We start from the raw sequence: 115,343 nt of genomic DNA, 5'->3' as shown, positions 1-115,343 counted from the left end.
AAAATTTGAATATTTTAAAGCTAAAAGGCTCATCATAAGTTCCTACCCATTCTTGGTTTTTCTCAATCCAGCTGGCGATTGTATTAGCTACTTTTTCAGCAGGAGGAGCATAATTGACTCGGTTAGCTCGGATTTTATAACCTTTTTCATTGAGACGGTTCACTGGTGCCCAAGCCAAGGGACCGCTGATCACACCAGGACGGTAAAGCCTCATGAGGATTTGATGATTGCTGGCGTGGTAAACTATTGGTCCAACACCTGACCATTAATAGTGCAAAGCGATTTTACCAGAATGATAGACTGGACCAAAACAAGAAGGGCTACCATCTGCAATCGAACCAATAGCAACCACATCGAGGGGTCGCTCGCGCTTTAGCTTGGCTGCTTCGAGGGCTACCAATGCTGGCCAACTGTAGTTAACACGGTTCATCGATTCTACTATCTCAACCAGTGGCACTCCTCCATCCCCTACCTCAGTTTCGATTTGTCCTGCATTCAGGATAATCACATCGGGGTCATACTCAAGCCACCTTTGGGCATCCTCAAGGGTTTGTTGTTGAGACACACACAATGTATTGAAATAGTTACCTCTCCCCCCTCGCCCCACACTCGCTCTGTTCCCTATTGATTCATTGTCGAGCAAACACCTTATCTAAACGTTCTTCCCATTTCTTCTGATTAGCCATAGCATCTTGAACGTAGGGTGACCAAGCAATTACTTTAATAAATAATTGATTAATCCATGAAACAGGAAAACGGAGCGGCCTGACAATATCTAGAAATAAAACCACCCGCATCCCATCGGTTTCATTCCATACCTCATGGGGGAAGCTATCATCAAATATCATCGTTTTTCCTTCTTCCCAATAGCGAATGTCGTTACCAACACGAATCCGACAATTTTCCTTCGGTTCAGGAACACGTAATCCTAGAAGACATCTGATTACCCCTTTATAAGGTCCCCTGTGTTCAGGGATATGTTTACCTGGTAATAGGATTGAAAAAAATGCCGTTTTCATACCAGGAATTTTTTCGATAATACGAGTAGTTTCTGGACATTTTTCACAATTTTGTTTAACTTTGATTCCATAGCCATAAAAGCCATAGGTTTTCCACCGATTATCCGTGCTGACGTACTGACCTTGGTCTGGAGAAATATCCTGGAAGTTGGGTAGACTATCTCTATATTTCAATACTTGGTCTAGCTCTTGGCGAATCGTCATCCATTGGGATTCTAACTCTTCCACCCAATTAAATTTATCAGGATCAAAGAATGTTGAATTACCAATTAATGAAGAATTAGTAATTAACGTTTCCAACTTGTATATAAGTGGTGTACCAATACTATATATCAGGAAATTCCTCGCTTTTTCCCTAAGAGCGTCTAAAGAACGTTTCATGATTAATTATTAATTTAGCTGCGCTTAGATAAATATATTACCATACCTAATTAGTTTTTTTAATTGTTGCTAAAAAAAATTATAAATTGCTAGTGATGGTCGAAATTAGTAACTGGGAATTAGTAATATTTAACACATTTAATAATTCCAATAACTTAAGCATTCAGCAGTCAGTAGTCAGCAGTCAGTGGAAACCCCCGTGTCTGCCACTGCATCGCTTATTCAAAATCACCGATTGCGCTACGGGCATAAGCTGATAGCTGATAGCTGATAGCTGACCCAATAACAACTCTAGGATTCTGATGAAGCAACATTCAACTGGCTCAACAGATCGGTAATACTACGCGGCTGTTGTTGACTCTGTTGCCATTTACCTACTGCTTCTAAAGTGCCATCAAGAAATCGCAGCCGACATTCCCGACGTTTAATCTTACCACTAGAGGTCTTCGGAATACTTCCGGTCTTCAGCAGCACAATCCCATAAACATCAGCAATATGCTCTTGGGCTACCGCTTGACGAATGGCTGCCACTACTTCATCAACCACTAAGTGTCTCAGGTAACTCCGCTTTATCTCTTGAGCAATAACTAATCGTTCTTCCCCTTCTAAATCTACGGAAAACGCTGCACTAGCGTTGGGTCGCAGGGCTGGATGACTCTTCTCAACAGTGGCTTCAATATGCTGGGGATAGCGGTTGTTGCCCCAGAGGATCATCAATTCTTTGAGGCGACCGGTGATAAAGAGTTCCCCATCTTTTAGGAATCCTAAGTCTCCGGTGCGCAGAAATGGTCCAGTGCCAGTGTCTTTTATATAGGCACCGAATGTGCGTTCTGTTTCCTCTGGTTGATTCCAATAGCCCTTGCCCACACCTAAACCAGATACCCAAATTTCGCCAACTTTATTCTCTGGACACTCTATTAGGGTTTCCGGGTCAACAATTACCAACTGATCATCCAACCAAGGCTGACCACAGCTGACAATCCCTTGTGTTTGCTGTTGGTCTTTAGTAGCAGTTATCACCCGATTCTCTCCTAGGGCACCTTGCTCGACATACTTAATCACAGCAGAGTTAGCTTTCAATCCCCCGGAAATAAATAATGTGGTTTCAGCCATACCGTAGCAAGGGTAAAATGCTTCTGGTCTAAACCCACAAGGGGCGAAGATATTGGCAAACCGTTCTAGGGTTTCGGCTCGAACCGGTTCAGCACCGGAAAAGGCTACCTCCCAACTGCTGAGGTCTAGAGTTTCAATCTGTTCGGGAGTTACCTGACGACATAATAGGTCATAGGCAAAATTCGGACCACCACTGGTAGTGGCTCTGGCTTTATAGCGGGAAATGGCTTGGAGCCAGCGAACTGGTTTTTGAATCAAGGCTACTGGTGACATCAGTATAACCGGAAATCTCCCATAGATCGGCTGGATCACACCACCAATCAACCCCATATCATGAAACAAGGGTAACCAGATTATCGCTTGACTGTTGAGGGTATGCTCGAAGGACTGATAGATCGACGCTGAATTGTGCAGGATATTGCCATGGGTCACCATTACCCCTTTTGGCTTACCGGTGGAGCCTGAGGTGTACTGTAGAAAGGCTAAGCTATCCTGATCTCGGCGCTCGGTTTCAATCCAGTCTGATGCTAGAGACGGGGAAATTTCGTTGGTTTCTATCCAGGACAGTTCAGTTAAGGTTGGAGCTAATTCTGGATTCGAGCTACACTGCTGCTGGATTCTTTTCCAGAGGTCTGTGGTAGTAAGCGCTACTGTGGATTGGGAAGAAATGACCCGCTGCTGTAATTGGGAAATAGCCTGCTTCGACCGGGGGGGATTAGCGGTCACTGCTACAACTGAGGCATACAGACACCCAAAGAAAGCGGCAATGAACTCTAAACCAGCGGTATAGGGGTAGACTAATAAGGCACGGGAGCCAGCGGCAACTAGAGACTGTAGCTGAGCAGCAATGGCTCTGGCCTGTTGATCTAACTGTTGGTAGGTCAGATGACCAGATTCTGTTTCCCCGTCTGCTAGGAAAGTGTAAGCAATTTGGTTAGGTTGGTGTAGTGCTCTATCGACCACGAGATCGACTAAGTTGGAGTATTTAGGTTTATGGTTTGCCATTATGCGATCGCGGATTATCCCTGGGTAGTTTCCCCTCATACCAAGCCTAGAGGTTACCAGACCCAATCAACAAAATGTGTTTCGTAAGATGCAGATTTTTCGATGCCAAATAGCTTACCTGTCAAACGCTATCGCCGCAAGAGGGTAGACTTGACTTGATTCATAGAATTTTTCCCAAGTTTTAGGAGTTCATGGCAAAATAACCATCAAGTCAACCCCGAAAATAGCAATTCATTGGCTTCAAGAGTGACAACTAGACCGAAATAGAGGCATAATCTCTGTTTAGAACATTATTAGCTGAGGTTGAAGGTTCACAACTAGGCTCAATGACCTAAAAGTCATGGAGGGGTAAGGGCAGACGATCACCCAGTGCCAGTAACTGGAGTTGGGTGATCTAATCTTTTAGTGTGGTGAAGGAGTGCAACATGGAATTGTTGAACCAGGTCTGGAACGGGAAAGAAAGCTCACCGGCCACTGTGGTTACGAGTGATCACAAATCTACCGTCAGTTCCCCAAAATTATCTCAAGGAGCATCAGCCATTGCGACTTGGTTAGTGTCCAAGCTAGCAGAAGTACTTGAGCTGGATGCCCAAGAAATCGATATTCATCGGGATTTTACCGATTATGGTTTGAATTCTATTGAAGCTGTTAACTTATCCGGAGAGCTGGAGAATTTCCTCGGACATCGGCTTTCCCCAACGCTTTTATGGGATCACAACAATATTGAGGCATTGGCTGAGTATTTGGCCGAATACGTTGCTAAACAACCAACAGGAAACTCACAAGCTCACCTAGAAACCTCGTCAGGGAGGTCAATACGGGAAACGAATGGTCATATATCGGCCAAAAACGGTCTAATTCCAAATCAAGATGTAGAAAAGCTAGACAATCAAGATATCCCACCGGAATACCACCATTTCCACCTATACCCAGAATACCGCAAACTGCAATTGCAACAGGAGGAAATCAAAGCGCTGGGGGTCAACAACCCTTTCTTTACCCCCCAAGAACGGGTAGTCAACAACACCACAGAGATTGGTGGCCGGGAATTGATTAATTATGCCACCTATAATTATCTGGGGATGTGCGGTGACCCAGTTGTTTCTCAAGCAGCAAAGGAAGCCATTGATCATTATGGTACCTCCGCCTGTGCTAGCCGTCTGTTGTCAGGGGAAAAACCCTTACATCGAGAGCTCGAAAAAGAAATTGCTGACTTTATTGGTACTGAGGATAGTATCGTCTATGTGGGCGGGCATGCTACTAACGTAACGACTATTAGTCACCTATTTGGCAAAAACGACCTAATATTACATGATTCTCTGAGCCATAACAGTATTCTACAGGGATGCATCCTGTCGGGAGCGAGCATTATTGCATTTCCTCATAATGACTGTCAGGCATTGGATAAAATACTCCAGGAGCGTCGTCACCACTATCAACGGGTACTGATTGTGATCGAAGGGGTTTACAGTACTGATGGCGACATTCCCGACTTGCCCCAGTTCATTGCAGTCAAGAAACGCCACAAAGCTTTCCTGATGGTAGATGAAGCTCACTCCATCGGGGTACTGGGCAAACAGGGTCGAGGGGTTGGTGAGTTCTTTGGGGTTGATCCCACTGATGTAGATTTGTGGATGGGTACCCTCAGCAAGTCCTTCGCTAGCTGCGGTGGCTATATTGCTGGTTGCGCTGCTGTGGTAGAATACCTCAAGTATACCTCCCCGGGATTTGTCTATAGTGTTGGCATAGCTCCCCCTAATGCAGCCTCGGTGCTGGCTTCCATAAGGCTACTCAAGGCAGAACCAGAGCGAGTTGCACTGTTGCACCAGCGAGCTAAACTTTTCCTAGAATTAGCCCAGAAACAGGGACTGAACACAGGGACCAGTAAAGACTCTCCGGTGATTCCAATTATTGTGGGGGATGCGTTGAAGTCGGTACAACTCTCTCAGAATCTCTTTAAGCGTGGCATCAATGTCCCGTTTATGTTCTATCCGTCGGTGCCACAAAATGCTGCCCGCCTGCGCTTCTTTATCACCTGTAACCATACGGAGGAGCAAATTCGCTTTACGGTGAACACCCTGGCTCAAGAAGTAGCAAACCTCCAGCAGGACGATAGTACCCAGAAATCACCCTTAGATTAACTATCAAATAGTAGCAATACTGGATACGGTCATAACTTGAGCTAATTGATGATCCCCCCCATCCCCCCTTAACAAGGGGGGGGAAGAGCCTTAACAAGGGGGGGAAGAGCTTCCCCAAAACACCGGGGGGAGAAGAGGCCGAAAGCTCAGTTTAGGCCGCTGCTAAGTATAACTACTGACAGGTAAATCTAAGGGAAAACTGGCAACTTACAGATTAAAAATCCCGTTGGCGAATTGAGTGGGAATTAACTGGGGGATCAGACTATATATATTAGCAAGCCTTAGCAACTAACTAACTCGGGAAAAGTCTCCCACCCCGTTACCTACCTAATATTTACCTAACCTAATAGTTAGTGGCTGACAGGCAATCCGCCAACGACATCTTTCCAACTCTGGTTAAGTTAAGCCAGCTGTGATCAATTGATACATTCTGATAAATCAATTCCGGAAAACCTAACTATCGTTTCAGGTGCCACTTATGCGAGTTTTACTGCTATATCCTCTGTTTCCGAAAAGTTTCTGGTCAATGGAGAAAACCATTGAGTTGGTGAATCGCAAGGCACTGGTGCCACCCCTAGGTTTGGTGACAGTAGCGGCGATATTACCTCAGACATGGTCCTTTAAACTGGTTGACCGCAATGTATGTGAGGTAACGGAGGCAGAATGGGATTGGGCTGAGATAGTGATTATCTCAGGTATGATCGTCCAGAAAAAGGATTTTCTTGAGCAAATTCAGGAAGCTAAGCGCCGTGGGAAAAAGGTAGCCGTTGGTGGTCCTTACCCGACCACCTCACCCCACGAACCTGAAGGGGCTGGGGCAGATTACTTGATTTTGGATGAAGGGGAAATTACCCTACCGATGTTTGTCTCAGCGATTGAACGGGGCGAGAGTCAAGGGGTGTTTCGTGCCAATGGTGAGAAGCCGGATGTGACGGAGAGCCCAATCCCCCGTTTTGATCTTCTCGACCTCGAAGCCTATGACACTATGGCAATCCAGTTCTCTCGGGGCTGTCCATTTCAGTGCGAATTCTGCGATATTATTGTCCTCTACGGTCGCAAACCCCGCACCAAAACTCCCGAGCAGTTGTTAGCTGAACTAGAACGCCTCTTAGAACTGAATTTCCAAGGGGGGATTTTTCTAGTCGATGACAACTTTATTGGCAATAAGCGCAATGTCAAGATTCTGCTGAAAGCCATGAAAGTCTGGATGGCTGAACACGAGTATCCTTTTAACTTCATCACAGAAGCTTCCGTGGATTTGGCTCAAGACCAAGAACTGATCGACCTGATGGTCGATTGTAATTTTAAAGCGGTCTTTTTGGGCATTGAAACTCCTGATGAAGACAGCCTTACCCTGACTAAAAAGTTGCAAAATACTCGGGATTCTCTGAGTGAATCGGTGGATGCAATTACCCAGGCAGGTATCAGGGTGATGGCTGGGTTTATCATGGGCTTTGATGGGGAAAAACCTGGCGCAGGCGATCGCATTGTCCAGTTTATTGAGAAAACGTCGATTCCTATTGCTTTTTTTAGTATGTTGCAGGCATTGCCTAATACTGCTCTGTGGCATCGCCTTGAGAAAGAAGGACGACTTATCGATGGTGGGGCTAATATTAACCAAACGACTTTGCTCAATTTTGTGCCAACTCGGCCTGTGGAAGAAATTGCTCGTGAATATGTGGAGGCGTTTTGGAGACTGTATGACCCAGAGCGATTTTTAAACCGCATCTACAACTACTTGATGAAGCTGGGTCTACCAAGGCATGGTGTATCTCGTCCGATCGATTGGATAACTATCCGGGCGCTACTAACCATATGCTGGCGACAAGGGGTTGTCCGTAAGACCCGCTGGACGTTCTGGAAGAGTCTGTTTAAGCTGATTCAGCAGAAACCGAAAGTGGTCGGCTCTTTCTTTGTACTTTGTGCCTACGCAGAACACTTCCTGGAATATCGCCAAATTGTCCGTGACCAAATTGAGGCTCAGCTGGCTGAATTTATGACTAATAAACCAGCACCTTTACCGGCTAAGAATGAGGAAGTGGCGGTAAGCGAATCCGCGATCGCATAATTCATTCTTTAGGGAACAGCGGATCTGGGAACAGGGCAAAAATTGGTGTACCTGATGACGATCACAACTGCTAGATAAGAGTGCGATCGCAAAACGTTGCGTCAGTCTTGGAATGAATAGGAGTAGAGTGGGCATCCTGCCCGCCCCAAAATAAGGAGGAAACTGGCAAGATGCCAGTTCTACACAAGATGCCAGTTCCACGCCTGATGCCCATTCTACAGGTGCGACCCGACTCCCGATTCCCGACTCCCTGTTCCCTATTCCCTGTTCCCTATTCCCTGTTCCCTTAAAAATTAAGGCTCCTTCGGAATAGACTCAACCATGACCTTCAATCAACAGCACGCTATTATCACAGGGGGTTCCAGTGGGATTGGCAAAGCCACTGCCAAATTATTAGCCCAGAAGGGAGCTAATCTGACCTTGATTGCTAGGGATACAGCTAAGCTAGAGCAGGCTAAAGTCGAGATTGAAGGGATGGGAACAGATCCGCAAGCAAAAATTATAACTATTTCTGCTGATGTTTCCCAGCAGATACAGGTAGAAACAGCCATTGAGCAAGCAATCGACCAAATCGGTCCGGCTGACCTATTAATCACTAGCGCTGGTATTGCTCATCCCGGTTACTTCCAAGAGCTGCCCATAGAGGTATTTGAACAAACCATGGCAGTTAACTATTTTGGTTCCCTCTATGCAATTAAAGCAGTACTACCCAGCATGGTAAAGCAACACAAGGGTCATATTGTACTGCTATCTTCCGGTGCTGGACTGATTGGTATTTATGGCTATACCCCTTACAGTCCCAGTAAATTTGCCCTGCGGGGTTTAACGGAATCCTTACGGGGTGAGTTAAAGCCCCAAGGCATTCATGTTTCTATTGTCTATCCTCCCGATACCGATACCCCACAACTGGAAGCAGAAAATAAAACTAAGCCCCTGGAAACTAAGATGATTACTGGCAGTGCCCAGATGTGGAGTGCAACTGCTGTAGCGAATCAGATTGTACGAGGTATTGAGAAAAAGCAGTTTGGGATCATGCCAGGATTCGAGATGAGATTACTAGGCCGGTTTCATAGTTTGCTCGCTCCGGTATTGAATTGGTATTTTGATCGGATTGTTGCAGGGAATAGGGAATAGGGAATAGGGAATAGGGAATAGGGAATAGGGAGAAGACTAGTTTGAAGGATTAGACAGTCGGGAGTCGGGAGTCGGGAGTCGGGAGTCGGATAATTACCCTTAATAAAAATCTCCCCATCTCCCCATCTCCCCATCTCCCCATCTCCCCGCGCCCCCGCCCCACACTCTCTATCAACTACAAGGCATCAGCTGAGTCAATCGCAGAACAATCTGATCAATTCCTTTTTCTAAGACTTTGCCTGACTGGGATGGTTGATTAACCATGATGCTAAATACAATAGTTCCGTAATCGGGATGTTCTAGATATCCAGACAGAGCTTTCACTCCTCTGAGGGTGCCGGTTTTGGCCTGAACTTTGGTTTGTGTAGAGGGATGACGCAACCGATTTTTGAGGGTACCGCTCACTCCTGCAACCGGTAAAGAGGCTAGGAAAACTTCGTTATTATTGGCATCACTCATCCCTTTGAGAGTGGTTACAAATACCTCTGGAGTCGCTAAATTTTTCCGGGATAAGCCAGACCCATCTACCAGTCGATAACTATTAGGGTCAACTCCCAATTCCGCCAAAGCATCCTGCACTACTTCCGACCCGCCAATATAGCGCAATAAGGTATCAGCATAGCTATTGTGGCTTTTTAGATTCGTTATCTTTACCCATTCTTCCATTGACTTAGAGCGAATCGGAGTATTGGGATGAAGCTTGTTTAATGCTGCCGCTGTAGTTAATAGTTTGATGTTAGAAGCAGGGATAAAGTATTGATTAGCATTGTGGCTGTAAAAAATCTTCTCTTCCGATAACGATTCAACCAAAATCCCCCATTTACCTCTGGCAAAAGAAGGATGATCGATAATCGAGTCAATCACTGGTGGCAGAAACTCCGGACAAATGCCATTCTTGTTGCTTTCGGGAGGGGGAACAGGGATTTTAATGGAATCTGGATCTGTGTCTGGAGGAAGGACAGAAATTTCCAGAGATTTTTCCTGTTGCCTTAAGTCCGCAACTGTTCTAGCGCTAGCTTTTTTAGACGTAATAGGAGTTACCGTAGTGAGCACAGCTACAGTTAGCATTCCTAAGGATTTCAACCAATAATTCAATTGGGTCATAGTGAGGTAGTCGTGTTGCTACAATTCAACAAGCACTAACAGATCAAAAAAAGCATTGGTAGTTTAGGGTTTTATCCCAAACTACATCCTACAATACCTTTGACAAAACTGAAGAATTTTTCGTTGCTTAATTAAAAATAAGCATCCCAAAAATCAAGACATTATAATAGTCCCGATCTAGACTATGACTATTCTTTCAATATTCCTGAATTTTATTCAAAAACAGATTATATTTCTATGAATCTTAGATGAATTTATCCATTTTTTTTTTAAGGTTGTTCCCTCTTGGGGTTCCTTGTCAGGTGGGTTGTTCGCGTAGCGTGGCCTTTGGCCAAGGTTACAGGTTGAAGGTTACAGGTTGAAGGTTGAAGGTTGAAGGTTACAGGTTGAAGGTTGTTGACCCTGGGGGTTTGAGTCTGGTGGGTTTAAGGTGAGTTTTATGTTAGTCCACCCACAGGTACTTCAATTTGTAATAGGGGAAATAATACATCAAATCTGGTTAGGTTTCAGCAGTTTGCGTTCGCGTAGCGTGGCCGAAAGGCCATCCCATTAAGGATTAGATACCGCAAGGTCAAAAAGTAGGGTGTGTTAGGGGCGCGCCTTGCCATCATATTCAACTTCGTAGCCAGTAGCCCCGTAACGCACCACCACAAGGCTTGCCCTGATTTTCCGCCTCTTTGCGCCTGCTTGGCACAGCCCGCCCGAAAATAATTGTCACGGGCAAGATGCCCGTGCCACAACAACATGCCCGTGCCACAACAACATGCCCGTGCCACAACAACATGCCCATGGTACTTACCGGGTCCGCTACCAAAAGTCGAAAGAACGGGCAAGATGCCCATTCCACGGCAGGATAGATAATCGTGATTTTTTGATGCCATCATGGAAGTAGCTCCTACTTCGTTGGGAGGAAAGCCGCGCTGGGGATGGTTAACGGGCATATCCAGCGCGGTTATTAGTTTCAGCGTCTACTTTCTATACTATACATAACTCCTTGAAAAAATGCAAGGGATAATTAATTATTATTACATTTATTTACAATTATTGTGTATCCCATTTTTTTAAATAAATTATGTGTAATTTATGGTTAGGTTTTTCCTTAGTTTAGCCGTTAGCTATTACCTGATATAGTTAGGGAGGGTGGGCAGTGCTTGAAACCAATAAAAACAGATAGCGATCGCATTAATAGCACTGCCCACCTCAGGATTAATCACAATCGAAAAAGTTAGGGAGGGTGGGCAGTGCTTGAAACCAATAAAAACAGATAGCGATCGCATTAATAGCACTGCCCACCCTAGGATTATCAATTTTGGCTCTCCTAGAAAAAGTTAGGTAGGGTGGGCAGTACTTGAAACCGATAAAAACAGATAGCGATCGCATTAATAGCACTGCCCACCTCAGGATTAATCACAATCGAAAAAGTTAGGTAGGGTGGGCAGTGCTTGAAACCAATAAAAACAGATAGCGATCGCATTAATAGCACTGCCCACCCTAGGATTATCAATTTTGGCTCTCCTAGGGTGGCTATGATAAATTAGTATAAAATAATCGCCATAGCCCTTACTAAGTAAGGTTTTGAGCCCACCTCAGGATTAATCACAATCGAAAAAGTTAGGTAGGGTGGGCAGTGCTTGAAACTGATAATAATAGCTAGGGTCCCCATTAATAGGCACTGCCCACCCTAGGATTATAAATTTTGTACTCTTGAATTCAACTAAAACAGTTTCTAGCCTAATGAGGTAGACAATATTTTTTATCTGTTCCCTGATCAGTCAATCCCGTAGGGTCTCCTGATGGAGTATCCCGTAGTTCCTGTCTGGTGGGCAGTGGATCAGATAGATTTACCAAGCTTGCCAATCCCCTTAGCCACTGCCCACCCTACGATTCTAATTATCATGTCCGGATAATTACCTGGTGGGCAGTGGATCAGATAGATTTACCAAGCTTGCTAATCCCCTTAGCCACTGCCTACCCTACGATTCTAATTATCATATCCGGATAATTCCCCTTAATCAAAATCTCCCCCATCTCCCCATCTCCCCATCTCCCCACCCTACCGTTAATTATGGATATTCAAGCGGACTTGATATTATTTCTTCTTGCCCTTACCCTGGGATTTATGTTTGCCCTTACCCTGGGACTGTTCGGGGGAAATCGGTTCGGGATAAATATAGACAGGCTCTTTGCCGTAATTCTGGATATAAAGTTTGGTGCCACCATCAGTAGTTTCACCTTCTAGGATCAGCTTGGATGAGCGGGTGTCAGGATCTGGTTGCGCCGGTGCCTGATAAACAGCTTGGTTGTCCCGGTCATAGAAGATTAATTGACCGTCTTCTTGCATATGCAATTGACCGGGCAACTTGGCAGAGCTGGGATCCTCAAGCAAAACGAAAGGCTGTTCTAAGCTAGTGCCACTTAAGACTGGACCCTGTCCGGGCTCGTTGGTCAAAATGGCAGTGCCATCAAGAGCCATAATCGTCTCTCCCGGCGCTAAGAAGCCTTCTCCTCTGGCATCGAGAACGTTGACATCCATAATCTCGCCGACGAGATTGGTCATCATCAGTTCTTTAATCTTGTATTGATCCCAGTTATAGTATTTAGCTAAGAGCTTTAAGTAAGTCAGCTTGCTGGCAGCCGCAATTGGGGTCATATCATAAGCACCAACTGCTCCTACCTGACTCAGCCAGGAACCTGCTGCATAAGTCTGGGAATTGACAATCCCGCTGAGAACCTGTGTACAGTCAACGATCACCGTACCGTTGTTATTAGCTTCTTGGAGAGTTTTATAAATCGCCCCATTCTCAGGAGTGTCTGGATTGCCAGAAGGGAAATTCCCTGCCCCATAAGACTCCAGAATTAAACCATCTACTCCCTGATTAATACAGGCCGCCAGCATATCCCCAAGTACGCTGGTATTGGGGTCAGTAGAGACATCATAATAGGCGGGGAAAGCGGAAAAGGGAAGAACGGTAGTGTCGTTAATATTATCGTTAATGTAGGTTAGTTGAGCCAATAAAGCGTCATAAGCAGGCTCGCCCTGGACAGAGAGTGCCAGGGAGGGGTCTGTGGGCAAGGGGCGCACGAGTTTGTTGTTCACGTCAAACTCTAACCCATATTCCCCAATATTGGGATAGTTGGGAGTGGAGAAGGCTTTGAACTCACTGGCGTTGGTCTTGACCGTGCGATTGCCCCTCATTAAGGTGGAATCAAAGTACAGACAAACTTCAGGTACACCTTCACAACAGGAGGTTACGGCACCACAGACGTTTTGGAGTGCATCGGTGTTGAAACGTACAGTATAGGAAGAGTCCGCTTTCTCTACAAATAGTGGCAGTTGGGACCCAGTCACAACCACCGGCTTGCTCAACAAAGCGTTATAGTTGCCATCGCTATCCAGCCCCGTCATCAAAAACGACAGTATCGAAGCCGTCCAAGCCATGGTGTCCGTGCCATGGAGCACAATAAAAGCCTGATAGCTGCCGTAGGCTTCTAGGATTGCCATCGCAATTGTACACCAGTCTTTCGGCTGCAAGTTGGTACTGTCGAGAGTGCTGTTATTCGGACCAAACCCGATATCAATATAACCAATGGTACAATCGGGATATTGACTTTGAATAATCGGCAAAATATTCTCATCAAACGCCTTTTGGAAACCAACAGTATCTAGTGGATACAGCCCATCAGGTCCCTGCACAGAACCAATCGTGCCCCCTGTGTATAAAATCCCTATGTTCATTAAACAATTAGAAAATTTGTTTGCTACTAAAGTATACAGAATTGATGGAAAAAGGGAACAGGGAGTCGGGAGTTGGCAGTTGGGAGTCGGGAGTCGGGAGTCGGGAGTCGGGGAAAGAGTTACCATAGAGGAATACTCCTTTTTTACGCCGCCATCGCTTATATTTGTAAGCCTATAGCCAAGTTAATAAAGAGTTACCAACTCCACAAATACTACAGTTAGCCTAGAAGCGCGATCGCATCTGCCAATCCATGACAGCAGTAGGGTGGGCAGTGGCTGATGATATAGATTCACGGCTGCTGGCGATTCTCTGTGGAATGGGCATCTTGCGTGGAACTGGCATCTTGCCAGTTTCAATATATTTTCGTGCGGGCAGGATGCCCACTCTACTATTTTCGTGCGGGCAGGATGCCCACTCTACTCCTATTCATTCTAAGACTGACGCAACGTCAAAATCTGAAATAACATTAGTATCTAAAATCATGAAAACCTACACCTCTTATGACACTGACTACTATCAATGGATAAACGAAACGGTAGAAAATCTCCGAAACCGTAATTTTAGTGAAGTGGACTGGGATAATTTAATTGAAGAAATTGAAAGCATGGGTAAAAGTGAAAAACGAGCATTATTGAGTCTTTTAACCCGTCTTTTAGAACACTTGCTGAAACTGGCTTATTGGAAGTCTGAACAAGAACAAAACAGGAATCATTGGGCGGCTGAAGTGGTTAACTTTCGCGCCCAAATTAAAACTATTATTGAGGATAGCCCTAGCCTTCGTACTCAACTGGAAATTTTCTACAACAAAGCCCATCCTAGTGCGGTAAAATCCGTTTCTAAACTGTTTACACTTCCTCCAGAAGCGGAAATTGATTTCACACAAGCTTTGGATGAGGATTGGTTTCCATAACGCTTTGCGAGTTGTTTAAGTACATAGTTATGGTTGTTTAGGGAACAGGGAACAGGGAACAGGGAACAGTAAATAGAGCAATTGGCCTCTAAAATATTTTTGTTTCTGGGAAATTAATAAGCATAATTTATGGTTTTTGCGCACTGCTAAAGCGTTTTTAATAACTATAAATTACACATAATTTTCCCCCAATTACCGATTTCCGATTCCCTGTTTCCTACGTTACAAAACTTTAGTTATGTTACTCTATAGTCCCAGGGATTGATAATGGCAATATTACAGTTTTTAAAATCATCAACATTCCGAGTAGCAAGGGTAGCATGATGGCTATAACAAATAGCTGCAATTTGAGCATCGGCTTGAGAAATTGGTTGTCCTATTTTTTTTCTTTCGCATGCAATTGATGCAAAACTTACAGCCGCTTTTTGGTCAAAGTAAAGAATACGGCCTGAGAAGTCTTCTGTAAACATTAAGTTAGCCGCTTTTTGCCGTTCATCTTGTCTTTTACCTTGGGGTAAAATAGCCAGGGTAAGCGCAAGAAAAAATTGCCCATAATGTGCATTGGCTGGATATCGGTTGATCGTGGCTCGAAACCCCTATAATCTCGTAGAACTTGATTCTCAATAGAGTTTAATAGTTGAGAATTATCCCCTTTTTTTCTCAATAAGCTACAGCTTATTGATTCTTGCGCTTACCCTGGGTAAAATAGCAATACCATACATAATTTCGGCTTGAGTGATGGTAGTAGTATATAAGTTGGTTATGAGTTGTTGAGATGTCCAGTTAGAGACACTTACTGAACAGCTATAGCAATTCTCATAGCTATGAGGTACACAATTTCGGGATTTTAGGTAATAGGTAATAGGTAATAGGTAATAGGTAATAGGTAATAGGTAATAGGTAATAGGTAATAGGGAATAGGGAATAGGTAATAGGGAATAGGGAATAGGTAATAGGGAATAGGGAATAGGGAATAGGTAATAGGGAATAGGTAATAGGGAATAGGTAATAGGGAATAGGTAATAGGGAATAGGGAATAGGGAATAGGGAATAGGGAATAGGGAATAGGGAATAGGGAATAGGTAATAGGGAATAGGTAATAGGGAATAGGGAATAGGGAATAGGTAATAGGGAATAGGTAATAGGGAATAGGTAATAGGGAATAGGTAATAGGTAATAGGGAATAGGTAATAGGGAATAGGTAATAGGGAATAGGTAATAGGGAATAGGTAATAGGGAATAGGGAATAGGGAATAGGGAATAGGGAATAGGTAATAGGTAATAGGTAATAGGTAATAGGTAATAGGTAATAGGGAATAGGTAATAGGGAATAGGTAATAGGTAATAGGTAATAGGTAATAGGTAATAGGTAATAGGGATGCGCTGCATCAAGAGGTGCGACCCGTGGCGAATTTAATAATTAGATGCGGAAAGCGCACCTAACAGGGAATCAGCTTCAAAGAATACTGTACCTCATAACTGTGATCAACGCTATATTACCTTTCATCAACTCAGAAATAACATTAGTATCTAAAATGATCATTGATCAAATAGAGGAGGAGTACGCATTTTATCTCTGGGAATTTGGGTAATTTCTACATCTGATAAATGGGCAAAACGCTGTTTTATTCTCTCGGCAAGATTTAAGGATTTTTTGGAAGTTTCAGCTTTGCTTAAATCTTCGGGGAAATTAGTTTGTTGAGCGACTAACTTAAAAGTCTCAACAATTTCTGTAATGATAGCAATCTGTTTTGGACTTAGCTCACTCACATCGATTACTTTGTTTTCCATCACAAGTTTACTCGTTCGTTTACGTAATGGTATGCCTGATTATAGGCAAGCTATCAGCTATCAGATTATGCCCATAGCGCACACTAGAAATTATAATAAAATACCCCTTTGGTGGGCAGTGGGCAGTGGGCAGGGTTGGTGGGCAGTGGCTGATGATATATTCCCCAAGCTTGCCAATTTCGCGATTCTTGCCACTGCCCACCCTACGATTCTACTTGTACCCAGATCACCCCATCTCCCCATCTCCCCATCTCCCCATCTCCCCATCTCCCCATCTCCCCACGTAACAAAACGTGAGAAAAAACCTATTAGACATCTCCAAAAATTAACCTCAAACCCTTGCACTGCCTGGGTCAAAACCGAGTTTCTGGAGATGTCTATTGACACAGCCACAGCCAACTCAATAAGCTAAACCACAGAAAGTTTAATTCTATGGAGATGAAACCATGCCCAAGAAAAAACTAACCCCCAAACAGACCGCTCCTGTTTCTCGTAAGGTGGTGGCAAGGCAACGCTCCTGTTTCTCGTAAGGTGGTGGCAAGGCAATAGTGGGCAAGGCAACGCTCCTGTTTCTCGTAAGGTGGTGGCAAGGAAAAATGAGGGGCAAAATGAGGAGTCAGTCTCCGAGTCTCTCTCCCAGACAGGGCGTGGTGGCGCGTGGCGTAAATAAAAATCCTTTGGCGGGCGACGACGCAGAGTAGTGCCCTTAATTTACCACTATCCGATCAAAATGTCAAAATCCCTTTTTGGTCTCGGATGGCGCGCGATTTGCCTGGATAAATTTCCGAGCTACCTGTGCTACTAACTCGTTTTCGGTTACCACGGGAGCCGTGCCTGGCGGGCATTAGTCGCAGAAGGTTCCACCAAAATGCCCATTCCACGTCTGATGCCCATTCGGCATGCATATCAGTGGGGTGGGCATCCTGCCTGCTTGGGAATATTGATAACCGGCAAGATGCCGGTTCTACGCCTGATACCCGTTCCACCGACTGGGTCAAACAGCAATAATTAGATGCATCCTGAAGTAAAGCGCGAGGGCATTTGCTGGCTGCATGACAGATAAATGCATGACCGATAGAGTAAGAAATAGATAAAAAAAAGTAGTTTGGGCTCTGGTGGGCAGTGGCTGATCAGCTCTTCACCAACCTTGCCGATTTCGGTAGCTTGCCACTGCCCACCCTACGATTAATCTCCCGACTCCCGACTCCCGACTCCCGACTCCCGATTCCCGATTCCCGACTCCCGATTCCCGACTCCCGTTCCCCTCCTGGGAGGGGTTAGGGGTGGGTTCCGACTCCCGATTCCCGATTCCCGATTCCCCAAACCAGTGACCACCACCTACTCCCCCCAAGTTACCTATCAGTGGCTCGAAAACTTTGATGCTACTACCTCCTTAGAATACGATGACTACACCTGCCCCAGCATTGCTAGCCACTGGCAATGTGCCAGCCTTTTAGGAGAACTGCTGGGTTTAGCAGCAGTGGAAAAGGATTAAATGGTAGGCTTGCTGGTGGCAGAACTGCGCAAAGACCCCAAAACCGACACCACTACTGCTGTCATTCTTTCCCTGTTCGTCCACCCGGAAAACCGCCGACAGGGGGTTCCAACGGCGTGGCCGTGGTGCCATGCTGATTGCAGAGTCTATCATGGCTCAACTCCAGAGCGATATTCCTTACTATACCTGTGCGGTGGGAGAGAGCAACCAACCCATGCTTCAATTCGTGGATCGTCGCCTTAAACCTTACTTGACGTCATTGACTGAAGCGTATCGGAGTAGTAAGAAGTTAGGGAGTAGGGAGTAGGGAGTAGGGAGTAGGGAGTAGGGAGTGTGGGGAGTGTGGGGAGTGTGGGGAGATGGGGAGATTGGTATTAATGGTAATTATCCTAAAATTATATTAGTAAGTAGGGTGTGTTAGCCGCTAGGCGTAACGCACCGGACTTTCCACGTGAACTATGAATGGTGTGTTAGCTGATTAGCTGATTAGCTGTTCGCGTAGCGTGCGCGTAGCGCATTAGCTGATAGCTTACGTAATGCACCGGACTTTGCCGGTGAACAATGATGGTACAACTGACCCATAAATTTCAAAGCTTTGATGAGTATTTATCCTACAATGATAACTCAGAAAACTTCTATGAGTTATTTAATGGAGAGTTAATTGAAATGCCTCCAGAGTCGGGAGTAAATGTTGAAATTGCTACGTTTTTATTGATTAGCTTTGCTTTACTGGTAGGTCATCGTAGAGTCCGGGGTCAAGGATTAGAATTAGAAGTTAGAGGTGAACCGAAAAACCGTTATCCTGATTTGACCATTATTCGAGAAGAGCATATTCAACAATTATCAAAGCGTAATACCATTCGCCTCTCTATGTCACCGCCTTTATTAGTGGTTGAAGTGGTTAGCCCAGGAGAGTTACAACGAGAGCGAGACTATATTGCGAAAAGAATCCAATATCAGGATTGTGCTATTCCTGAATACTGGATTGTGGACCCGGAAAGTAAAACTATATTGGTTTTAAAACTGACAGGAACAAGTTATACAGAAGTTGGTAGCTTTTCTGGTGATGAGTTAGTGTTATCTCCTGGATTTAAGGATATTACTTTAAAAGTATCTGGAGTGTTTGATATAGAAAAGTAAGTGATATTTTTATGAACAATTGACTATGAGTAGTATAAATAGTAGTTTAGATTTAAAAAATCTCTACGACATTGATGATGTCCAATGGCTAGAAGAAACGATTAAGCTCCTGAAAAATAAAGAATTTAATCAACTAGATTGGGATAACTTAATTGAGGAGTTAGAGGATTTGGGCAGAGAGAAGAAAAATGCCGTAGCTAGCCTTTTAGAACAAGTTATCCGTCATTTATTATTCCTGCAATATTGGACAAGTGAATATGATTATAATGCAGTTCACTGGCAAGGGGAAATCTATAACTTCAGAATTCAGCTCAAACGTAAACTAACGACTAATCTCCGTAATTATCTAGATAATGAACTGAGTTCTATTTATAACGATGCCTTAGGATTTGTGACGATAAAAACTCAGAATTCCGTAAGTTTACCTCCAGAATGTCCCTACTGTCTTGACCAATTACTGGATATCGAATGGTTGCCGAAGGAATAAATCAGTTTTGAATAGTCGGGAATCGGGAGTCGGGAGCGGTGCGACCCAAGGGCGATTTACTCGCCCTAGGAGGCGCGCACCGAGGGAATCGGGAATCGGGATTATACTTAAGCTACAGGCAAAACGCTATAATTAGTAATTAGCAATTAATCAAAGTTTTATCAGCAATAAAATTCTGCATTCTCCCCATCTCCCTATCTCCTCATCTCCATCTCCCCATCTCCCCATCTCCCCATCTCCCCGCGCCCCCGCCCCACTCTTTCCCTGTTCCCTGTTAAATAACAAGTAAAGTAGAGCCAAAAATGATCACATCAACTGCCACAATTACTCGGGACCCGACTATTCCTCCTTTAGAAAATGGGGATCAACTAACCCTTGCTGAATTTGAGCGTCGCTATTCCGCTATGGCTGATTTGAAAAAAGCCGAATTAATTGAAGGAATTGTTTACATGGCATCTCCTGTACGAGCAAAAAAACATGGCAAACCCCATTCTCGGATTATGACATGGTTAGGAACCTATGAAGCAAGTAGACCAGGAGTAGAAACACTCGATAACACAACTGTGCGCCTAGATGCTGATAACGAAGTGCAACCTGATGCGTTATTGAGAATAGAACAAGATGGACAATCAATCATTACTGAGGATGATTATGTAGAAGGTGCGCCGGAGTTAATCGTAGAAATTGCGGCTAGCACTGTTTCTATTGATTTACATAAAAAATTAAACGTTTATCGTCGTAATGGAGTACAAGAATATTTGGTATGGCGAGTTGATGATGGTGAATTTGATTGGTTTCGGTTAAGGGAAGGGGACTATACTCAACTGGAAACCAATCCTGAGGGCATACTTTGTTCAGAAATTTTCCCTGGATTATGGTTAGATAAAGCGGCGTTATTAGCCGGAAATTTAGCCAAAGTTTTAGAAATATTGCAGCAGGGATTACAGAGTCAGGAGTAGGGAATCGGGAGTCGGGAGTCGGGAGCGGTGCGCGACCCAAGGGCGATTTACTCGCCCTAGGAGGCGCGCACCGAGGGAATCGGGAGTCGGGATTCTACTTAAGCTACAGGCAAAACGCTATAATTAGTAATTAGTAATTAATCAAAGTTTTATCAGCAATAAAATTCTGTATTCTCCCCATCTTCCCATCATATCATGTCCGGTTGAATACTTATACTAGGGGCAAAAACAAGGCAGAAGTCAGAAGGCAGAAGGCAGAAGGCAGAAGTAAAGGAGTAAGGTTTCAAGGGATAAAGTTTTTTATAACTAATTATCCGAACCTGATATCACCCCATCACCCCATCACCCCATCACCCCATCACCCCATCACCCCATCACCCTATATCTTTCCCGATTCCCGATTCCCGATTCCCGTTCCCCTCCTGGGAGGGGTTAGGGGTGGGTTCCGATTCCCGATTCCCGTTCCCCTCCTGGGAGGGGTTAGGGGTGGGTTCCGATTCCCGATTCCCTGTTCCCTACTCCCTAACTATCTCTTTTTTAGTCAAACACATCGCTACTCCTTTTTCATAGTAGGCAACTTCATTAATAAATACTGGCCAAACGGTGGCTTCTTCTTCATAGTAAATTGTGGTGCCATCGAAGGTAAGAAACATGGGGTCACCAGGATTAAGTTCTTGATAATCTCTGCCCTGGAGCTGAGGATGAATCATACCTTCTAGTTCACCAGCTTCGTTTCTGGGATAGTCAACTACTTTTAAATAGTGATAAATGGTTAGAGGATAAGTGTTTGATAATAGTTTACCGTTATTATAGTCTTCAATATAATCTAACGTGGCGTGAATTAAGGCTTCAGTTTTTTGAAAAATAGCGCCCTTGAGACTAGCTGGTGCAATGGGACCGACTTCAATACAACACCCGAAGTTAGATAGGGATCTTAGAAAGGTATTTTCTTTACCTGGTTCAATGGAACTATAAACTCTAACTAAGGGGTCAAGGGAACTCAGATAAGCAGCGAGTTGCAAATTAAAGGGGTCGTTGTTGACGAGAATTATAGTAAACCCCATATTAGCACTGGTACTGTGCAAATCTAGAATAAAATCTACCTTGGAATTGCCTTTTGGCCCTAGGGTTTGAGCTATCTCTTTGGCTCTGGTTTGTTCATAGAAAGAAAGCTCGTAATTTTCCAGGTCACTTTTAGCAAAGCAGCGGTTTAAGTCTGTATCAATATATCTCCTGGCAGCTTGAAAGGCTTGGGGATTACCGATCAGTGTCGAGGTTTCAAAACTAGGTCTAGTGATTAATTCTGGAAACTTATCAAATTTTTTGACTAGGTATACACCGGTAAATTCATTACCGTGGGTTCCTCCTACAATGGCGACTTTGTTAATAGTTTTACGGTTGTTTGCTTCAGAATTACTCATGGGTGGTTGGTATATGGATCTAATTTAAGGGAATCGGGAATCGGAACCCACCCCTCCCAGGAGGGGTTAGGGGTGGGTTCCGATTCCCGATTCCCTACTGAGAGTAATCTTGGCATTCTATCCTAGGAAAACGCAAACCTCTTATTGTTGTTGGAAAAATCCGATTACTAAACTTATGCTTTCAAGTACTACCCATGCCCTGAAAGAATGGGGTGTTGCGGTTGATGCCTTAGAAGCGGGCAAAACGATTATGCTGTTGCGCAAAGGGGGTATTCGTGAACAGGGCAACTGCTTCAGCGTGGCTCACCACCAGGTTTTACTCTACCCTACCTATGAGCATCAAAAGCCTAATTTGCTTAAACCTGACTATGCTGAACAAGTGAAACCTGTGCCCTCAGGTTGGCACCCGGAAACTGTTCGGATTGGTAGCTGGGCGTCTATTACTGATATTTTGCCGGTAACGGAGCAATCTACTATTGCTGCTCTGCTACCCTATCATATTTGGAATGAACAATTTGCCAGTGAGCGTTTGAAGTGGAAGCCACGTCAACCTTTATATGTATTGCTGTTGCGTACTTATCAGTTACCTGAGCCTGTGATCACTCCCTACCACCAAGAGTACGGAGGCTGTCGCTCATGGATTGATTTAGTTGAACCGATTTCTTACCAGGGAGTTGTACCGGTTTGGAATGATGGGGAGTATATCGAACAAGTCAGAGAAATTCGCAGTCTGATCGAGGATTGACTGGGAGCAACCACGCCACTTGCTCTGCGCACTCCCCCCAGTGGGCGCAGGGTCATCAAAGAAGATGGGTCTGAAACCCCGTCCTTCTAGGACGGCTTTGTGCTAAGATAGAAACGACGCAATGACCTAAAAAGAAAAGGTGAGATTCCTGGTAGTGGGACCCTTTGGTTAAAAGGTGGTTCACCGAAATGGAGACCCGGTTAAAGACTCCAATCCCAGCCCTCTATAAGCAAATAGTCTTTAAAGTCACGGGAATCAAACACTTTAAAAGTAGACTCAATGACAATATCTTGTCGGAGAGAGTAGAGGCAATTGGCACCGCCAAGTGGACTGCCGATTTCTTGGTACTACGGTACGGGAAGTCGATGTGGTTGTTACGAGCAATGCCCTTTTGGGTAACTCCTCGCTTTGAATCCCCGCGCGTTTACGCCGGGGAGTGTCAAAAGTGGATCCTAATTTAATAGCTCTGTCCGATCTGATACCCTTCTAGGTAAACTGGACTGTCGCTAGCTTCGGTTTGTCTTTCGAGACCGGCTAGGAGTCCTTGATTAAATAAAACGTATTCGATTGTGTCTGGGCTATAGCAATTGTATTGATAAACTAGGGTGGATACAGAGTAGGCTATATGATCGAAATTCCTAGACATAATGGATTTGCCTCCAATGGATACATTAATGGATAGATTGATACAGCTGCAGTTTTAGGGGTAATCAATGTTGTAAGTGACAGCTATGCTTCAAGAGTAATACGGGGAATATATCCGGGACATTACCCACGTGGGTGATTTTATTGTGGCTAAGGAATTGGCAAGGTATAGCAGAAGTCAGAAGTCAGAACTCAGAAGTCAGAACTCAGAAGTCAGAACTCAGAAGTCAGAACTCAGAAGTCAGAACTCAGAAGTCAGAACTCAGAAGTCAGCAGTCAGAAGTCAGAAGTCAGAAGTCAGAAGTCAGCTTAAAATAGGGGATTGACCTGTGGTCACCCTACGCGATGTTCCTTTGGATGTTTGCGATGTTCCTTTGGAACCGCTTCGCGAACGCAAACATCCAAAGGAGTCGAAGAAGTCTAGCTATTGATAGCAATAACTCTATAAAATTATCTCTGTGCCCTTTGTGCCAGAGTCATATGCCCACTAATTCCTCTACCTCCTTTTCCCCAGAAGAGATTGCTGCTGAAGGGTTAACCCCTTCTGAATATGAAGAAATTGTCCAGCGCCTAGGGCGTCATCCCAATAAAGCTGAACTGGGAATGTTCGGTGTGATGTGGTCGGAACATTGCTGCTACAAGAACTCCCGTCCTCTACTCAAGCAATTTCCCACAGAAGGCAAACGTATTCTAGTCGGTCCTGGGGAAAATGCTGGTGTTGTAGACTTAGGTGATGGGCTACAACTGGCCTTTAAAATCGAATCCCACAATCACCCCTCAGCGGTAGAACCGTTTCAAGGAGCTGCTACCGGAGTAGGGGGGATTCTACGGGATATTTTTACCATGGGAGCTCGCCCGATTGCGGTCTTAAACTCTCTGCGCTTTGGGAGTTTGGATAATGCCAACACTAGACGATTGTTTAATGGGGTAGTAGCAGGAATCAGTCACTATGGCAATTGCGTGGGTGTCCCTACAGTAGGGGGTGAAGTTTACTTTGACCGGGCATACACTGGTAATCCCTTGGTGAATGTGATGGCTCTGGGACTGATGGAAACTCCAGAAATTGTTACCTCTGGAGCCTCTGGGGTGGGGAATCCTGTGCTCTATGTCGGGTCCACTACCGGTAGAGATGGCATGGGAGGGGCAAGTTTTGCTAGTGCGGAACTGACGGATCAATCCCTAGATGACCGCCCAGCGGTGCAAGTGGGGGACCCGTTCCTAGAAAAGTCTCTAATTGAAGCCTGTCTTGAGGCATTTCAAACCGGTGCCGTAGTAGCTGCTCAAGATATGGGAGCCGCTGGCATAACCTGTTCTACTTCAGAAATGGCAGCTAAAGGGGGCTTGGGTATTGAGTTCGATTTAGACCTGGTTCCAGCGCGAGAAACGGGTATGGTGCCTTATGAATACCTGCTGTCGGAATCCCAAGAACGAATGCTGTTTGTTGCCCACAAGGGTCGAGAACAAGAACTGATAGATATTTTCCACCGTTGGGGACTCCATGCTGTGGTAGCAGGTAAGGTAATCGAAGAACCTTTGGTCAGGATTTTGTTCAAAGGAGAGGTAGCAGCAGAAATCCCAGCTACTGCTCTAGCAGATAATACTCCAATTTATCACCGGGAGCTATTGACAGAACCACCAGACTATGCATTGAAGGCTTGGGAATGGCATGGGAAATCCCTCCCTCCCTGTAATGTTACAGGTATTGAGATTAACGGTAAGCATCACACTTGGAATCAAATCTTACTTCAACTCCTAGATACTCCAACTATTGCGTCGAAACGTTGGGTTTATCGCCAGTATGACCACCAAGTCCAAAACAATACCTTAATTCTGCCAGGAAATGCTGATGCTGCGGTGATTCGGTTACGCCCTTTACAAGGATTGAACGTTGAACGGTTGAACGTTGAACGGTTGAATGTTGAAAGGTTGAATGTTGAAAGGTTGAATGTTGTTCGCGAAGCGTGGCCGAAAGGCCAAGGTTCAACCGAAACTAACCTGCAACCTGCTAACCTACCCTACGGGAACGCCAAAGGCGAACAACCTGCTAACCTGCAACCTGCTAACCTTCAACCTTCAACCAACCTACCCTACGGGAACGCCAAAGGCGAACAACCTGCTAACCTTCAACCTTCAACCAACCTACCCTACGGGAACGCCAAAGGCGAACAACCTGCTAACCTTCAACCTGCTAACCTTCGATCTGTAACCTCTAATGCTGGTGTGGCGGCAACTGTAGATTGTAATTCCCGTTATGTTTATCTTGACCCCTATGAAGGGGCAAAGGCTGTGGTAGCAGAAGCAGCACGGAATCTGAGTTGTGTGGGTGCAGAACCTTTGGCAGTAACGGATAATCTGAATTTTGGTTCTCCAGAAAAGCCTGTGGGTTACTGGCAACTGGCTTCTGCTTGTGCAGGAATAGCAGAGGCTTGCCGGGAAATGGGCACTCCTGTGACTGGGGGTAATGTTTCCTTGTATAACGAAACCATTGATAGTGACGGCAATCCTCAGTCGATTTACCCTACGCCAGTGGTGGGGATGGTGGGATTAATTGCTGATATTACTAAAACCTGTGGTCAAGGTTGGCAAGCTGAAGGGGATTTAATCTATTTATTAGGATTGGGGACTAAATACTGGGAAAATAGTCAATCCCAAATTAAATCCCAAATTACATTAGGTGCGTCCGAGTATCTGGCAACGATTCATGGCATGGTTGCGGGCAAGCCACCAGTAGTGGATTTTGATTTAGAGCGTCGTATCCAAACGGTAACGCGAGAGGGTATCGGTCAAGGTTGGATAAATTCTGCTCATGACTGTGCTGAAGGGGGATTAGTGGTGGCTTTGGCTGAATCCTGTATCCCAGGTAAGTTGGGGGCAGACATTACTCTAGGCTATAGGTCCGAGTCGTTAGACCTGCGCTGGGATGAAGTGCTCTTTGGTGAGGGGGGGAGTCGGATTCTGGTTTCTGTAAGTCCTCAACACCAAACAAGTTGGGAATCTTATCTACAGCAAAAGTTAGGGGATGAGGGATATTGGCAACAACTGGGTGTTGTTCAAGGGGAAAATGCTGGTTTACGAGTACTGGTGGGCAATGGTCAGTGTGTGATTGAGGTGACAGTTCAGGAGATGTGTGATTGTTGGGAGAATGGGATTGAAAGGCGTTTGAGGGTTTAGGAGGGAATCGGGAATCGGGAATCGGGAATCGGGAATCGGGAAACAATCTTGTGTACCTTATTATTATGAGAACCGGTTTAGCGATGTTTCTTTGCAACCGCTTTGCGATGAAGCGTTTCGGCAAAGCCGACGCTACGCGAACGCAAAGCGTGGCCAAAGGCCTCAGCTTCCGCGCTTATGCGATCGCGTCTGCAACGTTTTTTAAACACGTTCAACAGGAATTGGCTGGATAGGGATTGGCTGACAAGGGCTTTGCTAAGATAGCATAATTCAGTTTTCTCATACTCAATGACCAATCCAAGAGCCGATTACGATAATCCCTGGAAAGAAGCGCTTTCCATCTATTTTGAATCCTTCATGGCATTCTTTTTTCCCGAGATTGATCGTAACATTGACTGGGAAAGAGGCTATGAATTTCTTGATACAGAATTCCAACAGGTGGCTCGAGATGCAGAAATTGGCAGCAGGGAAGCCGATAAACTGGTCAAAGTTTGGCGACAAGACGGTGAAGAAACGTGGGTACTGATTCATGTGGAAGTACAGAGTCAGGCTCAGTCAGTCTTTGCGGAAAGGATGTACGTCTACAACTATCGCATCTTTGATATGTATCGACGGAAGGTAGTCAGTTTAGCTGTTCTCGCTGATGATGAAGAGTCTTGGCGACCAAGTGAATACAATTACGAGATTTGGGGTTGTCGAGTTTTATTGCAGTTTCCAGTAGCTAAGCTGTTAGATTATCAGCTGTCTAAACTAGAACAAAGCACTAATCCTTTTGCTGTGATTGTGGCTGCACATCGCACCACTCAGCAAACTGTTCAAAATCCCGAGGGACGGTATCAGGGCAAATTAACCATTGCCAAGAGTCTTTATCAACGAGGGTATAGTAGACAAGATATCCTAGAATTATTCCGGCTCATCGACTGGATGATGACATTACCGGATAGCTTTCAGATTGGGTTTAAACAGCAAGTCAGACGTTTTGAGGAGGAAAGCACAATGCCTTATGTTACCAGTATAGAGCGCCTTGCTCGTAAAGAGGGGATAGAAGAAGGCATTCTCCAAACTAGTCGAGAGACTCTTTTGGAAGTGCTTCAGGTACGATTTGAGGATGTGCCAAGGGAGTTGGTTGAGACAATTAACCAGATTGAGTCGGTCTCTGTGTTGAAAACCTTGCATCGACAAGGAATTACTATTGCTTCTGTTGAAGAGTTTCAGGGTTGGCTTGACCAATTGCTATCTTTTGAGCAGGAACAGGAGGAAGGTTGAATAGGGTGCATCTTTTTGTTGTAAATCTATAAATCAGGGGAGGGTGGGGAGGGTGGGCAGATGGGGGGATAGGGGAGATTTTTATTCAGGGTAATTATCCTGAGATGATATTAGCCTTCAATGGTCGTATTTTTGCAAAAGTGAGTCCACCCGGTTGAATACCGGTTATAGGGAGATAGATTCGGAAGTTTAAAAGGGGAGAGCGATGTTCCAAAAGAACCGCTTTGCGAACGCACATGTTGAAAATCATACCCTGATTCAGCAACGCCGTAATTTTTAGTTAAATTTAGTTAAATGATTTAACAATTCGAGATAAATCATTATGGAATAGATGTGAGAGTGTATGGTAATGTGAGCTAAAAAGGTGCAAAATTCGAGTATCATCAGGTTGTTGTAAAAGCAATTCATGTCTCAATCAGGACAAATTTTATCTCAATCTAATTCGGGAAAAGAACCTTGGCTGGCGGTCAATTTATCATCTTTTTGGCCGGGATTAGGTCAACTCTATGGAGGCAAATCCATTCGAGGATGGATTTTGATAGTTACTGAAATTCTCTTATTGAGTTTGGGTGTATGGTTAATAGTTTTTGACACGACGACAAATACAGGTCTCGGTTTCATTTTTTTGATAGCTGCTATAATAATTAGTTTATGGAATCTTTTTGATGCCTATAGTTGTACTAGAAAATTCAATAATTTAAGCTTTGAACGCCTAAGGAAAGACAATAAAGATCCGTGGCTAGCTGTTTTTTTATCAAGAATAATTCCAGGACTGGGTCATTTCTATCTAAAAAAATATTTAATTGGTATTTTATTATTGGTTTTATTTATAGCCTCAACCATTTTCCCATTAGCTCCAATTATTTTTCAAGGTATTGTTGCATATTACGCTTATGTGGCATCACCAGTTCGTAGAGAAAGAACAAAAAACACTATAATCATCGTTGCTATTTTCATAATTTTGACTGCTTTGATTGCGCCCTTATCGAGAAATCTGGTAGAAGCTCGCTATATCCCATCAGGATCAATGCTGCCGACACTGCAAATTAATGATCGTTTAATTATCAACAAGTGGAGTTACTCTTTCCAAGAGATACAACGAAAAGATATTGTAGTTTTTTTGCCAACGGAGAAACTAAAAGAGCAAAATTTTAAAGATGCATTTATTAGTCGGATCATTGGTCTCCCAGGAGATAAGATAGAAGTCAATGGTGGCAAGGTTTATGTTAATAATCAACCGTTGGAAGAAAACTATATTGAAGAACCCCCTCAGTACAGCTGGGGTCCTGTAACAGTGCCGCCTGATTCTTACACTGTCCTAGGAGATAACCGTAATAATAGTTATGACAGTCACCATTGGGGATTTGTCCCTAGGGAAAATATTATTGGGAAAGCTACTAAACGATTTTGGCCTCTGGATCGGGCTGGTGCCATAAAGTAACAATAGAGCTGGTCAATCCTCTACCTTTTCCTAAGGCTATTAACGTAAAACTTCGGCAGGTATTACGATGAGTAACGATAATTATTATCCAAGACATAGCGTTGATTATTCAAAGCTACAGCAGCTTCTTTCGGAAGGTAAGTGGAGAGAAGCAGACTATCAGACATACCTGGTAATGCTAGCAGTATTTGGCCGTAAAGAGGGAGATTGGATCAGACCAGAAGAGATCAAAAACTTTCCCACTAGTGACCTCTTAGCTATTGATAAATTATGGCGGAAATATAGTTCCGATAAATTTGGATTTAGTATCCAAAAGAAAATTTATATTGATAATAAACAATCTGTAGAAAAATTATCAATACAAGACTCTGGAATCATATCTAATGAGTCGGTTGAGTTTGTCAAGCGTGTTGGTTGGCAGATGGATAGTTACAAAGATCTGATCTTTGACATTACTCAAGCACCGAAAGGACATTTACCTGGATGCTGGGCGTTTCGATTTTTTGGTTTTGGTTGGTATCTCATGTCGCACAAGGGGATATAGTTTAAATGTTTGCTCTTGAGTGCCGGTGCCACCAAAGCAGATACCTGTCTATCCCTCATTCATCCCGTAATTCAGCAACGCTGAATTTAAATATCCTATCTAAGGATGCTATTTTCCTTTGGAACCGCTTCGCGAACGCAAACAAAAACCTCCCGGAATAAAAGCGTTAAACTGTGGAAAAGTCCTGCTCAAGGGAGTCTTTATTTACTATAATTATATCAACTAATTTTTATGTTATATTGGCGTCAATTATTATCCCCGATTCCCGATTCCCGATTCCCGATTCCCGATTCCCGATTCCCGATTCCCTTAATTTTATGGATAATGATATCGTTTTGTTTCTAGCTACTGTTGGTTTACTGATCCTGTATCTGGTATTTTCTGCCCTAACTGAAATGGGTACTAAGTTTCCTTGGAAGAAATAGTTGATGGGTTTTATCAAGTGGTATAGCGCTACGGGTAAGTCAGAAGTCAGAAGTCAGAAGTCAGAAGTAAGCTATGACTAAGTTTCGGAGTTTAGGAATGTCAAACACCTTAATGCGTAGTGCTATATAGTAAATAATCTGGGTATCCCTTGTTGTGTAAGAAGTTTAGGACTAACTAAATAGCAAGAGGTCTACCCAGTCTTATTGATTTCTACATCTATTGGACAATAAAATATTGCCAAATAAAATTCGGTAATGTCTGAACGTCGAATTCGAGCCATGGAAAATAGCTGAGATTAATACCGTAAAAAGTTAATAGGAACCCCAAAAGTAATTTCCCGGAGATTTTGGGTTATCACTGCGGAAAAATTCATCCATCAAGGTAAAAAGCTCTTCCTGAGAGATATGTCCATCACTATTCAAATCGAGATGGCCAAAATTTTCCCTTGCCCAACTAGGATCAACACCATAGGCACTGACCAAATCTACATACTCTTGCTGACTAATTTCTCCATTGTCATCCTGATCAAGTAAAGCAAAAAAGACATCACATTGCAATTGAATAAGGGGTTCATAGGCATCTGAGTGAATCAGATTGTCGTAATACTTAAACCATTCCTCAAGGGTGATTTCTGCATCGCTGTTTTGATCAGCCAAACTCAAGTTATTCCACATGGAAACCAAGATTGAACGCAGATAAGCATATTGCCAAGAATTAGGTTTTAGCCCTCGTGAACTAGCCAGTTTATTCAAAATCAGATGAAAATCATCTTGGTTGAGAGTTCCACCTGAATCGGCATCGATATTATTGAATAATGTTGTTAATTTTTTTTGTTGTAATTCGGTTAACATTTTCAAATGAACTTTGATTAAATTTTATGGTTTTTGAGTTTAATATGAGGTACTCATGAGTCTCAAAAAAATCCTTAAAAACGACTTATTTTACTGTATTTTAACCTATAAATTGAAGGACTGAGCGCGCCCGGAGTTTTGACTTAGACAACACCTTGCTACTCTTACTTCCCATAATTTTATGGTTTAGAAAAGTAAGGTTTGTCACTACACAGAGAATTCTACCGGATACTTGACATTGGTGACAAATTAAAAGCTAAGGCATTTTGTCAATACCTCCAAGTATAGAAATTCACCTTGATCATTATTAACTTAAGCATATGTTGAGAGCTGTTCGCGTAGCGTGCGCGTAGCGCATTAGCTGATAGCTTAGGTTCCTAAACGTCCTCGCTTGTTCTGTTCCCGTTCTACTGCTTCAAACAAAGCACGAAAATTCCCTTCTCCAAAGCCCTTTGCCTGAAAGCGGCGCTCAATGATTTCAAAAAAGAAAGTAGGCTTGCCAAAAATGGGCTGGGTGAAGGTTTGAAGTAACAAAGCTTGGGGAAACTCTTGCTGCCAATCTACTAAAATTTGTCTGGTAGCAATTTCTTCCCATTCTGCCGTTAGTAAAGGTAAATTAGAGCCCCCTGGTCTTTGCCGCAACTGGCTGTAGTAGCTGGAAGGAACTTCAATAAACGGCAAACCTCGACCACGGAGTTGCGCGATCGCTTCTACTATATTGCTAGTTCTAAGAGCAATATGCTGGATGCCTGGTCCACCATTAACATCTAGAAATTCCTGAATCTGGGAATTAGCAGAAGTTGGTTCATTGATGGGCAACTGCACCTCACCAGTGGGATCAACCATAACCTGAGAGTATAAACCAGACTGTTGTGTCTGAATAGAAAATATTTGTTGTGGGCAAAATCCCAGCACTTGTTGATACCAATTTACTGCCCGTTCTAACTCACCAGCAGCTACATTAAGCACTACATGATCAATGGTGGTGAACATGGTCTGAAGATTGTTATTGCCTTGGTTTCCCTCTCCACTGAGGGAGGGTGGCTTACCATGAGCAGTTTTTGTGATCCAGTTAAACTGAGCAGGGAAAAAGGATTGGTCACAGATGCCATCCCGCTCCACGAGGGTATGAACCAGAGAACCCCAGGAGGGGATTTGACTCCACTTTAGCCGTCCCTGTCTTTGAAATTGTTCCTGGGGTGGTTGTACCACTTGGTTTCCCTGAGCGGACGCATTCTCAATCACCGCTTCCAGGTCCTCTACAAGAAAAGCGATGTCAGCCACCCCAGGAGGATGTAGACGCAAAAACTCAGCAATAGGACTTGCTGATGTCAGAGGTGAAGAGATCAAAAAGGTGATTGAGCCACTTTTGACAACTTCTGTGTAGGTATGGTCACTACTGCCACTGACGACCCGTTGAAAGCCAAGAATTTTGACTAACCAATCAGAAAAAACTGTAGCATCTTCAACATAGAAGTGAACATGATCAATTTTCATGGTTAAATCCAGTTAAAGAGATTGTACTGTTTTTAATTTTGCTCTTTTTAGAAGAGTGAACCAATTTGCAGTCGGTAAAAGAGGATTACAGATATTTTACATATCTGAGTGGGTAAGTCCTGGCATTTTCAGATGATCTGACTTTTATAGCGCTACGCGCAAGGCAGCTATGCTGAAGGCAGAAGGCAGAAGTTGACTCTAACAAGGTTTTAGAGGTAATGAGTTGTCCTAACCTTAGTGGGTACTGCTTTATCACTTCCCCTACTTCCCCCACTTCCCACACCTCCCACACTCCCCTCTCTTTCCCGATTCCCGATTCCCGATTCCCGATTCCCGATTCCCGATTCCCGATTCCCGATTCCCGATTCCCGATTCCCGATTCCCGATTCCCGATTCCCGATTCCCGATTCCCGATTCCCAATTACCGATTCCCGATTCCCGACAACTAAGCACTAATCAGATGGCCGATTTGCTTTGCGATCGCATCAGCCTCTGAGCCTTGTGATCCAGAAATTTACAATAAAACAAAGGAAGTCTTAGCATCTAACTATCAATCAACATCCATGAGTCAAACCGAACAAATCCTATCCCAGTTACCTGGTGATGTTCTCGGACGCCTGCGCAATGCTGACAAAGTCTGGAAAGCCTTACGAGATGGCACAACTGAGATCCCAGAGGTGATTACAGAAACCGAAGAGGGATTAGGCACCCTAGACTTGGATGTAGTAATCTGTGGCGGTACCTTGGGAATTCTGATTGGTGCTGCTCTACAACAGCGAGGCTGGCGAGTTGCGGTAGTTGAACGGGGGGTTTTGCGCGGTAGAGACCAAGAGTGGAATATCTCTCGCCAAGAACTAGAGGTATTCCTGGAACTTGAGTTACTCTCAACGGCGGAATTAGAAAATGCGATCGCATCCGAGTATAACCCAGCTCGGATCAGTTTTTTCGAGGGTCCTGATTTCTTGGTAAACGACGTACTCAACATTGGTGTTGACCCAGTCTTTCTGCTCGATACCCTCAAAGCCAAATTTTTAGCTGCTGGCGGTAAGCTGTTTGAAAAGACATCCTTTACACAAGCAACCATTCATCCCGATGGCGTCTCAATCGGCTTGAAGGTTGACCAGTTGGAGGATACCCAAGTTAAAGCTCGCTTACTGATCGATGCCATGGGACATTTTTCCCCAATTGTTAAGCAAGTCAGGCAAGGTCAGAAACCAGAAGGAGTTTGTTTAGTGGTTGGTAGCTGTGCTCAAGGCTATCCTAAAAATGAGATGGGGGATTTGATTGTATCGTTCACTCCTATCCAAAATCAATGTCAATATTTCTGGGAAGCATTTCCAGCTCGGGATGGTAGAACAACCTATTTATTTACCTACTTAGATGCTAATCCCGAACGTCCTAGTTTAGAATTTTTATGTGACGAATACTTCCGTCTGTTACCAGAATACCAGGGAGTAGACTTATCCCAACTTGATTTTAAACGAGTACTATTTGGCTTTTTTCCTTCCTATCAAAAAAGTCCCCTAAGAATGCCTTGGAATCGGATTTTACCTGTAGGGGATAGCAGTGGTGGGCAATCACCAGTCAGTTTTGGTGGATTTGGTTCCATGGTCAGACATTTAAAGCGTCTAAGTAACGGTATTCATGAAGCCTTGGACTATGATTTGCTAGACCGCAATGCTTTAGCCCAACTACAACCCTATCAGCCGAATATTGGCGTAACCTGGATGTTTCAACGAACGATGAGTGTTGGCATCAAGCAACAACTAGCACCGAATCAAATTAATCAATTACTCACTGGCGTATTCCAAGCCATGGCAAACCTGGGAGATGATGTGCTTAAGCCCTTCCTCCAAGATGTAGTGAAGTTTTCAGGATTATCTAAAACCCTATTTGTGACATCATTAACTAAACCAGGATTAGTCGTGCCAGTGATTCCTCAAGTAGGATTAACGATGCTATTGGATTGGATGGTTCATTATAGTAATTTAGCCGTTTACAGTAGTTTGTATCCAGTAGGTAAATTACTCAGTGGCATGTTGACTACTTTGCCACCGAAACCAAGATATTATTTCCACCGTTGGCTAGACGCATGGCGCTATGGGTCTGGGGGTGATTATTAATTTAGGGAGCTATCAGCTATCAGCTATCAGCTATCAGCTATCAGCTATCAGCTATCAGCTATCAGCTATCAGCTATCAGCTATCAGCTATCAGCTATCAGCTATCAGCTATCAGCTATCAGCTATTAGCTATTAGCTATCAGCTAAAGGCTAAGGACTGAGGGCTGACCGCTGACCGCTGTTCGCGTAGCGTGCGCGTAGCGCATATGCTTAGATATCAACCTACCTCCTTCACCAAGGGCAGGGTGGCTTGGTGGAAAGCTAGGATTGATGATCGTGATATTTTTGCCATGATAGAAGTAACTCCTATTTAGGTGGGAGGAAAACCGCGCTGATTTTCATTAAGGCTATGACCAGCGCGGTTATTAGTTTCAGTCGTTACTTTTTATAGTATAGATAACTCCTGGAAAAAATGCAAGGGGTAAATCAAAAAAAATACATTTATTTACAATTAAAAATTTTCGCTATTTTTATAATAAATTATGTGTAATTAATTTTTATTTTGGTTGTTAGCTTAGCCTTTATATATTCAAGGATAGCTACATATCATTTAAATTTTGTAGGACTACTTATGAAAATAATTGTCAATAAAATACCAAGGTAAGTATTCAGCCATTTGCTTAGGGTGCGGGTAGCGCATTAGCTGTTGGCCTAGCCTGCGCGTAGCGCATATGCTTACAGCAGGGTTTATTGATAACTATCTCCGGTTTATTGACAAGATGCCTTTGCCCTGCTAACCTTTTTAAAAGCACTTTCAACTTTTAGGTGCGCTTGACGCAAGCGCACCTTTTGATGCAGCTTTTAGGCGCTCCTACTAAGATAAAACTAATACAGCGTTTTTCATAGCTATGAAGTACACATAATTTTTTACCTCTTCTATCTTCCCTATTATCTCTTCCCTGTTCTTTTCCCCCCTTATTAAGGGGGGTTAGGGGGGATCGCTGTTCCCTAAAACCCAGAACTTTGTCCCTAAACCAATTGAAAACTACTCTAATTCTAGAGATATAAATTTATGATATTTCACATATCTATTGCCGCAGATAATCCTTACCACGTAGCCACGGTACTAGCAGAAATCTTTAAGGGAAATTGCATTGAATTTGCGCCTCACCCAGGAAGTTATATGACCTTAGCCTTTGATCAATATGGAACAGCTATTGAAGTTTATCCTAGGGGCACGGAATTAAAGCCTGGAACTAACCAACAAGAATTACAGTTCTTAAATAATGAAGCTAGTTCCAAATTTACCGCTACTCATGCCGCCATTGCCGTTCCCTTGAATCAACAAGAAATCGAAAAAATTGGTGAACGAGAACAATGGCGAGTTGTTCGCTGTAGCCGAAAGGGATACTTTGATGTCATGGAATTGTGGATTGAAAACACCCTATTGCTAGAACTCCTAACACCGGAAATGGCGCACCAGTACACTCAAGTCATGGAACCTAACAATTTAACCCAATTAATCGAGCAATTTAAAAACCAAAAGGCAATTAACAACTGAATATAGAGAACAGAAATATTGATGTAGATGTAGGGTGGGCAGTGCCAAAGATAGATAACAGCAGCTGGGGATAGCATGAGTAGGCACTGCCCACCAAAGAATTAATCACAATAGAATATTGATGTAGGGTGGGCAGTGCCAAAGATAGATAACAGCAGCTAGAGATAGCATGAGTAGGCACTGCCCACCCTACTAACTAACTACTAACTAACTCACTAAAAAAATCCACCTCACCCCATTAAGATGTAGGGTGGGCAGTGCCAAAGATAGATAACAGCAGCTAGAGATAGCATGAGTAGGCACTGCCCACCAAAGAATTAATCACAATAGAATATTGATGTAGGGTGGGCAGTGCCAAAGATAGATAACAGCAGCTGGCGATAGCATTAGTAGGCACTGCCCACCAAAGAATTAATCACAATAGAATATTGATGTAGGGTGGGCAGTGCCAAAGATAGATAACAGCAGCTGGCGATAGCATTAGTAGGCACTGCCCACCCTACTAACTACTAACTAACTCACCCAATTTAAAAATACTATAATAAACCAAGACTCTGAATAATCTCCTTCAAAAATGGAACCATTAGCTGCTGCCGTTGTCGCTATTTCTACTGTGCTAGCCACTAAAGCCCTAGAAAAAACTGGGGAAAATGTCGGGCAAGTTGTCTGGGACCAGACTAACCAGTTTGTGGAATCCCTCAGAAACCAGTCTCCAGATACGGTAATGGCTATCGAGCAAGCCCCAGAGCAACCACTTGATTATGCTGAAGTGGTATTGGAGCTAGAGGCAGCAGCGAAGCAAAATCCCGAAGTTGCCCAAAGTATGGAGCGTTTGGTGACTACTGTTGATGCTGAAACTTTGCCTAACTTAGAGGAAATTCTTGAAAAGATTACCAAAGCCTTGGAATCCCAACAGGCTAAGCGTGACAATTACAACATTGAGAAAGTAGATAACCAGGGTAACTTCGTCCAAGGGAAGAGTATTAATCAAGATAATACTAATATTGGAGGAAGCCAAAATATTATTAAAGGCGACCAAACTATTAATTATAATAATACTTGAGTGGAGTCGCCTGGGAGGCAGGTTAACCAAACTCGACCAAATCAAGCACCACCACGACCTCTGTATTATGTCGAACGCCGGGAAGTAAGCCAAGAACTAAAACAAAAGCTTTTATCCCAAGAAACTGCTAAAGCTGGCACCTTAGTGGTTAGTGCGATCTATGGCTTGGGAGGAATTGGGAAATCCACCTTAGCTGCAGCTTTAGCCCATGATCCAGAGGTTCAATCCCATTTTCCAGATGGAATTTTTTGGGCAACCTTAGGTCAGCAACCTGATATTTTATCGTTTCTAAGTACGTGGATACAGGCATTAAAAGATTATGACTTCAAACCGATTAATATTGATAGCGCTTCGTTACAATTAAGAACATTATTATCCGATAAAAAAGCCTTGTTAGTCGTGGATGATGTTTGGCATCCTGACCATGTTGAACCCTTTCGAGTGGCTGGGGATGGCTGTCGGGTTTTAGTCACTACCAGAGAAGCTCCGGTTAAAGGTGCGATTCGCTATGATTTAGATGTGATGACTCTAAATCAATCCTTGGAGTTATTAACGTCTTGTTTCAACAATGAGTTAACTAATCAAGAACTCGACTATGCTAAAACCTTAGCCAAAACCGTCGGCTACTTACCCCTAGCCTTAGAATTAGCTGCTGCCCAAGTTAGGGATGGATTCTGTTGGGAAGAGTTACTGGATGAGTTACAAGCAGAAATTGCTGATTTAGAAGCCTTGGATCGATTAGAAGCAGAGGAAGAGCCAAGTGACGCTAAGCGCAAAAACTACAGTCTAGTGGCTTCCTTTAATCTCAGTTTAAAGCGATTATCCCCCGAGAGATTGAAACAATTTGCTTGGTTAGGGGTACTGCCGGAGGATGTCACCATTACTGAAACCATGGCGACTACGTTATGGAACTGTAATTCATTTAAAGCTAAAAAGACTTTACGATACTTACGACAAAAAGCGTTATTACTACCAGGGGTCTCTAGTACCCAAAAAACTAACTATCGCCTCCATGACCTGTTACATGATTTAGCCCGTAATCTGCTGCAACCAGAGCTAACATTATCAATCCCCGAAGCCCATCAGCAATTATTAGAACGTTATCAAACTAAGACCGAAAAGGGATTATGGCATACCTTACCCGATGATGGTTACATCTATAGCCACTTAACCTGGCACCTAGAGAAAGCTGAAAAGATAGATCAAATTCATCAACTCCTGAAAGAAGAAACGCCAGCAGGAGATAACGGTTGGTATTGGCAGTGTGAGAGAGAGGGAAAAACTGCCAATTTTGTAAAGGATGTATCGAGAGCTTGGGCAATAGCAGTAGCCAATTTTACAGAAAATCCCACAGAATCGATTAGTCTACAATGTCGCTATGCTCTGATTACCACATCCCTCAACAGCTTGGCTGGAAATATTCCTCCAGAGTTAATGGCAGCATTAGTTGAGAAAGAAATCTGGACGGCAGCTCAAGCACTGGCTTATGTGCGACAGATTAAAGATTATGAACGTCAAGTAAACCGTTTGGGAGCAATTAGTGAGTATCTTCCCGCTTCTTTATTACCGGAAGCCTTAGATTGGGTCAGAGGGATTTCCGATGAAAAATACCGAGCCAATGCCTTAGTCGCCTTAGCCCACTTACCGGATGTATTGTTACCCAAAGCCTTAGATTGCGCCAGAGGGATTTCCGATGAAAAATACCGAGCTATTGCCTTAGTCGCCTTAGCCCCCCACTTACCCGATGTGTTACCAGAAGCCTTAGATTGCGCCAAAGGGATTGAGTCTGAATACTCCCGAGCCGATGCCTTAGGTGCCTTAGCCGCCCACTTACCGGAACTGTTACCGGAAGCTTTAGATTGGGCCAGAGGGATTTCGAATGAATACTTCCAAGCCCATGCCTTAGGTGCCTTAGCCCCCCACTTAAGCGATCTGTTGTTACCCAAAGCCTTAGATTGCGCCAAAGGAATTGAGTCTGAACACTCCCGAGCCGATGCCTTAATTGCCTTAGCCCCCCACTTACCCGAAACGTTGTTACCCCAAGCCTTAGATTGCGCCAGAGGAATTGACCATGAATACGAACGAGCCAAAGCCTTAGTGGCCTTAGCCCCTCACTTACCTGATGTGTTACCCAAAGCCTTAGATTGCGCCAGAGGGATTGACCATGAATACTCCCGAGCATTAGCCTTAGTGGCCTTAGCCCCCCACTTCCCGGAAGTGTTACCCCAAGCCTTAGATTGCGCCAGAGGGATTTGGGATGAAGAACACCGAGCCGATGTCTTAGAAGCCTTAGCCCCCCACTTACCGGAAGAGTTGTTACACCAAGCCTTAGATTGCGCCAGAGGGATTTCCCATGAAAGATACCGAGCATTAGCCTTAGTGGCCTTAGTCCCCCACTTACCGGAAGAGTTGTTACCTCAAGCTTTAGATTGCGCCAGAGGGATTTCCCATGAAAGATACCGAGCATTAGCCTTAGTGGCCTTAGTCCCCCACTTCCCTGATGTGTTACCTCAAGCCTTAGATTGCGCCACAGGGATTTGGGATGAAGAACACCGAGCCGATGCCTTAGTGGCCTTAGCCCCCCACTTCCCTGATTTGTTACCTCAAGTCTTAGATTGCGCTAGAGGGCTTGACCATGAATACTCCCGAGCATTAGCCTTAGTGGCCTTAGCCCCCCACTTCCCTGATTTGTTACCTCAAGCCTTAGATTGCGCCACAGGGATTTCCCATGAATACTCCCGAGCAAAAGCCTTAGTCGCCTTAGCTCCCTACTTACCCGATCTGTTACCTCAAGCCTTAGATTGCGCCATAGGGCTTGACCATGAATTCCACCGAGCATTAGCCTTAGGAGACTTAGCCCCCCACTTCCCTGATTTGTTACCTCAAGCCTTAGATTGCGCCACAGGGATTTCCGATGAATACAACCGAGTCAGAGCCTTAGTGGCCTTAGCCCCTCACTTACCCGAGGTGTTACCCCAAGCCTTAGATTGCGCCATAGGGCTTGACCATGAATACTCCCGAGCCCATGCCTTAGTGGCCTTAGCCCCTCACTTACCCGATGTGTTACCTCAAGCCTTAGATTGCGCCATAGGGCTTGACCATGAATTCCACCGAGCATTAGCCTTAGGAGACTTAGCCCCCCACTTACCCGATGTGTTGTTACCCCAAGCCTTAGATTGCGCCAGAGGGCTTTCCGATCAATTCCACCGAGCATTAGCCTTAGGAGCCTTAGCCCCCCACTTACCCGATGTGTTGTTACCCCAAGCCTTAGATTGCGCCATAGGGATTTCCGATCAATTCCACCGAGCCGATGCCTTAGTGGCCTTAGCCCCCCACTTCCCGGATCTGTTGCCAGAAGCCTTAGATTGCGCCAGAGGGCTTTCCCATGAATACTACCGAGCCAGTGCCTTACAGGGCTTAATTAAGAGATTAACTCCTTCGTCAGTTGATTTTCCTTTTTGGCAAAAAATTCTTGATGCTTTAGCTAGTCTAACCCGTCCCAATTTTCTTAGAGCTCTTCCTGAATTAGCTCCTTTAATTATCAAGTTTGGGGGTATTGAAGCCCTAAGAGAAACGGTGGCAGCGGTTGATGATGTTAGTCGATGGTGGAAGTAAATAAGAGGGAGCAGGGAGCAGGGAGCAGGGAGCAGATAAGAGGCAAGAGGCAAGAGGCAAGAGGCAATAGTTTTCCATCAACGTTATGGATATTTCAATAGATTGAGTTCTGATATAAAGCGATAATCTCGTTGATTTTTACTGAGTAGAGGAATTTGATTTTCAATAGCGGTAGCAGCAATTAGAGCGTCTGGGATTAGGAGTCCATGACTGAGATAGTAGCTACCCATCAACTGTTCTGCTTTGAGGGATATCTGAGCATTGAGTTGAATGATAGAAAACTGTCTGAGGAATTTATCCAAAGAGTCTAATTCTTGTTTATTTCGGCAACCAACAATTAATTCTAGTTTAGTAATAATACTGATTTGAAATAGAGATGTTTTAGATTCTCTTACCAGGCGTTCTTTAGCAAGTGAGCTGGGGGGGCGACAAGCGCCCCGTAAACCTTGATATATATTAAATTGAGCGAATTATGGTAAAAAAAGATAGGTCAGAAATTGTCAAGACGACCTATCAAGTTAGAATGATACCAGAATTATACCATCCTAGCTCTTTCAATATCCATTGTTCCATATTTGTGATAATAGATGCCAGAGGCGATTCTAGCAAGAACACACACTTGACTCTTTTTGTCAAGTTTTATGTTAAGAAAGATGTTTATAAAGCATAGCTTAAAAAAGGGGGGAGCCATACTCAAAGTCCCCCTTTTTTAAGGGGGATTTAGGGGGATCTCCGAGTTTGAAGACACGCCCTAGCACTTTGTTGGGATATTTGCTAGCTAGACGGTAGCCTACTGGTGCGCCATAGTCCATCACATAGAGAAAGTATTGTTGTAAATCTAATTTAATAGTCAACTTTTCGACGATATCTGCCAACTTATCAAAGCTATATTCAAATTCATCAACCTTCGGCATGGAACTAGCACCAAAACCAGGATAATCTGGGGCAATCAGGTGGAATTCGTCTGCAAGGGCGGGAATTAGATTTCGGAACATGTGGGAGGAAGTAGGAAATCCATGTAACAAGAGGATGGTAGGGGCGTTTTTGGAGCCAGCTTCCCGATAGAAAATATCAAGTCCATGGCCAAAAGGCCACGCTACGCGAACAATCTTAATAGTTTTGTGCATTGTGGTGTTTAGGTTAGTCATGATGATTACGTTCCTTGGTGATAATTGATTTAGTTTTTACAGTTCAAACTAGATGAGGAGAGCTTCAATTTTAGGGAGAAAGTTGAGCTAGTTGTTTCTCTAACTCTTGAATGCGAGCTTCTAGGGAAGCTTTCATTTGGGCAAATTCTTCTTCTGAATAACGAATCGGGATATGTTGGGGACAATTCCAGTCAAATGCCTCAACTTTAATTATGAATACTCGTCCCAATTCCGCCTGATAATTAGGATCGGCTAATTGATTGAGCAGTTGTGGGTCGTTATCAATAACTTGAGCCCTTCCCCAAATCTTTAATCGGCGACGGTGAGCGTAATCCATCAAAAATAGAAAAACGCGATCGCTTTCAGACAAGTTACCGACACTGATGTATTGCAGATTTCCTTGAAAATCTACAAAACCCAAGGTTTTATCATCCAGAACTTTGAGGAATCCTTTGGGCCCTCCACGAAACTGGATGTAAGGCCAACCGTTACTGTTGACCGTACCCATATAGAAACTATCCCGTGCAGCGATAAATTCTGTTTCTTTAGCAGTCAGAGTATCTGTGCTGATGCCTCGTTTGGCGAATTGGTCATAAATTTCCCGAGAGCCGTAGCGGGTTTGAGCGTTTTTGACTCCAGGGGTAAAAGCAATATTGGTAAATTGTCGTGCCATCAGAAATCCCCTTATTTATCTAGACCGTTATTTATGTAAGCTGTATTTATGTAGACCGGTCTGTATATTTTAAGATAAATAGACAGGTCTGTATAAAGTCAAGGATTTTCCGCTGATTTTTTTGTAAAGTTTTGTTAAGCAGTGCCCGATAGTCACAGGACACTGAGGAGGGGAAAGTGTTAGGCTAAAATATACCGACTTGTCTATACAAATCGGATTCAGTAACCATGACCAAATTGACTTCATCTCGTAAACCAGTTCGCGATCGCATTTTAGAGAAAGCCTCTGAGCTCTTTTACAAAGAGGGTATTCAGAATGTGGGGATTGATCGCATCATTTCCGAGTCTGGTGTGGCCAAGATGTCACTTTACAACCACTTCAAATCGAAGGATGCTCTGATTGAAGCATTCCTACGACAGCGGGGCGAGTCCTGGCGTGCCTGGTTTATAGAAACTGTTGCCCAACATAGTTCAGATCCCAAAGAGCGTCTATTAGCAATCTTTGATGTGCTTCAATTATGGTTTGAGGCTCCAGATTTTCGGGGCTGTGCTTTCATTAACGCTACTGTAGAGTTGGCAAAGCCCAACCACCCAGGTTATCAGGCGGCTTTGGAGCACCAACAAGCGGTTTATTCCTATATTCTGGATCTGGCTCAGGCTACAGGCATTACTGATCCTGAATTATTGGCTCGACAGTTTTTACTGCTTGTGCAAGGCTCAATTGTTGTAGCGATGATGGAGGGGAACTCCATAGCAGCAGCACAAGGGAAAACCGTTGCTTCAGGATTATTAGGGAGAAGGGAGTAGGGAAGTCAGAAGAGGGAATAGGGAAATGCGATCGCACTGGTTTGTGGACGGTTGAGGGTCAATCAAAAAACCGTTGCGTCAATGGTGTAGATTAAATCAAGATCAACTATGACCAAGTCAACTATCGAGTTGTCGCTTTTTTCCCCGCGCCAAGCACGGGGGTTTTCAGCTTTCAAGAACTCTTCATAAATATGAAAGAGAAGATGGAAATTAGGACAACACCAATAACGAGATTCTCGACAGGTAGGGTAGATTGAGGGTTTTCAAGAAAATTGACTGTCGGTCTGACCACATTTTCCAGATTTATGGGATTGTTAAACTGGACTTCTTGGAAATAAGAATAACTAGGCTCATAACTAGGCTCTTGGGGATTGATGAACACTAGAGAAACAGTTTGAGCCATCGGACTCACTTCGGCTAATTCTTCAAAAACCAAGTTACGGGTGCCGTTAGCAGTCCTGGCGATGGCTGGACTGGTTGAGTTATAATAGATATCTGTGGTGAGAGACACTTGACTAATAAGTAGTACTATAACTAAGGTTACAGGTAAAGCACCGCCTAGGCTATAGGGGTTTCTAGTCCAATCATACCATTAATAGATAAGATTAATAGATACGATTTATACTGAACAACTAAGACAGGAATAAAACTAAGCTCAAAGGAAGTTCAGGGGCTAAGACTGTTGGCATTTTGCCCTTCTCAGCACGAGACCGATATACACCGATATACACAGATACCGGATAGACTCAGAGAACGTCTATCGGTTAGTTTATCCGGTATCTGTATGTAAAAACCCATGGTGTGCTTTTCTGGTTGATCAAATGCATTCAGGGGGGACTATCCAAGCATGGTTTTAAGCCATAGCTGGATAAAGCATCACCCCTAGAGACACCACACCAGCAATGATCATGAGTCCAGCTGGCATAAACTTGCGAGTTTTAGCGAGCCGGATCGCAAAGACAATCACCAGTGCAGCTGCTACGGCTATCCCTAAGGTTTGTGCCCAGGGTTGTTCTTGAAGCTGCATTATTCCAGCAAATATTAGCAATAAACCGCTAATTACACCAGAAATGAGAGATATTTTGCTTTTGGCTTTAGCATAGCCCATGATTCCCCCAATCAGGGCTAAGATGCCGTATAAGAGTACTGCTGCAATACTTAGATTCATCATTAAATTTTTTGTCAAACTGAACTCAGTTATACCTCTAGCTCGATACTTCTTTGGTCAAGTCAGCAGAAAACTTAACATTAGGGAGTAGGGAGTAGGGAGTAGGGAGTAGGGAGATTGGATGCAGTCATTAATCGTAGGGTGGGCAGTGCCTAGCAACGGGATTGGCAAGCTTGGTCAATCTGTCTGATCCACTGCCCACCCTACATGAACCAAGCTGATTGAGACTGGTGCCAGATGTCAGGAGTAGGGAGATTGGATGCAGTCATTAATCGTAGGGTGGGCAGTGCCTAGCAACGGGATTGGCAAGCTTGGTCAATCTGTCTGATCCACTGCCCACCCTACATGAACTTGGTGAGGTACATTTTTAATTTTAGGCAAGAGGCAAGAGGCAAGAGGCAAGAGGCAAAAGGCAACATAAAAAAATATTGTGTACCTCATTAATATGAGAAATGCTCTAGTGATTGACTAGCAACTAATCAAAATAAGAAGTAACGCTGTGCCATGGGTAAAACCGTTGCGGGCTCGCATGTTAATAATTCCCCATCAGCTCTGACTTCATAAGTTTCTGGATTGACCTCAATCTGTGGCAAGGCGTCGTTGAGTTTCATGTCGGTCTTGCTCAAGTTGCGGGTGTTGGAAACGGCAACAGCGGATTTTTGTAAGCCAATTTGAGCTGGGATGTCTTGGTCTAAGGCAGCTTGGGACACAAAGGTAACGGATGTGGCTGCGATCGCACCACCAAAACTACCAAACATCGGACGCATATGAATCGGCTGGGGTGTGGGAATACTAGCATTGGCATCACCCATTTGGGACCATGCGATCGCACCACCTTTAATCACTATCTCTGGCTTGACTCCAAACATGGCTGGACGCCACAGACACAAATCCGCTAGCTTCCCTTCTGCGATGGAACCGACATAATTAGCAATTCCGTGAGCGATCGCAGGATTAATCGTATACTTGGCAACGTAACGCTTGGCTCGGAAATTGTCGTTTTCCCCAGTTTCCCCAGTAGTGGTGGATAACACTCCCCGTTGCACTTTCATTTTGTGGGCTGTCTGCCAGGTACGGATAATCACTTCACCCACCCGTCCCATGGCTTGAGAATCAGAGGCAATCATACTAAAAGCCCCTAAATCATGAAGGATATCCTCGGCAGCAATAGTTTCCCGACGAATCCGGGACTCAGCGAAGGCCACATCTTCAGGAATGCCCCGGTCTAGGTGATGGCACACCATGAGCATATCGAGATGTTCTTCTAGGGTATTAACGGTATAGGGACGGGTAGGATTGGTAGAAGAGGGCAATACATTAGCTTCACTACAGACTTTAATAATATCTGGAGCATGACCTCCCCCTGCTCCTTCGGTGTGGTAGGTGTGAATGACTCGGTTTTTGAAGGCAGCAATGGTATTTTCCACAAACCCAGCTTCATTTAGGGTATCGGTATGAATTGCCACCTGGACATCAAACTGATCCGCCACACTTAAACAGGTATCAATAGCGGCTGGAGTAGTGCCCCAGTCTTCGTGCAGCTTCAATCCCATCGCACCCGCTATCACTTGTTCCTGTAATCCTTCGGGTTTGGCACTATTGCCTTTCCCTAAAAACCCTAGATTCACAGGAAATGCATCCGCAGCTTGCAGCATCCGGTGAATATTCCAAGCACCAGGAGTACAGGTTGTGGCGTTAGTGCCAGTGGCTGGACCTGTACCACCGCCGATCATAGTAGTGATACCAGATGCGATCGCAGTTTCAATCTGTTGGGGACAAATAAAGTGAATGTGAGCATCAATCCCCCCTGCTGTGACAATCATGCCTTCCCCAGCAACTGCTTCGGTGCTAGGACCAATAATAATAGTGACATTGTCCTGGATGTAGGGATTTCCAGCTTTGCCAATGTTAACTATTTTGCCATCTTTAATACCAATATCGGCTTTAACAATACCCCACCAATCCAGGATTAGGGCGTTAGTGATCACCAAATCCACAGCACCCTCGGCGCGGGAGATGGGGGATTGTCCCATCCCATCTCTAATCACTTTACCACCACCGAATTTAACTTCATCACCATAGGTGGTGTAGTCCTGTTCCACTTCGATCACTAGTTCTGTATCAGCCAAGCGGATGCGATCGCCTACGGTAGGACCATAAGTTTCGGCGTAGGCACGACGATCCATACGATAACTCATCAACAACTCCTTGATTAAGGGTAATAGGTAATGGGTAATGGGTAATAGGTAATGGGTAATGGGTAATGGGTAATGGGTAATGGGTAATGGGGAATTTTATCCCCTCGGCCAAACTCTGGGATTACCTCTGGGTAGCGCTTGCTTTAGAAAAAAAATAGTAACTGTATATCAAGTTGACAATATCAAGTTGACCGATCAAGTTGACCATTAATTTTGCCATTGAAGCCGTACACCTGACGACTACCAACAAGAGTGACTAATTCCACCTCTCGTTCGTCTCCCGGTTCAAAGCGGATAGCGGTGCCAGCTGGAATATTTAAGCGCATGCCTTTAGTAGCTTCCCGGTCAAATTTGAGAGCTTCGTTGACTTCAAAGAAGTGAAAATGAGACCCTACTTGAATAGGGCGATCGCCTGTATTAGCTACCCGTACTCTGATGGTGGCACGACCAGCATTGAGTTCTATTTCCCCTGTTTGGGGAATGATTTCGCCTGGAATCACTAACTAACTCCTTAAACCCTGACTAGCTTTTCATTATCTGGTGAATTAGTTGATTATCTCGTGAATTAGATTTTTTTGTAGCCTTAACTTACACACTGAAGTATATAGGAAGTGGAGTTTAGTTTTTTTTTAAGGTTCTAGGCTCTAGGCATAAGGGGTCTACATTGAATGGCTCTAGGATTCTGGGGTATGAAGCTGCGCGATCTTAGCACGGAGGCTGTCAACTGCTTTTTTTTGTACCTATTACTTATTACCTATTACTTATTACTTATTACCTACTACTTATTGCTTATCACCTATTACTTATTGCTTATTACCTATTACCCTTACCATATTTTTTTATCTAGCTTATCTTTTCTTTACACAGTCTTTAATCAATTAATCCTGACTTCTCTAGTCTGTTCTGAATAATCGATATAGGTGTTATTGAATTTTTATTTATTAAATATTTGATGGTTATATTTCTACAGTTAATGATTCCTTTTTGGTCAACTCTGACATCTTACATTGCTTTTAAAGCTATACTAATCGCCAAAAATATCCTACTTATGGAAAAATCTTGCTTGATCAGCAGCCGGTTATTCAGAAATTTATTTTGGCAACTATTCGCCATATTAAATTAGTCATGACTACTCTCCCTACTTTTTTGTTTTCCTGTCTGGTGTTTGATTTAATTTTTTTAAAGGTTTTTTAACCATTGTTTCGTGCTTATGGGACTCCCTTCACTAGTTAAATCATGGAAAATCTTAAAATTCCAACTGAATAAAGTTCACCCCAACAACAATAGGATTCTTGAATCAAATGAGCCTAAGTTCAAAGAAATCTTGACGAAACGAATCCAGATTGTTGATAACTGTCTTTATACGATTAATGACTGTATGAATAGCCTGAATAACATCGTAGATCATCAAGGAACTGCACAACTAAGCAGTGAGCAAATCAATGACCTCAGAAACCAACTTATCCATCTCACAGAAGAACTCCGTCAACTCCGGTGAATCCTCTGATGATTTAAGATGAGTTAAACAGTTACTTATCAAGCTTTTTGTGGGATTAACGAATTGGGTCATGTACAGTAACCAGTTTAGTCCCATCGGGAAAGGTTGCTTCTACCTGGACTTCATTCACCATTTCGGGGACTCCTTCCATCACATCATCCCGCGTCAGCAGGGTAGTGCCGTAACTCATTAAATCAGCTACTGGACGTCCTTCCCTTGCACCTTCCAAAATTTCCGCAGAAATGTAGGCAACGGCTTCTGGGTAATTTAGCTTCAACCCCTTTTCCTTGCGTCGTTCTGCCAATAAGGCGGCAGTAAAAATTAGTAGTTTATCCTTTTCTTGGGGTGTCAGTTGCATTGTTTGATCCTGTGGTTAGTAGCAATTTTGATATTACAACGGCCAAACCCGTGGCTTAATAATAGGACGCCCGAATAGATTAACGCGCAACAGTTGCCAAACCTCCGTAAACCAGTGTCTCACCTCCTCAGTTGAACCACCACGATAGCGGCATAATAATCCTGACATCAGCTGAGTTACCCCAGCTTCCCCTACATACTCCCTAGCATTCCAAAGTTCCCTGGCTTGTTCGAGAATCTCTGATGATAGCGCTTCCCCTACCAAAACTAATGTTCCTACCACTGGTTGTCCCGCTAAACCATAAGGACTAGAGAAGGTGGCTTCGCTAGCTGGTAACCATTGTCGGTCAATCCACTGGGGATGTCCTTGCTGCCAAACTTCCGTATGCGATCGCCAATTTCCCTCCACAAACCTTTCTCCTCTAGCACTCCGTCCAAATCGGGTAATTTCCCAGCCTAACCAACGGGCTCCCGGCGCTAATTCTACCCGCAAATCCTGCCGGTAAACTGCACCATTGAATACAATCGTTTCCTGGGGCAACCATTCTAAACAAGCACCAGTCTCTACTTGGATCCGGATGATTTGTCTAGTTTCTGGCTTTTTTAAACTAGCGCTATTGTTTTCTGGATTAGCGCTAGAAATATTTTGTCTAGCTTCTGTTTGGTTTAGACTAGCGCTATTGTTTTCTGGATTAGCGCTAGAAATATTTTGTCTAGCTTCTGTTTGGTTTAGACTAGCGCTATTGTTTTCATTCTTAATGCTATAGTTTCTTAGACTAGCGCTAGAACTTCCCTTACCATAAGCTTTACTAGCAGCAGCAGTGGTGATTAAAGCATGAGTCCCCGATTCAAGGTGGATATCTTGAGATAGCTTGTCCCCTGCTACCATTCCTCCAGCGGTATGAAGTACCACACTGTGACAAACCTCTAGCCCTTCTGGATAAAACGGTCGCTGTACCTTCAAGGGAGCTTTGGCGTAGGTGTGAATAGGTTGAGTTTTTCCATGGGCTAAGGCAAAGCGTAATTCAAGGCTGCCATGCCATCGAGATTGATCACTATCTGTCGGTTGTGGTTGAGAAAGTTGATTCACCAATAGTTAAAGGGCAATGTAGGGTAATTGACCGGGTCGCTTGGGCGTTGCTCAATATCAGAATCATATCAACTATAGTTGAGCAAGTTACTAATTACCAATTACCGATTACCGATTACCAATTACCAATTACCAATTACCAATTACCAATTACCAATTACCAATTACCCTTAAGTCTTCAACAATTTGGCAAGCCTTGATCTGTCACTAATTGCCCGATTGAATCGGTGCCAAACTAATCACAGTACGTTGGTTAACAGGAGAAGTCGGGTCAGTACCAGGTTGGGGTTCAGAGAAACCTAATCCTTCCACAACGAATTGATGGGAGGGCTAGCCACTGTTGACGATTTTCTACAAATATCTTGCAGTATCTTCAAAAATATGTTAGACTTTGATTAAGAATCTAGTGTCATTGAAAACATTCTGGTTCCTTGAATTGAAGCCGAAAACCAAAGCTTTAATGATAGTGGTTGCGTTTTCTATTAAACACAGATTTATGCGCCTTGAGCGGAACAAAACCTATCTTGGCCTTGGGAGATACCCCCTGGCTGCGAGAGCAGCTTGCATTAGTGGGCTAAAATCTGCAAAGTAGATTTTGGTAGCTAAAAAGTATCGGACTTAATTGAAACGAAGCCTTGGCAAACTTGACTTCACCTAAAACTTCTAAGTTAGTTAGGGGCTGGGGGTTTTGTCCCTCTGCCTCTGGCACTTGAGTCCGATTAGGTTCAGATTTTTGTTCTGGTTGCGATTCCTTGGCTTTATCATCTGCCTCAGCCACTTGAGTGGCGGTAGAGTCAGGTTTTTGTTCTGGTTCAGTCACGGTTTTTTCCGGTTCTGATTCCTTAGCTTGATCGGCTTGAGTGTTAGAGGCATCCTCAGGTTGAGCTGCAACTTCCGGCTTTTCCTCAGCTTTAGCTGGTTCTGATGCCTGAGTGTTATTATCTGCCTCAGCTACTTGAGTGGCGGTAGAGTCAGGTTTTTGTTCTGGTTCAGCAAGCGATGCAGCGCGGTCTTGGGGAGGCAGCGCGGTCTTGGGGGTTCCCCCCATGAGCGACTGCCGTGGGTTTCCCCCACTCGCTATTGCATCAAGAACGGTTTTTTCCGGTTGTGATCCCTGAGCTTGATCGGCTTCAGTAGAATCAGCTACCTGAGCTTGAGCCACAACTTCCGACTGATCAGAATCTGTCGGAGGGGTTGTAGCTATACTTTGCTCAGCTGTTGGGGGAATATAGTTAGCGGTAAACAGTTCTGTGGTATTAACAGGAACATCTTTTGCCTTACCCGAAGCTGCCAAAACTCCCGCAGTTTTCCCAATTCTTTTTGCCAAAGTTCCTGATTTCATCCAATCTTTCGCCTCAGCCGCCGTAAAAAACTGCATCCCCTTACCGGCAGTTTCCCCATCCCTGAGATTACCTTTCTCTACCTGGTCGTAGTATGTTTCTACAAAATCTTGGATTTCTTTGGGATTGGATTTCAGGATACGCTCAGAGGCAACTACTACATCTAAGTTGGGTTGATTACCATCTGTTTGCTCTGTTCGGTTCAACAGAGCAACGATTTTGCCGTTAGGCTTGTGAGTCAGGAATTGCTCTAAGGTAGTGCCAATTAGATCAGCTTGTTCTTGACCAAGAGCTGCTGCACGAGCTTCCTGGTCTGACTCTTGAGCATAATTGAAACCAATCCCCCGCTTAACTAGAGCGTCTCGGAAGTTAGCACTACCGAGGATTGAATAACCACGGTCGGTATCCCCTAATCCCTTAAGGTTAAGGTTTGTTTGAGCATCAGCATTCTCGGTTGCATTCTCTGTTGTCGTAGAAGATGTAGTAGAAGAGTTGGCATTTTCTATAGGTGGAGTACTAATACGGTTTAATTGCAAGGAGCGAGAGTTAGAGCTACTTACCCACCAGGCTGCACCGATGAGTAAAGCAAATGCTAACGCTAAGCTCCCTGGGATTATTTTATTGTCGGTAGTTTTCTTTTGATTCATCTTGATGCACCTCTCATACTCTTGCTATGTTGGCTATAACTTACCACCTTTGTTCGCGATTATCTCAGGCTTAATAAAAGTACATGTGGGTGAGTAAATTTTGTACTGGTTTTTAGGGAGTAGGAAATAGGTAACAATAATTTAATTTAGATGTACCTCAGGCTTACTAGGAAACGCTATAGTAGTCTTTTGTAGTCTTTTTTCGATTTTATCTATTTTGGATTATAGCGGTTATAAGTTGATGCTGATTAGACGAGTAAGGGCGCACACTGTAAGCCCTTAAAATTAATTTATGTAATTGAGGTTATAATAATTATTATAAATATTCGTAAATAGATTAAAAAAAATGTAAATTTAAGAAAAAAAACACTAGTGAATGATAGGATAAATTGCCGTAAAAAAGAAATAATTAGTAATGATTATAATAAAATTTTTCCAAGGCTTGAGAAATCCAGTTATGGCGTAAAAATATTCGTGATTAAGTAGGCTATAAGATTACGGAATAGTTGTGCGATAGCATTAAATGCCATTAATAGGTTTACGGTCACACCTGGCTCTCAAAAGTAACGAAACTAATGACTAACGACTAATAACATATACATTTGGTGCATTATGCCAGATAATCAATTCACACTAATCTAGGGGTAGCGTACAGTCTTATAATTTGGAAACCGTGCAATAATCGTGTTTACCGTCACTCGATAATCCTTTCCTATGGTGCAAGTGCCTGACTCTACCGCCGAACTCGCTGCCCTGCTCAACGAACCCATGGATCTGGATTTCCAACTCCCGGATCCAGAGGATGAAGAAATTCAGGAAACCGACTTTGACCAGCTAGTGGATTACGCTTGGCGAGTATGCGATCGCGTTGACCTACAGACCGATATCTGGCGGGGACGGATTCTACGAGTAGTAAGAGACAGGGAGAAAAAAGGGGGTGAAGGAAGGGGAGCTGGATTTTTAAATTGGCTCAAAAGTCGGGAAATCGGCAAGAGTCAGGCTTACTCCCTGATTGAACTGGCTAACAGTGCCGATACTCTGTTAACCGAGGGTCAGCTTAGTCATGATGCCATTAATAACTTCAGTAAACGGGCATTTGTGGAAACAGCTAAGTCGGCTCCCGAAGTCCAGCAGCTGGTGACAGAACGAGCTCAAAAAGGCGATCGCATTACCCGCCGGGAGGTCAAACAGGCATCTGATCAATGGACTGCCATGTCCTCAGAATTACTACCAGAGGAAGTTAAAGAAAAATCCGCTGAAGGGGGTCTCCCATCCAGTTACCTTGCCCCATTGGTTAAAGAGATGGAAAAGCTGCCAGAAATCCACCTGATTCCATTACAAGAGGCAATTGCTACTAACCCAGATGTGGACACTGTTAAACATGTGACCTCAGATGCCCGTTGCTTAGCCAAGTATCTAGATGCATCTGCCCAAGTCCAAGCTATCAATCACACATCCTTGGATATGGAACTGGCTTTAGATGAAGCGCTACGGCTTGAGTGTTTAAACACTGCTGCTGATTTAGTGAAACAAGCCTTGGCACTAGAAAAGACTGTTGGCAAACTCTATACCACCTGGAAGCGTTTAGGTAGTCTGTCAGACCGATTGTATGTCGATACCGGGTCAAGTACTCCCCACTTGCGATTGCTGCTGACCTGTATGGATCGTCTAGCGGGTGACGTGATTGAAGTTCCTTTGGATGAGAGTGGAGAGCAGCTGATTCGGCTGAAAGTCATGACTGAAACGTAAGCTATCAGCAATCAGCTGTCAGCCGTCAGCCGTAACTCAGACCTTACGTTCGCGTAGCGCTGCCTTTGGCCTTAGCTTACCTCTTTTATTCAAAATCACATCAAGTAGCGTGGACACAAGTCCTTGGCGGAATGCTGATAGCGGAATGCTGATAGCGGAATGCTGATAACAGAATGCTGATAGCGGAATGCTGATAGCGGAATGCTGATAGCGGAATGCTGATAGCGGAATGCTGATAGCGGAATGCTGATAGCGGAATGCTTACCTCCAATGACTAAGGGGAATTGGTATTTCATTAAGCTATTGGCCAATAATGCCCATCTTAATAGATAATAAACGATTGTTGTAGTCTAGAAAAAGGCTGAAGAAATCTATCGATCAGGGGATGGGCGACGATTTGGCTGTGAAAATAAGGCGTGCAGGGATGAAAGACAGTTTAGATCAGATGAGCGAGAATATACAAAAATTTTCTACCTTAGTGGACCTGCTACGTTACCGAGCAATACACCAGCCGGATCAGATAATCTATACATTTCTACTGAACGGGGAAACCCCAGACCGCTACCTTACCCATAAACAGTTAGACAACCACGCCCAAGCGATCGCATCCGAGCTTCTACACCAGAACGCTAAAGGGGAGCGAGCGTTGCTACTCTATCCACCCGGTTTAGAGTTTATCACAGCCTTCTTCGGCTGCTTGTATGCGGGAGTGTTAGCCGTTCCCGCTTATCCCCCCCGCTCCAATCAAAATTTGTCCAGGCTAGAGGCAATTGTGGCAGATGCTCAGGCCAAATTTGCCCTCACTACTACCCCTCTATTAGATAAAATAGAGACTCAGCTAGCTGAAAATCCAGCCAACAACCAACTGAACTGGCTGGCTACTGACAATCTGCCTACGCACCAGGAATCCGATTGGCAGCACCCGGACTCTAAGGGTCGCGTCGCGCGTGACCCGCGCGCCAAGACACAACCGCCCGCGCGCCAAACAAGCAACACCCTGGCTTTTCTACAGTACACCTCTGGTTCAACGGGTAAACCCAAAGGAGTGATGGTTAGCCACGGGAATTTGCTATATAACTCAGCTTTGATTAATCAGTGTTTCCAAGATACACCCGAAAGCAGAGGATTATCTTGGTTACCCGCTTACCATGATATGGGACTGATTGGTGGCATCCTACAACCCCTTTATGTTGGTCTTCCCATCATCCTGATGGCTCCAGTAGATTTCCTCCGCAAGCCTTACCGCTGGCTAAAAGCAATTTCAAAATATCAGGTGACTACCAGTGGTGCTCCGAATTTTGCCTATGAGCTGTGTGTGCAGAAAATTACAGCTAAGCAATTAGAAACCCTAGACCTGAGCAGTTGGCAAACGGCCTTTACTGGTGCAGAGCCGGTTCGAGCCTCGACATTAGAGCGATTTGCTCAAAAATTTGCCCCTTGTGGCTTCCGTCGGGAAGCATTTTACCCCTGTTATGGCATGGCAGAAACCACATTATTAGTCACTGGGGGCTTGAAAGACCAACCTCCAGTGGTAAGGGAATTTGAAGGGGAAGCTCTTGAACAAAATCGAGTGGTTCCCGTGCCAGAAAATCATCTCAATCAGTCTAATGGTCAGTCTAATGGTAATGTGCCGACTCGAATCCTGGTCGGGTGTGGGCGGACTTGGTTAAATGAAAAAATTGCGATCGCACACCCCCAATCCCTCACCCAAGTCGAAGCCGGTGCTGTCGGAGAGATTTGGGTAAAAGGGCCAAGCGTTGCTCAAGGCTATTGGAATCAACCAGAGGTGACGGAAAAAACCTTTAATGCCTATCTAGCTGATACCGGTTCAGGACCATGGCTGCGCACTGGTGACTTAGGATTTATCCAGGATGGTGAGTTGTTTGTAACAGGTCGTCTCAAGGATTTAATTATTATCCGGGGTCGCAACCATTATCCCCAAGACATAGAATTGACCGTAGAAACTAGTCATCGGGCCCTTCGGCCTGCCTATGGTGCAGCTTTTTCTGTGGAAGTGGAAGAGGCTGAGCAATTGGTGATTGTCCAAGAAGTCTCCAGGAATTACCTGCGGAAACTAGATGTAGATCAAGTGGTTGAAGCCATCCGCAGTGCCATCTCCCAAGAATACCAGCTTCAAGTCTATGCTGTGTTATTGCTCAAGACCAATAGTATTCCCAAGACATCCAGTGGCAAAGTACAGCGCCATGCTTGTCGAGCTGGATTTCTAAACAATAGCTTGACAGTTGTAGGGCAATCGAGCTTGGCGCAGCAGCCAACCATTGCCCCAACCAAACCAGAAAAAGAACCCACTACTAATACTATCGGCCTTCAGCAAACCCGCCATACACTTCAAAAGTGGATAGTAGATTGGCTAGCGCGAGAAACAAAACTTCCTGCCAGGTCTATTAACATCAGCAAGTCTTTTGCTGATTATGGTCTAGATTCAGTAACAGCAGTCGAACTAGCTAATGATCTCGAAGAATGGTTAGGGGTGCCTCTGTCTCCTACACTGGCTTATGATTATCCCAATATCGAGTCCCTTGGCCAATATCTGGCCACAGTAAGTCAACAAAGCAACTCAAACCAGGGGGACAGCCCAAGAAAAATCGAACCGAGAGTGTCGAGTGCAGGTAGTGAGATGCAACAATTATGGGAGGCACAGTTCCAGAATCTGGATCGGTTCACCTCGACACCCTTTTATCGTTCACCGGTGACGGTTCAATCGATTTCCTCCAGTGGTGATCAAGAGGTAGACCAACTCTTAGCTGAGTTGGAAATGCTTTCAGAAGCACAAATCCAAGAAATTCTGGGAAAACCCATCAAATAGTTCCTAGATCTATGTTTCGATCTATGTTGCCAGTGGATGATATTGCTAAGCGGATTGCCAATCTCTCCCCCGAAAAACTCGCCCTTCTTGAGTTGCAGCTGCAAAAGAGGAAAGGGTTAAAAGAACCTATTGCTATTATCGGGATTGGCTGCCGCTTTCCAGGTGCCTCTTCCCCAAAATCCTTCTGGCAACTCCTCAAAAATGGTGTGGATGCTATTACTGAAGTGCCAGCCGACCGTTGGGATATCCAGAAATTTTACGATGCTGATCCCACAGCACCAGGCAAAATGTATTGCCGTTATGGTGGTTTCCTGGCGCATGTTGATCAATTTGATCCAGAATTCTTTGGCATTGCTCCTCGGGAAGCTACCTATATTGACCCCCAGCAGCGACTACTGTTGGAAGTAATTTGGGAAGCACTAGAGGATGCAGGCCAAGTGCCTAGCCAAATCAGTGGAAGCCAAACGGGGGTCTTTGTTGGCATTTCCACTAATGATTATGGTCAGCTGCTCCTCCAAAGTCCAGAGGTGGTGGATACCTATACCAATACTGGTGTAGCTTCCACTATGGCAGCTAATCGCATTTCCTACCTACTGAATTTAAAAGGGCCAAGTCTAACGGTTGATACCGCTTGCTCCTCATCCCTAGTGGCAATTCATTTGGCTTGTCAGAGTATATGGAATGGTGAGTCAACCCTAGCCCTAGCAGGGGGAGTGAATTTGATGCTAACCCCAGTGGTGACGGTTGGGTTGAGTAAGTTAACGGCTTTATCTCCTGATGGTCGCTGTAAGGCATTTGATTCCCGTGCCAATGGCTTTGTCAGGGGCGAGGGGGCTGGGGTGATAGTAGTAAAGCCCCTATCCAAAGCCCTGATCGATAAAGATCCAATTTATGCTGTGATTCGAGGCAGTGCGGTTAACCAAGATGGGCGCACTAATGGGCTAACGGCTCCTAGTAGAGATGCTCAGGAAGCTGTTCTAGTCTCGGCCTACCAGCAAGCGGGCATTTCACCGTCAGATGTGCAGTATGTAGAAACCCATGGAACCGGAACCCTACTGGGAGACCCGATTGAAGCGATGGCCTTGGGAAATGTCCTAAAACGCGATCGCGAAGCGGTTCTTTTGGAACATCGCTGTGATCATAACTCTGATAACAACTCTGATAACAACTCTGATAACTACGGTGCGTTATCCGGTGCGTTATCCGGTGCGTTATTAACGCACCCTACGAAGCCTGTTGCGATTGGCTCGGTAAAATCTAATATCGGTCATCTAGAGGCAGCAGCTGGTATTGCTAGTTTAATCAAAGTCGCCCTATCCCTCAAGCACCAAGAACTTTTACCCAGCCTCCATTTCCAGGAGCCAAATCCCCACATTCCCTTTGATGAACTGCCCCTGCGAGTACAGCAGCAACGGGAGCCTTGGCCATGGGATGTTATTCCGCCATTTGCTGGTGTAAGTTCTTTCGGTTTTGGAGGAACCAATGCTCATGTGGTGCTACAAGGAGCGCCAGACTTGACAAAAGCGACAAGTAATGATAAAGAAAAAAAATCTCAAGATCAAAACGATCAAGAGCAAAACTATCATCTATTTACCTTGTCTGCCAAAACAGCAACCGCCCTGCAAACCCTAGGAAAGGGATACATAGACTTCATAGCATCTGAGCCATCAAAGACACTAGCAGATATTTGTTTGACCAGCAATAAAGGGCGATCGCATTTTAACTATCGTCTAGCCCTCCTAGTCCAATCCACTGACCAGTTGCAGCAACAACTGACCAAGTTGACACAAAGCGAAACGATTTCGGATAAAATAGCACAAAATAGCCCTACTCCCCCCGAAATCGTTTTCCTCTTTACCGGTCAAGGCTCTCAGTATAGTGGTATGGGACGGCAACTCTACGAAACCCAACCAATATTTGCCGGCTATCTCGACCAATGCGCCGAAATTCTGCAAACCTATTTAGAACAGCCGTTACTGGATGTGCTGTATGCGGAAATCTTCAGCGACAACAGTGACAACTCAACATTAAATCAAACGGCCTACACCCAACCAGCATTATTTGCTCTAGAATACTCCCTGGCTCAGTTATGGCGGTCTTGGGGCATCGAACCAACCGTGGTTATGGGTCATAGTGTTGGGGAATATGTGGCAGCAACTGTAGCAGGAGTCTTTAGCTTAGAAGATGGGCTAAAGCTGATTGCCCAAAGAGCGCGTTTGATGCAACAGTTGCCAGAAGGTGGTGAGATGGCGGTGGTGTTGACCAATGAGCAGCAGGTAACTGAGGCAATTCAAGCCCTATCCGACAAAGTCTCAATCGCTGCCATTAACGGTCCGGAAAATATTGTGATTTCTGGGGAAAGTGAGGCGGTTCAAACCGTGATAGCCCGACTACGCTCTCAAAAGGTCAAATCACTAAAGTTGCCAGTCTCTCATGCCTTCCATTCTGCCCTCATGCAACCAATGGTGGCAGATTTTGCCCAGGTATTATCGGAAATATCCTTACATCCCCCGCAAATAGAGATAATCTCGAATCTAACTGGAAAATTAGCTACTGCCGCGATCGCTACGACCGAGTATTGGTGTGACCATGTCCGTGGGTCCGTTAAATTTTACCAGAGCATGGAAACCCTGTATCAACAGGGTTATCATCTGTGTGTGGAAGTAGGACCGAAGCCTAGCCTATTGGGAATGGGCAAAGCCTGCTTACCGAAAGGAAAGCTCACAGCTATACCAAGTTTGCGCCCAGGAAAACCAGATAGTCAGCAAATGCTGGAAAGTTTGGCAAGCCTATATAAACATGGCGCATCAGTAGACTGGGGAAGATTCCATCAGCATAACCCCGGTCGTCTAGTTTCCCTACCCACTTATCCGTTTGAACGGCAACGGTATTGGCTAGATACCACTTCAGTAAAACAATTATCCCCGATTTCCTATGGTCAACTATCTACTCCATCCTATGGGGATTGGTTGTATGAGATAGCATGGCGACCCAAGGATATAGATGCATCTGATGTATCTACTGATATATCTACATCTAGTACAACTTGGTTGATTTTTGCTGATCAAGGCGGCTTTGGAGAAACATTAGTTCAACAGCTGGAAGAAAAATGCGTTGGCAAAGCCGTTCCAAAGGAACATCGCGTTTTGCTAATTTCCCGTGGTTCAAGCTATGAACAATTACAAGCAAACCATTACCAAATTAACCCAGCGCAACCGCAACAGTTTCAGCGTCTGTTAGCTCAACAAGTCGAATCCCTAACAGCAACATCTGTGATTGTGGTTCATATGTGGAGTTTAGATACTCCCGCAGTGGACGGATTCCAAACATTTCCCCTAGATGTAACCTTAGAAAACGGTTGTGGTAGTGTCTTGCATCTGCTGCAAGCTTTGGTGAAAGCAGAATTAGCTCAATCCCCCCGTCTGTGGTTACTTACCCAAGGAACTCAACCGGTAGGTAAAGAAAAATCCTTACGGATTGCCCAGTCTCCCCTATGGGGTTTAGGTGCAGTTATTGCCCAAGAACATCCGGAACTCTGGGGAGGGATAATAGACCTAGAACCAAGCCAAGACTCAGCACTGAGCACTGAGCAGCACTACCAAGAGCAATCATTAATGGTGCTCAAGCAGATATTACGGCCAGAGGGAGAAAACCAATTGGTTTTGAGGGATGGACAAACCTATGTGCCTCGACTGATTCATCAACAGCAACAGTCCCAACTTGCTAGCTCACCATTGCAGCTAAAACCAGATAGCACCTATTTAATTACTGGTGGTTTGGGGTCACTGGGGTTAAAGGTAGCTGAATGGATGGTAGGCAAGGGCGCAAGGTATTTAGTACTGGTAGGACGAAGCCAACCAAATCCTAGGGCGTCAGAAATAATAAAGAAATTAGAAGAACAAGGTGTGATGGTAGTCCTGGAGCAGGTGGATGTATCCCAGGAAGCACAAGTTAGGGACTGTCTCAACAGAATTCAGGTTTCCCTACCCCCCCTCAAAGGAATTATCCATGGTGCAGGGGTCCTAGAGGATGGGGTGCTGCTGCACCAAGATTGGGCAAAATTTGCCAAGGTGATGAAACCGAAAGTTGAGGGAGCCTGGAATTTACACAGGTTGACTCAGGAGATGGCCCTAGACTTATTTGTACTATTTTCTTCGGCTACTTCTATCCTAGGTACCCCTGGTCAAGGAAACTATTCCGCAGCTAACGGATTTTTAGATAGCCTAAGCCATTATCGACAAGGCCAAGGTAGCCCAGCTTTAAGTATTAATTGGGGACCTTGGGCTGAGATGGGTTTAGCGGCTGGCGTCGGTAAACGGATGACAATGCTGGGCATAGAACCGATTCAAGCACCACAGGGATTACAGATACTCGAACAACTTCTGGCACAAGATGTGGCTCAGGTGGGGGTATTACCGGTGCAGTGGTCAACTTTAAAAGAACGACTACCGGTAGAGTTACCGTTATTCCTATCAGAGGTAATCACAACAGAAACACTACCGCCTCAGGGGGATGGGGAAAACGACAATTCTGGGATTTTTGATCAACTGCTCGCCAGTACAACGGCCCAACGGGAAGAGTTATTAAAAGATTACCTTAAGCAACAGATTGCTAAGGCTTTAGGGATAAGTCGGGAAATCCCAGTAGAGAGCAACCTGATGGATTTGGGTGCTGATTCCTTAATGATTGTAGAGGTACTCAATTCTTGTAAGAAAGACCTGAAGATAACTCTTTATCCTAGGGAGTTTTATGAGCGACCAACGATTACGGCTCTAGCTGAGTACTTGGCTTTGGAGATGGAACGGCTTCATCAGCCCCAGCCAACCCAAACCTCATTGACCACTACTAGTCTCTCAGATATTAAGAATTGGGCTAATCCTTGGGCATGGAATAACAATAGCGAACGCAATTTTACCAAACCCAGCCAGCGCAATCGGAGCATGGTGTTTTTGCTCTGTAGCCCTCGGTCAGGCTCTACGTTACTGCGGGTGATGCTAGCTGGTCATCGGGATTTATTCTGTCCACCAGAATTACACCTATTGCCCTTTGACACTATGGCTGAGCGCAATCAATCCCTAGGTTCAACTCACTTAGGAGAAGGGTTAGCGCGAGCTTTCATGGAAATCATGAACCTAGATGCCGAAGCAAGTACAACACTGGTAGAGGAGATAACGGAGCAAGATTGGTCAATTCAGAAGGTTTATGGCAGGTTACAGGAACTAACGGGTAAACGTACTCTTGTGGATAAGTCTCCTACCTATGCTGGCAGTCTGGAAACCCTAAGGCACGCGGAAGATTTATTTGAAGAAGCGAAGTATATTCATCTGGTACGTCATCCCTATGCTGTAATTGATTCGTTCGTGAAAAATCGGATGGATAAAATCCTTGGTTTTGATGAGGTGGACCCTTATTGGCTAGCAGAGCAAGTTTGGACAACCTGTAACCGTAATATCCTAGACTTCTTCGAGGAAATTGCACCATCTAATCATCATTTAGTGTATTACGAGGAACTAGTCAAGCAACCTGCTTTGGTGATGGCAAAGTTGTGTGAGTTTCTGGGTATTCCTTTTGATGAGGCGGTTTTAGAACCCTATCAAGGTCAGCGGATGACCGATGGCGTTCATCCCCAATCCCTACCGGTAGATGACCCCAATTTCCGCAACCATAACCAAATTGATTCGACTTTGGGAGAAGTTTGGCGGCAAATCCAGTTGCCCCGGCCTTTGGGGAAATTTGCGGAAGAGGTGGCGACACGGTTAGATTATCAATTGCCGTTACTGGTTGAACCTTCAGCCCAACCAGCCAACCTACCCGACTCGAACCCGAAGGGCGAACAACCTTCTAACCTTGGCCAAAAGGCCACGCTACGCGAACAACCTTCTAACCTTCAACCTTCTAACCTTGGCCAAAAGGCCACGCTACGCGAACAACCTTCTAACCTTCAACCTTCTAACCTTGGCCAAAAGGCCACGCTACGCGAAGAACTTGAACCGATGCAAGAGTCTTATCTAGACGTGCGGGGTTTACAGCTGTGTCTGTGTAGTTGGGGACCAGTGGATGGAGATTTAATCCTATGTGTCCATGGTGTTTTAGAACATGGAGCGGCTTGGGAAGAAATTGCCCGTCCCTTAGCAAGTATGGGATATCGAGTCGTTGCACCTGACCAGCGAGGCCATGGACGTTCCCAGCATGTAGGTATGGGAGGGTCTTATCAATTAATTGACTACTTAGGGGATTTAGATGCGATCGCGTTTGGCACGGCAGAGCCGAACCCAAATCCACTGACAGACCAGCCATTTATTCTAGTCGGTCATTCCATGGGGGCTGTAGTTGCTGCCACCTTTGCCAGTGTTAGACCCGAAAAGGTCAAGTCTTTACTATTGCTGGAGCCGGTGCTACCAGGAGAACAGAAGGACGATCAAACCGCTCAAAATATAGCAACCCACTTAGATTATCTGGCATCCCCACCCCAACACCAGGTCTTTGCGGATATCGAAGCTGCTGCTAATCGTCTGCGCCGCTTAACCCCCAACCTCTCTGAAGAATTAGCTTTAAAACATGCTCAGCGACTTACCGAACCTTTTGATGGTGGTGTACGTTGGCGCTGGGATCCAAGACTGCAAATTCGTACGGGAATTGGTTTAAGTGGAACAGGTTTTAATCGGGATAAATACACACAGCTACTGAGTCAAATTAAAGCTCCCACTACCTTAGTTTATGGCAATAATAGCAACTTTAACCGACCCGAAGACCTAGCCTTACAACAAGCTGCAATACCTCACGCTAAAACAGTCAAACTATCAGGAGGACATAACCTCCATGTCGATGCACCAGATGCTATAGTTGCAATTATCGCCGAAAAGCGATTAAACCTGAAAAATTAAAAATTGAAAAGGTAACAAGTAACAGGTAAAAGGTAACAGCTAAATTTAACAATATCCATTACCAACTATAGCATTTTTCATAGCTATGAGGTACACATTATTTTTTCCCTATTGCCTCTTGCCTCTTGCCTATTGCCTATTGCCTCTTGCCTATTGCCTCTTCCCTGCTCCCTGCTCCCTCCGCTATACTAACAAATGACTAATTTAGAGCTTTTCTGGGAAATACCCTTATCCATACTCTCTTTCATATTTTCCCGCATCCTAAGATTTGTGATGCAAACCATAGGGGGATACTTTACCTCCAAAAAAAACACTAAAAATCTCCAGTGGCAACTCGTATCAGCCGAGTTTTTAAAAAAGCCCATCAAATTAATTTGGGCAATGAGTCGAGCTCGTTGGAATCTTCACGCTATTATTTCTCTAGTTGGACCGATTCAGGTCAAAGAGCTAATTAGCTTTGATGCCAGTGCAGCTAAACAATCAGCTCAATCCTGGACATTAGTAGTTTACAGTCTACCAGATTTTGAAACCATCACTAATATCAGCTCCCTGACCGTATCCGGAGAAAACCAATGGGAATCCGTGAGCTTAAAACCAGGTAAATACTTATTAGGTTTGCGGTATTATCACTGGTCAGACACAGTAGAGCAACCTACTGTTAAAGCAGATGGTGTTAAAGTCGTAGATGCCAAACAAATTAACGCCCCTACTGATATTAACAGCTTTTACCGTGACCTAATTAAACGAAAAAATTGGCTTCATGTCTGGTTAAATTATTATGTTTTCAACTTGTTGCGCTTTAAGCAATGGTTACCCCAGTCATTTGTTAAAAAAGTATTCTTACCTGTACCGAATCCAGAAACAAAATTTTACTATGGTGCCTTGAAAAAAGGAGAATCGATTCAATTTAAACTAGCACCATCCCTGTTAACAAGCCATGATCTTTACTACAGCTTGTACAGCCGTGAATGCTTTCCTCTAGATTGGTACAAAATTACTGAAGCGGAACATAGAACATCTGCTAGTGATCAGAAATCTATTTATATTGTTCGGATTCATCCGAAATTTGAGCGAAACGCTTTATTTGAAAATAGTTGGGTGAAGATCGCCGTTGTTTGAAGTTGCGTAGGGTGCGTTAGGGGCGGACTTGTCCTTATTTTTACGGTAGCCAGCGTTGGGATAGTCCGCACCGTAACGCACCACCAAAAGGCTCGCTAATCGGCGTTTTTGAACAAAGCTATCTGCCGTAACCCACCAATATTCTGTGACTTAAGCGGTAATTAGATTTACTTGATAAACAGTCACTGAAAAGTTAATACCAACTACCAGTCAAGACCAATTACCACCCGTTCTGGCGAAGACCTAACGTGTTGCCATCAAAATCCGTAAAGAATGCTAATAGAACTCCTCCACCAACATCTTGAATCGGTGACACCTCAATCCCTTCAGACATCAGGAAATAGCTAGCTTCCTTTATATCTTTTACAACTAGTGTTAGTGCTGCTTCTCCCGTTCCTGTAGGTTGGCCTTCGTAGACGCCAATTTTGGTCCCAGGCAGGTTGGGGTAAAAGAACTGCGTCCAACGGGATGTATCGCGGGAAGTATCCCATTCCATGCCCAAAAGGTCATGGTAAAAGAAGATGGCTCGATCCAGATCGGCGACATTTACTTTAGATACATAGCCCGTTACCAGCTCATCCATAGGGTTTTGAGCAAGTGCTGTGCTTGTCCATCCAGAACTTAACAGAACAAAAACACTGATCAGTGCGATGACTGTTGCTGTCTTGAGCTTTTGCAATAATTTTTGCATCATTTTCATTTTTAGGTTATCCTTATCTAACCTTTTTTGGTGTAGTCTACTCCTAGGACATCTAAATTTGAGTTTAGATTTCCTAGAGCAATCTTCAGAGGCTAAGCCGTGTTAGAACTAGACCTCTCTCTAAAGCTCATCTAAAAATCAGAAAATTTAAATGTCCGTTAGCTTCAGTTTTATTAACTTCAGCCAACCAAAAATCATTATACACAGACTTATAGAAAGAAGACATAACCTTAACCAAATAAGTAACAAATATTAACATTTTTTTCTAGTCATAGTTCTAAATCCTAGACGGAGGAAAGGATTCAGGATTTTTAAATAAGCGACGCATCAAGACAAGGACTTGACAATTTTTGCGAAACTTAGTAAAGGGGACTTTACATTAATAATTATTTAAGTTTTACTTAAACTTGTCATTATCTTGGGCTCCAACCAATTAGTCTCTCTAGTAATTAAAAGATTCAGTAATTTTCGGTAAAGTACTTGACAAATCAGGATGATATGTTACGATTATATGTTAATATTTAAAGCGGAGCGCTATAGGATTTAGGATATTACTCTGAAACTATCTCGATTGGCAACACTACTGTAAATTTCGTCTTTCCAGGCACCGACTCCACCTCAATCTGACCCTGATGTTTATCCACAATCTTTTTGACAATATCTAGCCCCAAACCACTCCCTTCTCCAGGGGGTTTAGTCGTAAAAAAAGGCTGAAATATTTTTGGTATAACCTCCGGGGGAATTCCTTTACCACTATCAGTGAAACTGACTTTTATCTGATCATCCTGCTGTCTGACATCAATGGTTAAGGTTCCCTTACTATCCATAGCTTGAATGCCATTGTGAATCAAGTTCGTCCAAACTTGATTAAGTTGGTCGGGATAGCAAAGAATAGCAGGCAAGGAATCGTCATAATTTCTGATTACATCCACACCGTATTTTAGTTGGTTATAATAGAGAGTTAAAATAGTATCAATCCCTTCAATAATATTTGCCTCTATCTTGTTACCACTAGAATCATCATGGGCATAAGTTTTCAGGGCAAACACCACTTTAGCAGCTCGTTCAGCAGCGGTAACAATGTTACGGGTACTGGTTTGGAGATTCGCAAATTGATAGGCAGTTTGTAAAATTTTTTCTCCCTCTGGGTCTTTCAGTAGAGGTAACAAAGGGTCTAGGTCATCGCAAACCCCAATTCCCACTAAAATATTGGCGAGTTTTGCTGCTTTATCAATCGAGTGGGATGTCATCTGGCCAGTCAAGACTTTTCTAATTTGACGTTGTTCCCGAGTAGATAAAGGAGTCGTTTGTTGGCTAGACCGTTCTAGTAAGGTAAAGAAATCCGACTGACGTTCCTTGGAAAGTGCTTGAAAAAAGGAAGGTATAGCAGTGTCACGAATTTTCCTGATCAAAAATCCCAGGGAGTGTGGAAACCCCGCCTATGGGCGACCGGGGAAGAGAAATGAGAGACCGGGGCGGAAAAACGAGCCGGGGTATTTATTCCCCGTCAGCTTCTTATGATGTGGATATTCAATGGTATTACATCCCAATCTTCCCCATCCTCTTGTTCAGATCTCTATTTTCCCCAGTAATTCACCAATCTGGGAAAGTTTCCGGTCAATAGCAATGACAGTATGTCTAGATTTGGGGATTAAGCCAAGGCTGCACGAGATTAGCCCTACGCCTACTAATAATATCGTTGCCGTTTACATCGTCAATTGTAAACAGTGATGGGGAGATGGAGAGATGGTGGGATGGGGAGAGCGTCAATTGAGGCAAATCCAAGTTGTCAAAAATTCTAATGCTACGAGATTTGATATAAGAGAAGCGTGGGATTCGCATCTCATTTTGATGGTAAGCTAATCTTGAGTTATGGCCTGTAATCTGACCCAGAAACCCACTGACCATTGACTAATGAGCAGTAACTATGTCACCAGCAAAAAACAGAACCTTTAGTCTCGACTTTGAAAAGCCACTGGTTGAACTGGAAAAACGAATTAAGCAAATTCGGGAACTCGCAGAGGAAAACAATGTCGATGTTTCTGACCAAATCCGCCAACTGGAGACAAGAGCAATCCAACTGCGTCAGGAAATTTTCAATAGTTTATCACCAGGCCAACGGCTACAGCTAGCCCGTCACCCTAGGCGTCCAAGTAGCCTCGATTATATTCAGGCAATTACTGATCAGTGGTTTGAGCTGCATGGCGATCGCGGTGGTTATGATGATCCAGCCCTAGTAGGAGGGATTGGCTCTTTGGCGGGTCGTGCTGTGGTAATATTAGGACATCAAAAAGGTCGCGATACTAAAGATAATGTAGCTCGCAACTTCGGGATGGCTTCCCCTGGGGGCTACCGTAAAGCGATGCGGCTGATGGAACACGCTAATCGCTTTGGTATGCCGGTTTTGACCTTTATTGATACCCCTGGTGCTTGGGCTGGTGTGAAGGCGGAAGAACTCGGACAAGGAGAAGCGATCGCTTATAACCTCCGAGAAATGTTTCGTCTGGATGTCCCCATTATGTGTACAGTTATTGGTGAAGGAGGTTCCGGCGGTGCTTTGGGAATTGGTGTTGGTGATCGGGTTTTGATGTTTGAAAACGCTGTCTACACTGTAGCTAGCCCAGAAGCTTGTGCCGCCATCCTTTGGAAAGATGCTAGCCAAGGACAGCAGGCAGCAGCAGCGTTAAAGATTACCGCTTGGGACCTCAAAGAATTAGGGATTATTGACAAAGTTTTATCGGAACCCATAGGGGGAGCTCATGGGGATCCCTTGGCAGCAGCCTCTATCCTCAAAGATGCCCTCTTGGAAAACCTGGCAGAACTAACTCAATTAACGGCTCAACAGCGCCGGGATTTGCGCTATCAGAAGTTCCGAAATATGGGTATTTTTGTAGAAAGTTAGTCTTGAAGGAGTGAACAGGTAAAGGGGCCAGATGTATATCTGCCAAGTGGCCAAGGCGTTGCTGCTCAACTGTTGATGATCTCAAGTATAGTTAGGTTCGTTAGCAATTACAGCTACCAACTTAAGGCGTGACAAGTGATATAGCTATATATAGCAAGGGGCTCATCCTCTGGGGCATTGAGCTAATCATGCTTGCCATTTTCTCCGATGTTTACCTTGGTAGCCCAATTACCAATTACCCTATCCCGATTTTTCTATCGTCAAAGTTTATTATTGACAGCCCACTTGGTAGCTCAATAGTTTGCCGATGATGATACAATTAACAAATGTTCACAATATTCTAAGGTAGTTAGTCAGTTTGCTAAACAATTTCGGACACACCGAAAACCTAGCTGTGCCTTTGGAGATTAACTGCCCTAAGGGCGTGTCTATAATCTCGGTGCCTAACCAACTCACTAAACCTAAGCTTAATTCGACTGGGTCAACCTCTGGTGACCTGGTAGCTGACCTAGCGAATTTAAAGCTAGCAGATTTAAACCAAATACCTGCCTTATGTGGGCATTTGCTTCGGAGCAATCCTGAGTTTTATCCAGACCGTAGAGAAGCATTTGTAACAAAATCTTGTAAAATTTGATGACATCGACGACTGTGGAGCGACGCGCCATAATTACTGGGGCGAGTAGTGGTATTGGCAAGGAAACAGCTTTAGCCTTTGCTAAGGCAGGAATCGATGTAGCCTTAGTCAGCCGTTCCCGGAAGAACTTAGAGATGGTTGCTGCTGCTGCTAGGGCGGCTGGGGTGGAAGCTAAGGTTTATCCATTTGATTTAGCTGAGCTGGAGCAGGTTAGATCTTGGATAGAAGAAATCACAACAGATTTTGCTCCGATCACTATTCTCGTCAATAATGCGGGAATGGCTTACACTAGATATCTCAGTGAGACACCGCTATCAGATTGGCAGCGCTTAATTGACCTTAATCTGACCAGTGTGTTTCAGTGCATCCAGGGGGTTCTGCCTGCTATGCGTGCCCAGCACCAAGGCACGATCATTAACGTGGCATCAATTGCTGCTAAGCAACCCTTGCCGGAATGGGGGGCTTACAGCGTTAGTAAGGCAGGTATGATTGCCCTGTCCAAGACTCTAGCAGCGGAGGAAAGCCGCCATGGTATCCGGGTAGTAAGCATTTGTCCAGGTGCAGTCAATACCCCTTTATGGGATGCAGATACAGTTCAGGTGCAATTAAATCGGTCAGGGATGTTGACCCCAGAAATTGTTGCCCAGTCAATTTTGCACACCGTCCAGCTACCACAACAGGCTGTGATCGAGTCGTTGACTCTGATGCCCAGTGCCGGGATTCTTTAGGGTATAGGTAATAATAGCACACTTTTGGTTAACTGAAAGGTTATTGCTGTGTCAATTTAACCTGTCCCTATGGTCTGGCAATATCAAGTTCATTTTTGTTTACAATCTAATCAGATTAATCATGACTATTGCTTCTTCCAATGGTTTCAAGCGTGTTGAATCTGTTTCAACTGCTAAAAGTATCAATGGTAATGAGAACAATCAGCTAGAGACCCGTCCTGACCGCAATACCCAGAATGGTCACCAGCCCAATTTACAACCTCCTTTGGAAGAACTGAACCAGGAGATGATCAACGCTGTAAGCACTATATTATTGGGTGTTGGTGAAGACCCGCAACGAGAGGGACTGCTCAAAACCCCTAAGCGGGTAGTCGAGGCAATGCGATTCTTGACTGGTGGTTACAACCAGTCTTTAGAGGCAATAGTCAACGGGGCAATTTTTGACGAAGGTCACAATGAAATGGTACTCGTCCGGGATATCAATTTCTTTAGCCTCTGTGAACACCACATGTTGCCATTTATGGGTAAGGCTCACGTCGCCTATATCCCTAACCAAAAAGTGGTAGGACTGAGTAAAATAGCCCGTGTGGTCGAGATGTATGCACGGCGACTGCAAGTCCAGGAACGGCTGACTCGCCAGATTGCCGAAGCCATTCAAGCTGTCCTAGATCCCAAGGGTGTGGCTGTGGTTATGGAAGCTACCCATATGTGCATGGTGATGCGCGGTGTGCAAAAACCAGGGTCTTGGACCGCCACCAGTGCGATGGTCGGGATTTTTCAAGAGGATCAAAAAACTCGTGAGGAATTTCTAAACCTAATTCGTCATCAGCCGAATTTCTTTTAGGGGTTTGACTTAAACGGTTAACTAATCCTACTCAAAAAGTCATTAGTCATTAGTGATTAGAACTCTGGGAAAATTAACGTTTAGCTCAGACATGACAAGGAGTAGAGGCATGATTTTCACCAGAGTTCTATTAGTCCAATGTGAACAACATACATTAGTAACTGTAGTTACTGATGACAGATGGTAAGCTATAGCGCGTGTCGCGTATCAGCTAATGCGCTACGCGCACGCTACGCGAACAGCGAAAGGCCTTTCGCCACGCTACCGGAACAGTTTATGCCCATAGCGCACGCTACACCGAACAGCTTTTGAATAAAATAAGCTGACGGCTGATAGCTGACGGCTGAATGCTTACGACAGATGAGTAATGACTAATGACTTACCTTAGCCACTAGTTAACAACATCCTCCCTAATAGTCTCCACATCAAACATAATGGAAAATTTTGCCTCAGGCATCATCTGCTTTAAAACTCGTAGATGTTCTTCAGCATTGCCGCGCCGTCTGAATCGGCCAACGGTGATATTGCTGAGCTTGGGTTGCAAAAGGACAATGATCCAGGGATTGAGCTTTTCTCTATAATTCAACATAGGTTTTCCTTATAGGTTTTCCTTGAGACACTTGAATTTGGAGCCAAATTAGCTTCCACTACCATCAGCGACCCATCTTAGACGTTGGGAAGCTCGTACCATGGGGTAACCCATGTGCGGACGCTTACTTAGGGAAACAGCCCCTCATCATGAGCGGGCAGGATTGATGACCGGGTTATTAGTACATATGTACTAATTTGGGGGTGAAATTGAACGCAGCCTGACAGTTCTGCTGATTTTTTGTCTAATTCTTCTCACTTTTTGTCTAATCAGTTATAATAGACGAGCAAGTAATGGTGAATTAAAGTCTATTAAAGTTGATGACCAAAGCCGAAAATGCACTGGTTAAGGACAGTGGAAATCAAACCTCCTGTGGATAAAGCAATCAAAATCAGAAATTTGACGGTGGGGCATCCCGTCAGAAGTAAAGCTTGCCTTATACCCGAACACGGAAGCGTTTCTGTAAGGAAATAGCGATGGCTGGGGTTGGCGAGAAGCCTACACCTATCGATAGAGAGGTTTGGTAAATGTCACCGTAATTAGTTGCGGGTTAGATTGCCCTGATGAGGCAAGTCTGCAGGTGTTGAAGCGGCTTACTTTCGATTGCGCGATGATTTGCCTCTAGCTTGGCATAGCTTGGGGAATATTAGCTGTTTGGTGCAAACATTTTACAGAAAATTTATCTACGGTATGGTTAGTGGTAAGGTATTTTACTGAACTAGCTAATAACCCTATGTGAGGTCGCCAAACTGCTTGCTGCTGTCTGGCAAACAAGAAAAGGGCAGAAAACAAAGTTAACTGCCCTATTTTAATTAGGGCTTACGCAATTTAGCCATCGACACAGGACATGTAGGTTTTAGAGGGTAACAATAACACTACATGTAGAGTTCATCCGCAAGCCCTATTTAAGCAAACCGTTCAAGTTTTCTTGAACAATAACAATTTATTATGAAAAGCCAAGAAGATCAACCTCTAACCCTGGTAAAACTCAGGGAACATGTCAATCTGACTCAAATGAAATTAGCCATTGCTGTTGGTGTCAGCATTACGACGATTAGTGACTGGGAAAATGGCAAAGCCGAACCACGTTTAAAGCACGTCAGGCTCCTGATTGAAATACTGGGTTGTTCTTTCGAGGAACTTTGTGAAGCCTTTGACCAAGCAAAACAACGTCGTTAGTAAAGCGACGGGTGCGCGGTCAAAGGGAGCCAGTGTGTTCAAAGGGAGCCAGTGCGGTCTTGAGGGGGACTCCCAAGACCGCACTGCATCCGATCTCCCGACTCCGATCTCCCGACTCCGATCTCCCGACTCTCATTAACCCAGGACTTTCTACCTCACCCAATTGAGAACTGCTATTATATATAAACCTATATATATACATAGGGAGACTCTTAAACCGGGAGAAATTGGGACAAGCCCGTACAATCCGGTCAAGGTGCATTTTATTGTTGTCTAAGTGAGGAGTGGTCATACAGTAATTGGAGTTAAACCTGCCACTCACTATTTAGACGTTCCTGACATCCCGGCCAGGAGCTGCTTGAAAGTCTGAGTTTTAGTATGTTTAGAGTCAAGCCACCCAAGCTCGACTGCATTAGCTAAACTCAGTCCCAACCCTTTCAAGTAACGCGCAGTACGACGCAACAACACTGCCTGAACCTCAGCCCTCGAAGAGAACCGAGAAATTTCGAAGTCCGTACCCCGAGCAAGGATGTTTTTGGCAGCATTGTGGTCAGCCTGCAACACGACCCCATCAAATCCGGTAAAATTGTCCCCAGTCCTTTTCCCTAATAGGGTTCCATTCCTAGAGTCAATTTGCGACGTGTAGCTAGGCTGAACTTCCGTGACAACCGATCCAGTCCAATTAGCCCATTTTTGTAAGGAATCTCGCATCAGTCCAATCATCCAGCTATTAAGCTTGCGAGACATGGCCTTGGACTGGCGCTTATTCGTAATTGGTTGTGTTAAATCTTCTGCAAAAACTTTTAATGCTTTTCCTCCAAGTAGTGACTTGGAGGCTTGGCCAATAACGGCGAGTATTTCACCAAGGTCTTTCCTGTAACGGCGGTTCTCAGTCTTTCTGCCAAGATTGTTCTCCAGGATTCGAGCAGACTTAGCCGGATCAATTTCTTCCAGCTTTCTGTGCAGTGCCCAAAGTTTTCCTCGGTTCCGGTTTTTTGCGCATATTCGATCTGATTTCTTTGACGCCAACCTGCCCAGACCTTTGCCATGAGCTTTCCCTTCCGAATCAAAGAAAGCCTCTGTGTACCCCTTATCAATTCCGATAGATGGACGCTCCAAAGGAACGTCAACTCTTCCATGATCTACCAGAAAATGAACTTCAAAACGCTGAAGCAACTGGTTGTGAATTAGTCGGATCTGCCCTTTGATCTTGCGGTTAGATCTGACTAGTACCTTGTTCCTTTTTCCTCTCTTGAGACCAGCTAATTCCAGTTGGTAGGTGTTTCGAGATACTCTCTTACACTTGTAGCCGCCTTGTTGGTAGACTATTTGATTTCGGATCCAAGAATGCCCTCTTTGGTACTCCTTTCTGACCAACCTATGGAGCAGTGGACTGTCCATGAAAGCCAAGGTCTTCAGTTGTAGGCATTGGTCTTTCCTGACCTTTAGATTGGCTTTTCCAGGAAACCTTTTATAAACCTTTTTGACAACAGCATCAATTGAGGCCGCTTGTTGAGCAGTGATAGCTTTTGCCACATCACTGACCGTCCATTCCATCAATTTAGAAGGCAGACCTAGTGAATCAGGAGTCCTGAAGGTTCTGACCTCGGGGTAGGACTTTTTCCAGTCGATTCCCCAGTGATTGATACTCCCTAATTTGTGATAAGATTCAGACCTAACAATCCCAAGGTTTTTCATAGTCGCTAGCAACTCATTTTCAACCGACTTGGTCATCCCCACTACGGGGACAATTTGAGTCGATATTTTCTTGTTTGTTGTTGACTGCTTTGGCATCGTTAGGTCTTTGTCGTCTTACGTCTATTTTATCCTAATTTGTCTAATCTGTCTACTTCTTTGACGGTATTTTTTATTTCTTTTTCGTACCGACGAAGGAAGTAGAGCTTAGAGCTGAAGCAATGCATTATGGACATAAAATCATCCATCAGTTCCTGTTGAGGAGACTTATAGGTGTGATTCAATACTATGATTTGGCATTTGTGCAGGGAACAAAACCACTCCACGAAATCAAAACCAAATCGGCATAGTCGATCTTTGTGAGCAACGACTATGGTCTTTATCTGTGAACCAGCAACCTTTTCCATTAACTGGATGAACTTACGTCTCTTGAAATTTAATCCAGAACCGTACTCTGAGTAGCACCGACACTCTGGATAACACTGCCCCAAGTACTCAACCTGAGACGCAAGATCATCCGACTGAGACCTGGTAGACACTCGGGCATAGAGAATAACGGAACGTGAATCCTCTCCGTCTACTAAGCGCTCAATGGAACTGGCCAAATAGCGTCGGTGCCCGCCGGGAGACCTAATACATTCAATCTTGCCTGCGTCTGCCCATCTAGATAAAGTCTTTGAGTTATAGCCATATCTATCTTGGGCTTCTATGGGAGTGAGATCCATAGGATGTCTAATTGATACCGATATATCCTATATTATCCCATTTTTAAGGGGTCTGAACGTGAGGCTACATAGGCGTGAAAATGAACCATTAACCCAATTGATATCTCAGCTGAAAGTTAATTTCCCCAAAGGTCTAATGATTCAACGCTTAGGAGCATTATCAAAAGCACGAGCGATCGCATTCCAGGCTAACTTGGGCTGGAAATCTGCATCGAGAGGTAGAGGTCGCACTGGGGCACCATCTGACCGGGGATGGAAGCTACTTAAGTATGTGTAGCGATCGCTAAATCCCCAGGTCACTACTGCAATCACGGCTGGCTCATCAAGCACAACAGACAGATAATCTTCATAAGCTTGAGCCACCATGCGATCGCGTACAGTCACATCCTTTGGTAACTTGTCATCTCTGACATCTAGTTCAGTAATCAAGATTTTAAAACCCATACTCGCCACATCTCGGAGAAACTTCCGCAGGCTGTGGGGGTTAATCCGTTTATTCCCTCGCAAGTGAGCCTGGATTCCCAGGGCATGACAGGGGGTTCCCTGAGACTTCAACCCCTCTAGTAGCTTCAATACAGCCCTACGCTTGGCTTGCTCATCACTCGAATCATAACTCAGTCCATACTCGTTGTAGAGTAACATTGCCTTGGGGTCAGCAACAGCTGCAATGCGAAAGGCTAGGTCAATGTATTTCGGACCTAAAAATTTTAACCATGGCGTTTTGCGTAAACCATCTGCCCGTCCTTGGAAGGTAGCGATCGCTTCATTCACCACATCCCAGGAGTGCATTTGTCCAACATAACGCCCAGCCACTGTCTTTATATGTCTAACCAAGAACTGTTCAGCATTTTGGCGGTTTACTGTCTCCTCAAACCAAGGGGGTAACGAGATGTGCCAAATTAGGGTATGTCCCCGAAACAGCAATCCATGAGTCTTGGCAAAGTCTGCCATCCAATCCCCAGCCGTAAAGTCAAACTGATGGGGGTGAGGGCACAGGGGAGGGGAAGAAGGAGTAGAAACAAACCACTTGAGTCCCCATCCGGGAACCAGCATGGCACACTCTTGAGCAAAACGGGTACCTAAGGCTGGGTTTGAGGATAGGTCTGGGAATCGACTCTCGGCTCCATAAATTAATCCTTTTGCTGCTGCACGCTCTTTTAAAGAAGCTCCTTGAGCTACTGCAAAGTCTCGCTTCGGGTCATCAATAGCTTGAATTGAGTTACTTTGTCTGATAGATTTACACCTTGTCAGAGGGCCGACACTGGCTAAGCTACCTAAACCCAGTAATAATTCACGTCGTCCAATCATTAACTTGTTTTTACTCCTAGGAATCATCACCTAATATGCCTAGCTTTCATTATTTCAGTGATTTATCGCTGAGGGGGTGACAAAATAGCAGAAAAAGCTTATTTTGTAAAAAATGCCGGAATTTATGGTAAAAAAATATCGGTTTAGTTATCTCAATAAGACCAATAAACATGATAAGCTTACCGTAAGCATATGCGCTACGCACACGCTACTTGAGGTGCTTTAAGCTCATGCTTACGGTTTTAAACCGATTTTTTTAACCCCAAAAAACTAATTGATCTAGTGAGATAGCACAGGAATTTTTCAGGCATCAATGAAATTGATAATTATAGTTCAGCTATTACGATTTATTCATTCTTTTTATGGAGTATTTGGCAATTTCATTGTAGGCATTAATCGTTTGATTGGCTAGTTCTTGCCAATCAAAAGCGTCTAGGGGAGCTTGTTCTGGACGGGGAGTGTTTAACGCCCAATCTAAAGCGTTTTCAATGTCATAATCAGTAATTTCTCCTGTATAGGTATAGACCCATTCTTCACCAACTTGGTCTTGAACTTCAGGGAGAGCGCCAATTTTAGGAACTAATATGGGTAGGTTAAAAGAGAGGGCTAAGAAAGCACTACCAGAGTTTAAAATCTCGCGGTACGGCAAAATAACTAAGTCAGCAGCACTAAAGTACCATTGCATATGGTCTTGGGGTATGAAATTTAGGTTAATTCGGACTCGTTTATCTAAGGCGGATTCCCTTTCAATTTCTGCTGCTAATTCAGGAAATTCTGGACTACCCACAATGTAGAGTATGGCTTCTGGGTCAAAAAACTGTCGGAAAACTCGCATCAATTTAGGAGCATTTTTGTAAGGTCTAATTTTACCAAACAAAAGCAATACTTTCGCCGAAGTTGGAATTCCTAGGTAATGGCGAGCTTCTTGAGAACTGACTTGATTAGAATACTGCCCTCGGTAGTGACCATGGGGTACTACAAAACCAGGAATATTCTTTAACTGAGGGAAGCGCTCTTGGGCAGATTTCATCCCAGTTTTGCTAAGGTTAATGTAACCATCCAACTGCCTTGTAAAGGCTTTCCAAAACCAAGCCTCTAGTTGCGGGTAAAGCTGTTCATGAGAGGCTAAGTTGTGTACTGTCCAGACAATTTTTGTACCCCGCCAGCGAGCCAAAATCATCAAGAAGAATAGAGCTAACGTTTTTGCGATCGCTCTGAAGAAGTTAGGTTCATTTAAGTTTCGTTCTGGCCAGTGCCGATGCCAGATAGAATAATCATTTATCAGCAATTTTTTAGGAGAAAACTCATGGACATCAACCCCCAAAGTAGCCAGGTGGGTGTAAACTAGCCACGTATAAGGGTTTTTGTCACGATCTTTAAAGGCTGGTTGGGCAAGAATTTTCATATTGCACCTACTCCATTGAGCTTTGGTTAACTTTAGAGCTGCCGTTACTTGCAACCTACTACGTAAACCTTGAAATCCAGTACCAGTCAAGGTGTCTACCGCCAACTACTTCATAGCTTTAAAAAAACCTAAACGATCTCAGGTTTATAGTGACCAGAATTGATCAGACTGATAAAATGGTATATCGAATATTTTAACATAATTACGCACAACATCGACTTCAGATTGGGTCATCGTTTGTTTCCATTTATTTATTTGTTGGGTGCTTATACGTACCTTGGAATAACGACCAGGTATATTGTTAGTTGAACTCTGGAGTACATGCTTTTCTACCCGCCTATTCCATGGCAATTCAAACTGCTCAAATAGCTCTTTGAACTTACCAATAGGGTCTAAGCATAAGTCCTCATAAAAGACCAATAACCATTGAGGATTTCGAGACAATGCATCGGCTACAACACGATGTCTTGCTGCCCAGATAGCTGCAAAGATTTCTATGGGCGTTTTTGCTTGCTCTATCACTGAGCGGTAGGGTTCGAGATGATCTTCAAATAAGCTAGATTGATCTAATAGAGTATCTCGGGAAAGCTCAGCAGGAGTTTCTTTGTTAATTTCTGATAATACGGTGGGGCAAGGATGTCGAACAATTACCAATAGTTTTGGATTGTAGCGCTTGAAAACCCACTCGATGGACATCAGAGATGCTACATCTTTCACGATGATTTGATAATTAGGCAGTGCTCTAGCCCAAAAACCTCGGTACCAACCTCCTCCAAAAGGTAGACCTTTGAACACATTATCAAAAGCATTTTCAAGCAAGTCATCTCGCTCACCAGGTCGTGTATATCGGAACCATGTATCCATGTTACCTTTTCCAGTAATATCTGGATTACATGGCTCGTAGTAGTATATAGCACGATTTGCGGTGGACAATGTTTTCCCGACCCAACTTGTACCACTGCGACCATGACCTAAAATCAAAATTGGGCGTTTGCCAACTTGCCAGTGATTCAAAAACCACGAGGTAAGATAGTAGCTGGTCTTAGTAATTAAACGTTGTTTCCTCATTTATATTTTACTGAATTTACAGTTAATAGTTTGATACTAACTCAAGCTATCAATGATTTAGTAGTGTTTTTTTTGACACTATAAACATTGAAATAATGATCAACTATGCTAACTAAAGTGCTAACTAAAATTTAATCCCTACTAAACCCTCAAATAGTCTAATAGACTAAAAACTATCAATCAAGATTTAGCTAGATCAAGATTTAGCTTGAGCTAACTGGTTAGACTTTGAAAGTGAAACCAGAGAATCTAGTTCCGAAATAACGCCTTCTATTGCTTTATAACCAAACAAGTCCTCAAGCACACCTGGATTAACATTCTCCCTGAAAGGATCGGACAAAAATCGGATAATTGCTTCGGCAAAGGATGACTTATCCACAGCAATTTCAAAGTAGTGATGAACCTCTTCTGGTAGACCTGCTATTCCCTGTGGTGTAGAAACAATCGGTCTACCAGAAACCAGCATTTCTAGGGACTTTATACTAACGCCACTCCCAGCTGAAACTGGATTAATGAGAACGCGCCCGGACTTGTATACTTCTGTAGAAGACACTGGATTTATTTTCAGATCAACTTCTGCAGTTTCCTCACATAGCTGCCTAACGTGCTGGACAGGATTTGAACCCGCTATTAAAACAGTAAATGTCGGTAATGCCAAACGTATTATAGGCATAACTTGGGTAATAAACCAGATTATTCCCGCTACATTGTTGTCCGAAAAGAGGTTACCCAAAAAAACGATATCATAGACAGGATTGGTGCTTAGTTTATCTCTGGATATTGCTTCCCTATTCTCTTCAGGAAACTCAATCAGAGGCGGTAAGTAGCGACCATTGGTCAATCCTTGACTTCTCCAAAAATTTAGGTCATCTAGGGAGATATCGTAAAATAAAGTACTATTTTTTAGTAAATTTGTTTCATAGGTTTCCAAGTTAGACAGTGATAAATATCGTTTGAGCTTGTTTAACCCTTTGGCAGACGCAAGTTTTCGCTTATAGTACAAATGCTCGATATTGTGAGAGCGAATAACCAGCAGCAGATTCAAGTGTTGACTTAACTGATTTGCTACTTCTCCACCGTGAATACCATCCAGGAATATAACATCAGGATTAAACCCAGCCACATCAGACAGTAATAGCTTGAATTCTTTACCTCTAACAATTCTAGATGTAACTTCCAAAGGATACTTGAGTAAGTCAATTATCCGCCGAATAAAAGAACCGACTGTCCTTGGAAACTTTATAAAAAAAACTTGCTTGGCATACTTCCTAATTTCCAGGACTTCCTCTGGTTTTGGAGTATGGCTACACCAGCAGATAACTTGTATATCAGTCCCTAAATTAGAGAAAGCTTTTATCCTTCGCCACATGTCTAATCGCGCCCCATGGATGGGCGGATAGGGAATATCATGGCATACTAATGTAATCTTCATAATAGCGCTACTCTTCCTCTCAGTTGTTTGCTCCTATAGAATTAGTCATGATAATTATCAGCAGTGACTTGGAATTATTCAATAACCTAGATTTTTCATAAATTAAGCAGATTTAAACTAATGTATAATTTCACTATATTATCAAGATATATGCTCAATAATAGTTAGGCAAATTTCCCACTTGATCTTGACAAAATATATCGAGAGCACTAGTTAAATACAAATTATTTTTTTGTTAGCAATATCCAACGCTTTGAGTAGTTCAGATTTTGAAAAGATATGAATCGGAAATCCGTCGGCAATATAACCCTTTGTATTAATCGGAGCAATATAGTAGTCAGGGGTTGGAAGCGATGCAGCGCGGTCTTGGGGAGGCAGTGCGGTCTTGGGGGTTCCCCCCATGAGCAACTGCCGTGGTTTCCACGGGGCTTACAGCGATGCAGCGCGGTCTTGGGGGTTTCCCCCATGAGCGACTGCATCAAGACAGGTGCGGACGCAGGTTCCGCACACAGCCCCTCCCCATGAGCGACTGCATCAAGAATTGAGGAATTTTGGTGATGCTAGTCATACACTATAAATACTTTAGAGTCACTGGAGGAACTACTTGATGAACAGGAGTAGGCAAAGTCTTGTAGACTAAGTATTCACCTAACTCCTACCTGCCATAGTAGGGCGGTCTAGTTGATCACTGGCTATCTTTGATTCCTTACGAGATTTGTCAAAAGCACGAGCAATAGCATTTTACCCAGACTTTAGTTAGAAGTCCGAGGTAGGAATTAAAAGCAAGGCAACGTGCTGATTGGCTTTGCCAGAGACTTATTGCTAGCTCTAGTTGATTGTAAGAGAATATCCGTAAAAATTATGTAAAGCTTTATTAAAGAAAGTGAAATTTCATCCTAAGTAACAGCAAATTTTTTGTAAAAATCAGCCAAGGTCATGAGTAATGGTGATCCGATTACCGATTACCCATGAGCAATTAGCTATGAGCAATTATAGCAGTCGCCAGGGTAATTAGGACATGACAAAAGTCTCAAACTACAGTTTGGCTTGAGTTTAACTTCTGACTTCTGACTTCTGACTTCTGACTTCTGCTATACCTATGAGCAATTACCCAAGAATGTTATGTTGCATCCCTCTTAGAGAAAGGGGATAAAGATTAATGTTCCGATTCTTGAAGGCGCTTGCTTCTAGTCACCTCTTGCCGATATAAGACAAACACTAATAGCCATAAGCTGAGCATCCTCAAGGAATCTGAGGTTAAACTTGACCAGGCAGCTCCCTTCCATGAATACAGAGGAATTAACCAAAGGTTTAACGAAAAGTTCAACAGAGCTGCCGTTACTTGTATGCTACTACGCAACCCTTGAAATCCAGCACCAGTTAGGGTGTCCGCCGCAAAAAACTGCATGGCTTTAAAAAACGGTATCGGTGCTAACCAACGTAAGGCATTGACTACCTCACTATAGTCTTCACCTATGATGTAGGGTACCATTGGAGCCGAGATAAACAACCCGATACCAGCAGCTATTCCGTACATACCAGCAATTGGTGATAGACGCTTGGACAGATTGAGACTTCCCCGGATGCCAGCGGCTCCCTTCTGAAAAAACTTGGCATAGGAAGCGGCTAACAGAGATTGTACAGGGACAAATGCCACATCAATTAAACGGTATGCAGCAGCATATATACCTGTAGCTTGTAATGTAGAAAGACGCGCCAGCATGGTTTTATCTACATTGTTGTTAACCGTTTCAGCACAAAGGTTGACAGAAAAGTAGAATCCCTGAAGCATCTCCGGCTTGATCTTTGATATTGCCAATTTAGGAGTTCCTAACATCCGATGTACCATCAGAAATCCAACCCCAGCTGCTATTGCTGTACTAGCCAGATATAAAGCTGCCCAAACTACAATATCTGATGTCTGAAAGAAGCTGACAAAACAAAGTGTTGCCACTAAGTTTTTTAGACTGAGTAAAAAATGAATCTGGGCGGTGTGCTTAAGCTGACTGACCGCGATAAATGCCTGACCAGCGGTGGCTAAAATTTTCAAAAAGAGTAAGTCAGACAAAAATACCAAAAATATTAGCAGGGGCGACGTTCCTTGAGGTAAAATAGCTGGAGCTATAAGCATAACTAAGGCAATTAGCACCAAACTAGAGGTAAAAACCATCAACAGCGCATTGCCCCAGTATTCCTTGAATAAGGCTCGGTTTCTAGAGACATTTTTAATTAAAACATCTCCACTCCCCCAGGTAGCAAAAGGTGATATAATCGCCGCTAAAGCCGTCAAACTAGCAAACAGACCATACTGTTGAGCACCGAGGGTACGAGCAATAATCACGAAATAGGCCGCTTGGACAATCATCTTCAGAAATTTAGCCAATAGCATCCACAAGGTGTTACGTACTAGGGATTTCTGAAATATGCCAATGAGCCTGGATTTGAGGGATTGAAAATTCATATCAAGTAGTTTGGATCATACCTTTTTGCTGCCAGGATTATCTGCCAAGTTGGTAACTGATCGAAAATCATCTCTGATTACCCAGACTAAGAAGACAATCAGCGAATTATTGGTATGACTTATACCAAGTTGCCATCGAAGATATTACTCTAAAAGTTAGCATCATAATATCTCTGAAGGCAACTTATATATTATCTGATTTATCCCTACTTATATGGCTAATTTTTTATTATCCTCACCCTTAGGCTGACTAGCTGCTTAATCCCACTAATTCTTTGCTGTGCCATGCCGATATCTCCCGCCTTAATAATTTGAAGAGCTTTTGATTGTCATTGGCATAGATAGTGTAGAGTTTTTGAATCGCTGATGGACTGGGTCGAAGCTTTTGGTGTTGTAAGGGTAAGCGCTGATCAACACGATTGATCAAGCCACGCATAAATGGGAAACGGGTTCCGAGATAACGAGCAATTGGTGAACTAGTGCTTTTATGGACTTTTTTATACTTTTTACTAAAATCAAACGAAGAATCTATCTCAAGGAATTCACAAACTTTTTTCAGAGAATCGTCTGAGTTTTGAGCAATGTCTTCTTCAAAGACTAGAATTAGCATTTGCTTAGGATCGAAGTAGTCATAGTAGCCTTGCAGTTGGCGATAATATCGTCCCATGTCGATGATGCCATATCGCTCAACTAGGGGTTGTTGATCACCAACTAATAGTTCATCAAGGTCATCATTGAGAGATATAGCTCCATTTTTGATAAAGTGATTTATAGCAGCAATGGCTCGTTCAACTGGATTTCTTAGGACTACAATAAGCTTTGCTTCAGGCAATGTTTCGTAGATCAGCCGATGGGAATAGGGAATTTCTTCGAGGGGGTCATAGTAGACTTTACCCTGGGCATCAGGCAATGGATCGATCCATAAGTAATTAGGAGTTTTTTCTCCAATAACTTTTTCTCCATTAACATCAGCAAAATGGTTTTTATACCATTCAATACCTTGATTGAGATTATAGGTCTTATTAAAGTAATGAATCTCATTTCCAGGTATAAATACCTCAGGATGTTCCCTGAGATTATGGGCTAACCAGGTAGTTCCAGCCTTTTGGGCTCCAATGATTAAAAAGTTCGGTAAAGTCACTAAAAACTGTCTCGTAATATCGAACTGCTATTTCGCCGTTGTTAATTATACCTAGATTAAAATCTATAAAACAATTGACTATATTGCTGATTATCCTAAGTAATTTAGCTGATTATCTCTACGCAAATTTAGGTATTAATACGGATTATTTTCCCTAACTAGAGAATAATTTGAGTAAGAAATCATGACCTTATTATATAAGACTATTAACTAGTATACTTTTGGGTAATTATTACTACCCAGCTCCTACCAATTATTTAAGATATATTAACCAGGAGTTAATCAGGGTAAACGCATCTAATTTGGTATAAATGGTAACAGACAAAAATATCATTAACTCAATTTTTTGGGTAAATTCCCATAAATCCCATCCTAAATCAGTTTTTTTGTTCAAAGTCAGCGGAAAATTCGTTGACTTTGAACAAAAATCAAAGTCGGATTTGCGTACGCAACCAGAATGTAGAGTACTCTCAAATCGACCTTGGATAACACGGCCAATAATTGAGAATAAATTGGGCTTATTGATAATAACCAGGGTGATTCTAGATTTTTGATACTATTGTTTACTTTTTAACTGTAAGTTTTGATACAAATTTCGATGCGTTTACCCTGAGGAGTTAATCCGTAACTTGTTGATAAGTCAAGATGCGTATAACTCTGCGGATTATTTTTGCTAGCCAGAGAATAATTTTAGGACGAGATGCTGAACTAAGGGGCCAATAAATTACTGGTTTTACAAGACTATAGGGCATTAGTCCTACCCACAGGAACCAATGACTCCAGAGTAGCTTCTTTTTCCAATTAAATTTAGAATATTTCCAGATTGAGCAATATCCTTTGTAAGCTAAGACTACAGGGGAATCAGAAGCAAAAGGATGATGGTGAGGATCTAGTCGTAAAGAAGCGATACGGTGAATCAAATGATTGGGGTCACGAAAGCTCAAATCCGGGCATACGTGATAGCCGAACTCAGTCGCCTTGCTTACTAAATAGTTATACTTGATAAAATCATGGTTGATAGACCGACGAAACCGTTCAATGGGAATGGTTCCCTTAGAAAAAGCCCACAAATTCTTCCCATGTTGTCGGTATGCCCCAAGGGGTTTTTCAATCGATACCACTTGCCCATAAAATGGGTTCAGGGTGACTAGATAACCATCAGCAGCTATGGTAAAATCAGATTCGGGTATAGGAAAAATTTGAGCTAGTGCTGACCGTGCAAAACTATTGCCACTGGTTACAGTACTGCTGTACTTTCCCTTCTCCAACAAAATTGGCCAAACGGTGCCACTATCAAATGTTATGTCTGGAGCTGGATGGATACCAATAAATTCACTAAGGGCATTGACCAACTCTAAACGATATTGCACCTGAACTACCCCTGGTTTCCAAACGGCTACCACTTCGGACACCGCATTAGGGAATAAGTAATCATCAGCATCTAAAAAAATTACAATCTCCCCACGGCTGACATAAAAACCGGCATTGAGCGCTGATGCTTGCCCACCATTTTTTTTGAGGATAGGAGTAATTTGCTCACCGTAGCTATTGATAATATCCTGAGAGTTGTCAGTGGACTCATCATCCACCACAATGACTTCGGTATTTGGATAAGTCTGACTCAGGCTACTGTCAATTGCTTGAGGTAGAAACTGACCGTAATTGTAGTTGTTGATTACAATGCTGACTAATAACTGACAGTTTTCATTCATTTCAATAGGTTTTGTTGTCGCTCTAATGGAATAAGCACCGAAAGAGCTACAGATGTGTATAGCACCCAAAAGATATTGTTTTGTATCATCACTGATGTCTCTGTGATATTGGCTAACACGGTATAGGTTAATAACAATAATGGCCAGAGATTCTCTGATGTTTTACTTACACGAAGCCAAGCAATAGCTCTTAGTAAACTAAAACTAAATCCAATTAGGTAGATTAATACTCCCAAGATTCCTAAAGCTAGCCATAGGTCGAGCAAGCCGTTGTGGGCGTTGGGAGCTGGCCACAATACTGCACGCCAGACATAGGCAGATTCACCATTCAAGCCATTCCAGAATGAACCATAGCCATAACCGAACCACGGCTGTTTCTCAATCATGTCCAACACGAAGGGCCATAGCTTTGTACGACCGGTTAAGGTAGCATCTTTACCGATTGCACCTAGCAAAGCGTCTGCATTATCTAGCAACCAGATTAAGACGCTGCCTCCGAATGTTGTCATGGCAAATATAGCCGGAATCAGTAAGTAATATCGCCACCGTAACATCCGGTATAGATATAGAGATAATAACATAATTATAAGACTAACCAGTGCAGTTTTTGAAGTTGTAAATAGTAAAAGAATTACGGCAAAGCCAAACCCCCCCCACAACAGTAAATTATTTTTTTTGCCCCGAATAGCTAGGAGCAAAAATACGACTGCACTGGGCACCATTACTTTGCCAAGAACATTTTTATGGACGTAGATTCCTCGCCAAGTTCCAGCATGAACTCCCCCCATAATCCCGTATTTCGGCAGAGCCACAATAAACAGAAAACTGAGCAATATTGCTACTCCGAACGCCCAACCCAGCATTTCTAGCTGTTCTTTCATGGTGTAGCGACTGGCGAGGTAAACACCAAACAAGGTTGTGCCAATTAGGGCAACAGCACGGTTGATAGTCGTTGTTGGTTCAGAAGACCAGAAAACAGATACTACTGCTATCCCCACCAACAGACTCAGCCACCTATCTTTACTGAGGACATAAAGTACCTTTTTCCACCGTAGTGTTAGGAGGAAAAAGGTAACGAGATAAATTAATACGAACAGCAATCTACTGAGGGAGGAATCAAATTCTTGTATGACATCCCCCTCACTTCTGCCTCCTGATAAAATTACAGTGAGTACTCCTCCTGAATAGAGCACCAAGGAAACAGTAGTGAAAATCGGTTCAAAAAATGCCAAAATTTTTCTCATGAACCTTGGTTTATAGCAAAAAATTGTAGGTATACTATTGTAGTCATAATGTTATATGCAAAAAGTTACTAATTCAGAACTTATATCATGTTTGGAGGCTTCTTTGTGGTATAATGAAACTAGCCATATAAATGTAGCAAGCTTGCTGGGGAAGGAATAGGCAAGTTTCGCCACGATTATGGCATTTCAAAACCATGATATTGCTTGACTTCACAGGTTTTTTAAACCCTGACCTAAGAGTAATAATACTCCTAAACTTGATATTAAGCAGTGATTATTTTCTACAAAAGCTTACTTTATACAAAAATTGTTTTAGTGAAAAGATAACCTGTATACAAAACCTGATCTAAATCTGCAAGTATAGGATTTCAATGGGTTAATCCTATACTTGCGAACTAGGGCAATGGATGGCATTGTTTCAAGTTAGTATTATCTGGCCAGCTAAGAGTGAATCTACACCCTTAAACCTGCTGAATCTAAGAGGCTCAGGAATTACCCAGATAGGGAAATGAAACCCTATCCCTAGGGTTGATTTATATGTCAAGCTGAGATGGATAAAGTCGGACTAACTAGAGATTTGCCATCAAAGTAGTCAGGAATCGGTGCTCCCATCAACCTCAAGATGGTTGGGGCTATATCTACAGGATGAGCCTCTGGCAAACTAGAACCTGGGGTTATTCCTGGTCCAGTTGCCATCAAGAAGCCTCTGGCTCGGTGACCACCAGGACGATTATAGGTAATTGGACCAATGCGTCCCACATCAGGACTATCCACTACATCTGTGGGACACTCGTGCCATACGACTACTAGGTCAGCATCTGGCAGTTTGGGGTTATCATCTGTGGCTACGTTATGGGTGCGCACTACTTGTTTAACTAATGGTTCTCCTGTCCTACCATCGGTAAGGCGATAAAGGAAGTCTGTTAGGTTATCGCACAGAGCATCATACTCGGAAGGCTCAACAATACCATCTCGTTCCCGTCCTTTGAGGTTGATGCGAATATGTCCATCAGCAAAGGCCGGTAAAGCAAAGGCTTTCATCTTGGGCCACAGGGGAGTATATAGAGTAGCTGGCATCCAACCCAATTGCACTCTGTGCTTCATGAGGGGATAAGGAGAGAGTAAACCGTGCTGGCCAGATTGTAAAAAGGCTTTATGGGTCCAGGTGTTGAACAACTGCTTAATGGGATTGGGTTCATAAATCTGTCGCCATACTTCCCCTGGCCAAGAGTTGCGGATTGGACGAGTAATTGGTGGTGGGGGAGTGACTCCGATTTTGCTGGGAGTAATGGCATACTTGCCAGGGAAGTTATACCGATAGACCAATTCTGGCAGGAACATCATGCTCATCAAGTCGGTAACATTGGCAGCCATGCCATGAACTGCGAAACACAAGATATAGGCATCCTTAGGCGCAGCAGCGATAATTTTTGCGATCGCATCATCCACCGCTTCAAAGATTTTCAGCATGGGGTCTCCAGCCTTACCATTCTTTTTGCTCTGGTAAGGGTAGAGCTGGTGATCTGGTTGGCTGCGGTCCCACAGGTCATGACCAGCACTGTGAGTTTCACCGAAAGCGGTCACGAACAAGTCCCACGGTTCACGCTGAAGTAAATCCCGACAAATCTCTGAGCGGGTGGAGATACTAGTTTTTAGAGCTTGCTGAATCCATTTAAAATAAACTGGATCCCACCAGCGACCATTATCTTTATGGAGCACTGGGTTTTTGCCGTATTGGGCAATAATATTGGGCAATAATTCCGGCGGTTGGGAATGGCTTGGCACAAAGGGATAATGTCCCCCCCAACCCAAAATTTGTAAGCCATTAATTTGATCTGACAGTGCTGATACTGGTACATCAAAGGCAGCAACCCGGTAGTCATCCCCTAAGGCATAAAAGGGATTATATTCTTTATAATCGTATCCACTATAAATTTTGTCGCAGACTACTTTATAAGTGTCTGGATAAAATTTAATCGTATCCCAAAAACCGGTTTTATCTGGTAAACAACCGGTAGAAAACATCACCCACAAGGGTTCAGTGGAGGAAAATTCAACTGTCTTATTGTTGTAGTTAACGGTATTGTTCAGGCGACCATAGATTCCTTGTTGCCGTATTTTGTTGAGGGTCTTCAGATGTCCTTGAGACATCCACTTCTCCAACAATACCGGGTCAGCTGCATCCATTCCTATAGCAATTACAGGGGTTTTCATGGTAGTTATTTAGATGACTTTTAGATAGTTTTTTAGATAACTTTTTAGATAAAATTAAACCTAATCCATAAGAGCATGTCGGGTTGAATAATCATCATATGATTAATCGGTAAATTGGTAGTTGATGATTATCTAGTTTAGGATTACCGATTAGTAATTACCTATTCCCAAACATCCTATAGCGCTACGCGCAAGTCATAATTTAGAAGTCAGAAGTCAAAGGTGCGCTTTCCGTTCTCCGTAGGAGACGCGGGGCGCGTTCGGCGAATTAAATTCGCCACGGGTCGCACCTAAAAGTAAACTATGACTAAGTTTCGGAGTTTAGGAATGTCCTAAACTGAATGCGTAGTGCTATATTTGGTTGGGAAATTGATTAACCGGATTTGATATATTATTAATAATAATGCTTAATTTATCACTATATTCAGATCATATCATAATTTAATTCGTTATTTAGTAATTAATAAAAAAATCTGGGTTTATTCTATTTATAGACTGGAATAATCCCGGGGATTAAATCCTTAATTTATAGTGTTTGCTTCTAGGGAATAGCGAGTATTCATAATTCATAGTTTTGAATCATCTCCGGGAAACATTCGAGGTTTTTTTAGTCTGGGCTTGACGCTGTGCCAATCTTCTGACTGAGCCATAATGGAAGTATTCCTGTGACTGGTAAAAGTAACCAATCGATTCATCTTTTTGAATGACACCATTAGCCACCAAACCCAAAACCGTCTGACCGGAACTATCTAACATTTGTTTAGCCACATTAGCATTAGCAAAATCCAGCACACCTGGTCGAGCCACCAACAACATGCCATCAGTCATTGGACTTAAGCAAAGGGCATCAGCAGTCAGAAGTAAGGGTGGGGCATCAATAATCACAAAGTCATATTGGGTTGAACATTCCTGAATCAGGGAAGCCATTTGCTTTGAATCCAGGAGTGCCAAAGGATTAGGAGGCATTACCCCAGCGGTGAGAACATCAAGATTTTCCATGGCTTTACAGATGGCAAGCTCTAGAGGCACTTCACCAATCAGTACCTGGCTCAAACCAGCCACATTCATTACTTGCCAAATATAATGCTGACAGGGGTGACGCATATCGGAATCAATCAGCAAAACCCGACGCCCCAGTTGAGCCATAGCAGCGGCCAAGTTTGCTGATACCGTAGATTTGCCTTCCTTGGAAACGGAGCTAGTGACTACAATAACTTTAAGTGGGTGATCAGACCTGAGAAATTTCAGATTCGCTTGAATCATTCGGTAGACTTCACTCACCATGGAATGAGGCTGCTCTGTTACGGGCAATTCCCCTCCGAAAAATAGGTCATCCCGACGACGGGAGAGCTTCTTGTGCTTGAAAACTGGAATCACCCCTAGCACAGGATATCTTAACAACTGCTTGACTTCCTTGAGAGTTTTGATAGAGCGGTCTCTCATTTCCAAGAGCAAGACAGCAGTCGTGGCTAGTGTGACCCCCAACATCACCCCTAGAGCCAACACCTTTATTTTCTTATCACCTAAGGGCTTTTTAGGAACTATTGCTGGCTCAATGATGCGAGCATTAGCGGTATCTTGGTTTTCTGCGACCTTTAATTCATTGAGATTTTTCAACAGGGTTTCATAGGTCAAGCGGGCAGCTTGGACTCGTTGTTCGAGCTGCTGCTGAGTTTGCTCCAACCGAGGAAGAACATTTACCCGTTGTTCATAGGCAATTCTAGCCTTAGCAAGAGTTGCTAAGCCTTCTGCTAAACTTTGACGTTTGACTTCTGATTCAATAAAATCGTTAATCAGTTTTTGTTTGAGCTGGTCAACTTCTAAAAGCCCTTGAGTAATTTGTATCTGAGTACCAGCCAGACTTTGAGAGCCTAGTATTTGATTAATCTGCTGTTGTAAATGACCTCTGAGGGAGCGTTGCTGCTTGGTGAGCCGAATCATGATCGGGTGATTTTTACCGTAACGATTTCTCCCAACCGCTAATTGCCGCTCAACCTCTTGCAGTTCTTGGAGTACGCCCTGTACTGAAGTAGACTGACTCAGGGCACTGATAGCAATTGCTTGCTGGGGATTAAGACCCACCTGGTTTCTCAAGCCCGCAGCTTGGGCATTGGCTTCTTCAAGTTGAGCTTGAACTGTAGTAATTTGGCTGTCTAAGTCAGCCATCACCGCTACCAAAGACCGGGCTTCTTCTGTGAGGGATACAACCTGATTGCGTTCCTTAAATTGCCGTAGAGCAGCTTCTGCTTGCCTGACATTGGCTTCACTTTGAGGAAGTTGGTTAGTAATAAACTCACGGGCTTTTGCTGCTTCCGACTTTTTGGATAGGATCTGATTCTCTATATAAAGCCTCATTAATTGATTGATCACCGCAGCCCCTTTTTCTGAGTTCTTACCCTTGTAGGAAAGCCTAACCACATCGGTGCCACCCACAATTTTGACAGTGAGCTTTCTTTTGAGGGCTTCCGGTTGCAAAGGTAGACCTTCGTTATCAGTGAGGTTGAGTTGATCAATGATCTGTTGCAGAAGCGGGTGGGAGTAAATCACCTCAACTTCAGTACTCAGAGGGTTCTGGGCATCAACCAGAGGGCGTAACTGGTCAATTTCCTCCCCCAACCCAGTCAAGAAAGCGGTTCGGTCTATCTTAAACAGTAGTTTTCCTTCAGCTTCATAGGAAGGCTTGAGAAACAAGGTAGACCAGGCAGCTGAGATAACTGTAAATAGGAAAATAGCAACTGCTGGCAGCCAACGACGTTTCAATAGCAGTTTGTATTGGCTAAGATCGAGATCTATAGAACTTCTAGACTCCATAAGTTCTTCAGGGGCTCCCCCTAGGTAGATTGCACAATAAAATAATTTTTGGTATTGGTGCGAATTAGCTACCAACCCTGCCATCGGTTAGATGCAACCTATATATGGAAATACTAATAAAATTTAATCATATCAAAAGTCACTCGACATTAAAGAGTTGGTAAATATATGCAAATTTTCCGTGATTCTTGTGAACATAAGAAAGTTAAGGGGCTGACCGGGTGTCGGGTATCGGGCCAACGGGGGTAGGGTTTTGCGACCGATTGTTGTGTCAGTAAGACCAGCAATCCCTAGAGCTGTTGAGTCTTCTATCTTCTGACTTAACCCAAACCCGGTCAGCCTAACCCCGCTGGCTCCATTTCTGGCTAAACTTTTACCAGATTGAACCATTCTGTTGGCCAGTGAGTCTAAATAACATCGGAAAACAAAGCGGTGAGGGAGAACCCAGAGTTGTCAGTCAGATCAGCCCAGGCTTCCAAAGAAGATTCTGCTGCTGCAAAAACAACCAGCACAGACACAGAGTTGGTATTGCAGTGCCAACAGGGGAACCAGCAGAGTTTTCGCCAACTATACCGACGCTATCAGCAGCGCGTCAGGTCAACTATCTATCAGCTATGTGGTGCTTATGCTCTTGATGATTTAGTACAAGAGGTGTTCCTACGAGTTTGGAAAGGCTTACCAAAACTACGGCAACCTTCACAGTTCTCCACCTGGCTTTACCGCATCTGCTGGAATGTGGCATCGGATCAGCGGGGCAAATTGCAACGGCAACGTGCCTTCAACCTTCAACTTCCAGAGGACACAGCTGATCTACCCCTCAAAAATGCCAAATCCTCCTACACTCCTGATCTGATGCAGTTGCACTATCAGGACATTATTCAACAAGGTATGCAACAGCTGAGCTTGAACCATCGTGCTGTGCTGGTGCTACATGATTTAGAGGATTTGCCACAAAAGGAAGTTGCTAAAATTTTGGGCATAGCTCTCGGAACGGTTAAGTCTCGTCTTTTCCACGCTCGAACTTCCCTACGGAAATATATCATCCAACAACAAGGAGAGATGCCATGACTCAGTTTCAACCTGATGACCAACAATGGCAAGCATTTCTGCGCCAACATCGACCTAGTCCTCCACCAGCAGCATTTGACTTGGAGGAACGAGTTATCAATGCGATCGCTAAATCCCCACCGCCTACTCGTAAACCAGAGCTTTGGTTGCTTCCCTCAGCGATCGCCGTTGGTTTACTGATGGCTTGGAGTGGTTACCGCACCCACAATTTAACCACTCTAGAAGCTTTCTTAGAGAAAAATTGGCATGGAGTTGTGGGAGAGACATCGGTGAGCAATGTCATTCATACTCCACCAGCTGATTGGATGATCTTAGCCAATACTGGACAATAAATGAAATAGTAGGAACCATCACCTCAGGATCACCTATAGAGGATAAGGTTTGACCTGTCAAAAGGTTTGCTCTAGCCTAGGCTATGGCAAGGGAAAAGTGTTTTTTTTCCCTTCAACCTTCAACCCACCTTCAACCTTCAACCCACCTTCAACCTTCAACCCACCTTCAACCTTCAACCCACCTTCAACCTTCAACCTTCAACCTTCAACCTTCAACCTTCAACCTTCAACTTTCAACCTTCAACCTTCAACCTTCAACCTTCAACCTTCAACCTTCAACCTTCAACCTTCAACCTTCAACCTTCAACCTTCAATCTTCAACCTTCAACCTTCAACCTTCAACCTTCAACCCACCTTCAACCCACCTTCAACCTTCAACCTTCGACCTTCAATCTTCTACCTTCAATCTTGGCCAAAAGGCCACGCTACGCGAACAATCTTCAATATTTCTTACAAACTTTAAATTAAAGACATTTATAGGTAACTTCCATGCTGTTACGTCCAGGTTATGTTTTGTCAATTCTCATGGTTACCCTGACTGGCTGCACTGCTGTAGCTAATTCCAACCCTGTAACCTCTCAATTGATTCCCAGCCCCGAGGGTCAACAACACCCAAAATCGAGTAGGCATAGTAGGTTAATGAGGCAACTCAATCTTAACCAGGTGCAAAGGCAGCAGCTGAAAGCCATTAAGCTGGAGTATGAAGAATCCATTATAGATCTTCGCCAGCAAGTGAGTCAAGCGAAGCATAAATTAGGTGAGTTGATGGTGGGTACAGCTGACACACAAACTATCCGCACTCAATACCAACAGGTTCAACTATTGAACCAGCAGCTAGGAAAGTTACACCTTGAGAGTATGTTGCAGATGCGAGAGGTGATGACTCCTGAACAACGCATCCAGTTTGCTCAATTCATGAGACAGCGCCGCCAGCAAAACCTTCTATCAGATTAGGGAGAACCACAAAGGACAAGGATTTTGAGATTTATTTATCTACACGGTTTTGCCTCTAGCCCTGAGTCAGCCAAGGCGGTGTATCTACAAAAAGCTTTTGCTCGCCTCAATGTCTCTCTAACCATTCCTGACCTTAATCAAGATGACTTTAATCATTTAACCATAAGTCGCCAGATTAGTCAAGTGGCAGCATTACTGCCCTTAGATGGAACACCAGTCACGTTAATCGGCTCTAGTTTGGGTGCTTTTACCGCTGCACACTTAGCACAAAACAATCCACAAATCAAAAGATTGGTTCTACTAGCACCAGCATTTGGCTTCCTTGGCCATTGGTTGCCCAAATTAGAAGCAGAACAGCTCAATCAGTGGCGCTCCCAGGGATATTTAGAGATTTACCATTATCGAGAACAGCGAACGCTGCCGTTGCACTATCAGTTTGTAGAAGATGCCCGTCAGTATGAGGGTTTGCAGCTAGGGCGACAAGTACCTACTTTGATTCTACATGGGTGCGATGATGAGGTGATTCCTATCATCGCGAGTCGTGATTATGCTAGTAAACGCCCTTGGGTGCAATTGGTTGAATTGGAGAGCGAACACGGTTTGCGGGATGTGATGGGGTTAATTTGGGCAGCAGTTCGGAAATTTTGTGATCTTTAGGTCGGTTGAGGGGTGAGTGTTCCATCCGATGCAACAGCACGTTATTCCGGACATAATCACAATAATTATTTCCCAAAAATTCCACTATAGGCTAAAATTACTCTGTAAAAAAAAAATGAATCGAGATCGAAACTGAGGTTGACTCTCGAGTTCACATCTACTGTCATTGAGTTGAATAAGTTGATGTTAGATTCAATTAGATTGACAAGCTCTCGCTCTAGCCCACCCCAAAATTTGATTGAGTCTCTCTATCCCTTTAAACCAGGAGATCTGATTACTTTTTCTGGACTGAAGATCGATGCTGCTCTGATTCGATGGTTCACCGGAAGCGATTACAGTCATACGGCGATTGTCCTGGATTCCGATCTGGAAGCGAACGGGAACGGAAAGGTGGCGATCGCTGAGTCCACAAGTTATACGACTTTGCCCGATTTTAGAAACCAAAAATGTAAACCAGGAGTACAAATTCACTACCTGGAGAATTGGCTCAATGCTTATCGAAACTACGGACGAGCCTGGTGGGTTCCTTTGGCAAAACCATTAAGTTCGGAAGGGATGGATAAAATGCAAAATTGGCTGTGGAACCTTCATGAGCGCCAAGTCAGGTATAGCTGCTGGAAGTCCATTGGAGCTTGGCTGAAAGTTAACCGATATTTGGTTGGTTCTGATAGCCAGAACATGCAAAGAATATTTTGTTCGGAATTGGTAACCCAAGCCTTACAAATTGCAGGGTCAATCGATAGCTCGGTTATGGCTTGCCAGCAAACACCCCAAGAAGCAGTTACTTTTGGATGCTTTGAGGCTCCCGTATTACTGGAAATTTAATCAGGGTTAAACTGTGTTATCAAAATTGCAATCAATCAAAGATATCTGGCGATATCTCGGTTTTAGTTGGGTACATCAGCAGAATCTCGTTTACGTTACCTGCTGGGAAGATCCCAGACTCGATCGTGTTGCCTTAAACTTGCAAGCTGACGATACTGTTGTGGTGATTACCTCTGCGGGATGCAACGCTTTGGAATATGCTCTCGACGCACCCAAACAAATTTACGCCATTGATGTCAATCCCAAACAAAATGCGTTGCTCGAACTAAAAATTGCGGCGATCCGAGAACTGGATTTCGAGCAATTTTTTCAATTGTTCGGTCGCGGCAGGTTGAAGCAGTTTGACGAGATTTATACTCAAAAGCTGCGATCCCATTTATCTTTACCATCACAAGCGTATTGGGACAAACAAGGAACTAAATTATTCGACAGCGGACGCTCGTTTTATTTTCGAGGAACTACGGGTAATTTTGCTTTCGCTATCAACTACTACATTGATCGCATCCTGAAAATTCGCCCCAGTTTCGATGCCATTCTCAATGCCAAAACCCCAGAAGAACGGCAGGAAATTTACCAGCGCGAGGTCGAACCGGTCTTTTGGAAAGATTATCTCTATCGCTTCCTCAATAGCGATTTCGTCCTGTGGATGCTCGGTGTTCCTGCACAGCAACGTCAACAGATGGAACGCTATCTCGATGAAGGAAGTATCGCGACCTTTGTACGCCAACGGTGCGAAAATGTCTTTACTAGGATCCCCATTCAAGATAACTATTTTTGGCGAGTTTTTCTGAATGGAGAATATTCCCCCGATTGCTGTCCGGAATATTTGAAGGAAGACAATTTCCTGCGCCTAAAATCCGGGTTAGTCGATCGCATTCAGGTGAGAAATAGCACAATAACCAACTTTCTGGAAAATTGTCAAGCTCGAATTTCTCGGTTCGTGCTTCTCGACCACATGGACTGGCTGAGTCAGTATAATCACGAAGAATTGCAAAAAGAATGGCAAGCTATTTTGACTAGAGCCAGTGATAAAACTCGCATTTTGTTTCGCAGTGGGGGATTCAAAGTGGAATACCTCGATTCGGTGCAAGTGCGTTATGGAGGTAAAGACCGGTTTTTACCAGACTTATTGATGTACAATACTGCATTGGCTGACCAATTGCACCCAAGCGATCGCGTCCAGACCTACGGCAGTTTTTACATAGCAGATTTGGTTACTGCTTAAAACCATTTCCACTGGCGAGGGAATACAAAAAAATGAGTGTTTTATCCGACTTGATTAGCGATCTCAAAACGGTGTATCATCTAGCCAAACCGATCCGAGGGGATAGCCATCAAGAGCGATTGGAAAACTTTTATCGTACTCAATCAACGGATTACGATCGGTTTCGTCGGCGTTTGCTAAAAGGACGAGAAGAACTTTATCAATCCCTTGCCGATGGCGATAGCAATGGCAGCGTCTGGGTTGACTTCGGCGGCGGTACGGGGTCGAATTTGGAATCCATTGCCGATCGCCTCTCTAAGTTTAGTAAAATTTACATTGTGGATTTGTCCCCTTCCCTGCTGGAAGTGGCACGAGGGCGAATAGCTGATCGCGGCTGGACAAATGTAACCACTGTCGAAGCGGATATCACTCAATTTTTACCGCCAGAAGGGGTGGCGGATATCGTCACTTTTTCCTATTCTTTAACCATGATTCCCGAGTGGTTTGCGGCCATTGAGCAAGCTGAACAGATTTTGAAGCCAGGGGGAATGATCGGGGTTGTGGATTTTTATGTGTCTCACAAACATCCCCCTCAAGGATGGCAATCTCATTCCTTTTTAGCTCGTCACTTCTGGCCGATTTGGTTTGCCACGGATAACGTTTTTCTTTGTCCCAATCGCTTAGGCTACTTGCATCACAAATTTGATACTGTGTCTTTGACAGAAAAAATGGGAAATTTACCATTCCTACCTGGGTTTAAAGTTCCCTATTATAGGTTTATTGGTCGCAAACGAGCTAAAACGTGAAGTTGATCTAATGGTGGTTAGTGGTACAAAAGTAGTGATTTTAGCCCCGGAAACCTTGACGCTTACCGCAGCAAAACCACTACATGTTGATCACTACCTTGTCAATGAAATAGGCAAATTAAATGCAACGGCAGTTCAATTGACCAATCCAACACCAACTCCAAACCAAGCCAACACCAACCAGCCAATTCCCCCTAACCCTAATAACACCGGAGTCAACCAATTCCCCCAGCGCACATACAAAGTCTGAGTCTGTCGTCGATAAATCGTATCTGCGTGCAACTCATAGGTATTAATCCCCGATAGCCATAGTGTTTTGCCATGGGGGTCTACAATACCGGAATAGCCGGTATTGGTTGCTCTAACTGTCCACCTATCTGTTTCAATGGAGCGCATTACATCTTGAGCATGGTGCTGGGCAGGCATACTATTACTGTAATGGGCATTATTTGATGCAGTGATGATAAACTGCCCACCAGCGGCAGTTTGATAGCGGAAGTGCTCAGAAAAAGCTGACTCATAACAAATTCCTACCACTGCTTGACCAAAGGGTGTTTCTAATAACTGGTCAGGCTTACCTGCTGCTAAATGAGCATCAAGAGGGGATAATCGGTCAATTAAACGTCCTAGGAATTCTTCAAAAGGAATATATTCTCCTAATGGCACTAATTTCACCTTATCGTAACGGCTGAAAGTCTCACCAGTACCGGTGACAGTAAACAGACTATTGGTAAAGCTACGCCCTCTTTGCCCATAGCCTCCTACCCAAACTAAAACCCCTTTATCTAATATTGCTGAGTAGAAGGAACTAACAGTACGAACCTGTTCTTCCCAAAGAAAAGGTAAGGCAGTTTCAGGAGTTAGCACTGCGTCTACCTTTTGATCTGCCAATGTCTGGTATCCAGTAGTGTAACCTTTTATAGCACGCTGCCAGCCAGCGGAGTAAAGTTTGATTTCATTGGGGATGTTTCCTTGAATAATACCGACTTTAATAGCAGAATCTTTTGATTGCTCAATTGGTTTGCTATACAGTAACCATCCGAGCAAATGTAAGCTGATTAATAACCCGATTGCTATACCTAAAACGGTTAAAGGTTTGTAGGGGTTGAAGGTTTGTAGGGGTTGAAGGTTTGTAGGGGTTGAAGGTTGAAGGTTTTGAGGGGTTGAAGGTTTAAGGTTTTGAGGGGTTGAATCTTGAAGGTTTGTAGGGGTTGAAGGTTGAAGGTTTGTAGGAGTTGAAGGTTGAAGGTTTTGAGGGGTTGAAGGTTGAAGGTTTGTAGGGGTTGAAGGTTTAAGGTTTTTAGGGGTTGAAGGTTGAAGGTTTGTAGGGGTTGAAGGTTTAAGGTTTTTAGGGGTTGAAGGTTTAAGGTTTTTAGGGGTTGAAGGTTCAAGGTTGGTTTGTTGTTCGCGTAGCGTGGCCTTTTGGCCAAGGTTGTTGTGATCACTTTCAACATTAAACCTGCCAACCTTCAACTGATTAACCTTCAACCTGCCAACCTTCAACTGATTAACCTTCAACTGATTAACCTTCAACCTGCCAACATTAAACCTGCCAACCTTCAACCTGCCAACATTAAACCTGCCAACGTTTAATCCGCTAACCTTCAACCTGCTAACGTTTAATCCGCTTTCAGCTATTAAACCATTGACGGCGACAATAGCTGCTGTAACTGTTATTGGACCGGATAATTGACCGAGGTGCAAAATTATCAGGTTATGGGGACTTTGGGTATAGGATAAGGAAGACCAGTACAGGGGACTCATACTCCGCAGGGTTTCTATGCCACACCACAAGCCTGTACCGATTAGAACCCGCAAGCAGGAGGTTAAAAGAACATAGTTTTGAGTGGGGGTAGGGAGATTTATATCACGATTTAGATCAGGATTTAGATCACGTTGTTGTGTAGCTTTGGTGGATACCCATTTAATTGATTGAGTTATGGATATTCCTATGGCCCAGACAGCTACTAGGAGTGCTCCCCACAGGGTAATGAATATCCAGCAGAATAATGCGATCGCAATACTAGCTAGCCATGGTACCCCCATCCAGTCCATCGGGTGAATACCAGTAATCCAAGATAGAGCTAAGCCGTGATAACCGATACCCCAGATCAGACCAGATAAAGCATTGTCACGAATACTCTGACCCCTGACTACTATGAACCATAGCGGCACTAGGGCAATCCAGGCTAGGGGCCAAGCTTCCGTTGGTGATGGTGTCAGTCCCATCAGGATGCCACCTATTAATGGTAATAGTAAACGATGTATAGACAAAATGAACTATATAAATAAAATCTCAAGTTGGCGCACCACCTGCTACACGATACAAAGTTGTGTAGTAATGCACTAGACCGCTACCCACTGCTATGGCGTAGATCAGAGTTACTAAAACAGCTACCCGACGTTGCCAACGCCAAACTTGCATCAAGCCTGCTGCTAGAAGAATTAAGAAATAGGGGGATACAATTAGTAGATAGCGAGCTTTCCATATGGAACTGGAAACATAGGATATCAATAAGATAGATCCGGCAGGTAATAATGCCCACACTTTAATCCACCAGAGTTTCGTTGAGGGGTGCCTGCTCAATAGAGCTATAGCAAGCAAGCCGATTGCCATGGCTGTATATGCCATGTAATAGAGCAAAGGTACAAGATTTGAGGTTAACACATGCTCTACAAGCCACTCCATGATAGACTGCTGATTGAGCTGTTTCATCAGGTCGTTGGCACTGATGCCTGACCCTAGTAAGTGTCTCAATGGCCAAAAAGCTGTCAAGTGGGTGACTTCAGAGATAATTAAGATAATGTTGGGTTTTGGGTACTGTGTAACCCAACCTTTGAGGAATTTAGTGGAAGACTCATTAACTGCTGATACCAAAGGAAGCCAACAACTCCCAATCAGCAGCAGCCTGATTCCAAAGGCAAATAATCGGCGCTTTTGATTACGGAACTGCCATCCAATTAATACCATATCTGGCAGAAACAAGGTCACACTAACGGGAGTAGTCACCAGGGCTAGAAACCTGGCCACAGCCCACCAGTTGATGGCAGCAAACCTGGGATTTTCAAGGGCATGAGCTAGAGCCAAGGTACCCCCTAAACTTAAGAAGGGGATTAGGGTGTACATCCTTACCTCTTGGGCATGGTTGATAAACAGAGGTGAGAGGGTTAGTAAGAGGGCGGCAATCAAGCCAACTGGCTTTCCTGCTAAGCGACGACCCAGCAGGTAGATTAGGAAGATACTGCCTAGTCCAAAAATCACAGATAGCCCACGCAACCAAACGGTGCTAGTGCTAAACTGCATCCAAATGTAGAGAATCATGAAATAAAAGGGACGTGTCAGATTTTTGGGAGGCAGTGATATCCCACTCTGGGTTTTGTTAATGCTAAATAGTTCATCGTACCATAAGCTCTCTGTGCCGAGTTGATAGATGTACAACCCAGTAGCGACTAGTAAAATTAAGCCGATCGGCATCCACTTCTCGAGCCAATTTGCTCTTATTCCAAGTGCTGGTGTATTCAGTTTCATGGTGATGGACAGTTAATTCAAATTAGTTAAGTAGTATTATTTAACTAATATTAGTTAAATCAAATTAGGGATTGTGAGCGCAATCCTAGTATTCTGTGAATTTAGTTTTGAGCATTAGGGGAAATAGCAATCCGTGTAGGAATTGAGATAATTTTGATGCCATATTCCCTACTCCCTGTTCCGGTGATCCGCTGTTCCCTTTGCTAAAGTGTTAGATTTTCGTATTTAATCCCTAGGGCTATCAGCTCTAATGCTTAATAGCAATTAAACGTAATAGTAGAGGATTTTCCCGTTTCTAAGACCAAAACCCAAAATCTTTATCAGATATTTAAATAAATCTCTGATCTTTATCAAATAATTATATTTCCTGATACCAAGTTGCGGTCAAACGTACAACTTTCTCTTCCGCCAATCTCCCTATCTCCCTATCTCCCTATCTCCCCATCTCCCTATCTCCCTATCCAACCAATCTACTCTCTTTGAATGCAACTCGGTATGAGTGATCAACGACCTAATTTTTCCCTTGCCTGCTGACGCAGATTCTTAGCATTGGGGTGATTCGGCTGGATTTGAAGCGCCTTTTCCATGGCATTGATCCCTTGATCCAATTGACCAACGTCCCATAAGGCTGCCCCTAGATTACTCCAAGCATCAGCAGAATTAGGATTGAGTTTAATTGCCCGATTATATGCTTCTATGGCCTCCCTGTAGCGACCGAGTTTATGGAGGGCTACTCCTCGGTTAATCCAGGCGTCAGCAAAATCGGGCTTGATTGCGATCGCTTTCTCGTATAAAGTTAGCGCTAGAGTTATGGCTGTTGGGGTGTTTTGGGATTCGATAGCTGCACCTTTACTCCACAATGCTTCGGGGTAGTCAGGTTTAAGGGCAAGGGCTTGATCGCAGGCAGCCAGTCCTTCTTGAGTACGCCCCAAGGAATTCAGGCTATAGCAACGACCCCAATGAGCTTCTGCTAAATTTGAGTTGCTTGCGTTCGCGTAGCGTGGCCATAGGCCAATCGCTTTTTCGTAAGTCATCAGTGCTTGCTGGTACTTTCCTGCTTGCCGCAAGCTATCCCCTTGGCTGTTTAATTCTGTTGCAGTTGGTTGTGTTTCGGTAGAGGATGTCGATTTAGCAGCTGATTCGGTATCGGATCCGGGAGTAGTTTGTTCGACTGAGCTGGTAGTAGTAATTTCAGGGGTGTTGCTAACTACGGCTGGAGTTGCAGGTTTTGACTCAGAGGTGGTGGTCGAGGTTTCCGCAACGGTATCGCTAATGTTGTCAGTTTGAGTGACAGGTTTGGGAACTAGAAAAGTCTTAGTACCGATAACAGCAATACCGATACCCATCCCTGCTAAGACAGTAATCATTAACCAAGGCTTCATTAACCATCTTGGGATGATCTCTGATCTGGCCTGGGTTTGTGCTGATGTTGCTGAAACAGAAACAGTCTCTTCCGGAACTGTAGCAGACATAGCTATTGTTGGTGCAGCAGTTAGCCTCTGAACTGCTGCAAACGCTTCTACTGCGGTCGGATAGCGGTCACGGAAATCATAGCGCACCATACAGTCGAGGATATCCGCTAATTCTGAGTTAACTTGGATGTTAACTTGGATGCGATCGCGCCAGTTGATTTCCCCTGTTTCGGAGTTTTCTTTCAGGAACTTGGGATGAATTCCGGTTAATGCCTGGATACCTACCATACCCACCGCATAGATATCGCTGCTAAAACGGGGATTGCCACCGAACTGTTCTTTGGGGGTGTAGCCATGACTGCCAATAGCAATGGTTTTGGTTTGCCCGGTTTCGGGATCGATAATCTGGGTGCTAGCTTGCTTAACTGCCCCAAAATCAATCATGACAACTCTACCATCCTTGCGGCGGCGGATTAGGTTTGGGGGTTTGATATCACGATGGATCACACGTTGCTCATGGACAAATACTAGGACTTGTAGAATATCTTGCAACAGACCAATCACTCGATTTGATTCCCAAGGCTGACTGATTTCTTGGTTGAGGGGTTGTCCATCAATAAATTCTTGCGCCAGATAAAACTCGTGATTTTCCTCAAAGTGCGCCAGCAACTGGGGAATCTGATCGTGGTTACCCAGCTGGTAGAGGACTTGGGCTTCTCGCTCAAATAGGCGTTTGGAAATTTCCAAACACTCAGGATCCGTCACCTGGGGTTTTAGCTGTTTAATCACACATTGGGGAGTTCCTGGCAAGTGCAAGTCCTGTGCCAGAAACGTTTGACCAAAGCCACCTGCTCCCAGCTTGCTGATGATTTTGTAGCGACCGCCTAGGGTGTTTGGGGAATTTATCGGTTGATTGTTCATGGTTGAGGTTTGATTCTACTCCCTATCCCAGAAGTCGCTACAGGTTTACAGGTTTCTATAAGCCGGAGTTTAATTTTAATTTTAAGCAATCAGCTATCAGCTAATGCGCTACGCGCACGCTACGCGAACAGCTATAGCAGAAGTCATTTGTCAGAAGTCATTTGTCAGAAGTCAAACTCTTGCGCTTACAAAGGGTGTGAGACTTTTGTCATGTCCTAACTGCCCTGGCGACTGCTATATCAGCTAATGCGCTACGGGGAAAGTCCCAGGGTCGAAGCCTGTGCCACGCTACTAGATCGGTGCTTTTGAATAAAATAAGCTGACGGCTGACCGCTGACGGCTGAATGCTGACGTTTAGTTCATTTATTAATTTTAACCGTATACACCCAGTCTTTGTATTTTGGTTCCCGATTTTCGGTAATTGCTGCTAGGGTATCCTTGAGCTTTTCAGTTATTGGTCTGTTTGGAGATAAGTGATAGTTTTCGATTCGTTTAACTGGAGTGATCTTTGCCGCTGTTCCACTCAGAAATACTTCATCAGCAATAAATAGTTCTGATTTATCAACTGGTCGTTGTATAGTTGGCAAGCCCATGTCTTTAGCAAGGGTTAGAATACTATCCCGAGTAATTCCTTCCAGGATATCCTGGTCGAATCCAGGGGTAATCAGCTGCCCATTTCTGACCAGAAAGATATTCATCCCAGAAGCTTCCGATACTTTTCCATCAGAATTCATCATAATGGCTTCATCAAAGCCAGACTCTACTGCTTCGCTTTTCGCCAAGGAAGAGGTAATATAAGCTCCACTAATTTTACCTCTCAAGGGTAAACTTTGGTCTTGTTGTCGATACCATGAACTAATCCGACAGCTAACTCCCTCAGGAGATAAATAATCTCCTAATTCTAATCCATAAACAAAAAAGTCTTTTTCAATATTATGCAGTCTCGGGGAAATTCCTAAATCTGAGGTATAGACAAAAGGGCGGATATAAAACGATGTAGTTGGTTTATTTTGTTTGATAAACTCAACGATAATAGTCTCGATTTTATCAGGAGGTAAATTGTAGTGTAATAACCGGGCACTATTACTTAGGCGTTGGCAATGGCGGTCTAACCGAAACAGTAAACATTGCTGTGGGTTTTCTGGGTCAGGGAGACAGCGTAATCCGCCAAAAGCTCCCGTGCCGTAGTGCAAGGCATGGGTAGCAATGGAAATTTTGGCGTCAGCGAAAGGGACAAACTTGTTCTGAAAGTAAGCAATGGGCAAAAAATCAGGCATAGTTAAAATCAGTGCTTCAAGATTAATTTATCTCAGTTTAACGAGATGCTGACAGCATGGTCTCAATGGCATTTAGCCTTCTTGTCACCCCGTCAGGGGCAACTGGCTGCTAGCCATGACCTATCCAAAACCTCACACCCGACACCCTATCTAAGTTTCACCCTTGTTATCATCCCCTGAGCATCGGTGGGTATGGTTGACAAAAACTTTTTCATGTGCTAAGCAAAACTCAGCACTCACCACTGACCTACTCAGCACTGATAGGTGCATCTCACTTTTGTTGTTTGACCCGATGGTGCGTTACGGGCAGCAACCTAACCCGGGCGTTGAGGCTGAAAATTAGGGCGAGCTCCCCTAACGCACCCTACAGAACATTTTCAAAGATGAGATGCACCCGCACTGATCCACGATGTTCCAGTTACAAGGAGTGAAATCTTGGCTGAACCGATTTATATTCAATTGACCTGGGAAGACCCAGAAACGGGCGAGTTAAAGAAACCTGTTCTGAGACCGCCAATTGCTGTTGGTCGAGAAAATGACCATTTGCCAGAACACTTAGCAGGTCAATCTGTGTCTCATCTGGTACTTCTTGACAAGGAAATTTCCCGGTATCACGCCCTGATCACAGTGGCTAATACCCAACTCTATATTACTGACCGCAGCGCCAACGGTACGTTTATTAACGGGCGGAAGATTCGCTCTGGTATTCAACCTTTCTCAAGCAAGGACACCCTGCGGATTGGTCCGTACAAAATTACAGCGACCTTGAAACGGGAAAATGATCTCAACGCCACTGCACAGAACTTTGACCAGACGAGTCTATTAGGTGAGAAAAGTGTCACCAACTCTCTGCCCAAGAATAAACCTGTGGTTTGGTTGATTGGCTTAGTGGTACTGTTAATAATGGGAGTCGGCACTTGGTTCGTGGTCAGCGGTCTGCTGGAGGGGTTAAAACCGGGAATGCAAGATGAGAAAAACGATTCCTCTACAAATTTAGAACGGGTAGTCCACAACAGTTAGTTACCTCAACTAGTTACCTCAACTTTAGCCATGAGATTCAATAGTTATGGAAAATGAGAGCTAAATAGAACGTAACCTATGGAATCTCTTCTAAATGTTCGATTTTCCATTAACCCTTTCCCAAGAGCTAGGCTTCGGCGTTGCTTGGGATTGGTGTTGCTAGGTGTACTTACCCTACTGCTCACCCTATTACCAGCCTCTACCTTAGCACAGGAATTCTTGGCAAATGGTAAGGAGAAAGCTCCTGTGGTGGTGGATGGTATTGAGTTGTTTCAAGTGGGCAACGCTGGCAACTTTAGCGCTACTGAGCGAGCCGAGCTGATCAATCAGCGGTTAGCAAAGGAGGTGAAATCTCTACAAAAACCTGAATATGTGGACATTGAATATGTCGGGCAAAACGAGGGGATTCTTCGTACCAAGTTTACCGAGCGCATTATAGTCACGATTACCAAGGCAGATCAAATTCCTGATACTGATCCTCTTGAGCAAGCCGAGAAATGGGAGAAGCTGATTGAAAGGGCAATCCGGCAGGGCAAACAACAGCGCATGCCAGATTATAGTCGTCAGGCAGTAAGGTTTACAAGCATAGTGCTGGTGTTGTTAATCCTGTTGTACTTGCTGTTACGCTTGTTCAGGCAATTTGCCTTGCGGAAACTGACCTCCTGGCTAGGGAATCCCGCTTCTCCTTTTTTCCCTTGGCACGACCCAGCCAAATTATTTCTCGGGGCAGCCCTGTTAGGTTTACAGGTTATCCTGTGGACTACAGTTATCTTAACTATTAGTGATCTATTTCCCCAAGTTCGCAGTTGGCGTTATGAACTGTTAAACTTCCTCAAGTCTCCTGTAATTGGTCCGGGAGAAAGCAAATATTCTGCGATCCAAGTGCTGCTGTTGGTGGTATTAACCGTTGTGCTATGGTTTGGGGTTAGTGCCCTCACCAGGCTATTCAGGCATTACATCTTGGGTAAAACTGGCGCTGATTCAGGGGTGCAAGACGTGATTGCTCTCCTGACCCAGTATGTCCTGACGTTTTTGGGCATGATTATCATACTCCAAAGTTCTGGGTTGGATTTGAGTTCCCTAACCATTTTTGCTAGTGTCTTAGGGGTGGGGATTGGCTTTGGTGTGCAAAATATTGCTAACAACTTTATCAGTGGCTTAATTATCACCCTAGAGCGACCGATTCAACAGGGGGATTTTATTAAGGTAAACGATTTAGTGGGAACTGTGCAGCAAATTGGTTCCCGCAGTACAGAAATTTGCACGTTGGATAAAGTCACAATAATTGTGCCCAATGCCCGCTTTTTAGAAACTGAGGTAATTAACTGGAGTCACGGTAACCCGATTTCCCGGCTCAAGATTCCAGTAGGAGTGGCTTATGGCTCTGATGTGGAGCAGGTCAAGAAGGCACTCTTGGCAGCTGCCAAGAGTCACCCGGAAGTGTTACTGAGGCCCTATCCCCAAGTTTGGTTTCAGGAATTTGGTGAGAGTTCCCTCAAGTTTGAGCTGTTGGTCTGGACTGGAGACCCCAAGCGACAGCCTAAAATCAAGAGTGACCTCAACTACCGGATTGAGAAAAGTCTGCGTCGCTATGATATCCATATACCATTTCCTCAACGGGACCTCCATGTGCGATCGCCTCAGTTAGAGAAATTGCTCATGGCTTGGCTGGGGGAGCGTCAGCCAAAACCGCCAGAAAACCAACTCTATATTCCTAATGGGTATCAGTCTGAGCCGCCCACCCAGGATTCCTTAGTTTCAGGTTTCCTAGAGCCGATGGATGAGGTAGATCTAGACTCTTACCCTACCGCTCCTTTGCAAGAGGATATGGTAACACTAGACATTGAAACCTTGGTCGAGGAAATGCGTCAACCAGGAGGGTTGGAAATTAAAGACCGTCGCTATCGTCTCAATAGCTATGGATGCTGTTTTGTGGGGTCAGAAGCCGTAGATTGGTTGGTAAAACGGTGTAATTCTACTCGGGAAGACGCAGTGACTGTTGGACAGATACTGATTAATCGAGGTATTATTCATCATGTCGCAGATGATCATCCTTTCCGGGATGATTATTTGTTTTACCGTTTTTATCTAGATGAGAATTAACGTAAGCTATCAGCTATCAGCTATCAGCTATCAGCTATCAGCTATCAGCTATCAGCTATCAGCTATCAGCGATTAGCGCTACGCGAACAGCTTTTAGCTTTTAACTTACAGGCAAAGGCCAACGGCTGACCACTGACGGCTGACGGCTGACAGCTGACGGCTGACAGCTGAATACTTAGATTAATTTCATTAACATCCTAAAGAATAGTCAGTATCAACACCAGTTATAGGATTAGTACCAGAAGCAGTTTTGCTTTTGCATAGCTCCCGGTCTTGGTTATAATCCAAAATTGCAAAGGTGAAGTCAGCGCCAGTAATATCTGCACCCACAAATTTGGATTTCGACATCAATGCTTCTTCAAACACTGCATCGGTTAAATCTGCTCTCTTGAAGCTAGAACCATTAATGAATGCATAGGTAAAATCTGCTCCATGTAGGTTAGCATTCGTGAAATCAACTTTGGTAATGTCCGCACCTATAAACTTAGCCTTGCTCAAGTTAGCTGACTGTAAATTGACATTGCTAAAAACCTTGTAACTAAAGTCTTTACCGGAGAAATCTTTACCGCTTAGATCCTTGTTTTCATAGGTAGCGTTAATGGTGGCAGCGCTTTGGGCTTGGGCTGGCAGAGGCAACACTAGAATAGTTAGTGCTAGTAGAAAGGCTGCCAGGTGTAGAAAGTACTTGCAGTACTTCATGAATCGCTCTAATCCTCCTTTTGATTAAAAGTTGCTGACAAGGGTAACTATATCAATCTCTGTGAGAGTTGTGAATAGGTAAATATAGGGCAATTGTCAGCAAGGTTTGAGGGAGATTGCTTATGGTTTTAAGGCAAGAGGCAAGAGGCAAGAGGCAATAGGCAATAGGCAAGAGGCAAGAGGCAATAGGCAAGAGGCAATAGGCAAGAGGCAAGAGGCAATAGGCAAGAGGCAAGAGGCAATAGGCAATAGTGATGCTTCAAAAAGTAGTATATAAGATTACGGAATTCTGTTGGGAAGCGATTGACCTTGGCCTTTAGGCCACGCTACGCGATGCTCGGTACGAGCCGCTACGCGAACGCAAAAAAACAGACTTTACTGAGTATAAATACTTGTTTAATGAATAGGAGTAGAGTGGGCATCCTGCCCGCCCGAAAATAAAGAGGAAACTGGCAAGATGCCAGTTCTACACAAGATGCCAGTTCCACGCAAGATGCCCATTCTACAGGTGCGACCCAAGGGCGCGAGGGATTGCTCGCGCCCTAGGAGGCGCGCACCTAAAAACTCTTAAAATCATTCCATTATTAAGCAACAGCTTACTTTTTTAGTATCCTTGAAGAACATATTGTCAGTGAATTGCAAACCGCTGTATTTTGTTTTTGTAATTTATTGTTCAAACTCCTGAATTTTTTTCATGTATTTTTTTGATGCTCCTTCAGATAATTGAAGTCTTTGTTCTTTTTTAATGCGGAAATATTCATTATAAATTTCCTGACTTTCTTTCTGCTCAAGTAAATAATCATAAGGACCTTTGCCAGACAAAAGTTTAACTAATATAGGTGAGATTTCAATAGTGACGAATAAGGCAGTGATTAGCCAATTAATATTACGAATATTCGGATCGTCTTTAGATAGTTCTTCTAAAGCAACAAGACGGGCTAAGAAGCCATCTGATTCTTTGTCAATTTCTTGATTCAGTTGTTCTAAGTTACTCTCTGGTGACTGCAAAATCAGGTTACGTTCTTGCCTAAGCTTATCTATTTTTTCCTCTTTCTCCTTAACTTTATTATCTAATTCAATAAATTGTTGTTTTATTTCATCTGCATAATTTCGTTTGTCTTTATAAACAATTCCTTTTCCAAATTGGCCTGTTCCCTGTGTACCTTCTGCTTCTGCATTAGCCACATTTTCGGCGTCTTCCCATTCATTTTTGTACTTGTTTTTTTCTTGATTTAAGGCTTTAATTTCTTGTTCTAATTCTTTTATTGGTTCGCTAACTTTTTCTTTTCTTGCATCATCTTTTTGTTGTTTTATTTTCTGATTAATTTCTTTTTCAAAAAGCCTCAATTCAAGGGGTTTAGCCACCACAAAGCTTAATAATAAGGCTATTACTAATCGAAGACTAGTTGCTGCAATAAATGACAATTTTAAATTTGATTCCGATTTTTTTCTCTTAGAGCTTAAAATTAAAAAACGATCTAAGTTAAAAACTATAAAACTCCAAAAAATTCCTCCTACACAAGAAGCTGCTACAGAACCGAATACTGTAAAAAGAGCATAACCACCGGAAAAAATAGCCGTTGTTGATGTTAGCAAAACCGTGGTACCAATTGCTGTATATTTATATCGTTCTGTCAAACATTCTTTTTGTGCCAAAATATGATGATCTGCACCAGCAGACCATAGCAATAATTTTTCTAGTGAATTTAAATTATCTTTAATTGTTGGAGCCTGTATTAGGTGTTGAAGTTCAGCTGGTAAGCCAATTTCGTTTATAAAAGTACCAACCGCTTCAACACCATAAGCATTAAGAGCACTTTTGATATTTTCTGTAGCTCGTTCCTGGATTTGATCCCGTTGTTGTAAGAAGTCTAAGACATTATATTCTTGAGCATAATTACGGAAGTAATTACCAACCATCGGTTCTAATACCCTATTCACAAGGTTTTTAATGGAGCTATATTTAACCGCACCATTAGACAAGCAGCTAAGAACTCCTCCTTGTTCCTCAAATTGCTCAGAACTATTAGCATTTGGTGAACCCACACGAGAGACCATTTTAGGAGAATTTTTTGGAGTAATATTAATAACCTGTGTGACTTCAATTTTAAAAGTAAAGCCATCTTTAGAGCGAAGGTCTAAGGTTTTCAAATTAGAATCGTAGTTGGTTGCTGGTTTATCTCTATTCGTCCATTCCAAAGTTATTTCATGGGCAGGAACTATTACTATATTTTTCACTCTTGTATTGATAGGATGTGTTCCAGCTTCTATTGGTATGTTCTGAATCCCTTTATACCCAATTGGAACGATATTAAACTGATAACCATTAGTCGTTTGCTCTTGATTTGCTTGGCTATTCTTACCAACATTTGAGATTAAAACTCCAACTGTTCCAGATTTAATATTAGTTAAAGGAACTTGTTCAACTTCCACAAACCAAGGATTTAAACTCCAAAAACCTTCTTCGATAAATTCTTCTTGTAAACCTCGATAGCCACCTTTTTCAATAAACTCCTGTGGCTCCTGAAACTTATTATGTCCCTTAATAACTGCTCCCGCAATCTCCCCTCCTGGTAAGGGCTTACCATCAAAAGTGGTAACAATACCAATTTTACCTGATTCAACTCTGTAAACTTTTAATTGTTCTGGCTTCAGTTCATATTGCTTGGCATTGTCCGTAGTAACTACTGTAAATAGTTCAGTGTTTATTCTATAGTAACCTTCAGTAAGAATTGCTCGCTGTTTACCTTGTTGACCACCGTTTTTGACAAAGGCTTCAACATTCTGAAAATTATCGCAATCTACAGCTTTACCTAGTATTTGTCCTGGTGGTAGTTCAGCACCATCTTGAGCAATAACTAGCCCTATCTCCCCTGATCGAATATTAATTAATGGTACATTGTGAACTTTAAACAACTCTGTATTAATGTAGTGAATTCCAGGAGGAAGAATTGCTAATTGGTTCCCTTGTTGACCGCCGTTTTTGATAAATGCTTCAGCGTCCTGAAAAGTGCCACATTCAACAACTTTACCAAAGTTCTGACCAAGTGGAAGTGGCTCACCATCCCTTGCTTCCACTAACCCTACTTCATTAACTCCAATTTTGATAAGTTCAACTCTCTTAATTTTGAAAAGTTCTGTATTAATTGCGTATTTGCCAGTAGTAATAATCTTTAACTGTTGGCCTCTATATCCTCCATTTTTAATAAATGCTTGAGCATCTTCAAAATTGTTGCATTCAACAGCATCACCAAAGGTTTTTCCAATCGGAAGTGGCTTGCCATCTTTCGCTTCTACTAAGCCAATTTCATAGTCATTAATGTAAGTAATTGGCCTTATTTCAACAGAAAACAGTTTAGTATTAAGGCGATAAATACCATTTTTTAAAATACCTAACTGCCTACCCCGTTGACCACCATTTTTGATAAAGGCACGACCATCTTGAAAGTCATCACATTCTTCGACAACTTTACCAAACATTTTACCTGTGGGAAGAGAATCACCATCGTTGGCTGTTACTAATCCAATTTCATCTTTATCAATCTGTATAGCCTTTTGTATGACAACTTTATACGTCAACGGAGAGCGAAAATGTCGTCCAGGACCAAGAGTATCAACCTGCCAACCCATTTCTCCATTAAGAGCAATTTGACGATTAGATGGTAAAGGACTACCAAACTTTTGATAAACAATTCCCATCTCATCTTGAGAGATTACATAAACGCCAGGTGCCCGATCAATTGCCATAACAAAAACTCCACTTAATTAGTTAACTAATTATTTAAAATAATAGTCTTTCCCTACCTTAATCGTTATTATTTGAACGTGAGTTCGAGGAACTGGACAAAGGTGAAAGGTAAGCATTCAGCTATCAGCTATCAGCTCTCAGCTCTCAGCTCTCAGCTTAAGCGCTACGCGCACGCTACGCGAACAGCTCTCAGCTAATGGGCTACAGATGGTGCTACTTGAGATGCTATCAGCTAATGGCTTGTGGCCACGCTACGGTAACAGTTTCTCCCCATAGCGTGAGCCTTGGCCTATGGCCACGCTACGGGAATGGCTGACGGCTGACGGCTGACGGCTGAATGCTTACGGTGAAAGAAAGGCGCTCGACTAGATTTGAAGCCATTGAGTCTCAGCCAGCTATGACCAATATTGTATCGCGTTTGGATATCACCCGTATGTTCTGTGAAGTAGACGACTTTTTTCAGTTGTTTGAGTGTTACTGGCAGCAGTTGCCCCAATTACCTTCCATTGCAGGGGAACGATCCTGTCGCTCTCGAATGAGTCGAGGGTGAGATGATGACCATCGTGATCGCTTTTCATGGTTCTGGGTTCCCTAGATTCAAAAAGTAGTATATAAGATTACGGAATTCTGTTGGGAAGCGATTGACCTTGGCCTTTCGGCCACGCTACGCGAATGGTCACGCTACGCGATGCTCGGTACGAGCCGCTACGCGAACGCATTCTGGGGCACTTTGCGATTGACCTTGGCCTTTCGGCCACGCTACGCGAATGGTCACGCTACGCGATGCTCGGTACGAGCCGCTACGCGAACGCGAAAAAACCGATTTTACTGAGTATAAATACTTGTTTATGCTCCTCTGACCCATTGCATTTCCATGTGGGTGCTATAGCAAAGAAAGTATAGTTTAAGACATAGTCTTTTGATTGAAAGGGAGTGCGATCGCTTTTAGCGTGACCAAAGGTCAATCGCATAAGCGCGGAAGCTGAGGCCTTTGGGCCACGCTTTGCGAACGCTTCATCGCGTAGCGTGACATGCAGGTCAATTAAGTATTTCCTATCTCATAAAGTCACTCAAAACCATTACGCTCCCTATTTACTATTCCCTTTTTTTTAACTATATCCAATTCCAGCACCGTACAATTTCTTTCAATTACCCCTCAAAAAAAAAATTATCAAAACCCTTGACAAGTATATATTATAATCGTTATGATTATAATATATACTTCAAAACCACTTTTGAACTATGCCTGACAACTTTCGCCCGAATCATGAAAACAATCCTGAGGAAATCACTCCTAAGCTGTTCGGCATTTAAATTGGTATAATAAAAATTAATAAATAACCCAATAATAGGAAATATGCCAGCAAAAAATTATCTGACACAAGAGCAAAAAACAATACTTCAAAAAGCCTTAAAAATAGAAGAAAATGGAAATATTAGAGAACGTATTTTAATTTTGCTGTTGTTGAATAGTGGAAAAACACAGTTAGAAATTGCTGAAGTTTTGGGTTGTGATAGAATAAGGGTAACATTTGCAACAGATAGGTCTTATTGACAATTTGAGACCTATCTTTTTCTATCACAGATCGTTACACTCTTGACGTATCAATCGTTTCAAGCCATATCGTCGCCCCCCCAGGTTCAAAACATTTTAACTTGGGTTGAAAGGTTGAGTCGATTGTGCCCTATTACCGGCATCTCTCAAGAATTAGTCAGGTTTGATACTCAAAAACTGCAAAATCCTGAAATATCTGGAATCGAGTATCAACAAGGAACACTTTATGGCTATGAACTCCGAGAATATTTACTTGAAAAATGGAATCGTAAATGTGCTTATTGTGGGACGACAGGAACTCAATTAGAAATTGAGCATATTAAGCCATTATCCAAAGGTGGCTCTGATTGGCCTTTCGGCCACGCTACGCGATCGAGTTTCTAATTTAGCGATTGCATGTCACCCATGTAACCAGGCTAAATCTAATCAAAACATTGAACTTTTCTTGTCTAAAAAGCCTAGTATCTTGAGACGCATACTAAGTCAAGCTAAACGCCCTCTGGCTGATGCGGCTTCTGTCAATACAACCCGATGGAAGTTGTACCACGATCTCAAGTCAACAGGGCTACCTGTTGAAGTAGGTAGTGGCGGATTAACCAAATTCAATAGGTGTAGTCAAAATCTTCCGAAAACTCATTGGTTGGATGCGGCAAATGTCGGGAAAGTCGAAACATTGATTATCGAAGTAACCAATCCTTTGATAATAACCGCCAAAGGACATGGCACTCGTCAGCTCTGTAGAACCAATAAGTATGGGTTTCCCACTCGTCATTGCTCCAGAATCAAATTTCACAAAGGCTTTCAAACAGGCGACATCGTTCGTGCTGTAGTAACCAAAGGAAAAAAGATCGGTACCTATATAGGACGGGTCGCAACCAGAAAATCAGGGTTTTTCAATATCTCAACTAAATCAGGATTGGTGCAGGGCATCAGTCACAAATATTGTCAATTTATTCACAGGAAGGATGGTTATGCTTATACGACTTAGATCCTGTCCTCCCTTTCCTGAGTGCCTGTCACCTGGGGGAACCCCAGGTGTTTATATGGCACGTCTCACCGCTTCTCGCGATTATAGCGGGAGACGACCGGGAGGCAGACAGATGAAGGATGAAGTATGAATACTTCATCCTTCAACCGTTTAACTTCTCCGTTTAACTTCTAAGGCTAACCCCAAATGTTTCCTCTAGGGCTTCTCGCACTTTCTGATGTACTGGCTCGACTTCTGCATCAGTAAGAGTGCGATCGCTAGCACGGTAGATTAGCCGAAATGCCAAACTTCTCTGTGCCTCAGGAACAGACTCCCCTTTATATTCATCAAACAATTGCACTGACTCCAACAAATTCCCCGCAGCTTTGCGAGTTGAACGTTCGATTTCTGCCACTGACACTTGTAGTGGTGCAAAGAACGCAATATCCCGGTCAATGGCTGGGTAGCTGGAATAGACTTTGAATCGGGGAGTCAGAATTTCATCGCGATCAAGAGCCTCTAAAATTAGCTCCAAGTCCAAATCAAATACATAAACCTGATCGGGAAAACCTCTTTCTGAGCGTAGCTGGGGGTGCAACTGCCCAAATTTTCCTAATTTTTCACCTTGCAACCACAAGGATGCAGTGCGTCCTGGGTGAAGACGGGGATCGCTGTGGTCTGGTTGGTATTCTACTGTCAGACCGCAACGGGAAAACACACTCTCTAGTACTCCCTTAGCCTCGTACCAGGTCATGGGTTCGGAATGCCCTCCCCTGACCCAGTTACCTTGGGTGATATTTCCCCCTAAAATCCCGGCAATAGCATCAGCTTCTGCGAAACCCTCTTCTGGTCGCCAGAAGATCCGACCAATTTCAAAACCGTTGAGTACACCGTTGCCTTGCTCGATATTGTACTGACAGGCATCAATCAGCCCTGATAGTAAATCCGTCCGTAGGGATGAGTATTCCGTAAACAGGGGATTATCGAGACGAATTTGGGTCTGTTCCTCTGGCTTGACCAAGGAATACTGGACTAATTCGGTCAACCCAACTGCACGGAATTGCGATCGCAGTTTTCGCTTTAAAAATTCCTCAGCAGATAGATAACCTGGTTCAGTCTTGTCTGGTAAGCTATCACAGAAGTTGTCATAGCCGTAGAGACGGGCAATTTCTTCAATT

At 43.7% G+C, this 115,343-nt stretch carries 100 protein-coding genes and 4 pseudogenes (2 of these 104 running past the window's edge); 49 read left to right on the top strand and 55 right to left on the bottom strand.

The genetic code is table 11. The features are described from left to right. The 4 genes from F6K63_RS07295 to F6K63_RS07280 all read right to left on the bottom strand — a co-directional run. Positions 1–178, bottom strand: the 5' portion of a protein-coding gene (locus F6K63_RS07295; RefSeq protein WP_229414526.1) for a hypothetical protein. The gene continues 2 nt to the left of window position 1, outside the view; 178 of the gene's 180 nt are visible here — the first part of the coding sequence; the start codon lies at positions 176–178; only part of the stop codon is in view: it crosses the left edge, with 1 base visible at position 1. A gap of 87 nt (positions 179–265) precedes the next feature. Further along, positions 266–565, bottom strand: a complete 300-nt coding sequence (locus F6K63_RS07290) for a hypothetical protein (protein WP_008185343.1) — start codon at positions 563–565, stop codon at positions 266–268. Between the two features lie 64 nt (positions 566–629). After that, positions 630–1,400 (bottom strand): aspartyl/asparaginyl beta-hydroxylase domain-containing protein, encoded by a 771-nt coding sequence (locus tag F6K63_RS07285; RefSeq protein WP_287265490.1) that lies wholly within the window; start codon positions 1,398–1,400, stop codon positions 630–632. A gap of 291 nt (positions 1,401–1,691) precedes the next feature. After that, a complete protein-coding gene (locus F6K63_RS07280; protein WP_353812976.1) occupies positions 1,692–3,518 on the bottom strand; it encodes a fatty acyl-AMP ligase in 1,827 nt (608 codons plus the stop codon). A 425-nt stretch (positions 3,519–3,943) separates the two neighbouring features. On the opposite strand from F6K63_RS07280, the gene F6K63_RS07275 reads away from it, so the two are divergent. From F6K63_RS07275 to F6K63_RS07265, 3 genes are all read left to right on the top strand, one after another. Next, positions 3,944–5,659: an aminotransferase class I/II-fold pyridoxal phosphate-dependent enzyme gene (locus F6K63_RS07275; protein WP_287311461.1), complete on the top strand. Its 1,716-nt coding sequence runs from the start codon at positions 3,944–3,946 to the stop codon at positions 5,657–5,659. Between the two features lie 478 nt (positions 5,660–6,137). Next, positions 6,138–7,727: a B12-binding domain-containing radical SAM protein gene (locus F6K63_RS07270; protein WP_044493448.1), complete on the top strand. Its 1,590-nt coding sequence runs from the start codon at positions 6,138–6,140 to the stop codon at positions 7,725–7,727. 321 nt (positions 7,728–8,048) lie between these two features. Continuing rightward, a complete protein-coding gene (locus tag F6K63_RS07265) occupies positions 8,049–8,861 on the top strand; it encodes an SDR family oxidoreductase (protein ID WP_287311459.1) in 813 nt (270 codons plus the stop codon). A gap of 171 nt (positions 8,862–9,032) precedes the next feature. On the opposite strand, the gene dacB is transcribed toward F6K63_RS07265, so the two are convergent. The 5 genes from dacB to F6K63_RS07240 form a co-directional block, all read right to left on the bottom strand. Beyond that, entirely contained in the window at positions 9,033–9,965 is a 933-nt protein-coding gene (gene dacB / locus F6K63_RS07260; RefSeq protein ID WP_008185355.1) for a D-alanyl-D-alanine carboxypeptidase/D-alanyl-D-alanine endopeptidase, read from the bottom strand. A gap of 506 nt (positions 9,966–10,471) precedes the next feature. Further along, a complete protein-coding gene (locus tag F6K63_RS07255; protein WP_287251626.1) occupies positions 10,472–10,849 on the bottom strand; it encodes a hypothetical protein in 378 nt (125 codons plus the stop codon). A 234-nt stretch (positions 10,850–11,083) separates the two neighbouring features. Then, positions 11,084–11,272, bottom strand: coding sequence for a hypothetical protein (locus tag F6K63_RS07250; RefSeq protein ID WP_131827108.1), 189 nt, complete (start codon positions 11,270–11,272; stop codon positions 11,084–11,086). A gap of 11 nt (positions 11,273–11,283) precedes the next feature. Next, the gene (locus tag F6K63_RS07245; protein WP_287311457.1) at positions 11,284–11,469 is read right to left on the bottom strand and encodes a hypothetical protein; all 186 of its coding nucleotides are present in this window, start codon (positions 11,467–11,469) and stop codon (positions 11,284–11,286) included. Between the two features lie 585 nt (positions 11,470–12,054). Then, positions 12,055–13,827 carry an asparaginase gene (locus F6K63_RS07240; protein ID WP_081431889.1) on the bottom strand — a complete coding sequence of 591 codons (1,773 nt, stop codon included), beginning with the start codon at positions 13,825–13,827 and terminating at the stop codon, positions 12,055–12,057. 356 nt (positions 13,828–14,183) lie between these two features. On the opposite strand from F6K63_RS07240, the gene F6K63_RS07235 reads away from it, so the two are divergent. Next, entirely contained in the window at positions 14,184–14,612 is a 429-nt protein-coding gene (locus tag F6K63_RS07235; protein ID WP_044494509.1) for a DUF29 domain-containing protein, read from the top strand. A 236-nt stretch (positions 14,613–14,848) separates the two neighbouring features. On the opposite strand, the gene F6K63_RS07230 is transcribed toward F6K63_RS07235, so the two are convergent. From F6K63_RS07230 to F6K63_RS07220, 3 genes are all read right to left on the bottom strand, one after another. Further along, positions 14,849–15,193 carry a PIN domain-containing protein gene (locus F6K63_RS07230; protein ID WP_502708285.1) on the bottom strand — a complete coding sequence of 115 codons (345 nt, stop codon included), beginning with the start codon at positions 15,191–15,193 and terminating at the stop codon, positions 14,849–14,851. A gap of 241 nt (positions 15,194–15,434) precedes the next feature. Then, positions 15,435–16,001 carry a hypothetical protein gene (locus tag F6K63_RS07225; protein ID WP_287311455.1) on the bottom strand — a complete coding sequence of 189 codons (567 nt, stop codon included), beginning with the start codon at positions 15,999–16,001 and terminating at the stop codon, positions 15,435–15,437. Between the two features lie 150 nt (positions 16,002–16,151). Further along, entirely contained in the window at positions 16,152–16,403 is a 252-nt protein-coding gene (locus F6K63_RS07220) for a hypothetical protein (protein ID WP_287311454.1), read from the bottom strand. Here F6K63_RS07220 and F6K63_RS07215 point away from each other — a divergent pair. Next, positions 16,393–16,815, top strand: a complete 423-nt coding sequence (locus F6K63_RS07215) for a hypothetical protein (protein ID WP_287311452.1) — start codon at positions 16,393–16,395, stop codon at positions 16,813–16,815. The genes F6K63_RS07220 and F6K63_RS07215 overlap by 11 nt on opposite strands. An 18-nt stretch (positions 16,816–16,833) precedes the next feature. Here the strand turns inward: F6K63_RS07215 and F6K63_RS07210 are convergent, their stop codons facing one another. Together F6K63_RS07210 and F6K63_RS07205 are read right to left on the bottom strand one after the other, a co-directional pair. After that, positions 16,834–16,959 carry a hypothetical protein gene (locus F6K63_RS07210; RefSeq protein WP_267872032.1) on the bottom strand — a complete coding sequence of 42 codons (126 nt, stop codon included), beginning with the start codon at positions 16,957–16,959 and terminating at the stop codon, positions 16,834–16,836. Between the two features lie 169 nt (positions 16,960–17,128). After that, complete coding sequence (locus F6K63_RS07205; RefSeq protein ID WP_143764212.1) at positions 17,129–17,389, bottom strand: hypothetical protein; 261 nt, start codon at positions 17,387–17,389, stop codon at positions 17,129–17,131. A gap of 136 nt (positions 17,390–17,525) precedes the next feature. Between F6K63_RS07205 and F6K63_RS07200 the strand changes: the two genes are divergently transcribed. From F6K63_RS07200 to F6K63_RS07175, 6 genes are all read left to right on the top strand, one after another. Then, on the top strand, positions 17,526–17,684 hold the full coding sequence (locus F6K63_RS07200) for a hypothetical protein (protein WP_287255897.1): 159 nt from the start codon (positions 17,526–17,528) through the stop codon (positions 17,682–17,684). Positions 17,685–17,730: 46 nt separating this feature from the next. After that, positions 17,731–17,898, top strand: a complete 168-nt coding sequence (locus F6K63_RS07195) for a hypothetical protein (protein ID WP_287255895.1) — start codon at positions 17,731–17,733, stop codon at positions 17,896–17,898. Between the two features lie 130 nt (positions 17,899–18,028). After that, a complete protein-coding gene (locus F6K63_RS07190; protein WP_009149730.1) occupies positions 18,029–18,205 on the top strand; it encodes a hypothetical protein in 177 nt (58 codons plus the stop codon). A gap of 257 nt (positions 18,206–18,462) precedes the next feature. After that, complete coding sequence (locus F6K63_RS07185) at positions 18,463–19,038, top strand: Uma2 family endonuclease (protein ID WP_287311472.1); 576 nt, start codon at positions 18,463–18,465, stop codon at positions 19,036–19,038. A gap of 25 nt (positions 19,039–19,063) precedes the next feature. Then, complete coding sequence (locus F6K63_RS07180) at positions 19,064–19,525, top strand: DUF29 domain-containing protein (protein ID WP_287252920.1); 462 nt, start codon at positions 19,064–19,066, stop codon at positions 19,523–19,525. A gap of 302 nt (positions 19,526–19,827) precedes the next feature. Continuing rightward, positions 19,828–20,484 (top strand): Uma2 family endonuclease, encoded by a 657-nt coding sequence (locus F6K63_RS07175; RefSeq protein WP_009149721.1) that lies wholly within the window; start codon positions 19,828–19,830, stop codon positions 20,482–20,484. Positions 20,485–20,999: 515 nt separating this feature from the next. On the opposite strand, the gene F6K63_RS07170 is transcribed toward F6K63_RS07175, so the two are convergent. Beyond that, the gene (locus F6K63_RS07170; RefSeq protein WP_287311450.1) at positions 21,000–21,905 is read right to left on the bottom strand and encodes an aspartoacylase; all 906 of its coding nucleotides are present in this window, start codon (positions 21,903–21,905) and stop codon (positions 21,000–21,002) included. A gap of 175 nt (positions 21,906–22,080) precedes the next feature. Between F6K63_RS07170 and F6K63_RS07165 the strand changes: the two genes are divergently transcribed. Next, entirely contained in the window at positions 22,081–22,650 is a 570-nt protein-coding gene (locus tag F6K63_RS07165) for a DUF1802 family protein (protein WP_009149717.1), read from the top strand. A gap of 188 nt (positions 22,651–22,838) precedes the next feature. Next, positions 22,839–23,111, top strand: a complete 273-nt coding sequence (locus F6K63_RS07160) for a hypothetical protein (protein WP_009149715.1) — start codon at positions 22,839–22,841, stop codon at positions 23,109–23,111. Here F6K63_RS07160 and F6K63_RS07155 read toward each other — a convergent pair. Next, positions 23,108–23,296 carry a hypothetical protein gene (locus tag F6K63_RS07155; protein WP_044494517.1) on the bottom strand — a complete coding sequence of 63 codons (189 nt, stop codon included), beginning with the start codon at positions 23,294–23,296 and terminating at the stop codon, positions 23,108–23,110. The genes F6K63_RS07160 and F6K63_RS07155 overlap by 4 nt on opposite strands. Positions 23,297–23,426: 130 nt before the next feature. Here F6K63_RS07155 and F6K63_RS07150 point away from each other — a divergent pair, with 130 nt between their 5' ends. The 6 genes from F6K63_RS07150 to F6K63_RS07125 all read left to right on the top strand — a co-directional run bounded on the left by F6K63_RS07150 (position 23,427) and on the right by F6K63_RS07125 (position 30,142). Then, positions 23,427–23,621 (top strand): hypothetical protein, encoded by a 195-nt coding sequence (locus F6K63_RS07150; protein WP_287311448.1) that lies wholly within the window; start codon positions 23,427–23,429, stop codon positions 23,619–23,621. 154 nt (positions 23,622–23,775) lie between these two features. Further along, positions 23,776–26,466, top strand: a complete 2,691-nt coding sequence (gene purL / locus F6K63_RS07145) for a phosphoribosylformylglycinamidine synthase subunit PurL (RefSeq protein WP_287311446.1) — start codon at positions 23,776–23,778, stop codon at positions 26,464–26,466. A 288-nt stretch (positions 26,467–26,754) separates the two neighbouring features. Then, the gene (locus F6K63_RS07140) at positions 26,755–27,732 is read left to right on the top strand and encodes an RpnC/YadD family protein (RefSeq protein ID WP_287267947.1); all 978 of its coding nucleotides are present in this window, start codon (positions 26,755–26,757) and stop codon (positions 27,730–27,732) included. Positions 27,733–28,138: 406 nt separating this feature from the next. Then, a complete protein-coding gene (gene lepB, locus F6K63_RS37665) occupies positions 28,139–29,173 on the top strand; it encodes a signal peptidase I (RefSeq protein ID WP_502708100.1) in 1,035 nt (344 codons plus the stop codon). Between the two features lie 67 nt (positions 29,174–29,240). After that, on the top strand, positions 29,241–29,717 hold the full coding sequence (locus tag F6K63_RS07130; RefSeq protein WP_287267948.1) for a GUN4 domain-containing protein: 477 nt from the start codon (positions 29,241–29,243) through the stop codon (positions 29,715–29,717). Between the two features lie 239 nt (positions 29,718–29,956). After that, entirely contained in the window at positions 29,957–30,142 is a 186-nt protein-coding gene (locus F6K63_RS07125; protein WP_287267950.1) for a hypothetical protein, read from the top strand. Positions 30,143–30,454: 312 nt separating this feature from the next. Here the strand turns inward: F6K63_RS07125 and F6K63_RS07120 are convergent, their stop codons facing one another. Together F6K63_RS07120 and hppD are read right to left on the bottom strand one after the other, a co-directional pair. After that, positions 30,455–30,994: an EF-hand domain-containing protein gene (locus F6K63_RS07120; protein WP_287311443.1), complete on the bottom strand. Its 540-nt coding sequence runs from the start codon at positions 30,992–30,994 to the stop codon at positions 30,455–30,457. A gap of 369 nt (positions 30,995–31,363) precedes the next feature. Continuing rightward, positions 31,364–32,491, bottom strand: coding sequence for a 4-hydroxyphenylpyruvate dioxygenase (gene hppD, locus F6K63_RS07115; RefSeq protein ID WP_287311440.1), 1,128 nt, complete (start codon positions 32,489–32,491; stop codon positions 31,364–31,366). Positions 32,492–32,709: 218 nt separating this feature from the next. On the opposite strand from hppD, the gene F6K63_RS07110 reads away from it, so the two are divergent. The 5 genes from F6K63_RS07110 (at position 32,710) to F6K63_RS07090 (ending at position 40,792) form a co-directional block, all read left to right on the top strand. Beyond that, complete coding sequence (locus tag F6K63_RS07110; protein ID WP_287311438.1) at positions 32,710–32,940, top strand: hypothetical protein; 231 nt, start codon at positions 32,710–32,712, stop codon at positions 32,938–32,940. Positions 32,941–33,054: 114 nt separating this feature from the next. Then, the gene (locus tag F6K63_RS07105) at positions 33,055–34,614 is read left to right on the top strand and encodes an FAD-dependent monooxygenase family protein (RefSeq protein WP_287311436.1); all 1,560 of its coding nucleotides are present in this window, start codon (positions 33,055–33,057) and stop codon (positions 34,612–34,614) included. A gap of 1,011 nt (positions 34,615–35,625) precedes the next feature. After that, positions 35,626–36,114: a hypothetical protein gene (locus F6K63_RS07100; RefSeq protein ID WP_008188263.1), complete on the top strand. Its 489-nt coding sequence runs from the start codon at positions 35,626–35,628 to the stop codon at positions 36,112–36,114. A gap of 574 nt (positions 36,115–36,688) precedes the next feature. Beyond that, on the top strand, positions 36,689–37,177 hold the full coding sequence (locus F6K63_RS07095; RefSeq protein WP_008188262.1) for a hypothetical protein: 489 nt from the start codon (positions 36,689–36,691) through the stop codon (positions 37,175–37,177). Continuing rightward, positions 37,178–40,792, top strand: coding sequence for an NB-ARC domain-containing protein (locus tag F6K63_RS07090; RefSeq protein WP_287311434.1), 3,615 nt, complete (start codon positions 37,178–37,180; stop codon positions 40,790–40,792). 83 nt (positions 40,793–40,875) lie between these two features. Here F6K63_RS07090 and F6K63_RS07085 read toward each other — a convergent pair whose 3' ends face one another. The 3 genes and pseudogenes from F6K63_RS07085 to F6K63_RS07075 form a co-directional block, all read right to left on the bottom strand. Next, entirely contained in the window at positions 40,876–41,157 is a 282-nt protein-coding gene (locus F6K63_RS07085) for a type II toxin-antitoxin system VapC family toxin (RefSeq protein WP_353812975.1), read from the bottom strand. A 363-nt stretch (positions 41,158–41,520) separates the two neighbouring features. Further along, positions 41,521–41,919, bottom strand: a pseudogene (locus F6K63_RS07080) (alpha/beta fold hydrolase); the annotation flags it as partial. Positions 41,920–42,010: 91 nt separating this feature from the next. Further along, positions 42,011–42,613, bottom strand: a complete 603-nt coding sequence (locus F6K63_RS07075) for a pyridoxamine 5'-phosphate oxidase family protein (protein ID WP_008179410.1) — start codon at positions 42,611–42,613, stop codon at positions 42,011–42,013. Between the two features lie 227 nt (positions 42,614–42,840). Between F6K63_RS07075 and F6K63_RS07070 the strand changes: the two genes are divergently transcribed. Beyond that, entirely contained in the window at positions 42,841–43,419 is a 579-nt protein-coding gene (locus tag F6K63_RS07070) for a TetR/AcrR family transcriptional regulator (RefSeq protein ID WP_287311429.1), read from the top strand. Between the two features lie 172 nt (positions 43,420–43,591). On the opposite strand, the gene F6K63_RS07065 is transcribed toward F6K63_RS07070, so the two are convergent. From F6K63_RS07065 to F6K63_RS07045, 5 genes are all read right to left on the bottom strand, one after another. Further along, a complete protein-coding gene (locus F6K63_RS07065) occupies positions 43,592–43,930 on the bottom strand; it encodes a hypothetical protein (RefSeq protein ID WP_008179415.1) in 339 nt (112 codons plus the stop codon). A 342-nt stretch (positions 43,931–44,272) separates the two neighbouring features. Beyond that, on the bottom strand, positions 44,273–44,587 hold the full coding sequence (locus F6K63_RS07060) for a TMEM14 family protein (protein WP_008179418.1): 315 nt from the start codon (positions 44,585–44,587) through the stop codon (positions 44,273–44,275). 315 nt (positions 44,588–44,902) lie between these two features. Continuing rightward, a complete protein-coding gene (locus tag F6K63_RS07055; protein WP_267875558.1) occupies positions 44,903–45,028 on the bottom strand; it encodes a hypothetical protein in 126 nt (41 codons plus the stop codon). A gap of 38 nt (positions 45,029–45,066) precedes the next feature. Then, positions 45,067–46,785: an urease subunit alpha gene (ureC, locus tag F6K63_RS07050; RefSeq protein WP_044492188.1), complete on the bottom strand. Its 1,719-nt coding sequence runs from the start codon at positions 46,783–46,785 to the stop codon at positions 45,067–45,069. A gap of 182 nt (positions 46,786–46,967) precedes the next feature. Beyond that, the gene (locus tag F6K63_RS07045) at positions 46,968–47,285 is read right to left on the bottom strand and encodes an urease subunit beta (protein ID WP_287247895.1); all 318 of its coding nucleotides are present in this window, start codon (positions 47,283–47,285) and stop codon (positions 46,968–46,970) included. 824 nt (positions 47,286–48,109) lie between these two features. On the opposite strand from F6K63_RS07045, the gene F6K63_RS07040 reads away from it, so the two are divergent. Continuing rightward, a complete protein-coding gene (locus F6K63_RS07040; RefSeq protein WP_154659670.1) occupies positions 48,110–48,283 on the top strand; it encodes a hypothetical protein in 174 nt (57 codons plus the stop codon). A 55-nt stretch (positions 48,284–48,338) separates the two neighbouring features. Here F6K63_RS07040 and ureA read toward each other — a convergent pair whose 3' ends face one another. Then, positions 48,339–48,641: an urease subunit gamma gene (ureA, locus tag F6K63_RS07035; protein ID WP_008179425.1), complete on the bottom strand. Its 303-nt coding sequence runs from the start codon at positions 48,639–48,641 to the stop codon at positions 48,339–48,341. Positions 48,642–48,674: 33 nt separating this feature from the next. Continuing rightward, a complete protein-coding gene (locus F6K63_RS07030) occupies positions 48,675–49,730 on the bottom strand; it encodes an urease accessory protein UreD (protein WP_287311427.1) in 1,056 nt (351 codons plus the stop codon). On the opposite strand from F6K63_RS07030, the gene F6K63_RS07025 reads away from it, so the two are divergent. Next, on the top strand, positions 49,709–49,930 hold the full coding sequence (locus F6K63_RS07025) for a hypothetical protein (protein WP_287311425.1): 222 nt from the start codon (positions 49,709–49,711) through the stop codon (positions 49,928–49,930). The genes F6K63_RS07030 and F6K63_RS07025 overlap by 22 nt on opposite strands. Before the next feature lie 374 nt (positions 49,931–50,304). Here F6K63_RS07025 and F6K63_RS07020 read toward each other — a convergent pair whose 3' ends face one another. Next, a complete protein-coding gene (locus F6K63_RS07020; RefSeq protein ID WP_287311423.1) occupies positions 50,305–51,717 on the bottom strand; it encodes a hypothetical protein in 1,413 nt (470 codons plus the stop codon). Positions 51,718–52,431: 714 nt separating this feature from the next. Here F6K63_RS07020 and F6K63_RS07015 point away from each other — a divergent pair. The 4 genes from F6K63_RS07015 to F6K63_RS07000 all read left to right on the top strand — a co-directional run bounded on the left by F6K63_RS07015 (position 52,432) and on the right by F6K63_RS07000 (position 64,296). Further along, positions 52,432–53,466, top strand: a complete 1,035-nt coding sequence (locus tag F6K63_RS07015; protein WP_071103309.1) for a hypothetical protein — start codon at positions 52,432–52,434, stop codon at positions 53,464–53,466. A 424-nt stretch (positions 53,467–53,890) separates the two neighbouring features. Next, a complete protein-coding gene (locus F6K63_RS07010; protein WP_287311419.1) occupies positions 53,891–56,293 on the top strand; it encodes an AMP-binding protein in 2,403 nt (800 codons plus the stop codon). A gap of 11 nt (positions 56,294–56,304) precedes the next feature. Continuing rightward, positions 56,305–63,177: a type I polyketide synthase gene (locus F6K63_RS07005; protein ID WP_287311417.1), complete on the top strand. Its 6,873-nt coding sequence runs from the start codon at positions 56,305–56,307 to the stop codon at positions 63,175–63,177. A 195-nt stretch (positions 63,178–63,372) separates the two neighbouring features. Further along, the gene (locus tag F6K63_RS07000; protein ID WP_287311415.1) at positions 63,373–64,296 is read left to right on the top strand and encodes a DUF6208 family protein; all 924 of its coding nucleotides are present in this window, start codon (positions 63,373–63,375) and stop codon (positions 64,294–64,296) included. A gap of 220 nt (positions 64,297–64,516) precedes the next feature. Here F6K63_RS07000 and F6K63_RS06995 read toward each other — a convergent pair whose 3' ends face one another. Together F6K63_RS06995 and F6K63_RS06990 are read right to left on the bottom strand one after the other, a co-directional pair. Further along, positions 64,517–64,996, bottom strand: a complete 480-nt coding sequence (locus F6K63_RS06995) for a VOC family protein (RefSeq protein WP_287311413.1) — start codon at positions 64,994–64,996, stop codon at positions 64,517–64,519. Between the two features lie 551 nt (positions 64,997–65,547). Further along, entirely contained in the window at positions 65,548–66,408 is an 861-nt protein-coding gene (locus F6K63_RS06990) for a sensor histidine kinase (RefSeq protein WP_287311411.1), read from the bottom strand. A 515-nt stretch (positions 66,409–66,923) separates the two neighbouring features. Between F6K63_RS06990 and accA the strand changes: the two genes are divergently transcribed. The 3 genes from accA (at position 66,924) to folE (ending at position 70,104) form a co-directional block, all read left to right on the top strand. Continuing rightward, entirely contained in the window at positions 66,924–67,898 is a 975-nt protein-coding gene (gene accA, locus F6K63_RS06985) for an acetyl-CoA carboxylase carboxyl transferase subunit alpha (RefSeq protein ID WP_287311409.1), read from the top strand. A gap of 633 nt (positions 67,899–68,531) precedes the next feature. Then, the gene (locus F6K63_RS06980; protein ID WP_008179450.1) at positions 68,532–69,260 is read left to right on the top strand and encodes an SDR family oxidoreductase; all 729 of its coding nucleotides are present in this window, start codon (positions 68,532–68,534) and stop codon (positions 69,258–69,260) included. 121 nt (positions 69,261–69,381) lie between these two features. Further along, positions 69,382–70,104 (top strand): GTP cyclohydrolase I FolE, encoded by a 723-nt coding sequence (gene folE, locus F6K63_RS06975; protein ID WP_008179451.1) that lies wholly within the window; start codon positions 69,382–69,384, stop codon positions 70,102–70,104. Positions 70,105–70,495: 391 nt separating this feature from the next. Here the strand turns inward: folE and F6K63_RS06970 are convergent, their stop codons facing one another. Further along, positions 70,496–70,693, bottom strand: a complete 198-nt coding sequence (locus F6K63_RS06970; protein ID WP_008179452.1) for a hypothetical protein — start codon at positions 70,691–70,693, stop codon at positions 70,496–70,498. A 948-nt stretch (positions 70,694–71,641) separates the two neighbouring features. On the opposite strand from F6K63_RS06970, the gene F6K63_RS06965 reads away from it, so the two are divergent. Then, positions 71,642–71,872, top strand: a complete 231-nt coding sequence (locus F6K63_RS06965) for a helix-turn-helix domain-containing protein (RefSeq protein WP_008179453.1) — start codon at positions 71,642–71,644, stop codon at positions 71,870–71,872. Between the two features lie 19 nt (positions 71,873–71,891). On the opposite strand, the gene F6K63_RS06960 is transcribed toward F6K63_RS06965, so the two are convergent. The 14 genes from F6K63_RS06960 to F6K63_RS06895 form a co-directional block, all read right to left on the bottom strand. Further along, on the bottom strand, positions 71,892–72,164 hold the full coding sequence (locus F6K63_RS06960; RefSeq protein ID WP_131826936.1) for a hypothetical protein: 273 nt from the start codon (positions 72,162–72,164) through the stop codon (positions 71,892–71,894). 29 nt (positions 72,165–72,193) lie between these two features. Beyond that, on the bottom strand, positions 72,194–73,666 hold the full coding sequence (locus tag F6K63_RS06955) for a zinc ribbon domain-containing protein (RefSeq protein ID WP_287311407.1): 1,473 nt from the start codon (positions 73,664–73,666) through the stop codon (positions 72,194–72,196). Between the two features lie 29 nt (positions 73,667–73,695). Then, positions 73,696–74,292 carry an IS607 family transposase gene (locus F6K63_RS06950; protein ID WP_287311405.1) on the bottom strand — a complete coding sequence of 199 codons (597 nt, stop codon included), beginning with the start codon at positions 74,290–74,292 and terminating at the stop codon, positions 73,696–73,698. 141 nt (positions 74,293–74,433) lie between these two features. Beyond that, entirely contained in the window at positions 74,434–75,600 is a 1,167-nt protein-coding gene (locus F6K63_RS06945) for an endo-1,4-beta-xylanase (protein WP_229414292.1), read from the bottom strand. A gap of 340 nt (positions 75,601–75,940) precedes the next feature. Further along, complete coding sequence (locus F6K63_RS06940) at positions 75,941–77,005, bottom strand: glycosyltransferase family 4 protein (RefSeq protein WP_287311403.1); 1,065 nt, start codon at positions 77,003–77,005, stop codon at positions 75,941–75,943. A 144-nt stretch (positions 77,006–77,149) separates the two neighbouring features. Further along, positions 77,150–78,073: a sulfotransferase family protein gene (locus tag F6K63_RS06935; RefSeq protein WP_287311401.1), complete on the bottom strand. Its 924-nt coding sequence runs from the start codon at positions 78,071–78,073 to the stop codon at positions 77,150–77,152. A 196-nt stretch (positions 78,074–78,269) separates the two neighbouring features. Further along, the gene (locus F6K63_RS06930) at positions 78,270–79,505 is read right to left on the bottom strand and encodes a glycosyltransferase (RefSeq protein ID WP_287311399.1); all 1,236 of its coding nucleotides are present in this window, start codon (positions 79,503–79,505) and stop codon (positions 78,270–78,272) included. Between the two features lie 213 nt (positions 79,506–79,718). Continuing rightward, positions 79,719–79,907: a hypothetical protein gene (locus F6K63_RS06925; protein ID WP_287311398.1), complete on the bottom strand. Its 189-nt coding sequence runs from the start codon at positions 79,905–79,907 to the stop codon at positions 79,719–79,721. 754 nt (positions 79,908–80,661) lie between these two features. Beyond that, a complete protein-coding gene (locus F6K63_RS06920) occupies positions 80,662–81,966 on the bottom strand; it encodes an oligosaccharide flippase family protein (RefSeq protein WP_287254048.1) in 1,305 nt (434 codons plus the stop codon). Between the two features lie 250 nt (positions 81,967–82,216). Then, positions 82,217–83,107 (bottom strand): sulfotransferase domain-containing protein, encoded by an 891-nt coding sequence (locus F6K63_RS06915; protein WP_008179470.1) that lies wholly within the window; start codon positions 83,105–83,107, stop codon positions 82,217–82,219. A 617-nt stretch (positions 83,108–83,724) separates the two neighbouring features. Continuing rightward, positions 83,725–84,819: a glycosyltransferase family 2 protein gene (locus F6K63_RS06910; RefSeq protein ID WP_008179474.1), complete on the bottom strand. Its 1,095-nt coding sequence runs from the start codon at positions 84,817–84,819 to the stop codon at positions 83,725–83,727. Continuing rightward, positions 84,816–86,063, bottom strand: coding sequence for an O-antigen ligase family protein (locus tag F6K63_RS06905; protein WP_008179476.1), 1,248 nt, complete (start codon positions 86,061–86,063; stop codon positions 84,816–84,818). The genes F6K63_RS06910 and F6K63_RS06905 overlap by 4 nt, the downstream gene beginning before the upstream one ends. 540 nt (positions 86,064–86,603) lie before the next feature. Next, on the bottom strand, positions 86,604–88,277 hold the full coding sequence (locus tag F6K63_RS06900; RefSeq protein WP_287311397.1) for an alkaline phosphatase family protein: 1,674 nt from the start codon (positions 88,275–88,277) through the stop codon (positions 86,604–86,606). A 579-nt stretch (positions 88,278–88,856) separates the two neighbouring features. Beyond that, the gene (locus tag F6K63_RS06895; protein WP_287311396.1) at positions 88,857–91,172 is read right to left on the bottom strand and encodes a GumC family protein; all 2,316 of its coding nucleotides are present in this window, start codon (positions 91,170–91,172) and stop codon (positions 88,857–88,859) included. Between the two features lie 366 nt (positions 91,173–91,538). On the opposite strand from F6K63_RS06895, the gene F6K63_RS06890 reads away from it, so the two are divergent. From F6K63_RS06890 to F6K63_RS06855, 8 genes are all read left to right on the top strand, one after another. Next, a complete protein-coding gene (locus F6K63_RS06890; RefSeq protein ID WP_044492254.1) occupies positions 91,539–92,156 on the top strand; it encodes a sigma-70 family RNA polymerase sigma factor in 618 nt (205 codons plus the stop codon). Continuing rightward, positions 92,153–92,488: a hypothetical protein gene (locus tag F6K63_RS06885; protein ID WP_287254807.1), complete on the top strand. Its 336-nt coding sequence runs from the start codon at positions 92,153–92,155 to the stop codon at positions 92,486–92,488. The genes F6K63_RS06890 and F6K63_RS06885 overlap by 4 nt, the downstream gene beginning before the upstream one ends. 49 nt (positions 92,489–92,537) lie before the next feature. Further along, positions 92,538–92,951, top strand: coding sequence for a hypothetical protein (locus F6K63_RS06880; protein ID WP_287311395.1), 414 nt, complete (start codon positions 92,538–92,540; stop codon positions 92,949–92,951). A 26-nt stretch (positions 92,952–92,977) separates the two neighbouring features. Beyond that, positions 92,978–93,442 carry a Spy/CpxP family protein refolding chaperone gene (locus F6K63_RS06875; RefSeq protein ID WP_287257179.1) on the top strand — a complete coding sequence of 155 codons (465 nt, stop codon included), beginning with the start codon at positions 92,978–92,980 and terminating at the stop codon, positions 93,440–93,442. A 24-nt stretch (positions 93,443–93,466) separates the two neighbouring features. After that, entirely contained in the window at positions 93,467–94,099 is a 633-nt protein-coding gene (locus F6K63_RS06870) for a YqiA/YcfP family alpha/beta fold hydrolase (RefSeq protein ID WP_287311394.1), read from the top strand. A 183-nt stretch (positions 94,100–94,282) separates the two neighbouring features. Then, positions 94,283–94,924: a C40 family peptidase gene (locus F6K63_RS06865; RefSeq protein WP_287311393.1), complete on the top strand. Its 642-nt coding sequence runs from the start codon at positions 94,283–94,285 to the stop codon at positions 94,922–94,924. A gap of 13 nt (positions 94,925–94,937) precedes the next feature. Continuing rightward, positions 94,938–96,149 (top strand): BtaA family protein, encoded by a 1,212-nt coding sequence (locus F6K63_RS06860; protein WP_287311392.1) that lies wholly within the window; start codon positions 94,938–94,940, stop codon positions 96,147–96,149. Positions 96,150–96,181: 32 nt separating this feature from the next. Beyond that, the gene (locus F6K63_RS06855; protein WP_287311391.1) at positions 96,182–96,934 is read left to right on the top strand and encodes a class I SAM-dependent methyltransferase; all 753 of its coding nucleotides are present in this window, start codon (positions 96,182–96,184) and stop codon (positions 96,932–96,934) included. 135 nt (positions 96,935–97,069) lie between these two features. Here the strand turns inward: F6K63_RS06855 and lnt are convergent, their stop codons facing one another. The 4 genes from lnt to F6K63_RS06835 all read right to left on the bottom strand — a co-directional run bounded on the left by lnt (position 97,070) and on the right by F6K63_RS06835 (position 104,073). Further along, positions 97,070–99,163 (bottom strand): apolipoprotein N-acyltransferase, encoded by a 2,094-nt coding sequence (lnt, locus tag F6K63_RS06850; protein WP_287311468.1) that lies wholly within the window; start codon positions 99,161–99,163, stop codon positions 97,070–97,072. Between the two features lie 67 nt (positions 99,164–99,230). Next, positions 99,231–100,463 (bottom strand): glycosyltransferase family 39 protein, encoded by a 1,233-nt coding sequence (locus F6K63_RS06845; protein WP_287265378.1) that lies wholly within the window; start codon positions 100,461–100,463, stop codon positions 99,231–99,233. A 503-nt stretch (positions 100,464–100,966) separates the two neighbouring features. Then, positions 100,967–102,796, bottom strand: a complete 1,830-nt coding sequence (locus tag F6K63_RS06840) for a tetratricopeptide repeat protein (protein ID WP_287265380.1) — start codon at positions 102,794–102,796, stop codon at positions 100,967–100,969. A 359-nt stretch (positions 102,797–103,155) separates the two neighbouring features. Continuing rightward, positions 103,156–104,073 carry a branched-chain amino acid transaminase gene (locus tag F6K63_RS06835; RefSeq protein WP_071103340.1) on the bottom strand — a complete coding sequence of 306 codons (918 nt, stop codon included), beginning with the start codon at positions 104,071–104,073 and terminating at the stop codon, positions 103,156–103,158. A gap of 435 nt (positions 104,074–104,508) precedes the next feature. Here F6K63_RS06835 and F6K63_RS06830 point away from each other — a divergent pair, with 435 nt between their 5' ends. Further along, positions 104,509–105,093, top strand: coding sequence for an FHA domain-containing protein (locus tag F6K63_RS06830; protein WP_008179504.1), 585 nt, complete (start codon positions 104,509–104,511; stop codon positions 105,091–105,093). Positions 105,094–105,171: 78 nt separating this feature from the next. Beyond that, a complete protein-coding gene (locus F6K63_RS06825) occupies positions 105,172–107,196 on the top strand; it encodes a mechanosensitive ion channel domain-containing protein (protein ID WP_229419839.1) in 2,025 nt (674 codons plus the stop codon). A 189-nt stretch (positions 107,197–107,385) separates the two neighbouring features. Here F6K63_RS06825 and F6K63_RS06820 read toward each other — a convergent pair whose 3' ends face one another. From F6K63_RS06820 to F6K63_RS06805, 4 genes are all read right to left on the bottom strand, one after another. After that, the gene (locus tag F6K63_RS06820) at positions 107,386–107,895 is read right to left on the bottom strand and encodes a pentapeptide repeat-containing protein (protein ID WP_287311390.1); all 510 of its coding nucleotides are present in this window, start codon (positions 107,893–107,895) and stop codon (positions 107,386–107,388) included. A 120-nt stretch (positions 107,896–108,015) separates the two neighbouring features. Continuing rightward, the gene (locus F6K63_RS06815; protein ID WP_287311389.1) at positions 108,016–108,144 is read right to left on the bottom strand and encodes a hypothetical protein; all 129 of its coding nucleotides are present in this window, start codon (positions 108,142–108,144) and stop codon (positions 108,016–108,018) included. A gap of 417 nt (positions 108,145–108,561) precedes the next feature. Further along, entirely contained in the window at positions 108,562–111,642 is a 3,081-nt protein-coding gene (locus tag F6K63_RS06810; RefSeq protein WP_287311387.1) for a DUF4407 domain-containing protein, read from the bottom strand. A gap of 290 nt (positions 111,643–111,932) precedes the next feature. After that, positions 111,933–112,139, bottom strand: coding sequence for a hypothetical protein (locus F6K63_RS06805; protein ID WP_131826981.1), 207 nt, complete (start codon positions 112,137–112,139; stop codon positions 111,933–111,935). Between F6K63_RS06805 and F6K63_RS37660 the strand changes: the two are divergent. From F6K63_RS37660 to iscB, 4 genes and pseudogenes are all read left to right on the top strand, one after another. Next, a pseudogene (locus F6K63_RS37660) lies at positions 112,041–112,245 on the top strand (IS982 family transposase); the annotation flags it as partial. The gene F6K63_RS06805 and the pseudogene F6K63_RS37660 sit on opposite strands and share 99 nt — an antisense overlap. A 70-nt stretch (positions 112,246–112,315) precedes the next feature. Next, complete coding sequence (locus tag F6K63_RS06800; RefSeq protein WP_287311385.1) at positions 112,316–112,546, top strand: hypothetical protein; 231 nt, start codon at positions 112,316–112,318, stop codon at positions 112,544–112,546. 454 nt (positions 112,547–113,000) lie between these two features. Next, positions 113,001–113,156: pseudogene (locus tag F6K63_RS06795) on the top strand (IS630 family transposase); the annotation flags it as partial. Between the two features lie 123 nt (positions 113,157–113,279). Continuing rightward, positions 113,280–114,186 (top strand): annotated as a pseudogene (iscB, locus tag F6K63_RS06790) (RNA-guided endonuclease IscB); the annotation flags it as partial. A gap of 163 nt (positions 114,187–114,349) precedes the next feature. Here iscB and pheT read toward each other — a convergent pair. Then, on the bottom strand, positions 114,350–115,343 hold the end of the coding sequence (gene pheT, locus F6K63_RS06785; protein ID WP_287311384.1) for a phenylalanine--tRNA ligase subunit beta. It continues 1,451 nt past the right edge of the window; the window shows 994 of its 2,445 coding nt (coding positions 1,452–2,445); the start codon falls outside the window, past its right edge — the gene reads right to left on this strand; its stop codon occupies positions 114,350–114,352.

It is taken from the genome of Moorena sp. SIO1G6 (genome assembly GCF_010672795.1).
In the GTDB taxonomy this organism is placed as follows: Bacteria; Cyanobacteriota; Cyanobacteriia; order Cyanobacteriales; family Coleofasciculaceae; genus Moorena; species Moorena producens.
This window is presented reverse-complemented; position numbering and strand designations above follow the sequence as displayed.

What these genes read in the sequence shown, in the direction of transcription:
- F6K63_RS06925 (WP_287311398.1), bottom strand. Translation starts at nt 79,907, where the DNA reads ATGGGGGGAACCCCCAAGACCGCACTGCCTCCCCAAGACCGCGCTGCA.
- F6K63_RS07015 (WP_071103309.1), top strand. Translation starts at nt 52,432, where the DNA reads ATGGTGCAAGTGCCTGACTCTACCGCCGAACTCGCTGCCCTGCTCAAC.
- F6K63_RS06945 (WP_229414292.1), bottom strand. Translation starts at nt 75,600, where the DNA reads ATGATTGGACGACGTGAATTATTACTGGGTTTAGGTAGCTTAGCCAGT.
- F6K63_RS06980 (WP_008179450.1), top strand. Translation starts at nt 68,532, where the DNA reads ATGACATCGACGACTGTGGAGCGACGCGCCATAATTACTGGGGCGAGT.
- F6K63_RS06995 (WP_287311413.1), bottom strand. Translation starts at nt 64,996, where the DNA reads ATGAAAATGATGCAAAAATTATTGCAAAAGCTCAAGACAGCAACAGTC.
- F6K63_RS07100 (WP_008188263.1), top strand. Translation starts at nt 35,626, where the DNA reads ATGATATTTCACATATCTATTGCCGCAGATAATCCTTACCACGTAGCC.
- F6K63_RS07185 (WP_287311472.1), top strand. Translation starts at nt 18,463, where the DNA reads ATGGTACAACTGACCCATAAATTTCAAAGCTTTGATGAGTATTTATCC.
- F6K63_RS06970 (WP_008179452.1), bottom strand. Translation starts at nt 70,693, where the DNA reads ATGTTGAATTATAGAGAAAAGCTCAATCCCTGGATCATTGTCCTTTTG.
- F6K63_RS07005 (WP_287311417.1), top strand. Translation starts at nt 56,305, where the DNA reads ATGTTTCGATCTATGTTGCCAGTGGATGATATTGCTAAGCGGATTGCC.
- F6K63_RS06905 (WP_008179476.1), bottom strand. Translation starts at nt 86,063, where the DNA reads ATGAGAAAAATTTTGGCATTTTTTGAACCGATTTTCACTACTGTTTCC.
- F6K63_RS07280 (WP_353812976.1), bottom strand. Translation starts at nt 3,518, where the DNA reads ATGGCAAACCATAAACCTAAATACTCCAACTTAGTCGATCTCGTGGTC.
- F6K63_RS07235 (WP_044494509.1), top strand. Translation starts at nt 14,184, where the DNA reads ATGAAAACCTACACCTCTTATGACACTGACTACTATCAATGGATAAAC.
- F6K63_RS06955 (WP_287311407.1), bottom strand. Translation starts at nt 73,666, where the DNA reads ATGCCAAAGCAGTCAACAACAAACAAGAAAATATCGACTCAAATTGTC.
- ureA (WP_008179425.1), bottom strand. Translation starts at nt 48,641, where the DNA reads ATGCAACTGACACCCCAAGAAAAGGATAAACTACTAATTTTTACTGCC.
- F6K63_RS07165 (WP_009149717.1), top strand. Translation starts at nt 22,081, where the DNA reads ATGCTTTCAAGTACTACCCATGCCCTGAAAGAATGGGGTGTTGCGGTT.
- F6K63_RS07130 (WP_287267948.1), top strand. Translation starts at nt 29,241, where the DNA reads ATGAGTAACGATAATTATTATCCAAGACATAGCGTTGATTATTCAAAG.
- F6K63_RS07095 (WP_008188262.1), top strand. Translation starts at nt 36,689, where the DNA reads ATGGAACCATTAGCTGCTGCCGTTGTCGCTATTTCTACTGTGCTAGCC.
- ureC (WP_044492188.1), bottom strand. Translation starts at nt 46,785, where the DNA reads ATGAGTTATCGTATGGATCGTCGTGCCTACGCCGAAACTTATGGTCCT.
- F6K63_RS06825 (WP_229419839.1), top strand. Translation starts at nt 105,172, where the DNA reads ATGGAATCTCTTCTAAATGTTCGATTTTCCATTAACCCTTTCCCAAGA.
- F6K63_RS07155 (WP_044494517.1), bottom strand. Translation starts at nt 23,296, where the DNA reads ATGTCTAGGAATTTCGATCATATAGCCTACTCTGTATCCACCCTAGTT.
- dacB (WP_008185355.1), bottom strand. Translation starts at nt 9,965, where the DNA reads ATGACCCAATTGAATTATTGGTTGAAATCCTTAGGAATGCTAACTGTA.
- F6K63_RS06845 (WP_287265378.1), bottom strand. Translation starts at nt 100,463, where the DNA reads ATGAAACTGAATACACCAGCACTTGGAATAAGAGCAAATTGGCTCGAG.
- F6K63_RS07180 (WP_287252920.1), top strand. Translation starts at nt 19,064, where the DNA reads ATGAGTAGTATAAATAGTAGTTTAGATTTAAAAAATCTCTACGACATT.
- F6K63_RS07060 (WP_008179418.1), bottom strand. Translation starts at nt 44,587, where the DNA reads ATGAATCTAAGTATTGCAGCAGTACTCTTATACGGCATCTTAGCCCTG.
- F6K63_RS06875 (WP_287257179.1), top strand. Translation starts at nt 92,978, where the DNA reads ATGCTGTTACGTCCAGGTTATGTTTTGTCAATTCTCATGGTTACCCTG.
- F6K63_RS06865 (WP_287311393.1), top strand. Translation starts at nt 94,283, where the DNA reads ATGTTAGATTCAATTAGATTGACAAGCTCTCGCTCTAGCCCACCCCAA.
- F6K63_RS07160 (WP_009149715.1), top strand. Translation starts at nt 22,839, where the DNA reads ATGGAGACCCGGTTAAAGACTCCAATCCCAGCCCTCTATAAGCAAATA.
- F6K63_RS06810 (WP_287311387.1), bottom strand. Translation starts at nt 111,642, where the DNA reads ATGGCAATTGATCGGGCACCTGGCGTTTATGTAATCTCTCAAGATGAG.
- F6K63_RS06895 (WP_287311396.1), bottom strand. Translation starts at nt 91,172, where the DNA reads ATGGCAGGGTTGGTAGCTAATTCGCACCAATACCAAAAATTATTTTAT.
- F6K63_RS06910 (WP_008179474.1), bottom strand. Translation starts at nt 84,819, where the DNA reads ATGAATGAAAACTGTCAGTTATTAGTCAGCATTGTAATCAACAACTAC.
- F6K63_RS06885 (WP_287254807.1), top strand. Translation starts at nt 92,153, where the DNA reads ATGACTCAGTTTCAACCTGATGACCAACAATGGCAAGCATTTCTGCGC.
- F6K63_RS06800 (WP_287311385.1), top strand. Translation starts at nt 112,316, where the DNA reads ATGGTCACGCTACGCGATGCTCGGTACGAGCCGCTACGCGAACGCATT.
- F6K63_RS06930 (WP_287311399.1), bottom strand. Translation starts at nt 79,505, where the DNA reads ATGAAGATTACATTAGTATGCCATGATATTCCCTATCCGCCCATCCAT.
- purL (WP_287311446.1), top strand. Translation starts at nt 23,776, where the DNA reads ATGCCCACTAATTCCTCTACCTCCTTTTCCCCAGAAGAGATTGCTGCT.
- F6K63_RS07170 (WP_287311450.1), bottom strand. Translation starts at nt 21,905, where the DNA reads ATGAGTAATTCTGAAGCAAACAACCGTAAAACTATTAACAAAGTCGCC.
- F6K63_RS07255 (WP_287251626.1), bottom strand. Translation starts at nt 10,849, where the DNA reads ATGATGGCATCAAAAAATCACGATTATCTATCCTGCCGTGGAATGGGC.
- F6K63_RS07010 (WP_287311419.1), top strand. Translation starts at nt 53,891, where the DNA reads ATGAAAGACAGTTTAGATCAGATGAGCGAGAATATACAAAAATTTTCT.
- F6K63_RS06855 (WP_287311391.1), top strand. Translation starts at nt 96,182, where the DNA reads ATGAGTGTTTTATCCGACTTGATTAGCGATCTCAAAACGGTGTATCAT.
- F6K63_RS07020 (WP_287311423.1), bottom strand. Translation starts at nt 51,717, where the DNA reads ATGAATCAAAAGAAAACTACCGACAATAAAATAATCCCAGGGAGCTTA.
- lnt (WP_287311468.1), bottom strand. Translation starts at nt 99,163, where the DNA reads ATGGGACTGACACCATCACCAACGGAAGCTTGGCCCCTAGCCTGGATT.
- F6K63_RS07265 (WP_287311459.1), top strand. Translation starts at nt 8,049, where the DNA reads ATGACCTTCAATCAACAGCACGCTATTATCACAGGGGGTTCCAGTGGG.
- F6K63_RS06840 (WP_287265380.1), bottom strand. Translation starts at nt 102,796, where the DNA reads ATGAACAATCAACCGATAAATTCCCCAAACACCCTAGGCGGTCGCTAC.
- F6K63_RS07270 (WP_044493448.1), top strand. Translation starts at nt 6,138, where the DNA reads ATGCGAGTTTTACTGCTATATCCTCTGTTTCCGAAAAGTTTCTGGTCA.
- F6K63_RS07075 (WP_008179410.1), bottom strand. Translation starts at nt 42,613, where the DNA reads ATGGCACGACAATTTACCAATATTGCTTTTACCCCTGGAGTCAAAAAC.
- F6K63_RS06960 (WP_131826936.1), bottom strand. Translation starts at nt 72,164, where the DNA reads ATGACCACTCCTCACTTAGACAACAATAAAATGCACCTTGACCGGATT.
- F6K63_RS06820 (WP_287311390.1), bottom strand. Translation starts at nt 107,895, where the DNA reads ATGAAGTACTGCAAGTACTTTCTACACCTGGCAGCCTTTCTACTAGCA.
- F6K63_RS07225 (WP_287311455.1), bottom strand. Translation starts at nt 16,001, where the DNA reads ATGCAGCGCATCCCTATTACCTATTACCTATTACCTATTACCTATTAC.
- F6K63_RS07110 (WP_287311438.1), top strand. Translation starts at nt 32,710, where the DNA reads ATGAGTTGTCCTAACCTTAGTGGGTACTGCTTTATCACTTCCCCTACT.
- F6K63_RS07140 (WP_287267947.1), top strand. Translation starts at nt 26,755, where the DNA reads ATGACCAATCCAAGAGCCGATTACGATAATCCCTGGAAAGAAGCGCTT.
- F6K63_RS07055 (WP_267875558.1), bottom strand. Translation starts at nt 45,028, where the DNA reads ATGAGGTACACAATATTTTTTTATGTTGCCTTTTGCCTCTTGCCTCTT.
- F6K63_RS07000 (WP_287311415.1), top strand. Translation starts at nt 63,373, where the DNA reads ATGACTAATTTAGAGCTTTTCTGGGAAATACCCTTATCCATACTCTCT.
- F6K63_RS07120 (WP_287311443.1), bottom strand. Translation starts at nt 30,994, where the DNA reads ATGTTAACCGAATTACAACAAAAAAAATTAACAACATTATTCAATAAT.
- accA (WP_287311409.1), top strand. Translation starts at nt 66,924, where the DNA reads ATGTCACCAGCAAAAAACAGAACCTTTAGTCTCGACTTTGAAAAGCCA.
- F6K63_RS07070 (WP_287311429.1), top strand. Translation starts at nt 42,841, where the DNA reads ATGACCAAATTGACTTCATCTCGTAAACCAGTTCGCGATCGCATTTTA.
- folE (WP_008179451.1), top strand. Translation starts at nt 69,382, where the DNA reads ATGACTATTGCTTCTTCCAATGGTTTCAAGCGTGTTGAATCTGTTTCA.
- F6K63_RS06940 (WP_287311403.1), bottom strand. Translation starts at nt 77,005, where the DNA reads ATGAAAATTCTTGCCCAACCAGCCTTTAAAGATCGTGACAAAAACCCT.
- F6K63_RS07285 (WP_287265490.1), bottom strand. Translation starts at nt 1,400, where the DNA reads ATGAAACGTTCTTTAGACGCTCTTAGGGAAAAAGCGAGGAATTTCCTG.
- F6K63_RS07105 (WP_287311436.1), top strand. Translation starts at nt 33,055, where the DNA reads ATGAGTCAAACCGAACAAATCCTATCCCAGTTACCTGGTGATGTTCTC.
- F6K63_RS06965 (WP_008179453.1), top strand. Translation starts at nt 71,642, where the DNA reads ATGAAAAGCCAAGAAGATCAACCTCTAACCCTGGTAAAACTCAGGGAA.
- F6K63_RS06950 (WP_287311405.1), bottom strand. Translation starts at nt 74,292, where the DNA reads ATGGATCTCACTCCCATAGAAGCCCAAGATAGATATGGCTATAACTCA.
- F6K63_RS07240 (WP_081431889.1), bottom strand. Translation starts at nt 13,827, where the DNA reads ATGGTAACTCTTTCCCCGACTCCCGACTCCCGACTCCCGACTCCCAAC.
- hppD (WP_287311440.1), bottom strand. Translation starts at nt 32,491, where the DNA reads ATGAAAATTGATCATGTTCACTTCTATGTTGAAGATGCTACAGTTTTT.
- F6K63_RS07190 (WP_009149730.1), top strand. Translation starts at nt 18,029, where the DNA reads ATGCTGATTGCAGAGTCTATCATGGCTCAACTCCAGAGCGATATTCCT.
- F6K63_RS07275 (WP_287311461.1), top strand. Translation starts at nt 3,944, where the DNA reads ATGGAATTGTTGAACCAGGTCTGGAACGGGAAAGAAAGCTCACCGGCC.
- F6K63_RS07220 (WP_287311454.1), bottom strand. Translation starts at nt 16,403, where the DNA reads ATGGAAAACAAAGTAATCGATGTGAGTGAGCTAAGTCCAAAACAGATT.
- F6K63_RS07175 (WP_009149721.1), top strand. Translation starts at nt 19,828, where the DNA reads ATGATCACATCAACTGCCACAATTACTCGGGACCCGACTATTCCTCCT.
- F6K63_RS06900 (WP_287311397.1), bottom strand. Translation starts at nt 88,277, where the DNA reads ATGAAAACCCCTGTAATTGCTATAGGAATGGATGCAGCTGACCCGGTA.
- F6K63_RS06835 (WP_071103340.1), bottom strand. Translation starts at nt 104,073, where the DNA reads ATGCCTGATTTTTTGCCCATTGCTTACTTTCAGAACAAGTTTGTCCCT.
- F6K63_RS06935 (WP_287311401.1), bottom strand. Translation starts at nt 78,073, where the DNA reads ATGAGGAAACAACGTTTAATTACTAAGACCAGCTACTATCTTACCTCG.
- F6K63_RS06920 (WP_287254048.1), bottom strand. Translation starts at nt 81,966, where the DNA reads ATGAATTTTCAATCCCTCAAATCCAGGCTCATTGGCATATTTCAGAAA.
- lepB (WP_502708100.1), top strand. Translation starts at nt 28,139, where the DNA reads ATGTCTCAATCAGGACAAATTTTATCTCAATCTAATTCGGGAAAAGAA.